The sequence below is a fragment of the Pseudoalteromonas denitrificans DSM 6059 genome, assembly GCF_900112265.1.
GTDB classification, from domain to species: domain Bacteria; phylum Pseudomonadota; class Gammaproteobacteria; order Enterobacterales; family Alteromonadaceae; genus Pseudoalteromonas; species Pseudoalteromonas denitrificans.
Genome location: NZ_FOLO01000020.1, coordinates 1 through 85,093, shown reverse-complemented (window position 1 = coordinate 85,093; position 85,093 = coordinate 1). Strand labels below are relative to the sequence as shown.

The following is an 85,093-nucleotide window of genomic DNA, read 5'->3' as shown; positions in this document are numbered from 1 at the left end:
AATTGAGGGAAATACTCCCCCCAATATCGTCTGACCAGACCAATATAAAAGTTCTTGAAATCACGATGATTTGACTGATGAAAAGCAATCATAATAGTCATACATTCACTTGTAGACATTTTCGAACTGCGCCTACGCTTTTTAGTGCTGTCAGAGATTAATAGCGCTTCCCATTCGGGTAAAAACTGATGACAAAAATCATCGACATCGCAAAAAATTTCAATTAGTTTATTCATCTGCCCACCGTTATGCTTTCAAATCGTTCTTAGTCGAAAGATCTGATCGCTAGGTGGGCAATAAGTTCACTTCTTATCCAGAATTCAGGTTATTTAAAATCGTTTTAACTTTACGTGGTTATGGCTACTTAGGTATAAAATTATGGGAAAGATAATTAATCTAATCGCTTTTATTACAGGTTGAAACTTAACACACTACAGGCAATTTTAAAGCCATTGGTAATAGATATTTCAGTAACAGATTTTGATAATCAGCTAAGGAAAATGTCTCCTTCTGTGGTTATTCATACTAGCAGTTCATTTCAGTGAAAAATGTATGTGTTTAAGTGAGTACTTGTTATTTAGACTTAGCCATCAACAAGAGCATTTCAGTGAAAATAAAATATAGGAAGATGTGATTTGACGAGTTATTTACTGCTAAAACTAATACATATTTTAGCGGCTGTTGTTGTTACTGGGACTGGCGCAGGTATTGAATTTTTTATGTTTATGGTAAATCGTTCAAATAATACTCAAGCAATTTATATTATAAGCAGGCATGTCATTTTAGTTGACTGGGTATTTACGCTACCTGCTGTAATTATACAAATAATAACAGGGGTTTTATTGATGAATATTCAAGGCTATTCATTCTCATCTCCTTGGTTTTATTGGGTTGTAAGCTTATTTTTATTTATTGGTTTGTGTTGGTTGCCTGTTCTAAATATTCAATATAAGTTACGGGCACTGGCAAAAAGAGACCAGGAAGTCAGTACTGTGTCTCAGGAATTTAAAGCTTTGATGAATACTTGGATAATACTTGGAATTCTTGCTTTTATAGCTATTCTAATGATTTTTTGGTTAATGGTCTTTAAACCTTTTTCTTTGGTATGAAAGTGGCATTACTTACAGATATAAATTTATATAAAGCAGCTAAATATTCGCTCTCTTTTTTGTGGATATTTACAGGAGCAACTTCAATATTTTTTAACCCTGAAGTGGGATATGAAATATTGTCGAAATCAAAAATGACAGGACTGTTTGCTGATATCGCTGTTTATGGTGGTGGTGTTTTAGATATTGCATTAGGGCTTTGGCTATTAACGAGAATAAAAATTAAACTTTGTTGTTTATTTCAAATAAGTCTAATTGTGTTTTATACCTTATTATTAACTTTAATTGATGGGAGCTTCTGGTTGCATCCTTTTGGACCCATAACAAAAAATATACCGATTTTGATTTTAATATTTATTGTTATGGTTAATGAAAATAAAATCGCATAAAATATTCACTTAAAGCATTGAGATGAAGTAAAGGAATACCCTAAATGGAAAAGAAAATACGTAATTTAGCTTTATATGGCTGTACATACATATTAGGGGCATTAACAAGTGCCTGGTATTTTAATTTAACTCCCCAACAAGATAATTTAACGATTGATACTAAGCCTGTTGTTTTAAGTAAATTACCAACTATAGAACAGCCCGCTGAAGTAGATACGCTTCAATTAGTTGAGTCAAATAAGAGACTAAAACTAGAAATTGCACAATTATCTGAGCAGTTAACACATATCACAGCTAGAGATAAAACTGCTTTAGATGAGCAAAGTGAAGAAGTTGAACAGAAAAAGCCGACTGGCTTTATGAGTATGATGACACCAGACTTTTTAAAATCAACTTTAACGATGCAACTTAGCCCAGTGACGGCAGAATTAACAAATAGGTTAGCTTTATCTGATGCGCAATCTACAGCTTTGGCTCAGTTATTAAAACAAAAAGCAGAAGCTGATATTGATGCCAATGCGCCTATGCTGGAAGAAATGGTCAATGGAGATACTAAGGCACTACTTGAAAAATCATTTGATGGTGAACTTGATGAAAATGAAGTAGACCTAGCAATTAAAGATTTATTGACATTGAATCAAGAAAACTATCAAGAAGAACTTTCGGATTTATTAACTTCGGATCAACTTGAAACATATCAATCTTTTGAGCAAGAAAAACAACAACAAGAGTTTGAAATGGTAATGGCTATGGAATCAAATATGGTAATAAGTCAAATACCTTCTTTGAATGAATATCAAAAAAAAGAAATAAATCGATTTTTTCAACAACGTCAGGTTGACTTTTTAGATGTGAAAATTGGTACTTATGGTAGTCCTTTTGCACAAAGTAATATGGACAATGATCCACAGTTACGAACTCATTTACAAGAGCAACTAGAGCAACTTCTCAGCGCTGAGCAATTGCAGGAATATCAAAAAACACGTTCTCAATGGTTTGATGGCATGGCTAATATGATGGGAGGCTAATTGCCTTTTTCATTTAAACATAAATTTATGATTGTTTTATAATCGTTTTATTTATAAAGACAGGAATTTACAGATTGTTACTTTATAATTTCTAAAAATGTGCAAAATTCTTTACAAAATGAGTTTTTTTATAGCTTAATTAAAGTATGATTCAGCTATACAAATTTATTTATGCTTTGAGGTTTTATGCGTCTGGAAATCCAATGTGCAGATCGAATGGGGATAGCACAGGAAGTTCTTAATATTTTAGTCAACTATGAAGTGGATTTAAAAGGTATCGAGGTAGATGCCATTAATAGCAAAATGTTTATTTCTATGCCACCGATTGAGTTTGATAAATTTCAAAAATTGATGCCTGAAATTCGTTTAATAGATGGTGTTGAAGATGTTAAAACAACTGCCTTCATGCCATCTGAGCGGGAGCATAATGAACTTAAAACCTTACTAAGTGTATTACCTGACGGTATTATTTCAATTGATACTAAGGGCATTGTCAGATTATGCAATGATGCTGCAGCCAGAGATTTAAATGTCGATAAATATGATGTAGTTGGAATGAGCATCAATATTTTACTTAAAGGCTTTAATTTTAACCGCTGGCTAGAAAATGATGAAGTACTAGGGCAAACCGTGAGAGTTGAAGTCTCAGGTGAAGATTTTATTGCGGATATCTTACCTATTTCCGTACCTGAAAGCACACAAGAAGATATTCTTGCTGGTGCGGTTATTAATATTAAATCTCAAAGTCGTTTAGGCCAACAAGTAAGTGTATTTAGACGATATGGCCAAGAAAGCTTTTCTACAATACAAACGCAAAGTACTGCAATGCGACGGGTTGTTAGAGAAGCAAGAAGGATTTCTCATTTAGAAGCACCTATCTTAATTTTAGGTGAAACTGGCACAGGCAAAGAATTACTAGCAAGGGCATGCCATTTTTCATCAAACCGTTCAATGAAACCCTTTTTAGCATTATCTTGTGCATCTTTACCTGATGATGTGGCTGAATCTGAATTATTTGGGTTTATAGGAAATAGTGCTGAGTCTGTTACTAAACGTGGTATTTTAGAACAAGCTGATGGAGGCACTGTTTTCTTAGATGAAGTTGGCGAAATGTCTACACAGCTGCAAACTAAATTATTACGTTTTTTACAGGATGGTACTTTCCGTCGTGTTGGAGATGAAAACGAAGTTAAAGTAAGCGTGAGAATTATTGCTACAACACAAAAAGACTTGCCAGGCATGGTTCAAGAGAATACTTTTAGAGAAGATTTATATTATAGAATAAATGTTTTAACTTTAGACATTGCACCTTTAAGAGATCGTAAAGCTGATATTGGCCCATTAACTGAGCATTTTATTCAAAAATATGCACATCAAATGGGTGTGAAAGTGCCTAAATTGACAGAAGCATGCTTAGCATTTTTAGAACAATATCCTTGGCCTGGAAATGTAAGGCAATTAGAAAATGCAATATATCGTGCAGTCTCTTTATTAGATGATGAAAATTTAGGTATAGAACATTTACAGTTACCGAGCTTTACAAATGATTTAGGTTATTTAGAGTCTGACTTTGAAGGAAGCTTAGAGCAAGCTGTAAAACGCTTTGAATCAACTTTATTACGTAAGTTATATCCAGCTTATCCAAGCTCACGACAACTTGCTAAAAGGCTTGGTTTAAGTCATACAGCAGTGGCAAATAAATTAAGGGAATATGGTATTAATCGTAAAACAATTAAAGTTTAAAATTATTTTATAGTGATAAAGTAAGCTGAAACTGCTTCTCCATTATTAATGGGTAAGCAGTTCACCATTGAGAATTAACAGTTTAGGAGTCTCTGGGTAATTTTAGATTTATGTTTTATAAATAAAGCTTGTGTTTTTCCTGCTTCAATCACTTTGCCTTGATCAAGTACCAAAGTTTGATCGCTCATATGTTTAACCAAACTTAAATGATGGGTAATAAGTACATAACTTAACCCCGTTTCTTGCTGTAATTTCAATAACAAATTAACGGTTTGAGCACGTACTGAAGGGTCTAAAGAAGATAATGCTTCATCTAATACTAAAACTTTTGGTTCTAAAATAAGAGCTCTTGCAAGAGCAATTCGCTGTAGTTGACCGCCTGAAAACATATGAGGGTAATAATCTTGATGTTCGGCTAGTAAGCCAACCTTAAGCAAATTATTTTTAATCGACTCTTGACGTTGCGCTGCATCATAGTGGGTATTCATTAATAATATTTCATTTAATGTTTTACCTATTGTAATCCCTGGATTTAAGGATTTTGAAGCATCTTGAAAGATCAAGCGTATATCACGACAACTGGTTTTACGTTTTCCATCATCTTCAATGACTTTTCCTTCCAATAAAATTTGACCTTTTTGGCTTACTTCTGCACCAGCAAGGATTTTTGCTAGCGTACTTTTTCCTGAGCCTGTTTCGCCAATAATCGCTATGGTTTCACCTTTAGATAAACAAAAGGAAATATCCTCAAGCACTTTAAATTTTTTTCTTAAAAAAAATCTGTCTCTAATTTTAAATGTTTTTGATAATGCCTGAACCTTTAAAATGGGCTGCATTTTGAATTCCCTTTATTTGTTTCGATATTTATTAAAGGAAAGTGGCATGCATAACTGCGTTCATGTTGCGTATTCAGCTTAGGTGTTTTAACACAATCTCTTTGTGCTTGTGGGCAACGAGGCCCTAAGCGACATCCTATGGGTAAATGTTGTAAAGTAGGAATTGTGCCCTTGAGCGCATAAATTTCATGTTTATGTTTAAGGCCTTTATTATAGTCGGGTAAACTTTTGAGTAATGCACTGGTATAAGGGTGATACGGTGATTTATATATTTTTTTTGTGGGTCCGGCTTCAACCATTTGCCCACAATAAAGTACATGTAAGCCGTGAGTCCAGCTAGAGAGCTCTTCAAGTTCGTGACTTATCATTAAAATAGACATATTTTTTAATAAATTAAGACTTTTTAATAACCTGAATACTTGTGCTTGTGTCGTACTTTCAAGGGCAGTGGTTGGCTCATCTGCAATAAGTAGCTTTGGTGAGCGTGCAATTGCCATTGCTATCATGACTTTTTGACAGATCCCATCAGATAATTCGTGAGGATAACTATGCAATATCTTTGTATGATCTCTGATCCCGACTTTATGTAATAAAGCGATTGAACGTTCTTTTTTCTGTTTCTTTTTTTGCCAGAAATAACCTTTTAGGTTTTTTTTAGGAATACTTTCTGCTATTTGGTCTGCTATTTTTGCAGTAGGATCAAGGCAACTGCTGGGATCTTGATAAATCATTGCGATTTCTTGCCCTATTATTTTTCTGCGCTTTTCAGGAGAAAGGCGCATTAAATCGATGCCTTGCCAATGCATTCTATCTGCTGTGATATGCCATCTAGAATTTAAAACTCCAACGATTGCTTTCGCTATTAAGCTTTTTCCTGAGCCTGACTCCCCCACCAAAGCATGTACTTCACCTTCTTTTAAACTTAAACTGACTTTATCTACAGCCCGAATAATACCGTCCGGTGTTTCTAATTCGATAGTAAGGTTACGGATATCTAATAATTGCATTTACTTAGCCCTACAACATAAGTTGACATCTAATCTAAAGTCTAATTCATTTTTATATCGTGTAAGAAATAACATTAGATAGCCTTTCTTTTTTTCAACGCCGTTCGTAAGCCATCACCTACTAAGTTTGTCGCCAACACAGCAAAAAATAACAAAATTCCAGGTAGTGCAACTGTCCATGGAGCCAAATAAATAAAACCTAAATTTTCAGCCAGTATTGCACCCCATTCAGCCGTAGGTGGCTGAGCGCCGAGTTTTAAAAAACCCAGTGCTGATATGTCTAAAATAGCGGTTGAGAGTGACATGGTGAATATTACGACAATATGTTCATAAATATTAGGAAATATTCCACGACTTAAAACATGCCAACTATTGGCTCCGTCTAACCACTGCGCCACGATATAATCTTTAGATAACTCTTGCACAACTAAGTTTCTTACAGAATGAATATATTGGGGGAGTAGGGCTAAAATAATCGCCCATACGGTATTTAACAAGCCTGGCCCTAAAAGTGCGATGATAATAATGGCTAATAACAAAGAAGGAATAGATAAAGTTACGTCAAGAATATGATTTAAAATACTTGAACGAACACCTTTGCTCATACCTGCAAAAACGCCTAAAATCACACCTAACAAAGTTGTGATTAAAGCGGTTAATATTGCGAGACCAAATGTATAGGTTGTACCATTTATCAAACGAGATAAAACATCTCTGCCAAGATCATCTGTGCCGAGTATAAACCTGACATCTCCTGCGTCATCCCAAGAAGGTGGTAATAATAGTGCATCGCTATGCTGTTGATTTACGCCATATGGCGCTAATACGGGGGCTAAGGTTGCTAAAATGGTTAATGCTATAAATAACCACAAACCAACCAGTGCAACATGATTACTTTTAAAATGTCGCCATAGCTGGCGTAATGGTGACTTATTTAACTCTTCACCATTTAAGCTTGCGATAAAGTTAAATTTTGCCATGAGTTTGGTTCCGAGTAATTGGATCAAATAATGAATGCATTACATCGGCAGTAACAGTTGCCAAAATGATAAATGTAGAGACTGCTAATAAGCCACCTTGAATAGCCGGGAAGTCTCTTTGATAAATGCTATCAATTAACCATCGGCCAATACCTGGCCATGAAAATATAACTTCAGTGATCATTGCTAAGGTGATCAAAGTACTAAATTGTAAACCAATCTGTTTTATGACAGGTAATAATGCATTTCTTAATGCATGGTGAAATATTAACTGACTTCGGCTTAAACCTTTTGCTCTGGCTGTTTTAATATAGTTTTGCTCTAATACTTCAAGCATGGAATCACGAGTAAACCTTATTAATACCATAGTGGGGTAGGTTGATAATACAATTGTAGGGAGTAATAAGTGTTTTAAAGCATCTGTAAAAGCGTTTATTTTGTAGCTGACATCACTTAAAAAAATATCAACTAAAATAAAACCTGTTTTATCAGGTATTTCATATAATAGGCTGATTCTTCCCGACATAGGTAATAAACCAAGCTGTAAACACAAGCCCATAATCAATAGTAATGCTAACCAAAATACGGGGGTAGAATAGCCCAATAGGGTGAATAAATTAATAAGTTTATCCGGCCAGTTTTTATGATAAGCAGCTGCGGTGATCCCCGCTGGAATTCCAAAAACAATTGAGGCTAGCAGTGCATATAAAGCCAGCTCTAAGGTTGCGGGAAAAAGCGCAACAATATGCTTAAATATCGGTTCCCCAGAGGCAAATGATATGCCCCAATCTCCCTCACTTACTCTTGATAAAAAAGATAAAAATTGAGTTGGCATACTGTGATCAAGTTTATATTTTTGTACTAAGTCATCGGCTTCATGAAGTGATACATTTTGAACACCACTTAAGTTTGTTAAAGGGTCGCCAGGAAATAAATAACTTAATGAAAAAGTAAATACGCAAAGCAGTAATAGCATAAATGAAAGTAAAATAATGCGCCGGAATATATATTCTAAAACCATTATTCTTTCCTCGCTTTTGCCAGTGATACACCACCAAAAGGTTTTATTTCAATATCTTTGACATTACTTGATGTTGCTTGAAAACGCATCCCCTGTGCTATAGGGAGCAAGGGAAGCTCTTGTATTACCATTTGTTGGGCCTGAAAATAATACTCTTTTCTCTCATCAATATTAACTGTATCAAGTGCATTCGATAATAATAAATCAAATTCTGGGTCGCACCAATTTGCTGAATTTTTACCACTTAATGCTGCTGCACAGCTTAATAGCGGGCTAAAAAAGTTATCGGGGTCCGGTGTATCCGCAGACCATCCGAGTAATACAGAATCATGCGTATGATCTTCCAGTTTTTTAATAAATGTATTCCATTCATATTCAACAATATGCACAGTTACATCTATTTTTTTTAAATCATTTTGAATAAGCTCTGCCATTTTTCGAGCATTCGGATTATAAATTCGTGCAACAGGCATTGCCCATAAGTCCATACTAAAACCATCAACAATACCAGCTTGGCGAAGTAATCGTTTAGCGAGTTCAGGGTTATAATCTGGCATATTAACTTGGGCTTGATATGCCCAAGACGTACTCGGTAAGATGGAATGTAAGCGTTTACCGTTATTTAAAAAAACAGACTGCATTATTTTATTTACATCTATGGCATGGGCAAGGGCTCGTCGAACAAGACCATTATTAAAAGGTGCTTTTTGTGTATTAAAAGCCCAATAACCCATATTTAAGTTTGTTTCTTTTTGGACTTGAATATCTTTTCTATCGGCTAAAATAGACAGTTGTGACGAATTAGGATGAGGGGTAACATCACATTCATGCGTTAGCATTTTGGCGATACGGGTTGTACTATTTGGCGTGATATCATATACCAACTGTGCTAGTGCAACAGGGTGTTGCCAATATTTTTCATGTTGATAATATCGTATTAAAATATCACGTTTATAATCTTTAAATTTATAAGGACCGGTTCCTATAGGAAAATGATCCAAATTTTCTAATTTTTCATCTACCTCTAAACTCTTGGCATATTCGGCGGATAATATAACAGAAAAATCAGTTGCCATATTCGATAAAAAGCTACTTTGTGTATCAAATAGTTCAAATGAAACACTGTATTGGGACTCTTTAATGATAGATTTGATTAATCTGTCTAGCCCTATACTTTTGAAATAAGGATACTGTCCACCACTTACAAAATGATAAGGGTTGTAAACATCAAATAATCGGCTAAAGGTAAATACAACATCATCAGCATCAAAATTTCTGCTTGGTGTAAAATAATCTGTATGATGAAATTGCACATCTTGTCTTAATTCAAAGGTGATTTTTTTTCTATTTTTACTAATTTTCCATGATTTTGCTAACTCAGGCAAAAACTCGCCTGTATTAGCATCAATACTAATCAAGCGGTTGTATAGCTGATTTGAAATCAAGTCAATTGTAGAACCAGAAGTTGTAATTTGAGGATTAAAACTAACAGGGTTGGCTTCTGCACAATATATTAAACCATGGCTGTTTTGATTTTTGAGTGACTGTTCAGTGCAGCCTGTCAGCATCAGGAGTGCTATGCCAAAGATGAATTTAACCATTCATCATGCCTCTTTGTTTTTATATTTATTGTGCATTTTCTAACAAATTATATTTTTTAAGGTATCCCCTAAGTTGATGATACGTTAAACCTAACATTTCTGCAGTTTTCTTTTGGTTAAATTGACTGTTTTTAAGTGCATTGTTAATTAAGTCTATTTCAAATTCATTAGACAGCGTTTTTAAATCACACGGAAATTGAGTTGAAAATGCCTGAGGTTGGGTATTAGGTACAGATGTATTTGTTAATTGTGTATCAATTGATTCAGTCGTATTGATACGATCTTGTGTTTTTATACGATTGACTGGGCGATAAGGACTTTTGAATGGATCTAGAATGATATTATGCACAGGAATATGTGCATTTGCACTTCGATAAACACTTCTCTCAACCGTATTCTTCAACTCTCGAATATTACCTGGCCATGGATAATCTAATAGTGTTTCTTGTGCAGCACGTGTAAAACCACTGAACAACTCCCATTCAAGATCTCGCGCCATATTAATTGCAAAATTTTCAGCTAAGAGCAAAATATCATCTTTACGTTCACGAAGTGGAGGTAAAGTAATGACATCAAATGCCAGCCTATCTAATAAATCACTTCTAAACTCACCTTTTTCTGCAAGATAAGGTAAATCTTCATTTGTAGCACAAATCAATCTGGTATCTACTTTTACGGTATTTTTTCCGCCAACACGCTCAAACTCACCATATTCGATTACTCTCAATATTTTTTCTTGTACTAAACCTGAAGTATTTGCGAGTTCATCTAAAAATAAACTACCGCTATCTGCACGCTCGAATCGGCCTTCGTGACGTTTACTCGCACCCGTAAATGCACCAGATTCATGGCCAAATAACTCACTTTCTAATAAATTTTCACTCAAAGCTGCACAATTAAGTTTAACGTAACTCTGATCCCAGCGTTTAGACAAATAATGCAAACGAGCCGCGATAAGTTCTTTGCCTGTGCCGCGTTCACCAATAATCATGACAGGTTTATGTAAAGGGGCAACTTGCGAAACATGTTCTAAAACTTCTAAAAAACTATTTGATTGCCCAAGTAAATTATCTTGCTGGCGAAAGCGGCTCATTTATAATCCTAAATGTTAGTCATTTACACTATTTAGTAGTGTATTTTAAATTATAGATTAACAACAGTTTTTTCTTGTTATTATTATTAGTCTTTTAAAAACAATTGATTAAATGTATTTGTAAAGTTGGCAAGTATCTTGATGTATGAAATATAGAAAATGTTAAGTTAGATTAATACGATAATCAAATCGAGGTACATAGTATGGGAATTTTTTCACGTTTTACAGACATCGTTAATTCTAATATTAACGCAATTTTGGACAAGGCCGAAGATCCAGAAAAAATGGTTCGCCTTATCATTCAAGAAATGGAAGATACATTAGTTGAAGTGCGTTCTACATCAGCAAAAACAATTGCAGAAAAAAAGGAGCTAGCACGACGTGTTGAACAGTTAAATGTTCAATCAAATGAATGGCAAGCAAAAGCAGAACTCGCACTTTCTAAAGATAGGGATGATTTAGCTAGAGCTGCGTTAGTTGAAAAGAAAAAATCGTCTGAAATAGCGGCTTCTGCTGAAAAAGAATTAAATCATGTAGAAGAGCATATCACTAAGCTACAAATTGAGGTTACTACATTACAAGAAAAACTAGCTGATGCAAAGGCAAGACAAAAAGCGATTGTATTACGTCAGCGTTCAGCGGAATCTCGCTTAGAAGTTAAACGTACATTAGATAGTTCTAAGGTTGATGATGCACTCACACGTTTTGAGCGTTTTGAAACTAAAATAGATGGCTTAGAATCTCAAGTTGAAGCTTATGATTTAGGTAAAAAATCATTAGCTGATGAAATTGCACAACTACAACAAGAAGATAAAATAGATGATGAACTTGCTGAACTTAAAAAGCAAATGTCAGACACATCAGAGAAAAAATAGTATCAGCAAACAACATAGTGCCTTAACATATTAGCTATAGTAACAAATATAATTTTGGCACTAATAATAAGGGACCTAGGAGAGTGATATGAACGAAATAGTAATGGTACCGTTTATTCTATTTATGATATTTGTAGCCCCATTATGGCTAATATTGCATTATAAGAGCAAAAAACAGGTGAGCCAGGGTTTGAGTGAACACGAACACCGCCAGTTAATAGAGTTATCTAATAAAGCTGAAAAAATGGCTGAAAGAGTACAAACTCTTGAGTCTATTTTAGATGCGGAGGCGCCACAATGGAGGAGTAAGGTATGAGTAATTTAAAGCGCGAGCTTTATCGTGATCCCTCTAGAGGCAAAATTGCTGGCGTATGTGCGGGTCTGAGTGACTATTTTAACATGGAACTGTGGTTAGTTCGTATTATCGTTATTTCGGCAGTATTACTGACAGGTGGTCCCCTTTTTGTTGTTGCATATATTGCTTGTTGGTTTATTTTAGATAAAAAAGATCCATCACCAGATAAAGTATATAAAAAAGAGACAAAAGAAGAACGAGCAGTGGAAGTTAAATTTAAAGTTTGGCAAGCGGGTGAGCCACCACGACGCGCATTACAAGACTTAAAAGAGCAGTTATCAAGAGTTGATAGTCGAATTCAAAATATGGAAAAATATGTTACTTCTGCTGAATTTACGGTAAGTCATGAAATTAATAAACTTTAAGGAATTGAATACCAAGCTATAACTTAAATATATAGCTTGGTTTTTATATATGTTAGATAAATTACTCAACTCAATTAATTCAACACTTGACTCTAATCGAGCAAAAAAATACAAACATCAGGCGCATCAGTTACTTCACCGAAGTTTTGATCAACATATAACCTTAGCTGTGACAGGTTTTAGCCGAAGTGGCAAAACAGCATTTATCACGGCACTTGTGGAGCAACTTACTAAGCAGGCAAATAAACAAAATTTGCCTTTTTTTGACGTGGTGCAAAGTGAACGATTAATTGCAACAAAAACAATCCCCCAAGATATATTAGCTTTACCTACCTTTGCATACAAACAAGCAATAGCGTCACTAACAGATAAAACACCTAAATGGCCAGATTCAACACAAAGGATCAATACTTTGAGGTTGGCATTAAAATATCAGCCTAAATCTGGATTACGCAGTCATATCACTGACGTTTCGACACTTATTATTGATTTGGTAGATTATCCTGGTGAATGGTTGATGGATTTACCAATGTTATCGCTTAGTTTTGAGCAATGGAGTTCAGAGCAACTTGCATTATTAAATCAAAAACCAAGATCATTTTGTTCTAGGGAGTTATTAACCGCGATAGCGTCTTTAGATTTAGATGCGCCTGTAGATGAATCTAAATTGGCCGAGATTGCAGAGCAATATAAAATTCTATTGCAACAATTTAAACAAGAAATGAAATTGACAATTTTACAACCTGGTCGAGTATTGATCCCCGGTGATTTAGCTGGAGCACCTTTATTAATGTTTTTTCCTGTTAACTTTAGTAACAAAAATAAAGTCATTGAAGGTTCTAATTTAGCGCATTTACAAAAACGTTATCAGGCATATATAAAAGAGGTTGTGACGCCTTTTTACCAAAACTACTTTTGTAAATTTGATCGTCAAATAATATTAGTCGATCTTTTAAATGCTTTAAGCCAAGGCGCGAATGTATTAGCCGAACAAAAAAATGCGATAGAACAATTATTGCAGCATTTTAATTATGGCCAGTCGAGTTTTATAAAACGTTTGTTTTCGCCTAAAATTGATAAACTTTTATTCGCTGCAAATAAATCTGATCATTTAAGTTCAGAGCATCATAAAGATCTTGCCATTTTGTTAAATAACTTAGTACAGCAATCTCAAAATGAACTTAAGTTTGATGGGGTTAAAATTGAAACAATGGCAATGTCTTCTGTTTGTGCTACAAAAGCAGTAGAGGTTAAAGATAAAAAAAATAAAATAATTAAATGCATTTATGGCAAAGAGATAAATTCAGGTAATTGGATGACATATCTGCCTGCACAGCCGCCTATGCGTCAACTCAATGAATACGAATGGCCAAACGAAGGGTTTTCTTTTCCTGAATTTTATCCACTGTTAAGTAATGATAATAAATTAAGGCATATACGTTTAGACCATGTTTTTGAATTTTTATTAGGAGATAAACTTAGGTGAGTGATTCAAAATCAGAATATCAACAAGGCCGAGTAATAGAATCATTAAGCGATGAAGATGCTGCAAAGGAGCTTGAAACACAAGAAATATTACAGGTGGGAGAGCAGATAAATACATCTGAAATATCTCTTGACGAAACATTACTTGTAAATGATCCAATAGAGCAAGAAACAGAATCTTATATTGAGTTAGACAGTCTTTATGTAAAAAAAACGAGTTCAGTCATAAAAAAAATTTTTGTTTTGAGCTTTGCAACTGTGATCACGGTTGAGCTGGGTTTAACGGTTTATAATAGTTTTAATAGCTCAATTATATTAGGCATTTTATATAGCAGCCTTATTGCCAGTGCATTTGCCATTACATCGGGTATTTTTATAAAAGAATATAGGCAACTTAGAAAATTAAAATCTAATCAACTTCAACGAACAGAAGCGCACCGTTTACTACATTCTCAACAACTAGGTGAAGCAATCAGTTGGCTTGAAAAATTAAATAAATATCAAAAGATGAATGGTTTTAGTGAATTTAAAAAAACACTTCAAGTACATCATACTGATAAAGAAGTTATGACACTTTATTGCAATACTTTATTAGTGAAACAAGACGAACAAGCACAAAAATTAATTAATAAATATGCATTAGAGTCGGGCTTAATGGTGGCATTGAGTCCAATTGCTTTAGTTGATATGGCAGCCGTATTATGGCGAGGTTCAAAGCTAATTGAAAATATTGCAAAAGTGTATGGTATTCCACTTGGGTATGTCAGTAGGTTAAAGTTATACCGATTATTATTGAAACAAATGTTATTTGCAGGTACGACTGAGCTAGTTTCTGATTTAGCTACGACAGTGGTAAGTGCAGAGTTAGCTGGGAAAATTTCAGCTCGTGCTGGTCAAGGAATAAGTGTAGGTATTTTAACTGCGCGAATAGGATATAAAGCAATGGAGTTAAGTCGTCCTATTCCCGAACTAAAAAATAAACAAAAATTTTTATCTCGCTCCATGAAACTATTATTAAGTAATATTGTTAAAAAAACACAATCGTAATTACGGGTTCATATTCGACACCCCATTCATTTAGCATATGTTCGTAATTTTTTATTTACAATTGAGCTGCTGTTAAGGCGTTTAAATCCTGCTTTGTCATTATATGTTTGCATTGGTGTAATTAAATGTGTACGAATTCGACGCTTTGTTGGTTGTCGAATTTGCTGCAAAGGGTTAATTATTTCTTAGCTTTTAAATAATATGTTCTTAACAAGTTGGAGGGCTTTTAATTTGAGCACCCTACCAAAAAGAATTATTAAAAAGGCTAAACATGTCTAAAGTAAGTCAATATGTTTCCAAACAATCAGATGAAAATGGATTTATTAATTGGAGCGATGAAGAAAATTTAATTTGGTCTGAATTAATCACACGTCAACTTAAATGCATTGAAGGCAAAGCCTGTGATGAATTTATGTCAGGGCTTGCGTTATTAAATTTACCAATAGATAAAATCCCGCAGTTAGAAGATGTTAGTAAAGTATTACGTGCAACAACTGGTTGGCAATGTGAGGAAGTTCCTGCATTGATAAGTTTCGATAAGTTTTTTGCTTTATTGGCTGATAAAAAGTTTCCAGTAGCAACCTTTATTCGAAGCAGAGAAGAGTTTGATTACTTAAAAGAACCTGATATTTTTCATGAAATATTTGGCCATTGTGGCATGTTAACAAATAAATCGTTCGCAGATTTCACCCATAAATATGGTCAGATAGGTTTGCAAGCCGATAAAAAAGACCGTGTATATTTAGCGCGTTTATATTGGTTTACCATTGAATTCGGTTTGATGATGGTAAATGATAAAATTCGAATTTATGGTGGTGGTGTATTATCTAGCCCAGGTGAAACACAATATGTTTATTCTGGTGAGCCAAAAATAGTACCACTTGATGTCATAAACGTACTGAGAACACCCTATCGTATTGATATTATGCAACCAATTTACCATACAATTAATTCGATTGATGACTTATTTGATATCTCAAATATGGATTTAATGTCATTAGTTGAAAAAGCAAAAGCATTAGGCCTTCATAAGCCGTTATTTGAACCAAAAGTAAAACTAGCAAGTTAAAGGATATAAAATGTCTGATTTAAGTGCACAAAAATGTGAAGCGTGTCGTGCTGACGCACCTCAAGTTTCAGATGAAGAACTAGCAACATTAATAAAAATGATCCCTGATTGGGTTCCAGTTGTAAAAGATGGTGTAATGCAATTAGAACGTGAATTTAAATTTAAAAACTTTAAACTTGCATTAGCATTTACTAATAAGGTTGCTGAATTAGCCGAAGCAGAGTTTCATCACCCTGGTATTTTGACTGAATGGGGTAAAGTGACAGTAACTTACTGGACTCATGCTATTAATGGGCTACACAAAAATGATTTTATTTGTGCAGCTAAAACAGATGACTTGTTAGAAAGCTAAGGCCCTCCTTACTCACTTATGTTGTTGAATGCACATCTTTAGTGAGTTCAAAAAAATAATTTAAAGCTCAGCTAATGAGCTTTAATTTTCCCCATTATTTTACACTTTGTCATAATTTTCTTACAGCTATCGTTATCATTAATGTAAACAAATGTGTTCTTCTATAGTAATTTTACGAGCGGCTTATTATGATTAATTGTTAAAAACTTAATCATCAAATATGTCTTAATTTGGAAATTACAATGAAAACTATAATAACAAGTGCCCTGTGCACATCTGTATTATTAATTGCTGGTTGCAGTGAAACAACCGATAAAACGCAAGTAACAAAACCTGCAGCTACAAGTATTCAAAAAACAGCCTTAGCGTCTGGTATTGAAAAAGCGAATATGGATACAAGTGTTCGTGCTCAAGATAACTTCTATCAACATATTAATGGTGGCTGGTTAAAGAATACAAAAATTCCGGGTGATAAAACTGCAATAGGATCTTTTTACGATTTAAGAGATAAAGCAGATGAAGATGTAAAAGCGATTATTGAAGAGCTGGCTGCAACACAAAATCTTAAATTTGGTACTGATGAGCAAAAAGTGGCTGATTTATTCAGGTCTTATATGGATAGTGAATCGAGGAATGCAGCTGGAATTAAACCGATCCAACCTATTTTAAATGATATATCAAATCTTAAAGATAAAAATGCTTTAGCTACCTTTTTTGGTGAAACACAAACTATTGGCATTAATAACCCATTAGCTTTTTATATTAGCGTAGATGCAAAAGATTCTAGCCGTTATGCAACACATATTTGGCAAAATGGTTTAGCTTTACCAGATAAAGATTATTATTTTAATGAAACCGAGCGTTTTGTTAAATTACGTGCTGGATATGTCGCTCATATTGAAAAAATGTTTGATTTAGCAGGCCTTAAAGAAGGTAAAGCAGCGGCAAAAGCGATTATGGCACTAGAAACTAAGTTGGCCGGCTTTCATTGGACCCGAGTTCAAACCCGTGATAGCGAAAAACGTTATAATAAATTTGAAACAGCCAATTTAAATACAATTACTGATGCATTCAATTGGGACCTTTACTTAAAAGCTCAGGGTGTATCGGCGCAAAAAGATATCATTATAAATCAACCTGATTTCATCAAAGGCTTTGGCGAGATATTTGCACAGACAAGCCTTAAAGATTGGCAAACGTATTTAACTTTTCATGCATTAAGTGCTTCAGCGGGATATTTAACTGCCGATTTAGATAATGAAAACTTTGACTTTTTCTCTAAGCAGCTAAATGGCCGTAAAGAGCAGCGCCCACTTTGGAAACGTGGTGTAGGTGTTGTTAATGGTAATTTAGGTGAAGTCATTGGTAAAGTATATGTTGGTCGCCATTTTACCGCAGAAGCTAAGAATCGAATGAGTGCACTAGTTGAAAATTTACGTTCATCTTATGGTCAAAGCATTACTGATTTAGATTGGATGTCTGAAAATACTAAAAAATCAGCTCATGTAAAATTAGCTGCGTTTACCCCAAAAATTGGTTACCCGGATAAGTGGGAAGATTATTCTGCACTTGAAATTAAAGCAGATGATTTAGTTGGCAATATTATGCGCTCAGCAAAGGTGAGTCATAAAAAGGAACTAGAAAAACTTGGTGGTCCAATTCGTAAGTGGGAATGGGGCATGACACCTCAAACAGTTAATGCTTATTATAACCCTACAGTAAATGAAATTGTTTTTCCTGCTGCTATTTTACAACCACCATTCTTTAATATGGCTGCTGATGATGCCGTAAACTATGGAGGTATTGGTGCGGTTATAGGACATGAAATGGGTCATGGTTTTGATGATCAAGGTAGTAAATATGACGCATCAGGTAATCTTCGTAATTGGTGGTCTGAGCAAGATTTAGCAGAGTTTTCTAAACGTACAAAGTCTTTAGTTGATCAATATAGCCAGTATCATGTATTTGAAGACTTAACCGTTAATGGAGAATTAACTCTAGGAGAAAATATTGGTGATTTATCAGGTGTAACAATTGCGTATAAAGCGTATAAAGCATCATTAAATGGTCAAGACGCGCCTGTAATTGATGGTTTAACTGGGGATCAAAGGTTCTTTATGGGTTACGCCCAAATTTGGCGTTCAAAAATAGTTGAAGCATCTATGCGTAACCGTGTAGCAACTGACCCGCATTCACCTGGTGAGTTCCGTGCTTTAGGTTCACTATCAAATATGAATGAATTTTACAAAGCGTTTGATATTAAAAAAGGTGATGCTATGTATATCGCACCTGAAAAACGTGTGAAAATTTGGTAAGCCTAAGCAGCTAGTAAATAAAAATGAATAGAAGAGAGCATTAAGCTCTCTTTTTTATTCCAGCTTAGCTAAATAGTATCAGTGATGCTTATCCAGCACGTAAAGATAATAAAGCTTTGATATCTATAGGTGCGTTTTTATCTTCATTATAAAGTTTAAAACCAGCTTCTTTTGATTGTATTGCTACAATCGACATACGATCGGCCAGCTCATTACCTTCAACACCAACATGACCATTAACATGCAGTATCTGAACTTTATTTTTAATGACTTGGTAAAGTGCAAACATTTTTTTTATCAGTTCTAAATTTTTGATTTCACCAGATGGTTTTTTCCAGCCTTTCTTTTGCCAATTAACAGCCCACTGGGTAATACATTGAATTGAATATTTAGAATCACAAAAAATAGCGACACTTTGGTCTTTATTTGTTTCATGATCAGCAATACGCATAGCGTAATGAAGCGCATTGAGCTCGGCTGTATTATTAGTGCCATATGAATCATATAAGCCATACCAAAGTTCATCTATTTTTTCAGCGCGATATACCGCAATACCTGAACCTGCCTTTCCAGGGTTAGGTTCACACCCACCATCGGTATAAATTTTGGTATTAATATCCATTAAACTTATTTCTTTGGCTGTATAAGTTTTTACCCCATTTGCAGATGTGCGTTTTTTCACACTTGAAGGAGCAGTGCCGCTAGGGCTTTTACTTGCCGAGTTTCCGGAAAATGCAGCTTGTGCTTCATCTAATGTGGGGAATGACTTGTATTTTGCTCCAGAAAATTTCTCTATCTGTTTTTTACAAGTTATCCAATCGGTGAAAATACCCGTTTGTCGGCCTTGCCATACAACATAAAATTTTTTTGCCACGAAAGTAGTGCCTTAATGTTTTGCTTTAACTCGGTTATATTCTGTCTTAAAAATGAAAGTTCACAAAGTGGAATTTATTGTTTTTTTTGCTTTCTCTATACTTTTAGTTATTTGAGCTACTTGTTGTTCTTTTATTTGAGTGCAATTTATCATTTGTTTAATTGTGCCTGCTTTACAATTTTTAGCTCGTTCTTTTTGAGTTTGAACAGCCTGTATTATCTAAAATGAATTTGCAGCACATGCAGTTAATAATATGCTCATAACGGCAATGTAGGTTGATTTTTGGTGTAAGTTCAGTTGCATTTCCATCAATACACTTTTCAATGCGGCAAGCTTAAAACATTCGTTTTACTAAAACTACGTTATATAAGCGAGAGTGCTACTCATTTGGGTTTGAAGTACCTGCAATAATTTTATTTTTTGATTAAGTTTTATCAATTGTATAAAAAGTGACTTGGACTGAGATAATAAAATTTAAAAAGTGACTATTATGGGGCTCTTGTAATATTTCTGTCATAAACCTTTGCTTAAATGCGCGAGTCATAAAAATTTAACCTAACCGTCATAAATGATGTGTTAATCAGGATAGTAATATGAGTAATAAAACTGAATCAACAGTAGAGATATCAATAAGAAAAAAAATCTTTAATTGGGCTGCTGTCGCATTTTTTGTTTATTTGGTACTTGTTGCAGTAAGTACAGTAAGTAGTGGCTTTAAGTTATTTTCAGGTGGTACAGCGGGTGCTAAAGAGATTTTTGAATTTGCAACAAACCCATTTGTTGCACTATTACTAGGCGCATTAGCAACAGCATTAGTGCAATCTTCTTCAACAGTTACTTCAGTTATAGTTGGCTTAGTTGCTGGGGGCTTACCTATCGGTATTGCAATACCTATGGTGATGGGTGCTAATATTGGTACTACAATCACTAATACAATTGTGAGCATAGGTCATGTGCGCGATAAAGCTGAGTTTAAGCGTGCCTTTAGTGCCGCAACAGTTCATGATTTTTTTAATTTAATTGCAGTAGCAATATTTTTACCGCTAGAGATAGTATTTGGTTTTTTACAAACTATTGCGCAATATTGTGCGCATTTATTTGTTGGTGATACAGATTTATCAATAAAGAGCCTTAATTTTATTAAACCTTTAACAAAACCAGCAGTAGGTTTTTTAAAGGATATTTTAAGTTTTATACCAGGTTCAAATATGGGACTTGCCATGGTTGTTATTGGTATTTTGATTATTTTGGTATCGGTTACTTCATTAGGTAAGGTATTACGTAAGGTGATGGTGGGTCGTGCAAAAGATATTTTACATAATGCGATTGGACGGGGTCCTATCGCTGGTATAACATCAGGCACAGTTGTTACTGTAATGGTACAATCATCTTCAACAACAACAAGTTTGATGATCCCATTAGCTGGTAGTGGTGTTTTTACAACAAAACAAATTTATCCATTTACTTTAGGTGCAAATATTGGCACTACAATTACAGCACTATTAGCAGCGACTGCAATATCAGGTGCTGCAAGTGAGGTGGCGCTCACTATCGCTTTGGTGCACTTTTTATTTAATGTATTTGCAGTTGTTGTTATTTTTGGTTTACCATTTTTACGTGATTTACCTATAATTGCAGCTGATAAATTAGCAAGAATAGGCAGCGAAAATAAGTTTATAGCCTTGTTATATGTTATAGGTGGCTTTTTTATTCTGCCAGGGATTATGATGTTAGCTGCTCGTTAATATCGCGTGACTTGATTGATGAAAAACCACTGTTATTTATTAGCCGTGGTTTTTTAGTTTTAAAGTAAATAACTATTTATGGTTATTTTTGTTCATACATTAAATAGTAGCTTTGATCCATGCCGAGTGCTTGATATGTTTTTTGTGCTTGGGTGTTTTCTTGTTCTACGTATAATCTAAAACTAGCAGCACCACCTTGTTTTATAGCGATATCTTTTACAGCCTGGTAGAGTTTACCATAAATACCTTGGCGTCTATTTTCAGGCCTAATATAAACGCTCTGTATCCAAAAATAATCTTTTGCTTGCCAATCACTCCACTCAAAGGTAACCATAAGAGAGCCAACCACTTCTTCATTAATTTGAGCAACTAAATAAAAACCTTTCTCAGGATTATTTAATAACGTTTTTACACCTAATGTAAGTGTTTCTTCGTTTAGGGTTAGGCTTTCAGTTTCTTGAGCCATAGCTTGGTTAAATTTAACTAAAGAATTTAAGTCGTTATTTTGACCTTTTCTGATTATCATATTTGTTCCATATTTTTGGTATAAAAAAAGGGAGCATATGCTCCCTTTTTCAGTAAATTAAAATTATTTGTTTAATGCAAGTGTGGCTTTTGCATTTTCACTTAAATCCGTTAGGCCGAGCTTGTCATAACTTTTTACCATCATTTCAAGGGCTTCATTGGTATAGCTACTTTGTGAAAAGTGTTCAATAACATATTTTCCTCTGTTTGCTGCGGCTAAAAAAGCCTCACGCTCAAAGTAGTAATCTGCAACTTTAAGTTCATAGCGCGCCATTTTATTTAATAGCCAACCTAAACGTTTTTTCGCCTCAGGAGTGTAATTACTTAAAGGGAAACGTTTTACCAAAGTACTCAAGTCTTTAAAAGCTTCTCTGGTTTTTTTAGGGTCTCTGTCTGCTCTATCAACACCAAAATATTCTTGGAATGCATTTTCGTCTGCTTTTATATTCACTAAACCGCGCATGTAGTACATATAATCCAAATCTTTATGATTTGGATTAAGGCGTAAAAAGCGGTCTATGTTTGCTAAAGATTGTTCAACATCATTTGACTGGTAGTAAGCAAAAACTAAATCCATTTGCACTTGTTTTGACATTGGACCAAATGGATAGCGTGAATCAATTGCACTTAAAAGTTCAATTGCACGTACATATAAACCCGAGTCTAAAGTTTTTTTAGCATCTAAGTAGAGTGCCTGTGCTGATTTGTTAGGTACGCGTTCAATTTCTTTTTCTTCTGGTTTAGATGAACAAGCACTCAGTGTCGAAAGTATCAAAGCAATACTAAAAGCACGTTTTCCCATTGTATTTATCATTTATTTTTTACCTTATTCTTAATAACGCAGGCATAGGCTAGGCCAATTCGTTAAAAACGAGTAAACTATACCAATTAAGCGATTCTACCCCAGTCAGCGACAGCTTGCACTGGTAAATTTAGGTAAAACTAACAAATGGCAGAGCAAATATCTTTATCCGCTGAAGTTCCTTTTGAACTTGGTGGCAAACGTCTAGACCAAATTTTAGCGCAATTGTTCCCTGATTATTCACGATCTCGTATAAAAACGTGGATATTAGATGATATGGTGCAAATAAATGGTGAAACTTTAAACATTCCAAGAGAAAAACTCATGGGAGGTGAACAAGTTAAAATTGAAGCGCAAATTGAAGAGCAAAGAGAATATGAAGCGCAAAATATCCCTTTAAATATTGTTTATGAAGATGATGATATTTTAGTAGTGAACAAACCTGTAGGTTTAGTTGTTCACCCAGGTGCAGGTAATCCGGATGGTACTTTATTAAATGCATTATTGTATCGTTACCCTGAGATAAAAAATGTGCCTCGTGCAGGCATAGTACATCGCTTAGATAAAGATACATCTGGACTGATGGTTGTTGCTAAAACAATACCTGCTCAGACTTATTTAGTCGCTAATTTACAAGCAAGAGTAAATTTCACTCGAGAATATGAAGCGATTTGTATTGGTACTATGACAGGTGGTGGCATGGTTGATGAGCCTATTTCGCGTCATCCTACTAAACGTACCCATATGGCTGTAGTATTAGACGGAAAACCTGCAGTAACACATTTTAGAGTCGCTGAAAAATATCGTGCGCATACGCGCTTGAGGTTACGTCTTGAGACAGGGCGTACACATCAAATTCGGGTTCATATGGCACATTTAGGTCATTCTTTAATTGGTGATTTGGTTTATAGTGGTCGTCCGCGCCCACCTAAAAAAGCGACAACAGAGTTATCAGATGTATTAAAAACTTTTAAACGCCAGGCTTTACATGCCGTAATGTTGACACTAGAGCATCCTATAACAGGTGAAATCATGTCTTGGGATGCACCTATTCCTGATGATATGGTAAAACTTACCCTTGCTTTACGTGAAGATACAAAACTAAATCCACAAAAAGATTTTTAATATATAGGAACTGAACTTATGTCTTTTTTTTCATTAGATTGGTCAGTTCCTGAAAATATTAGCTTTTTGACCACAACAAGAAATGGCGGCGTTTCTAAGTCGCCATTTGATCAATTTAATCTCGCCTTTCATGTTAACGATGACTCAAAACATGTTATTGCTAATCGCGCCTTGTTACATAATCAACTTCCAGCTAAAGCCATTTGGCTAGCGCAAATTCATAGTAATAAAGTCATTGAAATAACAGCTGATTCAGATTTAAACCTGATTGAAGCAGCTGATGCACTATATACCAAAGAGAAAAATATACCTCTTGCAATTATGACGGCTGATTGCTTACCTATTTTTCTAACGGATATAGATGGCACTCAGGTAGGCGCAATTCATGCTGGTTGGCGAGGACTTTCAGCTGGAATTATTGAAAGTACACTTGCGTGTTTTTCAGGTGAAATGTCAAATATTACAGCGTGTTTTGGACCTGCAATTGGCCCTGATCATTTTGAGGTCGGGGAGGATGTTGTAGCAGCATTTTCTCAAATGAATATTCCTTATCTGCAGGCGTTTAAAGCAACCAAGAGGGGGAAATATCTCGCAAATATATTTTTATTAGCCCAACTGATACTTAATAAATTTGGTATAACTTGTATTGCAAACCAGCAATTATGCACATTTAGCCAATCAGATTTATTTTACTCATATAGAAGAGAAAATTTAACGGGTCGCATGGCAAGTATCATTTGGATTACACAATAAAATAATTATTTAAATCTGTTGATTAGTATAGATAAATGGCATTCGAAGATTTAGTGATTAAAATCATTAAATTGCTTTTTCTCCTTGAACATTTCCACCTTAATACCCATAAATATAGATAGTTATCGCAATATAGATATTAGAGGCAAGCAATGCGTTTAGACCGACTTACCAGTAAATTTCAAGCCGCATTATCCGATGCCCAGTCATTAGCGTTAGGGCGAGATCATCAATTTTTAGAACCTGTGCACTTAATGTATGCCTTATTGCAACAAACTGGTTCAAGTATTCGAGCATTGCTTGTTCAAACAGGTGTAAATCCCAATGAAATGAATACAAAACTTTCAAAGGCAATAGAAAAGCTATTTAAAGTTGAAGGTGTGGGTGGCGATGTTCAGTTATCTGCAAATATGATTAATTTACTGAATTTAAGTGATAAATACGCTCAAAAACGTAAAGATAAATTTATATCAAGTGAAATATTTGTATTAGCAGCATGTGAAGATAAAGGCCCTTTAGGTGAGGTTTTTAAATCATTACAGATTAATGCCAGTAAAGTAGAGACAGGAATACAAGCGATTCGAGGCGGTCAAAAAGTAGATGATGCAAATGCTGAAGACAACCGTCAAGCACTTGAAAAATTCACTGTTGATTTAACCGAAAGAGCTGAGCAGGGCAAGTTAGACCCAGTGATTGGTCGTGATGACGAAATTCGTAGAACCTTACAAGTATTGCAAAGAAGAACAAAAAATAACCCTGTATTAATTGGTGAGCCCGGTGTTGGTAAAACAGCAATCGCAGAGGGCTTAGCACAACGAATTATAAATGGTGAGGTACCTGAAGGTTTAAAAGACAAACGTGTACTTTCTCTTGATTTAGGCGCATTGGTTGCTGGCGCTAAATACAGAGGTGAATTTGAAGAAAGATTAAAATCAGTTTTAAATGAATTATCAAAAGAAGAAGGTCGAATAATTTTATTTATTGATGAAATTCATACTATGGTAGGGGCTGGTAAAAGTGACGGTGCCATGGATGCGGGTAATATGTTAAAACCAGCGCTTGCACGTGGAGAGTTACATTGTGTGGGTGCAACAACACTCGATGAGTATCGAAAATATATTGAAAAAGATGCCGCCCTTGAACGCCGTTTCCAAAAGGTATTAGTACAAGAGCCTACAGTAGAAGATACAATTGCAATCCTACGTGGTTTAAAAGAGCGCTATGAACTACATCACTCAGTTGATATTAGCGATCCTGCTATCGTTGCGGCTGCAACGCTTTCACATCGTTATATATCTGATAGACAATTACCAGATAAAGCAATTGATTTAATTGATGAAGCAGGCTCTTCCATTAGGTTGCAAATTGATTCTAAACCTGAAGAGTTAGACAAATTAGAGCGTAAAATTATTCAACTCAAACTTGAAGATAATGCCCTTGATAAAGAACAAGATGAGGCGAGTATTAAACGTCAGCAAGATATTAAACATCAAATCTTAGCCTTAGATAAACAATACAATGAATTAGATGAAGTATGGATTGCAGAAAAAGCGTCATTACAGGGTACACAAGTAATAAAAGCTGAATTAGAACAAGCGAGATTAGACTTAGATGTTGCAAGACGAGCCAGTGATTTGCAACGCATGTCAGAATTACAATATGGCAGAATTCCAGAACTTGAAAATAAACTCGACTTAGCATCTCAAGCTGAAATGCAAGATATGAGTTTATTAAAAAATAAAGTGGGTGAAAGTGAAATTGCTGAAATTTTATCGCGCTGGACAGGCATACCCATTAATAAAATGCTACAAGGGGAACGTGAAAAGTTACTTAGCATGGAAGATCAGCTTCATAACCGTGTGATTGGACAAGATGAAGCTGTAAATGCGGTTTCAAATGCTATTAGACGTTCAAGAGCTGGTTTAGCAGATCCAAATCGCCCTATTGGATCTTTTTTATTTTTGGGGCCGTCAGGTGTAGGTAAAACGGAGTTAACTAAAACCTTAGCAAATTTTATGTTTGATACTGAGACTGCCATGGTTCGCATTGATATGTCTGAATTCATGGAAAAACATGCTGTTGCACGTTTAGTGGGTGCGCCGCCTGGTTATGTTGGCTATGAAGAGGGGGGATATTTAACGGAAGCAGTCAGAAGGAAACCTTATTCAGTGATCTTATTTGATGAGGTGGAAAAAGCCCATCCTGATGTTTTTAATATTTTATTACAAGTACTTGATGATGGTCGCTTAACTGATGGTCAAGGCCGTACTGTTGATTTTAAGAATACGGTGATTATTATGACTTCTAATTTAGGATCTGAACTTATTCAAGAGCAAACAGATACAGGTGATTATCAGCAACTGAAGTTGATGTTAATGGATGTTTTAGCAAGTCAGTTTAGACCTGAGTTTATTAACAGAATCGATGAAACCGTTGTATTTCATCCTCTAATTAATGAACATATAAAACAAATAGCGTACATCCAATTACAGAATTTACGTGAACGTTTATCTGATTTAGGTTATCAGCTAATTTTAACTGATGAAGCCATGTCAAAATTAGCTGAGTCGGGTTTTGATCCTATTTTTGGTGCAAGACCATTAAAGCGTGCAATTCAATCTTCAATTGAAAACCCATTAGCGCAAATATTATTGGCCGGGAAAACGGTATCGGGAATTACTTTTAAAATTGATGTTATTAATAATGAGTTTGTAATAACTGAGACTTAATTTAAAAGAGAGTTGTTTTATTTGAGCTTTTTTGTTTGTTACAAAAAAGCGCAACACGTTTTTCGGCCAATTTTGTATACTCAGCTTTATCTTTTGCTGTTAGAATTTGCTCTTTTCCTGATTTATCAACAAATTTAACTTGGCTGTAATCAGCGAGTACTTTTAAATTATCTTGTGCTTTTTCACAATTTAGTTTTGCTTGTTCTGCAAGTTGCTCTGATAAACTTTCTGGTGCTACAGCTTCTTCTGTTTCTTTAATTTTTCTAGGGGGTGGTTTTTTCATCTCAAAAGTCGTGTATTGTGCATCTTTAGGCATTATATATGAAAAATGCTCTATCCCTTTTGCGTCTGTCCATTTATAAATAGTGATTGTTTGACTAAAAACATTCGTTGAATAACCACAAGTGAGTAAAAAGCACACAATAATAGCTTTATACATTTTACCATTCTCAAATTAAAATCCTTATACTCTATATTATTAGAATTAATTGCCCTTTTGGCAACAGTAAGCGTATTTAAATTATCTATTGTCACTTTTTGATACAATTTAAAAAGCATGATTTTATATGAAATGGTCGCTTCTATTAGCCTGCTTGATAAACTAAGAAATATAAAAATCTTGTATTCCGTCATGGGTGAGTAATATATTAAGGTAATAGTCTTGTGTATTTATTTCTAGCCCCCATAAAAACAAGATGCAGCACAAAACCATTCAGGTTTGAGGATTTATTTTTGACAAAAGAACTATTAAAATCAACATTGGCAGAGCTTTCTCTTGCAGAAAATAGCACAAGTATTATTGGTATTAAGCGTGGTATCGAGCGTGAAACTTTAAGGATCAATAATCAAGGCCGGTTATCCTCATTACCTCATCCTAAGAAGATAGGTAGTGCATTAACGCATAAATATATTACAACAGATTTTGCTGAATCTTTGCTTGAATTTATTACACCTGCAACAGACAGTGCTGAACGTACTTTAAATCAATTAAGAGATATTCAGAAATATACGCAGGCTAGACTTGATAATGAAGTCTTATGGCCAATGAGCATGCCGTGTTTTATTAAAAATCAAAATGAAATCGCTTTAGCTCAATATGGCAGCTCTAATGTAGGTCAAATGAAGACCTTATATAGAGAAGGGCTTAAAAATCGATATGGAAGTATGATGCAGGCAATCGCAGGTGTGCATTTTAATATTTCATTTCCCAAATCATTCTGGAATAGACTTCAAGTCATTAAAGGTGATAAAACAGACTCACAAAGCTTTATTTCAAATGGTTATTTAGGTCTGATACGTAACTTTAAACGAGATCTTTGGTTGATCAGCTACTTATTTGGCGCATCGCCTGCACTGTGTAGCTCTTTTTTAGAAGGCAAAGAAAGCCGATTACCCTTTGAAAAGTTGGGTAAAGGGAGTTTATACCTGCCATTTGGTACAGCATTACGTTTAGGTGATTTAGGTTATACAAATAGCGCACAATCTGCATTAAAAGTTACTTACAATAGTCTTGAAGAATATATTATCGGTTTAAAACGGGCTATTTCAACTGACTCTGATTTATATCGTACAATAGAAACTCATAGTGATGGCTCTTTAAAACAGTTAAATAGCAATATATTACAAATTGAAAATGAATTTTACTCACCCATTAGGCCAAAACGAAATGCTTTAGCAGGTGAGACACCTATTGACGCACTGACTAGGGATGGTATTGAATATGTTGAAGTACGTGCATTAGATGTTAATCCATTTAGTGATACTGGAATAAGTTTACAACAAGTTTATTTCTTAGATGTGTTTTTATTGTATTGTTTGTTAAATGATTCTCCTGAAATGGATAATGAAGAACAAAAAATTAGCCAGAAAAATTTAGAGCAAGTGGTTAATTTTGGACGAGATCCAAGTTTGGAACTAATTAAGAAAGGTGCTTCAATACCATTAAGAAAATGGGGAGAAGAAACATTTGAACAATTAGCTTTAATTGCAAACTGGCTAGATACAGCTCATGGTACTACACATTATAAAACCGCAATTTCAGAATTAAATTTATGTATTGAAGACTCAGATAAAACTTTGTCTGGTCAATATATGTCAGCACTTAAAAATTCAGGTTTAGATAATGGTTGTTTTGCGTTAGAGTTAGCTAAACAATATCAAGTGAAAACGCAAGAACATCAATATCTCGAATTATCTGAATCTGATTTAAATAATGAGAGTGCTCACTCTTTTGTAAAGCAAAAAGAAATTGAGAATAGTGATGAAGTTACATTTGATGAGTTTTTAACGGCATATTTTAAATAAAAAAAACGCAGCGACAAAAATGGCTGCGTTAAATAACTTTCAGGGATGAAACAATGTTCATAAGGTCAGACATAGGGCTTTTAAATAAGTTCAAAATAAATTAAATAAAATGAAAAATAAATTAATTTTACCTACTTTATTACTCTCAACTTCTGTTATTTTGACTGGATGTGCTTCTGCGCCCCCAGACAATCCAAATAATATTTGTGATATCTTTACCGAAAAGCGAGATTGGTATTTTGCTTCAAAAGATTCTCAAGAAAAATGGGGAGCACCTAAACACGTTCTTATGAGCATGATGTATCAAGAGAGCTCTTTTAAGCATGATGCACAACCTCCAATGGAATATTTCTTAGGTTTTATCCCTACGGGAAGAGCAAGTTCAGCTTATGGCTTTTCTCAAGCTAAAACGATGACATGGGACGATTATATTAAAAAAACGGGCAATACCGGTGCGGATCGTGATGACTTTGATGATGCGATAGACTTTATGGGTTGGTTTGTATATCAAACACATCGTATTAATGGCGTATCTAAATGGAATGCTTATGCGCAATACCTTAATTATCATGAAGGCTGGGGTGGCTACCGTAGGGGTAGTTATAAAAAGAAAAAATGGCTCATGGCTGTATCTAATAAAGTAAAACACCGTGCAAGTAAATATGGCGCACAACTTAAGCGATGTGAAGATGAGTTAGACAGAGGCTGGTTTAGTCGATTTTTCTTTGGTTAACTTATTTAGGACTGGTCATATTAAAATAAGGCTGAATATACTACTCAGCCTTTTTTAATCGTAAATTAACCTTTAAGCTCTGGTAAAATCCTGGCGCGTTTTACCGTATTTTCTTTTACTTCAATTATTTCAATTGGGTAACCAGATAAACGAATGCTAACATTTGCTTCAGGGATCTCTTCTAAATACTCTACAATTAAGCCACTTAATGTTTTTGGGCCATCAATTGGAAAACTCCAATCCATTTCTTTATTTAAATCTCTGATATTAGCGCTGCCATCTACGATATAAGTGCCATCTTTTTGTGGGTGTATTTCTTCACTTGGAGTTCGTGTCATGGTAGTCGTGAAATCACCAACGACTTCTTCCAAAATATCATCTAAGGTAACTAAGCCTTGAATATCACCGTACTCATCAACAACTAATCCTATGCGTTCTTTACTTTGTTGAAATTTGAATAACTGAGTATTTAATGATGTACCTTCAGGAACATAATAAATCTCTCTTACCGCACGTAGGAGTGAAGCTTTGGTGAACTGTTCTTTAGTTAATAACCTTAATGCGTCTCTTGAGTGTATGAAACCAACTACGTCATCTATCTGATCTCTATATAATAAAACTCGGGTATGTTGTGCATGTGACAGTAGTTTTAAAATAATCTTGAAATCATCATTTATATCTATTCCCGCAATTTCATTTCTTGGGATCATGATATCTTCAACTTTTACCTGTTCTAAATCTAAAATAGAAACCAGCATATTTTGATGCCGTTCAGGTAATAAAGCGCCGGACTCATTTACAACGGTTTTTAACTCTTCTTTACTCAGACTATGTTGCTCAATTTTATCGGCACTAATGCCAAATAATTTAAGTAATCCATTTGTGATCCAATTGACAGCAATAACAACAGGAAATAATATTTTTAATAAAATATTCAAAATAACTGAGCTTGGAAATGCAACTTTTTCAGGGTGTAAAGCTGCGAGTGTTTTAGGTGTGACTTCAGAAAAAATTAGGATCACAAAAGTCAAAACAAAAGTTGCAATAGCAATACCAACATCACCAAATAATCGCATGCCTATGATTGTGGCGACTGCAGATGCGGCTATGTTAACAAGGTTGTTCCCTATTAAAATTAATCCAATGAGGCGATCAGGGCGTTCTAAAAGCTTACTAACGCGTTTAGCCCCTTTATGGCTTTGCTTTTCTAAGTGGCGTAATCTATAACGATTAAGTGACATTAATCCAGTTTCAGAACCAGAAAAATAACCTGAAATTAGTACTAAAATTGCCAGTGTAATGAACAAAGTACTGGTCGATATGGCGTCCAACTAATGGGATCCTTAAATTTAAAATAGAAACGTTATTAAGTCTTAGCTTAGTAATATAGTCAAGCTAAAATTGATTCAAAAGTACTTCTTTTACAAAACGGCTGCCAAAGTAGGCCATAGTTAATAAAAAAGCAGCAAACATCGTCATTAAAATACTGCTTTTTCCACGCCAACCTCGGTATTTATGGCCCCAAGTTATTGTGCAGAAAATAGCCCATGCGATAAGGGATAAGATAGTTTTATGGATAAACTCATTACTGAACATATTTTCTAAAAAAATAAAACCAGCTATGAGTGCCAATGTTAATAGCCCTGTGCCAACAGTTACAAGCTGGTAAAGCTGCTTCTCAACAACCATAAGAGGCGGTAAGTGGCTATAAGCAATTGATAAGTCTTTTTGTTTTAACCGTTTGTTTATAAAGTAAAATTGAACTGCATATAAAGTTGCAATAATTAAAACACAATAGGCTAAAAATGAAAGTGAAATATGCGATAGCAAAGCAATATTTACATTTATTGATTTTAAAATAATCTGATGTGGTAGAAATAAACTTACAATTAGAAGTAAAGCAGCAAAACCGTAAACAACGGGAAGTAAAAGTGTTGCAGGAAAACGTAAAGAGACGGTTGTTATTGAAACAACAATTATCCAGCAAATTAATAATGAAATATTCACAAGACTTAAATCTTGACCGCTTTCAGTGAAAACTAAATTAACGAGTAGTGCCATATGTAATAAAATTGCAGCTGTGCTAAGCAAAAGAGTGAGTTTTTTATTTGGACCATTTTTATGAAATAAACGTGCTACAACATGGCCACTTGCCAGGGTATAAAAGAAAAAGGCAATAAAAGTTAAACTATTAACAAGCATACTTATACCAATGGGCAAAGCCCGATAATTAAGAATATTATGAGGTTATTGTATTTTAACCCGAAGGAATTTCATAGAGCTCATGACGAATATAAACAAATAAGACTGAATACATTTATTGAATATATTGAGATATATTTACTCAAAGCTCTGTTTTATGCTGGGTTAACTAAGGTATAATCGAAATTATTTACAATTTTGTACGGACGATTTTTAATGTTTGAAAACTTACAGGAACGATTGGGTAAAACCTTAAACAATATTAGGGGCCGAGGTCGACTCACCGAAGACAATATAAAAGAGACTTTGCGTGAAGTACGTATGGCCTTATTAGAAGCTGATGTTGCTTTACCAGTTGTTCGTGATTTTGTTAAAACAGTTAAAGAGCGTGCTGTTGGAATTGAAGTTACAAAAAGCCTTACACCTGGGCAAGTATTTGTAAAAATAGTTCAAGAAGAACTAGAAAAAGCCATGGGTGAAGCAAATGAAGAGCTAAACTTGAATGCACAACCTCCCGCGGTTGTAATGATGGCTGGTTTACAAGGTGCGGGTAAAACAACCAGTGCGGCTAAATTAGCAAAATTTTTAATTGAACGTAAGAAAAAGTCTGTATTACTCGTCAGTGCCGATGTTTATCGTCCAGCAGCAATAAAACAACTTGAAACTTTGTCTGGTGAAGTATCTGCTGAATTTTTCCCAAGTGATATCTCTCAAAACCCTGTTAATATTGCTAATAATGCAATCGAACATGCAAAACGTAAATTTATAGATGTCGTTATTCTTGATACCGCTGGGCGTTTACATGTTGATACTGACATGATGGACGAAATTAAAGCACTACATAGTGCTGTAAATCCGGTTGAAACTTTGTTTGTTGTTGATGCTATGACAGGTCAAGATGCAGCCAATACAGCAAAAGCGTTTGGTGATGCTTTGCCACTAACGGGTGTTGTATTAACTAAAACTGATGGTGACGCCAGAGGTGGTGCCGCTTTATCAATTCGTCATATCACGGGTAAACCAATTAAATTTATTGGTTCAGGTGAGAAAGTTGACGCCTTGGAACCTTTCCATCCAGATCGTATTGCTTCGCGTATTTTAGGTATGGGTGATGTACTTTCATTGATTGAACAAGTCGAAATGAAAGTTGATAAAGAGCAAGCTGCTAAAGTTGCTAGCAAAGTATTAAAAGGCAATGGTTTTACTTTAGAGGATTTTGCGGATCAACTGAAGCAAATGAAAAACATGGGCGGAATGATGTCTATGTTGGAAAAAATGCCAGGAATGGCAAACCTTCCAGATGCAGCAAAAGATCAGATGGGTGATAAAACCTTTACGCAAATGGAGGCAATTATTAGCTCCATGACGATGAAAGAACGTATAAGACCTGAGATTATAAAAGGCTCTCGTAAAAAACGTATTGCTGCAGGTTCGGGTACGTCAGTGCAAGAAATAAATAAACTCTTAAAACAATTCACTCAAATGCAAAAAATGATGAAAAAAATGAAAGGTAAGGGTGGAATGATGAAGATGATGCGAGGCATGAAAAACATGTTACCACCTGGCATGATGGGCGGTATGGGAGGTCCTAAACTTTAACTTCTCGTCTTTATATCATTTTATAAATAGGCCGATCTGTAAAATTTACTAATCGGCTTTTTTTGTAACTTAAAACTTAAGTTTAACTTGCATTTTTATATCAAATAAGTACAATTCGCGAGCTTCATCTGAACTTGTCTTTTTCTACTAGGAAGATAAGTGAGAATAGGAAGTATGTTAGAAAGTAATCAAAAACATTAAATTATAGGTAGAAAACGATATGGTAACTATTCGTTTACAACGTGGCGGTGCTAAGAAGCGTCCATTTTATCAAGTAGTAGTAGCGGACAGCCGTTGCTCACGTGACGGTCGTTTCATTGAGAAAGTAGGTTTCTTTAACCCGCTAGCTCGTGGCCAAGAAGAAAAAGTTCGTTTAGATTTATCTCGTGTTGATCACTGGGTAAGTCAAGGCGCATCACTTTCAGATCGCGTTAATAAATTAGTTAAAGACGCTCGTAAAGCGGCTTAATAGGTGTAAGTGAGACCATGAGTCAAGATTCTATTGTTGTAGGTAAGCTTGGTGCCCCTCACGGCATAAAAGGCTGGCTTAAGGTGCATTCATTTACTGATGATCCTGAAGGGATCTTTGATTTCAGCCCCTGGCTGATTAATCAACAAGGTAATTTGGAGACCTTTGAGGTTGCAGACTGGCGTCGCAGCGGAAAAGGCTTTATAGCCAAATTTGCACATATTAACGACAGAGATGAAGCGATGGCTTATACCCATGGTGAAATCACTGTTGAGCAGTCGCAGATACCAGAACTTCCACAAGGTGAGTTCTATTGGCGAGACCTCATTGGCATGTCAGTTGTAACTAATAAAGGTTATAGCTTAGGCAAGGTCGATGATTTGATGGAAACAGGTTCTAATGATGTTTTAGTTGTTAAAGCTAACAACAATGATGGATTTGGAAAATCTGAGCGTTTATTACCATTTTTGACTGATTCAGTTATTCAAAATGTAAATTTAGATGCAAAAGAAATTACGGTTGACTGGGATCCAAGCTTTTAATGAGTACTGAATCTGAACTTTGGGTTGGGGTGATAAGTCTTTTCCCTGAAATGTTTAATTCAATCACTGAGCAAGGCGTTACTGGTCGAGCGGTTAAAAATGGCATTATTAGCTTTAATAGTTGGAATCCTCGGGATTATGCTTTAGATAAGCATAGAACCGTAGATGACCGTCCCTATGGTGGCGGACCAGGTATGTTAATGATGGTAGAACCGCTCAAAAAAGCTATTACCGATGCAAAAGATGCAGCAGGAAATGGTGCAAAAGTAATTTACCTGTCACCTCAAGGGCGAAAACTAGATCAACAAGGTGCTGCTGAACTGGCAAAACACAAAAAGTTGATTTTAGTTGCTGGTCGTTATGAAGGTATAGATGAACGAATTATAGAATCTCATATTGATGAAGAATGGTCAGTAGGTGATTTTATATTGAGTGGTGGTGAGTTACCAGCCATGACATTAATTGATGCAGTAGCAAGATTAGTGCCTGGTGTATTGGGTCATAACCAATCGGCAGAACAAGATTCATTTTCGGATGGTCTATTGGATTGCCCACACTATACTCGACCTGAAATTTTGGATGGTAAGCAAGTTCCAGCTATATTACTTAGTGGGGATCACCAAAAAATTGCTAAATGGCGCTTACAGCAGTCATTAGGTAGAACTTGGTTAAGACGTCCAGACTTGTTGAATAAACTAGCTCTGACTGAGGAGCAAACTCAATTATTAGCTGAATTTCAGCAACATAATACTGAGTTTGTGGCAGATGACAGTTAATACTAGAAAATGAGAAAATAATGTCAAAAGTTAATCAAAACATAATTCAAGCGCTTGAAGCTGAACAGCTTAAGCAAGACGTACCTGCATTTGGTCCTGGTGACACAGTTGTAGTTAAAGTACGTGTTAAAGAAGGTGAGAAAGAGCGTCTACAGGCTTTTGAAGGTGTAGTTATCGCTGTGCGTAACCGTGGTCTTCATTCTGCATTTACAGTTCGTAAAATCTCGAATGGTGAAGGCGTAGAACGTGTTTTCCAAACTCACTCTCATCAAGTAAATAGCATTGAAGTTAAACGTCGTGGTGCAGTTCGTCGTGCGAAACTTTACTACTTACGTGAGCGTTCTGGTAAGTCTGCACGTATTAAAGAAAAATTGACTAAAAGGTCATAATTTTCGTACTGTAGTACAGATTATAAAATAAAACAGCTTGATATTTAAAGATATCAAGCTGTTTTTTTATGAATTGAAAAAAATAAATTTAAACTTTACCAAGATGTTGGTTGTAAAAATGCGTAAATTGCTTCGCGGGTAAAGGTCTACTAAAAAAATAACCTTGAATTTCATCGCAGTCCATTTTCATTAAAAAATCTTGATGTTGTTGGTTTTCGACCCCCTCAGCAATGAGTGATAAACCTAAGTTTTTACCTAAACTCACAATGGTTTGTACTATATCTCTATCTTCTTTTGATTGGTGAGAATCTAATATAAAAGATTGATCAATTTTCAATTTATCCACAGGGAATTTTTTTAAATAAGAAAGTGAAGAGTAGCCTGTGCCAAAATCGTCAATTGACAGTTGAACACCTAGCTGTTTTAGCTGCTCTAACATTGAAATAGTATCTGTTTCTTGGTGCATTAATACACCTTCTGTGATTTCAAGCTCAAGGTTTTTTGCCGGAAGCTGGCTTTGCTTTAAAGTATCCTTAACTAAGTTAACAAAGTTAGGTTGGCTGAATTGCCTTGGAGAAATATTGACCGCAATGACTAAGTTTATATCTTGATCTAGCCAATTCTTTGCTTGTAAACAGGCTGTTTTTAAAATCCAATTACCTAAAGGAATGATTAGTCCTGATTGCTCGGCTAATGGAATAAATTCAGCTGGAGAAATGGATTTGTTTTCTAATGTCCATCGACATAAAGTTTCAGCACCGATGATTTTTTTACTATTTAGATGTAATTGGGGTTGATAATGTAAATTGAGTTTATTGTTTTGAATACTCAATTTTAGTGCATCAATGAGTTGTATTTGTCGGCTTAATTTATCACCTAATTCATATGAGTAATAAACTAAGCTTGAATGTTCTATATTTATGGCTTGTTCTAATGCAGCCTGACCATTTTTAAGTAATTCTTGAGGACTTTTACCATGTTCTGGATAATCTATAACGCCAAAATCCAACTCAATAGTAAGTTCTCCACAGAGTGTCATGAAGGGTTCTTTAACCGAACGCTCAATTTTTTCATGCAAAAACTGTATTTTTCCTAGATCATTATCGTTATCAATAATACAAGCAAAAGAGCGTTCATTAAGTTGAAATAAGTGAGTTTTGCACATTAAGTTAAATTCAGATAAACAAGACTCTAAGTTTTTTGCTACGGTAACTTGAAGTTCTTTAGCTGCATCTAGTCCGTGGGATGTCATAAATGCATTGAATTTTCGAATTTCGATCATCATCATACTAAAAGGATGAGATGGGCTATCAATAAAATGGCTATCTAAAAACTTAATTAATTGGTTTAAATTATACAGGCCCGTTATTGAGTCATGAAATGCTTGATAAAAAAGTTCATCTTCTGCTTTTTTTTGTTCTGTGATATCAACAATATGCACATCTACTTGATTTACGTCATAAAGTTGATGAAATTCGCAAGATAAAACTTTTGAACTTAGGTGGTGTTCGATTTTTAAAATTTGTTTCTTTTGTTTTTTTAAAAGCTTAATAATAGCGTGAATGTCTTTTGGTAAAAGTGCCGTTAGCTCTCCTTTTTCGCGTGATATGCTGAGTAATAAATCTTCTGCTGCAGGGTTGGCATAAATTATTTTTTCAGCGTCATCAAGTGAAATAATTGGGTTTGGATTTCGCATTGGAAAAAGAGCCAATCGTGTGATCTCTGCGCTTTGATTTAAATAGCCTCTCATATATCGACCGACAACAAGTGTGATCACTAATAGCATTAAGCTAAAGGCGGCTACAGTCCAAGATGTTTTATTTAATTCACTTTTAGTCTCTTGATAGCCAAAATCAACTCTTTGATTTAAATCTTTCAGAATATGATTTAAATGGGGGATCGCTGCTTCTCTGGTTAAAGTGATTTTTGCCAGTTGTTCCCTCGCTAATTGCCATTGTGTTTGCTCTGAGGAAAGGTTATTTGTTAATTCTAATGCCGTTTTTTTAATTTTTTGTACTTGCTTTATTAACGCTTTTTTTAAATTAGGATCGTTTAATTTATTTGTTAACTGTATTAACTCTAAATCCAACTCTCTAATTTTTGCATTATGAAGCCTGATATATACATTATTTTCATCTTTGGCGTAATACTCATACAGTAAACGTTCTTGTTCCGATAAAATCGCAACGACATTTTTTATTTGCGATAAAGTGGGTATTTCATTTTCAACTAAAAGCAGAGCTGATTTTTCAACCTTTGACAGTGATAGATAAACTAAAACCGATAAACAAAGACCAAATAGCATAGTGGCCAAATAAAATAAAATTGATTTAAATTTTGATGTATTAATAAACACAAAAACCCTTCGAACAATAATTATTATTTTAAATATTGAGTATTCGATAAAATTCTTGTAACTACAAGAAATATTGAAACAAGAATAACTTTAGTATGCGCTAAAGTATGATAACATTGATTGTATATATTAGTGTACTGTTGTAAATTAAAGTTTACGAGGTTTTGGTTTGGATCAAGATTTAGCATTTCTTCGCTCAGAAATAGATGAGTGTGATACAGAGTTAGTCGCCATTTTAGCGAAACGAAATAGGATAACTGAGCAAGTTGGAAAAATAAAACGTAGTCTTGGTGCGCCTGTATATATTCCAGAACGGGAAAGCCAATTATTAGCTGCAAGAAGAACTCAGGCTGAACTGCAAGGCGTTTCAGGTGATTTGATTGAAGATATTTTACGCAGAATGATGCGAGAATCTTATCAAAATCAACAGTCAGAACTCGCATGTGTTGCACCTCAATTATCACCAGCTGTTATTGTTGGTGGTGAAGGAGTGATGGGGCAGTTATTTGCGAGACAACTTAAGCGCTCTGGAATTGAAGTTAGAATTTTGGACAAAAAACAGCACTGTTTTGCAAGTGAGATATTAGAAGGCGCTAAATTGGTTTTAGTTTCAGTGCCAATCAATAAAGTAGAAGAAATTATCAAAGGCTTACCTAAGCTAGATGATGACTGTTTGTTAGTTGATATAACAAGTATTAAGCAACAGCCTGTAGCAGCGATGTTGGATGCACACTCTGGTCCTGTTCTTGGTTTGCATCCTATGTTTGGTCCGGATATTGAGCATTGGGTAAAACAAACGATAGTAGTGTGTCATGGCAGAAAAAATGATAAAGCTGATTTATTATTAGCACAGTTAAAAATATGGGGGGCTCAATTAGTTGAAATGGCACCTAAAAAACATGATGAAGCAATGCAAATAGTGCAAGTAATGCGGCATTTAACAACTTTTGTTTATGGACAATTCTTAGCCAAACAAACACATAGCCTACAAGAAATAAAAGATTGTTCATCACCTATTTATCAATTAGAACTTATGATGGTAGGACGTCTTTTTGCACAATCACCAGAATTATATTCAGATATTATGCTAGCGCAGTTTGATAATGTGGAGTCTTTGCTTGAAGATTATAAAGATATTTATCAGCAGACTCTGGTTAAACTTAAAAATAGGGATAAGGCAGGGCTCATAGCTGGGTTCAGTGATGCAAAGTCATATTTTTCAAATTCAGCAGAATCATTTTTAAAACAAAGTCGGGCTTTATTAAATAAAGCGAATGATTCAAAAGTATTGGAATAATTTTATAAAGGGTTTGAATGATTGATATTTTGAGTTATCAAGGGAGGAAATATCCTCCTTGATAACTTTTAACTTTTAACTTTTAACTTTTAACTTCAACAGCTTTCATAGATTCACTTGGATAGCAGCCTAGTATACGTACGAACTCAGTCACTTCTTTTAAATCTTCCAATGCTTGTTGCGTATTGCTTTGTGATAAATTAGCATCTAAATCAACATAGAAAACTTCTTCCCAAGGGTTACCTGGGACAGGACGAGACTCAAGCTTAACTAAATTAATTTTGTGCTGTTTAAAAATGATAAGTGCGTCTGCAAGTGAGCCTGCATTTTGGCTAGTTGCCATGATTAAAGTTGTTTTTGTTGGGATTTGCTTAGATGTTTGCATCGGTTTTCTAGCAACAACAATAAAACGGCTATGATTTTCAACTTGATTCGCAACAGCTGACTGTACTACTTCTAAACCTGCTTTTATACCCGCCTGTTGTGAAGCGATAGCAGCACTGTTAGGTACTTCAATAGCTTTGGCTATGGCACTTGAGGTTGAGTCACAATACTCTAATTGAATGTTATCTAAGCCTTGAATAAATTGGCTACATTGAGTAAAAGGCTGTGGGTGACCAAAAACTTTTGTAATATCTTTTAATTCAGTATCACCTTTTGCAATTAAACAGTGCTCGATAGATTGTGTTAATTCTCCGACAATCGCAACCTGCGCATGCTGTAGTAAGTCATATACTTCATTAATACTACCTGAACAGGTATTTTCGATCGGTAATAAACCAAAATCTGCTTGTCCTGTTTCTACTTTGTTGGTAATTTCAAAAAAACTGGTACAACCTAATTCTATTAATTGATCGCTTCGGCGGCTGAAATATTTATGGCAGGCAAGTTGGCTGTAAGACCCTTGGCCTCCTAAGTATGCAACCCTATTTGTATCACCTTTGATCTCCGGATTTATATTTTGTTGTAACATGGCTTGTTGATGTAAAACTGAGTCTTCAATAATTGTTTGGAAAACATTATTCACATAATATGCATCTAGCCCGAGAGATTTTCCATATGATATTAATTTTTCGAGTAAGGCAAGTTCTCTTTTCTCGTCTCTTATTGGTTTATTATTTGAAATTTTATATTCAACAACTGAATGACTTATACGACGACGTTTTGTCAGTAGTATCAGTAACTCAGAGTCAATCTCATTAATATCTTTTCGTAATGCCTGCAATGCATCATTAGCCATAGTTATTTCCTCATTCCTAGTTTTGTTAATACTTTTAAAATTAAATTTTATGCAAAAAAAAACCTCCCAATTAGGGAGGCTTGTATTTGTCGCAGACTTTCTTCATGTCATGACTAATCCGCCTCCCGTTAGGGGTGGAGTATAAAAAACATAAAGAAAAATCGTGCATAAATTTGTTTCATAGGGTTAATTTAAAAACTAGAGCGTAATAAGTCAATAAATGTTTTAATTATTTTTATTTTTACTGTTTTTAACAGCTGATAATTTCATAAATTAAAGGCAAAATTTGATTTGAACATATAAAAATTTATAAGGAAGCGCTTTAGCTTTTATATAAATTAATCTGCTCATTGATTTAAAATTTAATTATCTTACTTGTTCTAAGTAAAGGTTTAAATTAGGTCGTGTGTTTGTAAAGTTAAAATAATCGTTTTATAGACTATATATTCCTTCTTTTTCACTGGAGTGGATCTTACAAATTTATATTTAGTTGTTCACATGAAAAGATAAATAAAATATTTTATATAAAATTATGTGCTTAAATATAAAAAAGGTGTTGTTTAGGCTAACTTTATTTTATATTTAACAGATTGATGGCAAAGAGTCATTTTAATAAATTATAATGAATCAAAGGTTTAATTTTGAAGTATAGACGCTTGCCATCTCATTTTAGCCGACACTCACTTAGTATGAAGCTATCTATATTAATATCTGTGATTTGTTTAGTTGCTGGAATGAGTGCAGCGATATTAATGCTTAAGTCAGAGCGAAAGCAACTCATATATGAAGAACATGAAGCATTAAAGCACAGTGGTGAAAATTTTATAAAGCAATTTGAGCAGATTATTTATAATAAAACTCAAATTGCAAATAAAGCGAACTTGGTCGTAAAACAACAGTTATTTGAAAATGACTTGAGTCAGAACAATTCACAATTACTAAATATTAATTTAGCTAAAAATGAGGTGGTCAGGAGTACGTCACTAGATGGTTTATCTGCGGCCTATATACCAGTAGATAACTTTAATGATTTTTATAGAAATTTGTTTTATTCAAGTGAAGTACTCTGGAAAATTATCTCACCAACACTAACAAAAGATTTTTTTAATTTTTATTTTATTAGTAAAGATAACTTTATTCGTGTTTCTCCACCTAATTGGGCACTACAACTTGAAGTAAATCATAAATTTGAAAATGATATTTTTTATTCGGTAGCACTTGAAAAGAATAACCCCTCAAGAAACCCTGTCTGGACCCCAGTTTATTATGATGATATTTGGCATAAATGGGTCGTGAGTTTGATTGTTCCTTTGTATTATAAAAATGAATTTTTAGGCATAACAGGCAGTGATTTAATTTTCCAAGATTTGATAAAACATTTTTCTGTTTCAGATAAAGAGCAGCAGTTTTTTATTTTCAATAAAAAAGGTCAGGTATTATCACACCCATTGATCAATAACTTAGTTGCAAAAAAAGAAGGGGAAATGAATCAGCTTTTACAGACGACTGATTTAGTGCCTGATCATTTGCAAAGTTTAGTTCAGTTGGCAATTAAAAAAGACATGCCTAATATGCCCAGTACATTTCTTGAAGGTGATGAAATTCATCTGGTTAATATTCATAAACTGTCACCATTAGATTGGTATATTGGAGTGTATAAAAAACGCTCGTCAATACTTTCTGATCTTGATGAGTTAGAAATAAAATTTATTGGTTTATTCGTTATCTATACTGCACTAGTGGTGATCCTATTACATCAAACATTGAATCAATTATTACTTAAAAGAATTCGAGAGCTTGTTTTAGCAGTTAATGATTTTGGTAAAACAAAAGGAAAATCTCAAAAACTGTTTGCTGAAGAAAGTGAGGATGAAATTGGGGTACTCAATGGCGCATTTAAAATTATGGCTGATGAAATAAGTAAGCATTTAAAAGATGTAGATCAGCGTATGATTGAAAAGGATAAAGCGGAACAAAAGGCGAATAGATTTACAAAAGCTGTTGAGAGTTCTGGAAGCGCAGTTGTAATTGCAGATGCACAATTAAAAATTCAGTATGCTAATCCAAAAATGTCAGATATGACAGGGTATACAAAAAAAGAATTATTAGGCTCATCAATTTTAAATATTGTATCTGATGAAATGCAAATATTAGTAGATGATATTGAACTTGATTTGAAAAGTCGCCACTCATGGCGTGGTGATACTATGCTTAGAAATACTCGAAATGAAGCTATTTGGGTATCGTTAAGCATCTCTCCTATCAGAGATCTCGATAGTTCAATTACCAGTTATGTTGCATCAGCTCAAGATATTACTTTTGTAAAAGATAGCCAACGTAAAATGGAGCAGTTAGCCTATTTTGATACTTTAACAGGATTATCAAATCGTGCTTACTTTAGAATGCAATTAAGAAAATCTATGGCTTTGGCCTCAAGAGGCCATTATTCTTTTGCATTATTTTATTTTGATTTAGATGAATTTAAACGAATAAACGATACCTTGGGTCATGATGCTGGAGATCAGCTTTTACTTGAAGTGGCTAATCGACTTAAACATAGGTTAAGAACAGAGGATACAATTGCAAGACTTGGTGGTGATGAGTTTGCGGTTTTATTAAGTGGTATAGATACACGAGAAAAAGCGACTGATGTTGCTATTACGATTCAAGAGACTTTGAGTAACCCCATTAAACTTATTAATAATGAAGTGATTATAAGTGCAAGTATAGGTATTACTCTTGCGCCTGATGATAGTTCAGAAGAAGAACAATTATTGAAACATGCCGATTTAGCCATGTACGAGGCTAAGGCAAAAGGGAGAAATACATATCACTTTTATGATCCGAACCTTAATGCTGCTGCAAAAGAAAGAATGATTATTGAGAATGAATTAAGGGTTGCATTAAAAGATAAGCAATTTGAATTACATTATCAACCACAAATTGACTGCAGAAACAGCGAGATTGTAGGTTATGAGGCATTAATTCGTTGGTTACATCCAAAAAAGGGCATGATTTCGCCTGTTAAATTTATACCTGTGGCTGAAAGTACAGGTATTATTGTTGAGCTAGGAGAGTGGGTCTTATGGGAAGCTTGTCGCTTTGCGAAAAGGCTTGAGGATCAAGGCGTGGTAAATAATGTTGCTATTAACTTATCTGCGCGGCAGTTTAAGGATACTAACCTAGTTCTACTTTTGTCAAAAATACTCGATAAAACTAAAGTATCTCCAAAAAATATCCATCTAGAATTAACAGAAAGCATGCTAATGGGAGACATAGAAGCAGCAATAGGGCAGCTGCATGAGTTAAAAGCATTAGGTCTTGCACTATCGATTGATGACTTTGGTACAGGGTTTTCATCTTTGAGTTATTTAAAGCGTTTTCCTGTTGATATTTTAAAAATTGATCGATCTTTTGTTAAGGATATTCCGCAAGACACGAGTGATATGGCAATTACTGCGGCAATTATTGCAATGGCCAAAAAGTTAAAATTGGATTTAGTCGCTGAGGGAGTTGAAACAAAAGAGCAAATAAAGTTCTTAGAAGATAATAATTGTTATATTGTACAAGGCTATTATTTTAGCCCGCCTTTATCTGAAGCTAATTTAGAGGGGTTTCGTAAAACATTAGGAAGTCAGTGATAAGGCCAGAGTGAATAGCTCTGACCCTCATTTTTGATTATGTAACTAGTGATTATCAAGTAATTGATAAATTAATTTTTTAACTGTTTGTGGTTCAAAAGGTTTATCACACATTGCATTTACGCCTGACTGTGCGATATTGGCTAAATGCGTATCGTTAGCTTCAGATGAAACCATTAAAATAGGCACGTGAGATTGTTGGGATTCAGAACGAATATATTCAGCAAGTTCTTGACCATTCACCTCAGGCATATTGTAATCTGTCACTATTAGGTCAAACATTTGTTCATCAAGTATCGAGATTGCTTTTTGTCCATCTTCGGCTTCAGAAAAGTGCTGTATACCTAAATTAGTTAAAACACGTCTAATATGGTTTCGTGCTAGCCTAGAATCATCAACTATCAGTACTCTGATATCATGAACATCGTAAAAATTAAGTTCAAGTTCTTCTGGACTTAATATGTCTAATGTTGCATTAATCGCTTTACCTAAGTTTTCTCTGGTAAAAGGCTTAGGTAAAATTGCAATAATCCCGGACTGCTTAAACTTTTCTAATTCACTTTTTCGAGTTTCACTTGATATAAGCATAAAAGGTACATCATCAATAGAGTCACTTTCTTTAATACTATTCAGTAAATTTACAGCACTACCGTCGCTAAAGTGTAAGCTACTAATCACAAGATCTGGTGCACTTTGTTCTATTTTATCTAATGCTTGATGTTTGTTTTGAGCAAGATCGATATGTGTGATCCCCTCTAACTTTAATTCTTTGACAATAATATTACGTTGTGTACTTGAAGGTTCAACAAGTAAAATATGTAAGTCTGCTGGCGATAAAGCAATCATACTAACCTCCTGCTAATTTAACTTTAAAGTTTGAATTTTCTAAGATGCTTTTTAGTTTTTCTCTATCATCACCTTGAATTTCGATAACATTATCTTTCACTGCACCTCCCTGACCCATTTTGCTTTTAATTGTTTTTGCAAGCTTTTTAATATCATACTTTTCAGGGTCTATACCAATAACTAACATAACACCTTTGCCTTTACGACCCTTAGTTTGGCGCTCTATTCGAATAAAGCCATCTTTAAATAGTTTGACTTCAACAGTTTTAGCTTCTTTTTCTTGTTCAATTCGACCAAAATCTGTGGAATAAACTAAATTAGAGTCTTGCATAAATTTACCTTTGTTGAGTAGGGCCTTTGGCGTAGCTAATGAGAGTTTATGATATTTCCAGTGACAAGAAAGCGTATCTGGAAAATAAATATGATTATTTATAAATAATGATGAAAAATTGATTCTTATATTAACCTATCAAAATAGTATTGACTACTATTGCATGTTAAAAAGCTAAAAGATGATATTAATTTCAAACTTATGTTGAAAAAGCGCAGATTAACAGCTTTATTTATAGTGAGATAAAAGATATCTCATTAATAGACATATGCATTTTCTAAATTAAGGAAAATATAATGAGTTTGAATAAAAGCTTTTCATCTGACGGTGCGTTATTCACGATACAAATAAAAGGAAAGTTTGACTTTAATCTGGTGCAAGCATTTCGATCTGCGTATTCAGAGATTGGAGAAAAAACACCTAGAGTGATAGTTGATTTAAGAGAAACTGATTATATGGACAGCTCTGCTTTAGGTATGTTATTGAATATGAAGAAATCTCTTGGAGATTCAGTTTCAAGTATTCAAATAGCAAATTGTAGACCCCAAATAAAAAAGATATTGCAAATATCCCGATTTGATAAAAAATTTGATATTGATTGACTCACCGACTTTACATTGCAAGAGGATGATTAATAGATAAAATTATTGTTGTTAGCTTATTTTTTGGAGTTTTATTTGCGTATTTTAGTTGTTGATGATCAAGAGTTAAATTGTACTTTATTAAAGTTTATGTTGGAGCAAGAGTCACATCAGGTTTTTTGTGTTTCTAACGGTAAACAAGCTGTTGAACAATTAATAACGATAGATCCCGATATTGTTTTATTAGATGTTTTAATGCCTATCATGGATGGCTTTGAAGCTGCACCGCTTATTAAAAAACAAGTACATGATGTATATTTACCAATAATATTTATTACAGCCCTAGATGATAAAGCAAGTTTGATTAGGTGTTTAGAGGTTGGGGGAGATGATTTTATTAGTAAACCATTTGATAAAATTATCTTGTCAGCAAAAATAAAAGCCCATAGCCGTACTAGAGAGTTGAGTCAAAATAGTTTTGAACAAAATAAATTATTAGAACGTTACCAAAATGAAGTACAAAGAGAGCATGAAATTGTTGAGCATATCTTTAATAATGCTTTAGTTGAACACTTAAATGTGCCCGATATTATAGATTATCATTTGTCCCCAGCATCTATGTTTAATGGTGATATTTTTTTAGTTTCTCCTAGCCCTATTGGTGGCTTATATATTTTACTTGGTGATTTTACTGGTCATGGGTTAGCAGCTGCAATAGGCGCACTTCCTGTATCAAAAATATTTTATAGTATGGCTCATAAAGGGCTTACCGTGGGTGAGATAGCTTCCGAGCTAAATACTATGCTGGCTGATTTACTCCCAGGCCATATGTTTTGCGCAGCATCTATTCTTGAACTGAATAAAACTGGACGTAGTGTGAGTGCCTGGCTTGGGGGCTTACCTGATGGTTACCTCTTAGATATGCAAGGTAAAGTGAAAAAGTCACTTGAGTCGCAGCATATGGCTTTGGGCATATTAGAAACTTATGAGTTTGAAGATACCATAGTTCATTTTGAAGTTGAAAATACAGACCGTATTCTGGTTTTTACCGATGGCATTATTGAAGCTTCAGATATTAATGATAATTTTTTTGGTGAAGAACGTGTATTAGAATTAATGTCTTGTCCTGAGAAGTCAAAAATTAATGATGTCGTAAATGCTGTTAAAGAGTTTAGTGGAGATATTGCACAACAAGATGATTTAAGTCTGGCTTTAATTAATTGCAAAGAAACAGCCTTGCCTGATGAAGAACCTAGAAGCTTTTCTCAAATTCCGATGTCATTCACTGTTAAGCTAAACCACAAACAATTAAAACATAATGATCCTATTGTACAGTTTGTTGACATAATTTGCAGTATCGAGGGCGCATCTGAGCATCGATCTAATTTATTTCTATTATTGTCAGAAGCTTACAATAATGCTTTGGACCATGGCATTTTAAAGCTTGATTCTAGCATTAAAGATACAGAAGAAGGGTTTTATGAATATTATGATAATAGAGCGCAAGCGCTTGCAACACTAGAGTCGGGAGAATTACATTTTGAGGCGAGCTATTTACCTGAAACTCAAAATGTGATTTTTTCTATTGAAGATTCTGGTTCAGGGTTTTGCACTGCTCATAATCATCATGCAGATAACAAAGGGCATTCCTATGGTCGAGGTTTAGGGCTTATGGAAGAAATAGCATCAAGTATTACTTACAATGATATCGGTAATAAAATCAATATTTATTATTGTTTAAATGAAAGAGCGACAGCTTAACTTTAATTTATTTTCATGATACCCTCCTTAAATAGATATTTAGATGTATGGACGTCCATTATGTTGGGTTATTTAAACACAATACAAGTTGAATGCGATCAGCACTTAGTAAACGAACACATTAAATCATTAACTCAATATATTGCGAGTGAAGCAAAAACGAAAGAAATAGTTTGGGAGTATCAGATCCCAGAACTCGGAGAAGGCGGAAGTTGTAGCTTATTTGGTGAGCTTCAAAAGGAACCCTTTGATTTAAAGTCTATTTTATTAAAAAATCAAAAAACAATCGAGCATGAATTATTTGAGTGTATGAATGCGCTAACAAAAATTGTTACTTATGTGTCTCAGAAAACAAATCTTGATTGGTTTGGTATTTATCAAAAACGATTTGTATTATCAGAGACTGAATTAGTAAAGCTTGCCTATCATGGCGCACCTAGTCGGCCTTTATTCCCGCTAACAAGTGAATTTGCAAAACTCAGTAATAATGTTCAAGTTGCACTTACTAAAAAAGGGAGAATTATAAATGACATTCCTAAGTATCAAAGTTCGGGTGGTGAATATTATATTTGTGACCCAAAAGTTAAATCTGAAGTCTGTTTACCGATATTGACAGCATCAGGAGAAATGTTAGGAATTATTGACGCAGAGGCCTTTAAAGTTGATTTTTTTGATGAAAATACGCTTGCTTTGTTAATTGCAGCCTGTTTATTAATACCAAATTATTTACCTGCATAATTATTCCCAAAGCAACCAAAACGCATAGTTTATGTTAAGCTAGATACGAAATGATAAAATTTAACTTTTGTTATTAACATGCGTAATAAAAATTTTTAAAGTGTAACTTTTAACCCCATAAAATGAAAAGAGATGAGCAAATGTTCTCAAATTTAAAACCATTACCAACAGATCCAATTTTAGGCTTAATGGCTGCGTATCAACAGGATACTAACCCAAATAAAATCGACTTAGGTGTTGGTGTATATAAAAATGAGCAAGGCGATACACCTATTCTTGAATCAGTCAAAAAAGCTGAAGCATTTCGTTTAGAGAATGAGACCTCAAAATCATACATAGGTTTAGCGGGTGATCTTGGTTATTGTCGTAAAATGGAATCTTTGTTATTAGGCGAACATAGTGCTTTACTTGCAGATCGTGTACGTACAGCACAAACTCCAGGCGGAACAGGTGCTTTACGTGTTGCAGCTGAATTTATTGCTCGTTGTAATCCACAGGCAACTGTTTGGGTAACAACGCCAACATGGGCAAATCACATTAGTTTATTTGAAGCTGCTGGTTTACAAGTTAAAGAATACCCTTATTACGACTATGAAAATAAAGGTCTATTATTTGATGAAATGATCACAGCATTAAAGCAAGTGCCTAAAGGTGATATTGTTTTATTACATGCTTGTTGCCATAACCCAAGTGGTATGGATTTAAACCAAGAACAATGGAAGGTCGTTGCTGAACTTGCTAAAGATGTTGGTTTTACACCATTAGTGGATATTGCATACCAAGGTTTTGGTGCAAGTTTAAATGAAGATGCTGCAGGTTTACGTGTATTAGCTGATACAGTTGAAGAAATGATTATTTGTTCTTCATGCTCTAAAAACTTTGGTTTATATCGTGAGCGTATTGGTGCATGTTCAATCATTGCAAAAGACACTGCAGTTGCAAATGTTTCAAACTCTGTTTTATTAAGTGTTGTTCGTGGGATTTATTCAATGCCTCCAGCCCATGGTGCGACAATAGTGGATACTATTTTAGGTTCAGAAGAACTGACAGGTTTATGGCATCAAGAATTAGCACAAATGCGTGATCGTATTAATGGTCTTCGCTCTTTAATTGTTGATAACTTACATGCACAAGATGTTGCTCAAGATTTTTCGTTTATTAAACATCAGCATGGTATGTTCTCTTTCTTAAGTATTACAAAAGAACAAATTGAAAGATTACAAAAAGAATATGCAATTTACATTGTAGGTTCTAGTCGTGTTAATGTTGCCGGTGTTAGTAAAGCAAATATTGAATACTTTGCTAAAGCGGTTGCTGATGTAATTAAATAAGCAACTAAATTTTTTGATATAAAAGGTGACTGAGGTCACCTTTTTTGTTTTTAAAGACTATGGTTATAACTCACGCAATAATATTTGAAAGGATTCAATAATGCGAATGTTCTTAATCTTAGGTTTTTGTCTCTTTAATTATTTTTTTAGCTCACTCACTTTTTCTGCTGATAAAATACTTCATCCAGTACAACTTGCAATGAAGTATCACCAAAACATTAATATTAAAGATTATTTAGTCAGTGAAAAATATGATGGCATTCGTGCTATTTGGAATGGCAAAACATTAAAGACACGTTCTGGGAAACACATTTATGCTCCTAAATGGTTTATTGAGAAATTACCAAACATTTGGTTAGATGGAGAGCTGTGGTCACGAAGAGGGGAGTTTGAATTTATTTCCTCAACGGTAAGAAGAAATGAACCAAATGAAAATTGGCAGTATATAAAGTATATGGTGTTTGATGTACCCGATAAAAAACTGTCTTTTAGTTTAAGGTATGAAAAATATCATAAGTTGATCAATAACTTAAATTTAAACCATATTAAAGCTGTACAACAATTTAAAGTTGAGAGTAATGAAAATTTAACTGCATTATTAAAAGACTATGTTGATAAAGGAGCTGAAGGTTTGATGCTGCATCATCAAAATGCCACTTTTCAATCTGGTCGCAGTCGAAATTTAATTAAATTAAAACCTTTTATGGATGCTGAAGCGACTGTCATCGCGCTTTTACCAGGCAAGGGGAAATTTAAGGGGATGTTGGGCTCACTTTTAGTCAAAACGACATCAGGTATAGAGTTCAAAATTGGCAGTGGTTTTACTGATTTTGAAAGAAAAAACCCGCCAAAAATAGGAGATATAATTACTTTTAGTTACCATGGGTTAACTAAAAACCAAATCCCTAAGTTTGCTAGTTTTATGAGAATTAGACATTAGTTTTTAATATGAGTTGATACAAGTATATCCCTATGCTATTTTGCGCAGCCTTTTATTATTTAGGTTTAGTTAATATGTTTGCAGGGTTTGATTATGGTAGTTCAAATTGTGCTATAGGTGTTTGGCAACAAAATCAGGTTAATCTGGTTCCTTTAGAGGGAAAAAGTCATTATATTCCGTCTACTTTATATGCCTTACATCCGAGTTTAATTGTATCGCAAGTACATCAAAATATTAGTTCAGATGTGCTCAAACAAGATTATCAAAAATCACGCCAAGCATTATTAAATTCTTTACCGTTAGTGAAATCAAACTTAGATCTTAGAGATGATGAATGTAAAATTCATTTAGGTCGCGAAGCAATTGAAGAATATATAGCATGTCCTGAAGAAGGGCATTTTGTTAAATCACCTAAATCATTTTTTGGTGCGGTAGGTTTGAAGCAGCAGCAATTAGACTTTTTTGAAGATATTGCATGTGCAATGATCATGACATTAAAGCAACGTGCTGAAACGTATTTAGATGCTGAACTGAACCATACTGTAATTGGCCGACCGGTTAACTTTCAAGCAATTGGTGGTGAAAAAAGCAATCAGCAAGCACTGACTATTTTAAGTAATGCAGCTGTACGTGCAGGTTTTAAAAATGTTGATTTTTTATATGAACCTTTAGCTGCAGGTATTGATTTTGAATCAAGGTTGGAAACTGATAAAACGGTCCTAGTTGTGGATATTGGTGGTGGTACAACAGATTGCTCATTAGTTAAAATGGGCCCTTCATATCGAAATAACAATGACAGACAAAAAGACTTTTTGGCTCATACAGGTAAACGTATTGGGGGGAATGATCTTGATATAAACTTGGCATATCATGGTTTAATGCCTTTATTTGGCTCTAATACAACATTAAAGTCAGGTATTCCCATGCCAAACCAACCATTTTGGAATGCATGTAAAATTAATGACGTGATCTTGCAAAGTGAATTTTACAGCAGTAAAAATCAAAGAGCTTTGAGTGATTTTGTTTTAGAGGTCAGTGAGCCTTTAAAATTTAAAAGATTGCTGAATTTACAAAGAAATAAGCAGGGACACCAACTGGTACGCACTGCTGAGTTAGCAAAGATATCACTCTCTTCAGAGAATGAATATTTAGCAGACCTTGGTTTTGTTGAAAATGGGCTAAATCATTATATTGCGCAGGAACAATTAGCAAGTGCAATTGATTCATGTATAACCCAGGTAATTCATTTAGTAATTGATGCTATTAAACAGGGCGGTTGTCAGCCAGATGTAATTTATCTCACAGGTGGCAGTGCGCAATCACCCTTGATTAAGGCGGCATTAAAAAATGCATTAGGTGATATTCCTATGCTTAATGGGGATCATTTTGGTAGTGTAACTGCAGGCTTAACTAAATGGGCTAAACAATTATTTAGTTAATTTTTTGAACTCGACATGCCCATAACTACTTTGGGCACTTCTGATTTTGTGGGATATCTGAGAGTTTATTTATGCAAATGTAAGGGCATTATTGTTCGGTTTGTTTCAGTACAAAAATAACAAATATGCACAACCTATGTCATCATAATAATTTTTTAAACTTGAATATTCTGGCAAGGAGCTAGGGATCTCCCAAAACAACATGTGAATTTCAGCTCTATAATTTTAACTTTTACTTGCTCAACTGCACCATAGCGTTATTCAATCATTTTTCTACTTTCTACTTTCTACTTTCTACTTTCTACTTTCTACTTCATTAAAGTGGCAGTTAACTCATTTCATAATGTAAAGTTTGCTCATTATCAGTGAGTAATAATATCAGCATAGGTAATAATAAGATCATATGAAAGGCGACATACATAGGCGCATTTAGGTTAAACGTTTGTGTTATTGTCACAAATAGTCCTGCTCCACTCATTTGCATTAACCCTATAAGGGCTGAAGCTGTACCAGCCTGTTTTGAAAAAGGCTCTAATGCTTTACCTGCTGCTGAGCCTAAAGTAAGTGCTAAACCTACAGATGTCATGAATATAGGGAGCATAAAAGCCCAAGCCTGTTTAATGCTTGATAGTGCTATTAACAATCCCCCACCTAATACTAATAACATTAAGCCAATTGAAAGTGCCTTCTTAGTGCTTCGCTTTATAAAAATAGGAGCGATAAAACTGGCACATATACTAATGAGTGCATTGATAGAAAACCAATGTGTGAAGCTTTCCATTGTTAAACCTTGCTCTTTCATTAACCACGCTGGTGCAGAAGTAACAAATGCTAAAATTGCTGACATTGCTAATAAACAAATACAGGCGTTGAACATAAAACCTGAATGACCGAGCATAGGCATAAAACGCCTTAAATCTAAAATATTACCTTGGTAGTAACTATCTTGGGGTTTTGTTTCTTTAAAAGTGGATAAAAATATCACTAGACTTATTAGACCAAAGCCAGTCAAAAATAAAAAGTTCATTCTCCAACCAAATTGTATGGTCAACCAACTACCTAAAATTGGTGCCAAGGCAGGTATAAAGCACACAATACCATTTAAATAAGTGATCATTTGTGCACTTTTATTGGCATTGAAGCTATCTCTTACAATTGCAAAACAAGAAACAAAAGTTGCACTGGCGCCAATTCCTTGAAGTATTCTAGCAAATATCAACATGTCAAAATTTGTTGCTAAATAAGCAAAAAAAGAAGTTATTGTGTAGGTAATAATGCCAAATAAGGCAATGGGTTTTCTGCCATATTTGTCTGATAGAGGACCTAAAATAAGTTGGGCAATGCCTACACTCACCATAAACAAACTAATTGTTAGTTGAACATCACTATTGGATACACTCAGGCTTGTGGCTATTTCTACAAAGGCGGGTAAATATATATCAATTGCTAATGGGCAGAAAATCACAAGCAAAACTAAAATAAGAATACTTCTAAATGTACTGAACGAATTATTGGTCATAAATTTATTAATATTTAGATGAATAAAAACTAAGGGAAGGGATTATATTCGATTTGTATTAAAAATATATAAAATGGCCAATAACTTTGGCCATTTTTTACAATATTGATAAACAAATAATCATTTTTACTTATGAGGTGCTATCTTCAACACGTATTGCTGCTTTAATAATTTTAACTTCGGATTCAGTTCTACCACTACGACTTCCTAAAGCTTCAATTTTGGCCAGGCTATCATCTAAACCTTTTACGACCTCACCAAATACGGTATGACGGCCATTTAGAAATGGTGTTGCTTTAAATGTAATGAAAAATTGGCTGCCATCGGTACCAGGCCCTGCATTTGCCATGCTTAGTATACCGGCTTTACTGTGCGTTGCCTCTTTAGAGAACTCACCTTGATAACGGTACCCCGGATTCCCTTGGCCTGTTCCCAGTGGATCACCCCCTTGTGCCATAAAACCAGGGATCACACGATGAAAAATTAAATCATCATAAAAGCCTAATTGTGTTAAATAAATAGTACTTGAAACATGCATAGGCGCAACATTAGGTAGTAGTTTTATACTGATATCACCTTGGCTGGTCTGCAAATCCCAAAAATAATCTTTTCCTTTAGTGAATTCAATTATTTCGGGTTGAGTTAGTTGTGTTTTCCAACTGGTTTTTTGTGTATCTATTTTTTGTTTTTCGATAAATTTATCAGTTTGTTTTATTGCTCTGTCAGCATCAAAACAACCATTGATAGACAGAGATAAAATACTCAGAGCAATTAATTTGGATAGATTATTCATTAGGTAACTCTTTTAATTATGGTGCAATTTTATAGCAATATTATGCCGTCTTTATTTCAGCAGTAAAGCAGCTTTGTGCTGTAATTTATCAAGAAGTTGATTTAATGCTTGTTGCTCTTCCATTGATAGTGCTTTAAGTAGGTCTTTTTCTCGCGCTAAAACCCGAGGTACTAATATATGATAAATTCTTTGACCCTTATTTGTTAAAAATAACAGGGTGAATCGTTTGTCGTTTTTATCTATTGCATCATAAATTAAATCATTTGATTTCATGCGGTTTATTGCACGGCTGATTTGCATTTTTTCTAAGCTTGTTAATTGTGAAATGTGTTTTGCTGATAATCCAGTTTGTTCACCTAAAATCGCCAGAACACGCCATTCATGTCTTGATAAGTCAAACTCTCCTGTATAAACGCTGGCGATATTTTCGCTGATCATTTGTTGCAACATAGAGAATCGGTAAGGAAAAAATTGACTTAGAACCAGTGACTCAGACTTTTCAGTGTTTTGCACTTTTGAAACTCCTAGGGATTAATAAAGTTAAAATGCCTGAAAAAGAAAAAAAATCAATAGTAACAGATGTTACTATTGACACTGGTAACAAATGTTACTAAATTGAGTGCTGTTAACTATATTGCCCAAGTATAGGGTCAATGAAAGTTATTTAACGTGGTATTTAAATTTAGGAGAAGAGAATGATAGATATTAAGCAAATTCATCATGTTGCTTATCGGTGCAATGACGCTAAAGAAACAGTCGAGTTTTATAAAGAAAAACTTAACATGGAATTTTTAGTGGCAATAGCTGAAGATAAAGTTCCTTCGACTAAAGAACCAGATCCGTATATGCATTTATTTTTAGATGCTGGTGCAGGAAATATTTTAGCATTTTTTGAATTGCCAAACTCTCCAAAGATGGATCGTGATCAAAATACGCCAGAGTGGGTGCAGCATATTGCTTTTAGAGTAGAAGACGAAGCTGCTTTATTAAGTGCTAAAGAAGATTTAATACATAAGGGTGTTGATGTATTGGGGCCAACCTGCCATGGCATTATTAAATCTATTTATTTCTTTGATCCTAATGGTCACAGGTTAGAGCTTACCTGCGTTACTGGAACACTAGAGCAGATGGCTGAATTAAAACGTGTTGCACCTGCTATGATAGAAGAGTGGAGCATCACCAAGAAAGCGCCTAAGCATGCAGCTTGGTTGCATGAGAAAGAATTTTTAGAATAAAAAATTAAGCTGGGTAAATTACCCAGTTTTTTTATCAGATGATTTTTTACTTTTTATTTCAGTAACATTCATGTCTTCAGAGACCTGTTTAATTGAGGCATCAATATTTGCTCCAGTCTCTATGCTGATTGTTTTGTGACGAATATCACCTTTAACATAGGCTGTTTTTTCTAAAATAACATTGATTGCACTGATAGAGCCTGTTACTTTTCCTTTGACGGTGACTTCTTGTGCTTCTATAGCACCGTCTATCCAGCCTTTCTCTCCAACAGTTAAGCTATTTATACTAATTTCGCCTTCAATTTTTCCATCAAGTTGAATTAAACCTTGGCTTGAAACATTACCTTGTATAACAACATCTGTACCAATAATTGAAGGTGTTGCATTTTTATCGATTGGCGCAGGTTTATTATGATCTTTATTTTTAGAGAACATCTTCTAAGGCCCTTGTTATTTTTAAAGGATTAATTGTTTTATTATTAAACATGACTTCATAATGCAAATGTGTACTTGTACTGCGACCTGTACTGCCCATCAAACCAATAATGTCATTTTTATTAATGTATTGCCCTGATTTTACTTTAATTTTGTATAAGTGACCATAACGTGTCGTGAAACCATTTTGGTGGTCTATTTCAATAAAATTACCATAGCTACCATTTTTACCAGCGCGTTTTATTTTACCGCTTGCTGGTGAGAATATTTCAGTTTTTATCCAACCAGCCATATCTATACCTTTGTGCATAGCACGTCGTTTAGATAATGGGTCTTTGCGATAACCATATAGACTTGAAATATAAAAATCTTTAGCAGGCAGTGAAACGGGTATATTTTGTAATTCAGTTTCTAGTTCATTTAGCTCAATTAATTGATCGATTAAGTTTTTTTGTTTATTAGTTGCATGCATAGACAAGTCATACAGAGGACCACCTTGTGCTGATATTTTTGGTTTGTAAAGTGAACTGAGTAGTTCTCTTGAGATCCCTGTAGCATGTAGCGCACCATCTAATTCATTTTGACGTTGTTGAATTTGAATCGTTAAGCGAGTAAAGCTAGCTTTTTGTGCTGATGATAATTGAAATAGTTGCTCTTTAGTTGATTGCATTTTTTCAGAAATAGAGGCACTAGTATTTATATCTTTAAACTTTTCTTTCAGTTCATTCGATAATTTTTCATTTTGATCTTTTGCAGGCTTAATTGTTTGCGGTAAAGAGTCTAGTATGTTTTGTAAAAATGTTTGTTGTTGTTGTAACTGTGATAAGTGTTTATTTAGCTCATTTTGTTTTTCTTGATACTCGTTTGTGAGGTTCCCTAAATCACGTTTGGATTGCTGCAAATTATGATGCGTAGCAGACACTTTTTCATTTAATGAAAAGTATTTTGTACTTGAATAAACGACCCAAGTGAAAAGCATAATTATGATGCTTAAAAATACTAATTGTACTGGTCCTGTAATATTGATGTATTTTACTTCACCATGCTGACGGATCAGTAATTGGCGCTCAGGCAGGAGGTGCTTGTAAATTTTTAGTAACCAGTTAAACATTTTTATTTATTATTTTTCTTAAGCTTAATCTATTTAAGATAGCAAATTTTTCAAAAATAAAAAAGGGCACGTTTTCAATAATTAACGTGCCCTGAGAGATTTTATTTTAAATTTTATTTTGCAGGTAAAAGTGTACCTTCAACAGAACCGAAACCGATGCGAGCAAAACCAGATTTTTCACACCAACCACGCATAATCACTTTATCGCCATCTTCTAAGAATTTACGCTGCTCACCATTATTTAAAGTGATAGCTTCTTTTCCACCACGTGAAAGTTCTAGCATTGAGCCTGCTTCGATATGTTCAGGACCTGACTGTGTTCCCGAGCCAAGCATATCGCCAGGTATAAAATTACAGCCGTTTACAGTATGATGAGTCACCATTTGTGCTACAGTCCAGTAGGAATGTTTAAAGCTAGATTGCGACACTTTTGAGGCTTCAACACCCTCTTTACGCATTTTTGCTGTTTCAATTTGAACATCCATAGTGACATCAAAAGAACCTTGTTTACGGTTTTCTTCTGAATCTAAATATTCAAGTGGTTGAGGATCGTTCTCATCACGTGTCCAAGCTGTACGGTATGGAGCGAGTGCTTCAGTTGTTACAATCCAAGGTGAAACAGTTGATGCAAAGTTTTTAGCTAGGAATGGACCTAAAGGTTGATATTCCCAAGCTTGTAAGTCACGTGCAGACCAATCATTAAATACACAAAAACCAAATACATGATCTTCTGCATTTTTTATTGAAATCGCATCGCCTAGTTCATTACCTTTACCTAAATAAATACCCATTTCTAGTTCGTAATCTATACGTTTAGCTGGACCAAATGATGGTACTTCAGCATCAGGCGCTTTAGTTTGACCTTTAGGGCGATGAAATTCTTGACCAGATACATCAATTGAAGATGCACGACCATGATAACCAATTGGCACCCATTTATAGTTAGGTAATAATGGATTATCTGGTCGGAATAAACTTCCTACTGCAGTTGCGTGATAAATTGAAGTATAGAAATCAGTATAATCACCAATATGACATGGCATTGAAAATTCAATATCAGCTTGTGAAACTAAGCTCGTTTCTAAAGTTGCTTGATGCTCTGAACCTGCACGTAATGCTTTTGATAGCGCTAAACGTAAGGCTGACCAATACTCAATACCCATACCCATAAATTCATTAAGTGCAGCTGCATTTGCTGCCACAACCGCTTCTTGCGCAAGACCAGTAAAAATATTAGCGTTTGCAACTACATTTAAGTCAAGTACTTGTGAACCGATAGCAACGCCACCACGAAATTCTTCATTTGAATCTTTACGACGAAATACAGCAAAAGGTAAGTTTTGAATTGGGAAGTCTGTGCTTGCATCATTTGCACATGATACCCAAGACGTTAAATTAATATCATGTGTTTCGTTAATAAGGCTCATAAAGTTTCCTTTTCGGACTATGTCATTTTAAAAAATCTATTGTATATAGATATAGCCGATTGTAATTATTTAAAGTGTAAAAATAGAAAAAAGCAGATTAAAAATCTGCTTTAGTTCTTAGCAATTTGGAACTGTTTTAAATCTTTATTTAAAGTACACCACGTTTTCTTTGGTCTCTTTCAATTGATTCAAATAATGCTTGGAAATTACCTTCACCGAAACCACCATCGTCAACACGTTGGATCATTTCAATGAAGATTGGACCAAATAAATTTTTAGAGAAAATCTGAAGTAAATAACAATCATCACCTTGGCTATCTACTAAGATTTGGTGTTTTTTGATTTTTTCTTTATCTTCTTTAACCCATGGAACACGATCAAAAATTGTATCGTAGTATTCAGGAATGATATCTAATGTGGCAATAGTAGATTGGTCTAGTTTATCCAGTGAACTTACAAGATCGTTAGTTAAAAAGGCAATATGTTGTACACCAGGGCCATCGTATTTTTCTAAGTACTCATCAATTTGGTTATTCTTATCGCCTTTACCTTCGTTAATAGGAATACAGAAAGTTTCACAAGGAGACTTAAGTGCGTATGAAATAAGTGCTGTTTCAACACCTTTAATATCAAAATAGCGAACTTCAGTAAAACCAAATATATCTTTATAGAAGTTAGCCCATGTCTCCATAGTACCTTGATAAACATTGTTCGTTAAATGATCTATTCTTAAGAACCCTTTATCTTCAACAACATTTTGTTCTGCCAAATCTTCAAAGTCATTAACGTAGATAGACCCTTTATTACCAAAAATATCAATGAAATAAATTAAGCTATCACCTATACCGAAAATAGCAGGGTAAGGTAAATCTTTATGCGTTGAATCAGTTGCAGGTTTTGCACCACGTTTAACTGCTTCTTCAAATGCAGCGTCAGCATCAGCTACACGCCAGCCCATAGAACAAATCGCAGGACCATGGCTTTTAGCAAATTCTGCAGAAAAACCTTCACGGCTATTATTTAGTAAAAAGTGGATATCATTTTGATTGAAATAAACAATGTCTTTACCTTTAAAAGTCTTTAATTTTGAAAAACCAAAGTCAGTAAACACTTGTTCCATGTAATCAGCATCTGGTGTTGCATACTCTGTAAATTCGATGCCCATTAAACCTAATGGATTAGTTGATTCGCTCATTTTAAATGCTCCTACAAATCTATCTAAAAATTCGTATTTAATATAGTTAGTATCACTTGTTACGAATAATTAACTATTATTATGATAAGTAAAAGACCTGACACTAAATTAGTAAAGGGGTGAGTTTGTACAGTTTAATGAACAAAGTTTAATGACTGGGTTTATGTGTGAATATAGAGTTCAATAAACTGCTCTTGTGAGGAAAATAAAACTTAGATAAGATTTAAAACTGAAATGAATAGGCTTTATGAAAGGTTTAACTTGTTGATTTTTCGGTATTTAAATTTGACTTTGGTTTTAGCTTTATTTGTAAAGTTCAGTCACTAATATGTGAATAGGATGACTAGTATATTGTAAAGAATTCGATACGAGTGGATGTGTTGTTGAAAAATGATTGAAAATATCAGGAGTACTATTTAGTATTTTACAGGCATAAAAAAACCAAAGAGTAATCTTTGGTTTTTTTAATTGAAAATGAGAATTAACGTGTTGCTGTTATTTCTAATTCTTCTTCTAAGTTTTCTTCTTCAGTATGCTCAGTATTGCCTTCTGCGCCGTGCATCCAATCAACTAATTTGCCACTGATCAGGTATAAAACAATACCAGAAACTGTTGCTGTAATTGCGATACCCGCAAAGATTGCCATAGCATTATCTACAGAGTCGGCACCTTCACCGATGAAACTACCAACAAATGCAGCAACTTTATTTGCCATTGCTGTAAATAAGAACCAAATACCCATAAGCATTGAAGCTAAACGCATAGGTGCAAGTTTAGAAACCATAGATAAACCAATTGGAGATAAACATAACTCACCTAACGTATGGAAAAGGTAAGCAAAAATTAACCAAGACATTGAGGTCTTAACTGTAACATCACCACCTTGTTGCATCGTTGCACCAATCATGAATAAGAAACCAATTGCTAGGAAGAACATACCAAAAGCAAACTTAACAGGGGAAGTAGGTTCATTAGGGCCCATTTTAACCCAGATTGTTGCGATGATAGGTGCAAACATAACAATGAAAATAGCATTTACAGATTGGAACCAACTTGCCGGTACTTCAAATGCGCCTATCATTCTGTCAGTGTAATCATTTGCAAAAATATTCATTAAACCACCAGCTTGTTCAAAACCAGCCCAGAATATAATAGTGAAAGCGCTCATAATGAAAATTACTTTGATGCGGTCTCTTTCTTCTTTTGTTAGAGGTTCTTTTTTATCTGATTTACTATTTGCTTTTGAAACAACGGCTGCCGGTACAACACCTATGTTGCCAAGGTACTTGTTACCTAAAGTGTAAATCATAATAACAGATATAATCATACCTACACCTGCAGCAACAAAACCATATTGCCATGCAACTTTTTCAGCAATAGTACCTACAACGATTGGTGCAATAGCTGCACCTAAGTTAATACCCATATAGAAAATAGTAAATGCACCATCACGACGATGATCACCATCTTTATAAAGATCGCCCACCATAGTTGAAATATTTGGTTTAAATAAACCGTTACCACAGATTAATAGTGCAAGACCGGCATAAAACATTTCTATTTCAAAACCAGCAACAAATTCGTGCGGCGTACCTAAAGTAAATTGGCCTAAAGCCATTAATAGACCACCAATAATGATCGACTTTCGTTGACCTAATACGTTATCGGCTAACCAGCCACCGATGAGTGGAGTTAAATAAACCAACATGGTGAAAGTACCGTATAAGCTTAATGCATCACCACGGGTAAAACCTAAACCACCTCTTTCTACTAAGTCTACTAAATACAGTACTAAAATTGCGCGCATACCGTAATAGCTGAATCGTTCCCACATCTCTGTGCCGAACAATAGAAAGAGTCCTTTAGGATGCCCTAAAAAATCTCCAGTCTTTGGAATCGAACTCATTGTTAATTTCCTAAATCAATTTATCGTTTTGGCCTGTATGTTATAATTGCTTTCGTTTTATATATGTGAAAATCACGCTATATTGAACGGGTGGCCATGTGTATGTGTGTCAGTAATCATCCATAATTTATTTCATATCGTTATTTATCACAAATAAAAAGCGACAAAAGGCTGTAAAAATAGGTCATGCTAATTTAATTACTTCGAGTTAGTATACATATACCTAAGTCTTAGGAAAAGCTTTAGCTGTCTTTAGCTGTGAGCTTGACGACTAAAAGTACCCAAATAGGCACTAATATATATGAAGCATGATTTTACAATCCCAGATCCTGATAGCCAATTTAATTTACGTGTATTTAAGCAAGTTTTACCATATTTAACTGAATATAAGAGCCGTATTATCCTTGCTTTTTGTTGCTTAGCATTGGCTAAGGTAGCAAGTGTTTATTTACCTTTTATTTTAAAAAATACGGTTGATTTATTAGAAAAACAACAAGATTTAGCATCTCCTGAATTAATACTACCGTTAATGCTTGTTGCCGCTTATGGTTTAGTACGTTTCACAAATGTACTTTTTTCTGAACTCAGAGACGTGCTTTTTGGCAGAGTGACTGAAAGTGCGATGCGTCAGATCAGCTTAAAAGTATTTTCTCATATTCATCAGCTTGATCTTGAATTTCATTTAAATCGTAAAACAGGTGGCTTAGCTAGAGATATCGAAAGAGGTGTTTCAGGAATAAGCTTTGTAATGCGTTTTTTTGTTTTTAATATTGGGCCAACTATATTAGAGCTCAGTTTTGTTGTTGGTATACTCAGTGTTAATTATGGAGTTAAATATGCACTCGTAATCATTGTAGCGGTTTTTTTGTACATTTTATTTTCAGTAAAGGCTACAAACTGGCGAATAAAATATATAAAAGAAGCTAATTTAGCTGATAACCAGTCAAACTCCCGTGCAGTTGATAGTCTTTTAAATTTTGAAACGGTTAAATACTTTAATAATGAAGGGTATGAAAAAGCTGAGTATGATAAAGATTTAGCTCAGTGGCAAAATGCAAGGCGTAAAAACCGCTTGTCGCTGTTTGCACTTAATGGTGGGCAAGCTTTGATCATCGCACTTGCAATGACTGCAACTTTAGCTTTGGCTTCACTTGATGTTGCACAAAAAAATATGACATTAGGTGATTTTGTATTAGTGAATGCTTTTATGATGCAAATATTTATACCATTAAATTTTTTAGGTTTTGTATATAGAGAGATTAAAGGTTCATTAACAAATATAGAAAATATGTTTAAGTTACTGGCTATAAAATCAAAAACTTTTGAAGATGGTAATGCTAAAAATCTGGAGCTAATAAATGCCTGTATTGAATTCAAAAATGTCAGTTTTTCTTATCAAAATAAAAAAAATACCATTAAAGGATTAACTTTTAATATAGAAGCAGGTAAAAAAATAGCAATTGTAGGTCCAAGTGGTGCGGGTAAATCGACTATTACAAAATTATTATATCGTTTTTATGATGCCAGTAGTGGTGACATTTTGATTAGTCATAAAAGTATTAAAAGCTATTCATTAGACTCTGTACGTAAATTGATTGCGATTGTACCGCAAGATACAGTGTTATTTAATAACAGTATTTTAGAAAATGTGCGTTATGGTAGGTTAAGTGCTACAGATAAAGAAGTTAATAAAGCTATTGCAGATGCACAATTAAGTGACTTTGTTAATTCATTGCCAGATAAACTGAATACTCAGGTTGGGGAACGCGGATTAAAACTTTCAGGGGGAGAAAAACAAAGAGTTGCTATTGCACGAAGTTTATTAAAAAACACACCAATTTTAATATTTGATGAAGCAACATCCTCACTTGATAGTCATAATGAAGCTGCGATAATGGAAACACTAAAACAAGTTGCAACAGGACATACAAGTTTAGTAATTGCACATAGGTTATCTACCATAATTGATGCTGATGAAATCTTGTATATGGAAAAGGGGAAAATTAAAGAACAGGGTACGCATCAAGATTTGCTTGTTAAAAATGGTTTTTATGCTGATTTATGGCGTAAACAATCGGATGTAGTACGCTAGTAAAGTATTTATAAACAGAGCTTTAATCAAGTTTATTGTGTAAAACTATTTTGTTTGGTTAAAGTTTTTATCCGTCAACACTTAGAGAGATCCATAGTGAAACAACTATTTAATAGCTTGTCATCTGAATTAATACAAAAAAGAAAACATGTTCATGAGGTTTGTCGGCAGTTTAGCCGTAGCCCTAGCAGAGGCAACCTTAAACGATTAAAATCTTTATTTAAAGAGTGTGGGCAAGATGTATTTATTGAATCTGGGTTTCATTGTGATTATGCAGATCAATTAACTTTAGGTGACCGTGTTTATATTAATATTAATTGCACTATTTTAGATGGCGGTGAAGTGCGAATTGGAGAAGACTCCTTAATAGGACCTAATGTTCAAATTTTGACTGTAACACATGATATAAATCCTACCGAACGACTGAAAAAAAATAATTATGCGCAAGAAGTGACTATAGGAAAAAATGTTTGGATTGCCGCAGGTGTTATTATATTACCTGGCGTAAAAATTGGTGATAATAGTGTGATAGGTGCAGGGAGTCTTGTTTCAAAAAATGTTGACCCAGATAGTTTGTATCTGGGTAACCCTGCGGTTAAAGTCAAAGCACTTTAGACTGAGGCCATATTGTCCTTTAACTCGGCATTTTCTTTTTCCAATGTACGAACTTTACTCATTGCCTGCTCGGCACTTTTTGTTAAGCGTTCAAATGTTGTACTAGAGTTTTGCTTTATGAATGCGAGCTGTTCATTTAATCTTTCATTTTCAGATTTGGCTTGGTAACTGGCGGCTTGCTCTTTACTGAGGTTTTCTTCAAGGGTTCGGATTTTTGTGAAAGCCTGTTCAGACTTATTTGTTAACCTTTCTAAGGTTGAGGTTGAATTATTTCTGATAAAACTCATTTGCTCTATGAGTTTTTGGTTTTCCTTATTCATATCTTGCAGAGATTTTTTTGCTGTTTCGGAGAGTGTTTGTGCTTTTTCTACGCTCTCTTTTTGTGTTTTGATTGTTTCACTTAAACTTTGATTATGTTCATTTGCTTCAGTATTTTGAGTTTTTAAATCATGAAGCCTAGTCTCTGTTTGTTTTAATGTTGTCTGTAATAATGTCTTAGCTTCTTGTGCATCAGTAAGGCTTTGTGTATTTTGTGTGAGTTGTACTTCTGTATCATCTAACTGAGTTTTAAGTTGGGTATTTTCAGTTTCAGTTTGATTCAAAGATTCTTTTAAGCTACCTAACTCTTGGGCTTTGTTTGATACATCATCAGTTAATTCGTTAATTTGTAAAGTATATGTTTGTTTAGCTTCTTCTATATGAGCTTCTTTATTTTTGGTTAATTCTGCTATCTTCGTTTCATAGTCATCTGTTAACTGAGTTGTTTCAGCGTTATGTTTATCAGTAACTTCAGTAGACTGTGTTTTGAAATTATCTGCCTGAGTTGATAGCTTTGTTTCATAATTTTCAGTTAAATCTGTAACTTGTTTTTCATGAGCAGTTACATTGTTACTGATGATGTCATCATGACTTTTAGTTAAGTGCTCAACTTGAACTTCATGATCTTGGGTCATGAGAGCTATTTTTTCTTCAAGTTTATTTTTTGACTCAGCTATTTCATTTTTATATTTTCCGCTTTGTTCTGTGACTTCTTTTTTGTGGTTTTTGTTAAGTTCAATAATGTCAGTTTCATAGTTTTTTGCAATTAAAGATATTTCTTCTTTTTCTTGATTTAAACCTGTAATTTTATCTTCAAAACTATTCGTTAAGTCAGTTATTTCAGATTTATTTGTTTCTATGAGTTGAGTTGTTTTTATTTCATAATCTTTTGTTAATTGAATTGTTGTTGTTTCTAAATTACTTTTTAGCTCACTGACTTCATCATTAAATTGTGTTTTTTGATCTAAAATATGTGCTTCAAGGTTTGATATCTCAGCATTAAGTTCAATAATGTTTTTTTCAGCTTCTTGAAGGCTTATAGAGGTATTTTTTTCAACTTCAACTGCAATTTCTAATTTTTGTTCTGTTTCTTTGTTTAATTCTTTAGCCTGGGTTGCAACTTCTGCATTAAAAGCTGTTATAAAATTATTGCTAAAAGGAAGTTGGTTTATGTTTGTATTATTTTTGGCTTCGGACTCCGATGCAAAAGACTCATTAGCTGCTTCTGTTCGCCATTTTTTATAATGGATCAATACTTCAGATTTTGGCAAGGTAGTTTGTTCAAAAATACGTTCTAAAGATAATCCCTCTTTACTATCGTAAAGTGCATTACATATTTTTTTTATTTGAGAGTAATGAGTTGTCATGGCTGTCCTATTATTTACTTGCACTTTTATTTTATAACTGATTAGAGTAATAGGTCTATAAATTATTGTTGCGGGAAGCAAATTTAGTAAAAAAAGAAATATTAAGCTTTAATTACTCTCAGTTATATGATTCACATGGTATATCATTTTCAAGTTTTTAATAGAGGTAAATTGAATTTTATTAATAAACATAAGAGTGGGTTAAGGAATGCTTTCAAAAGAGTTAACTTTTATCAGATTTTATTAAAAGTAAGGTGTAAAAAAGCTGCTACATCGTGAAGTAACAGCTAAGCTAAACTTATTATTGTATTGCGCTTACATTACACGCATGCCTGGTTTTGAACCTTCATCTGGATTCAAAATATGAATTTCTTTTCCGCCAGGTCCCGCAGCTAATACCATGCCTTCAGACATACCAAACCGCATTTTTCGGGGTTTTAAGTTTGCGACCATAACAGTTAGTTTACCTTCAATTTCTTCTGGCTGATAAGCTGATTTTATGCCTGCAAAAACTTGGCGTGTTTCGCCGCCTAAATCTAATGTTAGCTTCAATAACTTATCTGCACCTTTTACATGTTCTGCTTTAGCGATTAAAGCAACACGTAAGTCGACTTTAGCAAAATCATCAAATTCAATTTCATCAGCTATTGGTTCTTTTGCTAATGGGCTATTTGGGTCTATCACAGCCTGTGTCGTTGCTTCTAGACTTTCCTTTGAATCATCTAGCATAGCATTTACTTTGTCCATTTCAACGCGTTGCATTAATGCTTTGAATTTAGTGATTTCATGGCTTGTAAGTTGTGTTTTAGCACTTTCCCAAGTTAGTTCTTCATTTAGGAAAGCCTCAACATTATTTGCCATTTCTGGCAATACCGGTTTTAAGTAAACCATTAATAAGCGGAATAAGTTAATACCTAATGAACAGACTTGATGTGCTTGTTCTTGAGTCTCTTCATTTTTTATTAATACCCAAGGCGCATTTGTATCAATAAACTGATTTGCTTTATCTGCTAATGCCATTATTTCACGAATTGCACGACCATATTCACGCGTTTCATAGCTGTTTGCGATTGATTCGGATGCATTTTGGAATTCTGTCAATAATGTTTGATCCATTATTGTATCGCTTAACTTACCATCGAATTTTTTAGTGATGAACCCTGCACATCGACTTGCAATGTTTACAACTTTACCAACGAGATCTGAATTTACACGTTGTGCAAAGTCTTCTAGGTTCAAATCAAAATCAGTAATGCCAGAATTAAGCTTAGCGGCAAAATAGTAGCGTAAATATTCAGGGTTTAAATGTTCTAAATATGTCCGGGCTTTGATAAATGTGCCTTTAGATTTTGACATTTTTGCGCCATTGACTGTTACAAAGCCATGAGCAAACACATTTGTTGGTTTACGGAATTTTGCACCATCAAGCATGGCTGGCCAAAACAAGCTATGGAAATAAATTATATCTTTTCCAATGAAATGGTATAACTCAGCTTTTGAATCTTCAGCCCAAAACTCATCGAAACTTAGGTTCGATTTGTCGCATAGGTTTTTAAAGCTTGCCATGTAGCCGATAGGCGCATCGAGCCAAACATAAAAGTACTTACCAGGTTCACCAGGGATCTCAAAACCAAAATAAGGTGCATCTCGGCTAATATCCCATTGTTGAAGACCATCAGTAAACCATTCTTGTAGCTTATTTGCCATTTCTTCTTGAATAGAGCCAGAATGTAACCACTCTTTTAACATGCCTTCAAATGCCGGCAAGTCAAAGAAAAAATGTTCTGAATCTTTAAGTACAGGAGTTGCACCTGACATAGCTGATTTTGGATTTTTTAGTTCTGTAGGACTGTATGTTGCACCACATGAATCACAGCTATCCCCATTTTGATCTATTGAGTCACAGCTTGGACACGTACCTGTCACAAATCGATCGGGTAAGAAAATTGACTTTTCAGGATCGAATAACTGTTCTATTGTACGCTTTTTTATGAAGCCAGCATCATTTAATCGTGTGTAAATGAGTGAGCTGAGCGCTTTATTTTCTTCAGAATGGGTGCTGTGGTAATTATCAAATTTGATATTAAAATCAGCAAAATCTCTTTGTCGCTCAAAACTAACTGCAGCAACCATTTCTTCTGGTGTAATGCCTTGCTTTTGAGCATTTAACATGATCGGTGTACCGTGAGCATCATCAGCACAAACATAGTATGCTTCATGGCCTCTCAACTTTTGAAAGCGAGACCAGATATCAGTTTGAATATATTCTAACATATGGCCAAGATGCGTCGGGCCATTTGCGTAAGGAAGCGCGCTTGTGATGAGGATTTTTCTAGGTGCCATAAATTTTTTACCGTATGTTATTTAATTTGCTTAAGACATTAAAAATGTAATTTATAAGTATTTTAAGCACAGACTGGTTTTAATACCGTGAATGTTACATAATTTAACGGCATTTTTCATTACCGAAACTCTAATTTCTCATCATGTTTAGTTTAAATAAGTTATTTAATCATTCAAAAACACAAAAACAGCATAAAAAAACATCTCAAGAATGTGATTTTGAAAGTTTGTTGCAAAAATCTCTTGAAGAATATCGTAGTGATGTATTCCCTCTTGGTTTACTTGATTGTGGTTTAATAGTTGATTTGAGCTTTGAAAAACAATTGCATGCTTTCGCTTGTATAAAATTAACATTGGAATTAAATTTCCCTGCAGTAGGTGAGAGGATAGGCATAGAAAATTATTTAATTGAAAAATTAGCATTAAAAGTAGAATTAACTTTAACGTGTAAATTGAAAGAAGCTGAAAAAATCCACAAAATTAAACACATCATTTTAGTTGCTTCAGGCAAAGGCGGTGTTGGTAAATCAACTACAGCAGTTAACTTAGCTGCTTCATTAAAATGTGAAGGTGCAAAAGTTGGGATTTTGGATGCTGATATCTATGGTCCTTCCATTCCAATTTTATTAGGTCTTGAAGGGGAGAAACCTCAGGCTAAAGATGAAAAAACCATGTTGCCTTTTGAAAAAGAAGGGATAAAATCCCAATCTATAGGCTTTTTAGTACCAGCTGAAAGTGCAATGGTTTGGCGTGGTCCTATGGCTTCAGGCGCTTTAACTCAGTTATTGAATGAAACTGATTGGGGGGAGTTAGATTATCTTATTGTGGATATGCCACCTGGTACAGGGGATATTCAATTAACCATGTCGCAAAAAGTTCCAGCAAGTGGTGCAATCATAGTTACAACGCCCCAAGACTTAGCTTTGGCTGATGCGCAAAAAGGCATTGCAATGTTTGAAAAAGTAAAAGTACCAATCTTGGGGTTAATAGAAAATATGAGCCATTTTATTTGTGGTCATTGTGATCAAACGAGTCATGTTTTTGGTCAAGGTGGTGGAAAAGTAATGGCACATCGTTATGGCATACCCTTATTAGCAGAAATTCCATTACAATTAGCGATTAGAGAATATGGTGAGCAAGGGAAAATGATTGCCGATGAACCATCATTGAATATTAGTGAATTTTACCGAAAAGCTGCCAGATTAGTCGCTAGTCAGTTATATTATCAACAAACAAGTAAGAGCGCTGTTGAAATCATTATTACAGATGATTAAATTTGACGAATTAACTAAATAACCTAAAGGTTGTTTACAAGGTAAAAGGCTAAAAGTAGTAATGAGACTATCAGATCTTCATATTAAAGAAAGTTTACAAAAAGAACATATTAAAATTATACCGGAACCAACTGATGAAATGATTTCAGGGATAACGGTTGATCTGAGATTAGGACATAAGTTCAGAGTTTTTAAAGAACATGCTATGCCTTATATTGATTTAAGTGGACCTAAAGATGAAGTAAATAAATCAATGGAGGCAATTATGAGTGATGAAATTATCATTAAAGATGATGAGGCATTTTATTTGCACCCAGGTGAACTTGCATTAGCTATGACATTTGAATCTGTCACTCTTCCATCAGATATAGTTGGCTGGTTAGATGGGCGTTCTTCTTTGGCTCGTTTAGGGCTTATGGTTCATGTAACTGCACATAGAATCGATCCTGGTTGGTCAGGAAACATTGTTTTGGAATTTTATAACTCAGGAAAGTTGCCTTTAGCACTAAGGCCAAAAATGAAAATTGGTGCATTGAGCTTTGAGACTATGTCTAGCCCAGCAGAAAAACCTTACAATGCACGAAAGGATGCCAAATACAGAGATCAAAGTGGGGCAGTTGCAAGTAGGATTAGTGATGATGAGGCTTAAATAATTTTAATGTGAGATATTAAAATTATTTACATTTTAAATGGCAGATTTTGATAAAGCTTCCATACTTGTACTAAGGATATTACTTCAGGTACGAGTATGGTTTATCAAGGACGGTTTTTTAGCTGTATAATATCTTGCGTTATATTCTTATTTAGTTTAGCAGCTTATAGTGATACTCAGCGAGTTTCGCTTTTGTCTGTTGATAGTCATATTAATATTGATCATGCTTTAGAATATTATGTTGGACAATCAAGCCAACATTCAATTAATGAAATACTATCTCTCAAATCGAATCAATTTAGCCCTTTTTCTACTTTAAACATTAAACCTGAGCTGTCAGGGTTTAAAAATCCAATTTGGTTCAAAGTTAAATTATCAAATTCCTCACATAAAGTAGAACCCCATATTATTTATTTAAATGGTTCAGTATTAGCGGGATCACAGTTTTATTTATTTGAAGAATTTTTAAATAATAAATCTAATTTACTAAAAAAAGGAAATTTATTAAATTTAGAAACAAATGAGATATTACCAAACATCGCTTTGTCTGTACCAGCTAAAAAGAATGCTGTTTTATATATAAAACTAAATACTCAAAACTTTTCGAACATATCATTTGATTTGTACACTAAAAGTAGATTTCAAAATAAACAAAGTATTAGCTACATCGTTTGGGGGGGATTCATAGGTATATTACTCATGATGTGTTTATATAACCTTGTTTTTTACAGAAGTACGCGTGATCGAACATTTATTTATTATAGTATTTATTTGTTATTAAGTTTAACCATTTTATCTGCTGAGCAGGGATTCATGAATTATGTTTTCCCGAATAGATTTATATTTTTGATACATAAAAATATCACTACATTTGAACTTTTCAATTTTATTTTTGCAACATTATTCGCTTTGAATTTTTTGCGAGTTTATAAGAGAAAACGTTTTTATTGGAAAATAGCGATTGCAGGGAATTTTACTGTTTTAGGTTTATTATTGATAAATTTAATAACTTATCAAAACTATACTGAATTAATTTTAATTCTCGCTAAATGTGTTTTTTATTCAACATTAATTTTTGTGTTGGTTGCAAATTATAACGCACAATATCGTTGGGTTAGAGTTTTCTTGATCAGTTGGTTGCCAATTTTAGTTGTTGGAATAATGACTTCAGCTCCTTTCTTTTATGAATATTGGCAAGTTAGCATACTTTATAATACAGATTTGTTTGCAGTAACTGCTGAGATATTATTAATATCTTATGCATTTTCTGAGCGATATAAAGCAAAAGAAGCAAAACAAATTTACCATTCAACACATGATGTTGTAACAGGTTTACCAAATCATTTTGTATTGAAAAAACAATTAGAAAAACTGCAAGATGAAAATGTAAAACATACATTAATTTTGGTAAAACCAACAGCATATACTGATACTCGAGCAAGTTTTGGTATAAGTCATGCAAATGAATATATTACTCAAGTTGCAAAGCAACTTAATGTGCAGTTATCAGGTTTAGACTTAGTTATTATCGAAGGTAATAAGTTGTCACTTCCTGTGCAAATAGCACGAATTAAGGATGATGCATTAGCCGTTATTTTATATAACGAAATCCCGAGTGATTTGATTGAACAATACGCATTTTTAATAAACGCAGCATTAGAAAAAGGTGTGTATATTGACGGTACTTATCTTGTTGGTAATGTTGATATAGGTATTGCAAGTTTTCCTTTTCATGCCAATGATGCAGATGAATTACAGCAAAGGGCACTTCAAGCATTAGAGGGGGCATCTGATAAAGGTGAGCGTTGGTGTATCTATCAAGTTGATGAAAATCAATTAGTGCAGCAAAAATTAAAGTTAGCTGCTGATTTAAGAAGAGCCTTGATGAATAATGAGTTATCTCTTTACTATCAGCCTCAAATAGAGTTAAAGAATAATGCAATTTATGGCTGCGAAGTGCTATTGCGCTGGCAGCATCCTGAAATAGGGTTTGTTCCTCCTGATGATTTTATCCCTATTGCTGAATCAGCTGGTCTCATTAATGATGTCACTGAATGGGTCATTGAACAAGCTCTTATACAACATAAAAATCTATTAGAGCTTTACCCTGATCATAAAACTTCAATCAATATCTCAGCGCAAGATTTAATTAAGAAAGATTTACCTGTTCAGGTTATTTCCTTATTGACGGAACTTAACATTGATCCGACAACAATTATTATTGAATTAACTGAATCTGCTAGTATTAGTGACTCTTTAGCTGCAAATCAGGTCTTGGATGATTTTAAGAAAATGGGCGTGAAAATTGCCATTGATGATTATGGCACTGGCTATTCTTCATTAGCGTATTTAAGTCAACTTAGGTTTAATGAAATTAAAATAGATAAACAATTTGTTATGGAGTTGGAACATAGTAAAAGAGACCAAACTATTTGTAAAACAACAATAGAAATGGCCAAAAGTTTAGGTGCGTTAGTTGTAGCTGAAGGTGTTGAAAATGAGAATGTTGCAAAAATTTTACGTCAATATGGATGCGAAATAGCACAAGGGTATCATTTTGGAAAACCAATGCCATTTTCAGATTATTATCAGTGGTTACAGCGTTATCAAGCAACTGGTTAGGGTTTACTTGTTGCCAATTGCTCATTTAAAACAACTTAGCTTATTTTTCGCGCCGTAATAGCTAATTCTCAAGTAACAAGTGTTTGTATATTCAAAAAATGGCATAGGCTTAATGTTGTTGAAAATTAAGCATCATTTTGTGCAGAACTTGGTACAAAGGGGTTGTATTTATTCCCTCAAGTACCTCCAAGCTGTATGCGATAGCTTCTAAAGAGGACAGGCTATCGCTACGTTTTGTTTTTCGTATTGCATACTGATTTTGTGGTAAAGAGGCAAAACTCAGAGTTTCATATTTGGCTAACCAAGGATTTTTCATTAATATTTTATAGGCTTTCTTCCAAGTTCCATCAAGTAAAATTAAATTGATTTTTGCGATGTTTTTTACTGCTAAATTTTCAATTTCCACTGCATTTTCATTAGGGTAAAGTAAGAATGTATTTTCTAAAGGGAGATTTTTTATTTTATTAAAATCTACCGGTTCTTCACCTACTATAACTTCTATACTTGGCAAGCATAACTGTGCTAATCGTATTGTATTTTTTGCTGCTTTCACTTCACTTGGGTGCTGCATTACATAAACTTTAGTTTGACAGCTAATACGCGTGACAGCTTCGCATACGCAGGTTTTTTTTGGATAATGACATTTGCTACAAATAGAGCGAGACATAATTTTAAGTCTAATATTCTTATAAATATGATGTCATTTTAAACTGATTGATAGGTACGAACAAATTAATTTAAATTTGTTTTTTTTTAATTCGGGCATAAACTTAAAATGTAATTCAAGCATTGCATTTTAAGTTTATGGGTGGTGGTTCTTATGGAAGATATGGTCATTGATGAAAATGCTTTATCAGGTATGAAGTCTTTATTGGGCGAGCAATTTGGCACTACTTTGACATTTTGTTATAGCGAATTTGATCGGTTGAATTTAGAGTTAAATCAAAGTATCAAAGTTGATAGCAATAGTGCAATAAGACATGCGCATAGTCTAAAATCTAATGCTGCACAATTTGGTGCTTTATCATTGGCGGAAATGGCTAAAAATGTTGAACACTCTTTAAGTAAAGGAAACTTGGAAGAAGCTCTGGCTCATGCGTCTTTATTGCAAACATTTATTGAACAAACTAAAAATAAAATAAATACTTGGAAACTCAGTGCTACAGATTGAATATAAGTTAGTATTACCTACAATAATTGCAGATAATACTACCTATGGTGTTGCTATTGATGGTCCCAAGAAATATTAGATACTAAGCCACATTTATCACATTTGAAATCAAATATACCAAACCAGGCTTCTGCTAACTTCCAGTCTCCATTACAGCTTGGGCATTGCCTTTGTTGTTCTGATGCCTTGTCTAACCCACCAACTCGATAAAGATAATAATACACAGGTTTTTTGGTTAAAAATTCAATGCGTTTTCTTAATGTTTGACCGCGTCGGTATAAATCACTTTTTATATCGGCTAATTCATTGATTGCTGCAAATTCACATCTCGTTGCACCGTTTATTTGGATTTGGTCACAGGCTTGCCAATCTTCTTGCCATTTAATGAGTGCTTTATAATCTCCATTTGCAATAGCTGGGATTTTATAAAGTGGAATAGGCATGAAATCATCACCACAATATAAAGGGCTGCAGGTATGCACATAGGTTGTGTATAAAATGTAACTATTAGGCTCGGAACAAGTATCGGCTCCATTTGCATGAATATCTTGGCCTATTACCTTAGTTTTTGGCTGTAATAAGCCTATGTCATTCAGCTTGTCTAAACTCTTTTTTACAAAAGGACTATGATATAACGGATGCAAAGAGTCTTGTTCGGGACACATTACCCTAGTTATAAAATAACCATCTTTTAATACTGTAGGAAATTCCTCACCTATTATTTGTCCATTGAATCGTAATGCATTAACGAGACTGATAATTGCTTTTTCTGCTGCTTCTAAAGTTGTATCTTGATAGCAGTCAAAAATTAAATCTACTACAAACATTTTACATATCGCCTAATTTGGGTTGTTTTTGAAGTAAATGTAAAAGTTTATCTAGTTTCATTTCAATTCTATCGAGTTGGGAATGAGATAAGGTGTTTTCAGATGCATTTTCCTCTTTTTTATTTTCTATACTTTTAAAATCATTAGGAGAACTTTTATAACTTGTTAATACTGAAATAATAGTCTGCATTGGTACAGAATGATTTAATTTGGCTTTAATTAAAGCAACAGAAGGTATTTTGTTTTGAACAAGTATTTTTTTTATGGCTTCAATAACAAATTGTTCCATTGAGGCACTCCTAAATTGGTCAAATTAGCTAAATTTTAGCGTGAATTATCAAGATTAACTAGCCGTTTTTAAATGTTTTAAATTTTAATAATAAAAATCAGTATGTTAAAGGTTGGCTTGAAAGTTGATATGTATAGTTTTTACATTAAATGTGATTATTGGAAATAATATAATGAAAAAGCTAGTAACAACTTTACTTTTTATATCGCCACTTGCTCTAACAGGGTGTGTTATTGCTGTTGATGGCGATGGTGAGCATTACTCAAGAGATAGCTGGGAAGTAAGGCAAGAAAATAATAGAACAATAATTACAGGTTTAAATTTAAATCAATCTATTGATTTAGTTAAAAGTAAATTGGGAACACCTGATTTCTACGAAGTATACAAAAATCAGGGTAAGCAAATGCAAATATTATTCTACCGAACTCATAAAATAAGTTCTGATAGTAAAACAACAAAAGATGAATGTCATTTTTTGAAATTTGAAGATAGTAAGCTTATTGCTATTGGTAATGGAGCTAACCTTTCAAAGCATTTATAAAAAACAATCAAAGATATCAAATTTAAACTTTAGGCAAGGTCATGATATCTTTGTTTTTTATGCTCTTAATAAAGTATCAAATTGATCTATTATTTCACTCCAATCCCCATCTTGGTCTAAAGACTCAGTTAAAAAACTCGCTTGTGCTGAACTCCAAAAAGAAGCTTGGCTAATATGCACCGAATTTGATATTTGATGACTTGCAATGAATTTATCAATTTCAGTTTTTGAATTTGCTAGACCAAGTTGTGCAAATAAATTCGTTAAATTATGTAAATTTGTATCCATTTCATTTCCTAATATTAGAATTACCTTCTATATAAATATAGAACATAATAATAATAAGAGAGAATTTATGGATACATTTATAGCACCGACCTCCACTGATGAAGCTTTGAAAGCCATTTATTTAACCGCAGAAGATTTAAATATTGCTGCTAGTTTGTTATATCAGGCTTACCATGATGACCCTTTATTAATGAAAATATTAAAATCTGATAAATCAACAGCTTCTTCTTATGAAAAAAAATTAAGAGCTTTGATCCGAGAAGAGCTCAATAGCTTTTGGCAAGGCCACCAACCGCTAATTGGCTTGTTTAAGGGGGAATCATTAAAAGCTGTGGCATGTGTTTTTAAGTCAGATACGCAAATGAAAGCGCAAAGGTATTGGCATTGGCGTTTAAAACTAATGTTGAGTGCAGGGTACCTTACAACTCAGCAACTCATAGAAAAAGAAAGTGCAATAAGAGAAGAACTTAATGAATATTCAACGTATCACTTTTTGGCATTTATTGCTGTTGCTCCAGGGATGCAAAAGCAGGGGTTAGGCCGCTATTTATTAAGAGCGTTAGATGACCTGATTGAAAATGATAATGAAACAGCCGGGTTAGCGGTATATGTTACTCGAGATGATTTACATAATTTATTCATTACGAGTGGTTTTAAATGTTTAAAAGCGTTGGCGTTTAGCAATGTTCAAGGGAGTTTATTGTTTAAAACAAAAATATAAATTTAATTATTTTTTTATTGATCAGCATAGTGGAAGTCTAACTGTGAGATATATCCTACATTTATGTGGGTATTGGCTGTTATTGAGGTAAGGTTAGAATGTTTTATATGGCTAACACCAAGATATTTAAGGGGTTTATTTGTTTGGCCATATTAATATAAAATTATAATTCATTTTTGTATCTAATTTTATTTAATTTTTCGATTAATATTAGTTTTGTAAGGAGCACAAAGGTCACAGGAAGTGATTTTATTGTCAGGGAAGGGATTTAAGACAGATACCAAGGTGGTGTCAAAGGAATAAAATGGAAATGGAAAGGGATTGCTAGGAAGGTAAAGTATTAAATGATTTAATACTCGGTTAATGGAATTAACCAATGTCAGGGAAAGGATTTAAGACAGATACCAAGATGGTGTCAAAGGAATAAAATGGAAATGGAAAGGGATTGCTAGGAAGGAAAAGTATTAAATGATTTAATACTTGGTTAATGGAATTAACCAATGTCAGGGAAAGGATTTAAGACAGATACCAAGATGGTGTCACAAGGATACAAGGAAAGGGACTTAGGGATGTAATAGATGTTAAATGACTTAACATCGAACAGGATGTTCAGGGATGTTTTGCATGATGCAATAGGATGGGGATGGATACTCAAAAATCAGGGAAAGGCAAGGATGGGTTGGACACCTCAGGATGAGGCAAGGAATAGGGTCATGATGACCATGTTAGGTTTAATGGATTAAATCTTTGTAATGGATACTAAATGGAAGGCTTAGCCAAAGGGGAAGGAAAACCTTGAACATGGAGGTAAAATAAGATTGGGGCGTAGCTAATGCTACGCCTTAGTTCTATATAAACTAAAGTAATCTAGTTTAAAGACTATGTAACTAACAGATTAAATTTTATGTGGTGGTATAGCTACATTTACAAGTTTAATATCTTCCATCTCTAATTCAGCTTGATAACGACTTTCTCCATCACTTGAAAAATCAAAAATAAAAGTACTTTTTAATCCTGGCTTTCCTGTTCGTAATAACCCTAGTCTTCTTCTTTTACATGCGACATCTAATAATTGAACTTGTAGTTTTTCGGCCTGATTTTTTGCATGTAATTGTGCTGATTCAGCTATTTTTCTGTTTAACCAAAAAAAGTAAATTGTGGCGCCGATTAAAATGAATAACCAAAGTGTAGCCATAAAAAGTCCTTAATAAGCTTGCTATATATTCTTATTTTTAAAATATGGATTAATACCCAAATGACTCCAAAACGCAGGGTTCAGTTGGAATTAGAAACACTTTAGATACAGGTTGTAATTTCCAAATATACCCTAAGTACCTCCCCCTATGGAAGCAATGCATTGATTACAGAGAATGGTTACTCACTTTTAAAAATCAATAACGCAATATAAAGTGTTTCTAAATAACCCTACGGAGATTTTTAAGAAAATTCTGCTCCTTGTCTATCTCCTTTTAAGAGAGTAACCATTAATTCAAAGAATGCGTTTTAGATCATGAACTGTTCAGCAGTCTTGAAATATGCATCTTGGAGTGGTTTATGTATACATGTTAAGAAAAAAGTTTTCCAATAGCAGTAGAGAGTGCTTTACTGCGGTTTTGTTCACGTAATAAACCTAATAAATGAGGGCGTATTATCGGAATTGCAACAAGATCAGCAAAAATACCGGAAAATAAGTCAGGATGCTTATCGGTCGTTGCAACTTTGTCCATAAACATATGAAGTCGTTTTGGGTCTGAAAGACTTAGCCAAGTTCGACCAGTTATTGTTAAAATAATATCTAGCTCGTAGGCTAAATCTGTCTGTAAAATATTATCTATTAACTCGTCAAGTAAGCCTTGAGCTTTAGTATTTGATAAGCAGCGCAAATAATTTACAAGTGATGTGATATCTGAATTTTCAATTGATAATTTTGCTAGTTTTAAAAGTTTTTCAGTTAAAGTTGGAGATATTGCTATATTTTCAAGCATTGAAGACAAGGGAGTACTGACTTCTAACGGTATATGCGCCAAGGAGTTTAGTAAACTTTCCGTATTTTCAGTTTTGTCTAATCTGAATGAAAAGTCAGCGATACCTTGCAAAGAAAGTGACTGCCAATCTGTAAACCCTAATTTGCCAGTAAAGTACAATTGTACCTGTTCATAATAAATTGAGGCAGGTTTATTTGTTTCTACTTTCATTAATGCATTAAATGCAGCGCGTTTATTTGCATTTGGTGTGAATATATAAGGGTTATTATTAAGCTGTTTACCGTCTTGCGCTCCTGTTAATTGAGTGCCTAAAGCCTCTAAAACCATACTCGAAAAATGATCTCTACTTGCTTGTACAAGTTTACTTTCTTCATCCAATGGGAATTTTAAAAACCAAATATAGGGTTCATCAGTGGCTTTTTTATCCCAAAATAAGATTGCAAATAATGCATGTTTTTGCAAAGGAGCAGGGTAAGGGATTTGAGCGTTTTCAATTTTTTCGAAAGAATCTTTATCTATTTTAGTGATCCTGCGGCCAATATCAAAAACACGCCACTGAGTACCTGCAGCATCTAATAACTGTGCTAATGTTGAGATTTTGTTGTCCATTAATTAACCTTAAGAATATATACTTGCGCAATTATAATGAGTTTACTTTATTGTGCCAATAACTTGTTATAATCACCCCATTATAGGTCTTGAAATGAAAGCAGTAGAAAATGGATGAAATATTAAATACAGACGCTAATCAAGAAATGATACAAAAACCTGAACTAACAATTCTATATCAAGATGAGTATTTTGTTGCGATAGACAAACCTTCGGGACTGCTGGTTCATAGGTCATTTTTAGATAAACATGAAACACAATTTGCAATGCAAATGCTCAGAGATCAAATAGGGCAACATGTTTATCCTGTGCATCGATTAGATAGACCGACCTCTGGAGTTTTATTATTCGCTTTAAGTTCAGAATCTGCAAGGAAAGTGAATGAAATATTTATTGCTCATCAAGTACAAAAACGATATTTGGCATTAGTCAGAGGGTTTGCTCCAGAGCAAAAGTTATTAGATAAACCGTTAAAAGAACAACTTGATAAAATAGCTGATAAACATGCTAATCAAGATAAGCCAGCGCAAAGTGCCATTACAGATTTTAAATGTTTATATCAAGCTAGTTTAGATATTCCCTTTGGGAAATATCCCAGTATTCGATATTCACTGGTGGAATGTTTCCCAAAGACTGGACGAAAGCACCAAATCCGACGACACTTAAATCATTTAACACACCCTATTATTGGTGATGTGAATCATGGTGATAATAAACATAATCATTTTTTTAGGGAGCATTTTAAACTGAGACGCTTAATGTTATTTGCCACTAACTTAAATTTTAAACACCCGTATTCTGATGAAATAATTAATATAACAGCATCAATAGATGATGAAGCTTTAACTATTTTTAAGAAACTAGGTTGGCCAGAATTAGAAAGTGCTTATACAAAGATAAAATAAAAAGGAATATTTGGAGAATATAATGGCTAAAGTGAGTATTTTTGTTGGTTCTGTTTATGGTGGTGCTGAAGAGTTAGCTTTTGCATTAGCTGAAAAAATACATGTAAATAATCATAAGGCAAAGGTGTATCTACCTGGTACTGTGAATGATGTATTGCAAGCAACACATATGTTATTTGTAACCTCTACAACAGGCTCTGGCGATATACCTGTTGAATTAGAGTCATTATATCTTGAGTTGAAGGATCAATTCCCTCTACTAACAGATATCCCCTACGGTATTATTACTATGGGAGATAGTGGTTATGGCGATACATTTTGCGGGGCCGGTAAAAAAATAGATCTCCTGTTACAAGAATTACAAGCAAAAGCATGCATTGAAAAGTTAGATATTGATGCCTGTGAAAATTTTGAACCTGAAGAACCTGCATTAATTTGGCTTATGTCTTTTATTAAATCGCTTTAAGTTTAAGTGGGATTTTAATAAAACCTAAATGATTATTTTTATCTAAGGGCAAAACTCCAGCGTTACAGTTAATTTGTATTGCAGGCAGTAATAATTTAGGTGTCTCTAAAGCTGCATCTTTCAACTGACGCATTAATACATAATCATGTTGGTTGGTATTGTGTTTTAAATGAATATTATATTTTTTTTGTTCTAACACCGTTGTCTTATAAACAAGCTCTCGATTATGTGGTTGATAGTCATGACACATCCATAATATTAAATCATCACCCATTTCAAATAACCTTTGAATAGAATGAAACAGCTGACTTGCATCCCCATTAGGGAAGTCACATCGGGCTGTACCGCTATCGGGCATAAATAATGTATCGCCAACAAATGCATTACCGTCGATTAAATAGCATACACTGTCAGGTGTATGTCCAGGGGTCGCAATGACTCGTACAGGAATATCTCCTAATGAAAAGACTTCGTTATCTACAAATAAATGGTCAAACTGACTGCCGTCAACGTGAATATTCAAATCCATTTTGGCATTAAATGTTTGTTGAACCTGTTTTACAGTCTCACTTATTGCGACTTTTGCTCCTAGTTTACTTTTAAAAAATTGTGCTGCAGTGATATGGTCTGCATGTGTATGTGTTTCTACAATCCAGTCTATATCAAGATGGTGAGAATCAATATAATCCAATATTAAATTTGCACTGTAGTAACATAAGCAGCCAGAATATATATCAAAATCAAGTACTGGATCTATAATCATGCCTTTTAATGATTTTGAATCAAATACTATATATGAAAGAGTGGAAGTGCCTTCATTATAAAAAGCTTTTATTTTTACACTCATAACTTACCTATATAATCTAAATCTTCTATTAAGTTTTTACTATGGGCAGCGTCTCGTGCCAAGTCATCACAGCGTTCATTTTGCACATGTCCACAATGCCCTTTTACCCATAGCCAATTTACAGTGTGACGTGCATTTACACTATCAAGGCGCTGCCATAAGTCTATATTTTTAACTGGTGTTTTGTTTGATGTTTGCCAGTTTCGTTTTTTCCAACCTTGTAGCCAAGATTCAATACCTTGTTTTACATATTGGCTATCTGTCGTTAATGTGACTTTGCAATTTTGTTTTAATGCTTCTAAAGCTATTATAGCTGCTAATAGCTCCATTCTATTGTTGGTTGTTAAAGTATATCCTTGGCTTAATTCTTTTATATGGCCTTTATAAATTAAAATAACACCATAGCCACCAGGTCCGGGATTACCTAAACAGGAGCCATCGGTATAAATTTCTACGCTTTTTTGCACGCATTACCTATTATTTATGTAGAATACTTGTTAGTTGTAAAATAACAGAATTAAGTAATAGGCGATATGGACCACAGACAAATAGTTCTCGATACAGAAACCACAGGCATAGATCCTAAACAAGGTCATAGGATCATTGAAATTGGTTGTGTAGAGCTCATCAATCGACGTCTGACAGGCAATAACTTCCATGTATATGTCAACCCAGACCGACCCATTGAAGATGAAGCAATTAATGTTCATGGTATTACAAATGAATTCTTACGTGATAAACCCAGGTATCATCAAGTAGCACAAGAGTTTTTTGATTATATAAAAGGTTCAGAACTTGTGATCCACAATGCTGCGTTTGATGTGGGCTTTATGGATCATGAATTTGCGAAGTTAACGACTCGATATCCTAAAACGGCTGAATATTGCCAAATTCTTGATACCCTAAAAATGGCCAGAGACTTACATCCAGGTCAAAAAAATAACCTAGACGCTTTATGTCGTAGGTACGATATAAATAACGCTAAGCGTACCATGCATGGAGCTTTACTCGATGCTGAAATTTTAGCGGATGTTTATTTGACTATGACAGGTGGTCAGGTAAATATAAATTATGGAACGGATGGTGCTAATAAAAATGCTAGGGAGGGAGAAATAATTCGTTTGCCTGCTGACAGAGCGCCTTTAACGGTTTTAATGGCAACACCTGATGAAATGAATGAACATGAATCTAGGCTTGATCTAGTGGAATCAAAAGGCGGAAGCTGTTTATGGCGTCAATAAGGTTTTAGAATGAAAAAAATAATTTGTCTAATGTTATATTTATTTACTCCTATGCTGTTAGCTGTTGAGCCTGATAAAACATTAGAGATAATACAAAGAGATGCAGGTGAAAATGAAGTTAAGTTATTAAATAATCGATTTAGAATAGATTATAAGGTTGATGAAATTACGCTTTTGTTTTTCAGGAAAAGAGGCTCACCACCTGTTATTTTAATTCGTCCAGATGGTAGTAAAATGTATGCAACTCAAGGGATCACTGGTGAAATTGAGTGGTACGATGATTTAACATACGACATTATTAAAATCAAAAAACCTATGCCAGGACCATGGCAGGCTGTTGGCAATATTTTACCTGAAAGTAAGATTCTTGTTTTAAGTGAAATAGAACTAGAAGTTGACCCATTGCCTGCACTCATGTTTAAAGGGGAAACAATAAAGTTAACAGGGCGGCTTACAAATGGAGGTAAGCCTATTACATCTGGGCATTTTAGAGACGTTGTTACATTGGATGTAGACTTTGTTAGCACCAATAATAGTGAATACAGTAATTTTGGTGCTGAACCTGTACGAGTCGCTGAATTTAAAGATGATGGTAAAGGTTTTGACGAATATCCCGGGGATGCAGTTTTTACTGGTGAGTTTAAACTGACATTTGCTAGTGGTCAGTGGCGCCCTGAGTTTTTCTTAATAACACCATTAGTCGAACGTAAATTAGTACACGAACCTATATTATTAGAAAAACCACCTTTTTCGTACATATTAACACTTGCTAAAAAATCCAAATCAGAACATCTATTAGAAATAAAAGTGGATAAAAATAAAGTCGATCCTAAAACCGTTTTGATACAAGGTAAAATCTTTTATCCTAATAATGAAGAGCAAGCATTTTCAATTCCAGCAAACGAAACTCAAATCCGAACAATTCCAATCGTTAATTATGATTGGGGTAATTATGTTATCGAATTATCCGCATTTGGTACTAATGTAAATGGAAGAGAGTTTATGACTGTTTTGGATAATTATACTTTTGAAATTGAAGCGCCTGTAGAAGATATTCCTGAACAACCGCTTACAAAAAATGAATTAGTCGATACTGATACAATTAATAGTTTAGCTGAACAAAAAGCAGAACCTAAAATAGATACAAATAAGTTGTTAATTATAATTGTATTTGGCAATGTCATTATTTTAATACTAGGAGGGCTATTTTTTAGACTAATAGTGCAGAAAAAACCTTTATTTAATTTCAAGTTTAAATTTAATTTTAAATTCAAAAATAAAAAAAGTATGGCTGAAGATGATTTTAGTTTTGATGACCCTAGTGGTAACTCTAAAAATGGTCGTAAATCAAACGATAGCGATGAAATTTTGAACCTTTCTATCTCAGATGACTAAAAAAAGCTGAAAAATGAAAATAATAGTTGACTCAATAGGGCCTCATTCGTATTATTCACGCCGCTGGCAAGGGAGACCTAACCAGCAAGCGAAATAGCGGAGTGGTAGTTCAGTTGGTTAGAATACCGGCCTGTCACGCCGGGGGTCGCGGGTTCGAGTCCCGTCC

Annotated in this window: 78 protein-coding genes and 1 pseudogene; 44 read left to right on the top strand and 35 right to left on the bottom strand. The window is 34.2% G+C overall.

The genetic code is table 11. The features are described from left to right. Positions 1 to 236, bottom strand: a pseudogene (locus BM088_RS13715) (IS982 family transposase); the annotation flags it as partial. A 399-nt stretch (positions 237 to 635) separates the two neighbouring features. On the opposite strand from BM088_RS13715, the gene BM088_RS13710 reads away from it, so the two are divergent. The 4 genes from BM088_RS13710 (at position 636) to tyrR (ending at position 4,269) form a co-directional block, all read left to right on the top strand. Continuing rightward, entirely contained in the window at positions 636 to 1,109 is a 474-nt protein-coding gene (locus tag BM088_RS13710) for a DUF2269 family protein (RefSeq protein WP_091984904.1), read from the top strand. Positions 1,110 to 1,111: 2 nt separating this feature from the next. Further along, on the top strand, positions 1,112 to 1,498 hold the full coding sequence (locus BM088_RS13705) for a DoxX-like family protein (RefSeq protein ID WP_245763827.1): 387 nt from the start codon (positions 1,112 to 1,114) through the stop codon (positions 1,496 to 1,498). A gap of 44 nt (positions 1,499 to 1,542) precedes the next feature. Then, positions 1,543 to 2,526, top strand: coding sequence for a hypothetical protein (locus BM088_RS13700; RefSeq protein ID WP_091984899.1), 984 nt, complete (start codon positions 1,543 to 1,545; stop codon positions 2,524 to 2,526). 186 nt (positions 2,527 to 2,712) lie between these two features. Continuing rightward, positions 2,713 to 4,269 (top strand): transcriptional regulator TyrR, encoded by a 1,557-nt coding sequence (tyrR, locus tag BM088_RS13695; protein ID WP_091984896.1) that lies wholly within the window; start codon positions 2,713 to 2,715, stop codon positions 4,267 to 4,269. 74 nt (positions 4,270 to 4,343) lie between these two features. Here tyrR and BM088_RS13690 read toward each other — a convergent pair whose 3' ends face one another. From BM088_RS13690 to pspF, 6 genes are all read right to left on the bottom strand, one after another. Continuing rightward, on the bottom strand, positions 4,344 to 5,105 hold the full coding sequence (locus BM088_RS13690) for an ATP-binding cassette domain-containing protein (protein WP_091984893.1): 762 nt from the start codon (positions 5,103 to 5,105) through the stop codon (positions 4,344 to 4,346). After that, the gene (locus BM088_RS13685) at positions 5,090 to 6,112 is read right to left on the bottom strand and encodes a peptide ABC transporter ATP-binding protein (protein ID WP_091984890.1); all 1,023 of its coding nucleotides are present in this window, start codon (positions 6,110 to 6,112) and stop codon (positions 5,090 to 5,092) included. The genes BM088_RS13690 and BM088_RS13685 overlap by 16 nt, the downstream gene beginning before the upstream one ends. Positions 6,113 to 6,186: 74 nt before the next feature. Then, positions 6,187 to 7,092, bottom strand: a complete 906-nt coding sequence (locus BM088_RS13680; RefSeq protein WP_091984887.1) for an ABC transporter permease subunit — start codon at positions 7,090 to 7,092, stop codon at positions 6,187 to 6,189. Continuing rightward, on the bottom strand, positions 7,079 to 8,113 hold the full coding sequence (locus BM088_RS13675) for an ABC transporter permease (RefSeq protein ID WP_091984884.1): 1,035 nt from the start codon (positions 8,111 to 8,113) through the stop codon (positions 7,079 to 7,081). The genes BM088_RS13680 and BM088_RS13675 overlap by 14 nt, the downstream gene beginning before the upstream one ends. Further along, complete coding sequence (locus BM088_RS13670) at positions 8,113 to 9,714, bottom strand: ABC transporter substrate-binding protein (RefSeq protein WP_091984882.1); 1,602 nt, start codon at positions 9,712 to 9,714, stop codon at positions 8,113 to 8,115. Before BM088_RS13670 ends, BM088_RS13675 begins: the two co-directional genes overlap by 1 nt. Positions 9,715 to 9,739: 25 nt before the next feature. Further along, positions 9,740 to 10,807 carry a phage shock protein operon transcriptional activator gene (gene pspF, locus BM088_RS13665; RefSeq protein WP_091984879.1) on the bottom strand — a complete coding sequence of 356 codons (1,068 nt, stop codon included), beginning with the start codon at positions 10,805 to 10,807 and terminating at the stop codon, positions 9,740 to 9,742. 203 nt (positions 10,808 to 11,010) lie between these two features. Between pspF and pspA the strand changes: the two genes are divergently transcribed. The 8 genes from pspA (at position 11,011) to BM088_RS13625 (ending at position 18,670) form a co-directional block, all read left to right on the top strand. Beyond that, positions 11,011 to 11,682, top strand: a complete 672-nt coding sequence (gene pspA, locus BM088_RS13660) for a phage shock protein PspA (RefSeq protein ID WP_091984877.1) — start codon at positions 11,011 to 11,013, stop codon at positions 11,680 to 11,682. An 88-nt stretch (positions 11,683 to 11,770) separates the two neighbouring features. After that, positions 11,771 to 11,998 (top strand): envelope stress response membrane protein PspB, encoded by a 228-nt coding sequence (pspB, locus tag BM088_RS13655; protein ID WP_091984874.1) that lies wholly within the window; start codon positions 11,771 to 11,773, stop codon positions 11,996 to 11,998. Then, the gene (pspC, locus tag BM088_RS13650) at positions 11,995 to 12,402 is read left to right on the top strand and encodes an envelope stress response membrane protein PspC (protein WP_091984871.1); all 408 of its coding nucleotides are present in this window, start codon (positions 11,995 to 11,997) and stop codon (positions 12,400 to 12,402) included. Before pspB ends, pspC begins: the two co-directional genes overlap by 4 nt. A 73-nt stretch (positions 12,403 to 12,475) precedes the next feature. Then, the gene (locus BM088_RS13645) at positions 12,476 to 13,888 is read left to right on the top strand and encodes a YcjX family GTP-binding protein (RefSeq protein ID WP_425439314.1); all 1,413 of its coding nucleotides are present in this window, start codon (positions 12,476 to 12,478) and stop codon (positions 13,886 to 13,888) included. Then, complete coding sequence (locus tag BM088_RS13640) at positions 13,885 to 14,934, top strand: TIGR01620 family protein (protein ID WP_091984866.1); 1,050 nt, start codon at positions 13,885 to 13,887, stop codon at positions 14,932 to 14,934. The genes BM088_RS13645 and BM088_RS13640 overlap by 4 nt, the downstream gene beginning before the upstream one ends. A gap of 271 nt (positions 14,935 to 15,205) precedes the next feature. Then, positions 15,206 to 16,003 carry a phenylalanine 4-monooxygenase gene (gene phhA, locus BM088_RS13635; protein ID WP_091984863.1) on the top strand — a complete coding sequence of 266 codons (798 nt, stop codon included), beginning with the start codon at positions 15,206 to 15,208 and terminating at the stop codon, positions 16,001 to 16,003. Positions 16,004 to 16,013: 10 nt separating this feature from the next. Further along, positions 16,014 to 16,355 (top strand): 4a-hydroxytetrahydrobiopterin dehydratase, encoded by a 342-nt coding sequence (locus BM088_RS13630; protein WP_091984860.1) that lies wholly within the window; start codon positions 16,014 to 16,016, stop codon positions 16,353 to 16,355. A 242-nt stretch (positions 16,356 to 16,597) separates the two neighbouring features. Further along, a complete protein-coding gene (locus tag BM088_RS13625; RefSeq protein ID WP_091984857.1) occupies positions 16,598 to 18,670 on the top strand; it encodes a M13 family metallopeptidase in 2,073 nt (690 codons plus the stop codon). Between the two features lie 88 nt (positions 18,671 to 18,758). On the opposite strand, the gene BM088_RS13620 is transcribed toward BM088_RS13625, so the two are convergent. After that, complete coding sequence (locus BM088_RS13620; RefSeq protein ID WP_091984854.1) at positions 18,759 to 19,544, bottom strand: ribonuclease H family protein; 786 nt, start codon at positions 19,542 to 19,544, stop codon at positions 18,759 to 18,761. Positions 19,545 to 20,137: 593 nt separating this feature from the next. Here BM088_RS13620 and BM088_RS13615 point away from each other — a divergent pair. Further along, the gene (locus tag BM088_RS13615) at positions 20,138 to 21,289 is read left to right on the top strand and encodes a Na/Pi symporter (protein WP_091984851.1); all 1,152 of its coding nucleotides are present in this window, start codon (positions 20,138 to 20,140) and stop codon (positions 21,287 to 21,289) included. Positions 21,290 to 21,371: 82 nt separating this feature from the next. Here the strand turns inward: BM088_RS13615 and BM088_RS13610 are convergent, their stop codons facing one another. Next, positions 21,372 to 21,815: a GNAT family N-acetyltransferase gene (locus tag BM088_RS13610; protein ID WP_091984848.1), complete on the bottom strand. Its 444-nt coding sequence runs from the start codon at positions 21,813 to 21,815 to the stop codon at positions 21,372 to 21,374. Positions 21,816 to 21,878: 63 nt separating this feature from the next. Next, complete coding sequence (locus BM088_RS13605) at positions 21,879 to 22,628, bottom strand: outer membrane protein assembly factor BamD (RefSeq protein WP_091984845.1); 750 nt, start codon at positions 22,626 to 22,628, stop codon at positions 21,879 to 21,881. Positions 22,629 to 22,763: 135 nt separating this feature from the next. Between BM088_RS13605 and rluD the strand changes: the two genes are divergently transcribed. The 3 genes from rluD to clpB all read left to right on the top strand — a co-directional run bounded on the left by rluD (position 22,764) and on the right by clpB (position 27,223). After that, the gene (rluD, locus tag BM088_RS13600) at positions 22,764 to 23,741 is read left to right on the top strand and encodes a 23S rRNA pseudouridine(1911/1915/1917) synthase RluD (protein WP_091984842.1); all 978 of its coding nucleotides are present in this window, start codon (positions 22,764 to 22,766) and stop codon (positions 23,739 to 23,741) included. 18 nt (positions 23,742 to 23,759) lie between these two features. After that, positions 23,760 to 24,494, top strand: a complete 735-nt coding sequence (gene pgeF, locus BM088_RS13595; RefSeq protein WP_091984839.1) for a peptidoglycan editing factor PgeF — start codon at positions 23,760 to 23,762, stop codon at positions 24,492 to 24,494. Between the two features lie 152 nt (positions 24,495 to 24,646). Beyond that, a complete protein-coding gene (clpB, locus tag BM088_RS13590) occupies positions 24,647 to 27,223 on the top strand; it encodes an ATP-dependent chaperone ClpB (RefSeq protein WP_091984836.1) in 2,577 nt (858 codons plus the stop codon). Position 27,224: 1 nt separating this feature from the next. On the opposite strand, the gene BM088_RS13585 is transcribed toward clpB, so the two are convergent. Further along, positions 27,225 to 27,662 (bottom strand): DUF4124 domain-containing protein, encoded by a 438-nt coding sequence (locus BM088_RS13585; protein WP_091984833.1) that lies wholly within the window; start codon positions 27,660 to 27,662, stop codon positions 27,225 to 27,227. 293 nt (positions 27,663 to 27,955) lie between these two features. Between BM088_RS13585 and gshA the strand changes: the two genes are divergently transcribed. Then, complete coding sequence (gene gshA / locus BM088_RS13580; protein WP_091984919.1) at positions 27,956 to 29,527, top strand: glutamate--cysteine ligase; 1,572 nt, start codon at positions 27,956 to 27,958, stop codon at positions 29,525 to 29,527. Positions 29,528 to 29,636: 109 nt separating this feature from the next. Beyond that, positions 29,637 to 30,260: a transglycosylase SLT domain-containing protein gene (locus BM088_RS13575; RefSeq protein ID WP_091984830.1), complete on the top strand. Its 624-nt coding sequence runs from the start codon at positions 29,637 to 29,639 to the stop codon at positions 30,258 to 30,260. A gap of 65 nt (positions 30,261 to 30,325) precedes the next feature. Here the strand turns inward: BM088_RS13575 and BM088_RS13570 are convergent, their stop codons facing one another. Then, the gene (locus tag BM088_RS13570; protein ID WP_091984827.1) at positions 30,326 to 31,591 is read right to left on the bottom strand and encodes an HlyC/CorC family transporter; all 1,266 of its coding nucleotides are present in this window, start codon (positions 31,589 to 31,591) and stop codon (positions 30,326 to 30,328) included. A gap of 64 nt (positions 31,592 to 31,655) precedes the next feature. Further along, on the bottom strand, positions 31,656 to 32,462 hold the full coding sequence (locus BM088_RS13565; RefSeq protein WP_091984824.1) for a cytochrome C assembly family protein: 807 nt from the start codon (positions 32,460 to 32,462) through the stop codon (positions 31,656 to 31,658). Positions 32,463 to 32,678: 216 nt separating this feature from the next. Between BM088_RS13565 and ffh the strand changes: the two genes are divergently transcribed. The 5 genes from ffh (at position 32,679) to rplS (ending at position 36,237) form a co-directional block, all read left to right on the top strand. Then, the gene (ffh, locus tag BM088_RS13560) at positions 32,679 to 34,061 is read left to right on the top strand and encodes a signal recognition particle protein (RefSeq protein WP_091984821.1); all 1,383 of its coding nucleotides are present in this window, start codon (positions 32,679 to 32,681) and stop codon (positions 34,059 to 34,061) included. A 220-nt stretch (positions 34,062 to 34,281) separates the two neighbouring features. Then, positions 34,282 to 34,530 (top strand): 30S ribosomal protein S16, encoded by a 249-nt coding sequence (gene rpsP / locus BM088_RS13555; protein ID WP_091984818.1) that lies wholly within the window; start codon positions 34,282 to 34,284, stop codon positions 34,528 to 34,530. A 17-nt stretch (positions 34,531 to 34,547) separates the two neighbouring features. Then, complete coding sequence (gene rimM, locus BM088_RS13550) at positions 34,548 to 35,072, top strand: ribosome maturation factor RimM (RefSeq protein ID WP_091984815.1); 525 nt, start codon at positions 34,548 to 34,550, stop codon at positions 35,070 to 35,072. Further along, a complete protein-coding gene (gene trmD, locus BM088_RS13545) occupies positions 35,072 to 35,848 on the top strand; it encodes a tRNA (guanosine(37)-N1)-methyltransferase TrmD (protein ID WP_091984812.1) in 777 nt (258 codons plus the stop codon). The genes rimM and trmD overlap by 1 nt, the downstream gene beginning before the upstream one ends. A 20-nt stretch (positions 35,849 to 35,868) precedes the next feature. Then, the gene (rplS, locus tag BM088_RS13540) at positions 35,869 to 36,237 is read left to right on the top strand and encodes a 50S ribosomal protein L19 (RefSeq protein ID WP_091984809.1); all 369 of its coding nucleotides are present in this window, start codon (positions 35,869 to 35,871) and stop codon (positions 36,235 to 36,237) included. 88 nt (positions 36,238 to 36,325) lie between these two features. Here rplS and BM088_RS13535 read toward each other — a convergent pair whose 3' ends face one another. Continuing rightward, complete coding sequence (locus BM088_RS13535; RefSeq protein WP_091984807.1) at positions 36,326 to 38,593, bottom strand: sensor domain-containing protein; 2,268 nt, start codon at positions 38,591 to 38,593, stop codon at positions 36,326 to 36,328. Positions 38,594 to 38,762: 169 nt separating this feature from the next. Between BM088_RS13535 and tyrA the strand changes: the two genes are divergently transcribed. Further along, positions 38,763 to 39,890 carry a bifunctional chorismate mutase/prephenate dehydrogenase gene (gene tyrA / locus BM088_RS13530; protein WP_091984804.1) on the top strand — a complete coding sequence of 376 codons (1,128 nt, stop codon included), beginning with the start codon at positions 38,763 to 38,765 and terminating at the stop codon, positions 39,888 to 39,890. An 82-nt stretch (positions 39,891 to 39,972) separates the two neighbouring features. On the opposite strand, the gene BM088_RS13525 is transcribed toward tyrA, so the two are convergent. Beyond that, entirely contained in the window at positions 39,973 to 41,130 is a 1,158-nt protein-coding gene (locus BM088_RS13525; RefSeq protein WP_091984801.1) for a chorismate mutase, read from the bottom strand. Positions 41,131 to 41,771: 641 nt separating this feature from the next. Between BM088_RS13525 and BM088_RS13520 the strand changes: the two genes are divergently transcribed. Beyond that, positions 41,772 to 44,771, top strand: a complete 3,000-nt coding sequence (locus BM088_RS13520) for a bifunctional diguanylate cyclase/phosphodiesterase (protein ID WP_177208044.1) — start codon at positions 41,772 to 41,774, stop codon at positions 44,769 to 44,771. Positions 44,772 to 44,816: 45 nt separating this feature from the next. Here the strand turns inward: BM088_RS13520 and BM088_RS13515 are convergent, their stop codons facing one another. Both BM088_RS13515 and BM088_RS13510 read right to left on the bottom strand, forming a co-directional pair. Continuing rightward, the gene (locus BM088_RS13515) at positions 44,817 to 45,617 is read right to left on the bottom strand and encodes a response regulator (RefSeq protein WP_091984795.1); all 801 of its coding nucleotides are present in this window, start codon (positions 45,615 to 45,617) and stop codon (positions 44,817 to 44,819) included. Between the two features lies 1 nt (position 45,618). Beyond that, positions 45,619 to 45,948, bottom strand: coding sequence for an SUI1 family translation initiation factor (locus BM088_RS13510; RefSeq protein ID WP_091984791.1), 330 nt, complete (start codon positions 45,946 to 45,948; stop codon positions 45,619 to 45,621). A gap of 296 nt (positions 45,949 to 46,244) precedes the next feature. Here BM088_RS13510 and BM088_RS13505 point away from each other — a divergent pair, with 296 nt between their 5' ends. The 6 genes from BM088_RS13505 (at position 46,245) to yegD (ending at position 52,738) form a co-directional block, all read left to right on the top strand. Next, a complete protein-coding gene (locus BM088_RS13505) occupies positions 46,245 to 46,550 on the top strand; it encodes an STAS domain-containing protein (RefSeq protein WP_091984789.1) in 306 nt (101 codons plus the stop codon). A 75-nt stretch (positions 46,551 to 46,625) separates the two neighbouring features. Then, the gene (locus BM088_RS13500) at positions 46,626 to 48,290 is read left to right on the top strand and encodes a fused response regulator/phosphatase (RefSeq protein ID WP_091984786.1); all 1,665 of its coding nucleotides are present in this window, start codon (positions 46,626 to 46,628) and stop codon (positions 48,288 to 48,290) included. Between the two features lie 57 nt (positions 48,291 to 48,347). Beyond that, positions 48,348 to 49,028: a GAF domain-containing protein gene (locus tag BM088_RS13495; protein WP_425439313.1), complete on the top strand. Its 681-nt coding sequence runs from the start codon at positions 48,348 to 48,350 to the stop codon at positions 49,026 to 49,028. A gap of 140 nt (positions 49,029 to 49,168) precedes the next feature. Beyond that, the gene (locus BM088_RS13490) at positions 49,169 to 50,359 is read left to right on the top strand and encodes an amino acid aminotransferase (RefSeq protein WP_091984782.1); all 1,191 of its coding nucleotides are present in this window, start codon (positions 49,169 to 49,171) and stop codon (positions 50,357 to 50,359) included. Positions 50,360 to 50,459: 100 nt separating this feature from the next. Beyond that, positions 50,460 to 51,299, top strand: a complete 840-nt coding sequence (locus tag BM088_RS13485) for a DNA ligase (RefSeq protein ID WP_245763826.1) — start codon at positions 50,460 to 50,462, stop codon at positions 51,297 to 51,299. Between the two features lie 74 nt (positions 51,300 to 51,373). Then, positions 51,374 to 52,738 carry a molecular chaperone gene (gene yegD, locus BM088_RS13480; protein ID WP_091984913.1) on the top strand — a complete coding sequence of 455 codons (1,365 nt, stop codon included), beginning with the start codon at positions 51,374 to 51,376 and terminating at the stop codon, positions 52,736 to 52,738. A gap of 328 nt (positions 52,739 to 53,066) precedes the next feature. On the opposite strand, the gene BM088_RS13475 is transcribed toward yegD, so the two are convergent. The 3 genes from BM088_RS13475 to BM088_RS13465 form a co-directional block, all read right to left on the bottom strand. Beyond that, on the bottom strand, positions 53,067 to 54,257 hold the full coding sequence (locus BM088_RS13475; RefSeq protein WP_091984779.1) for a multidrug effflux MFS transporter: 1,191 nt from the start codon (positions 54,255 to 54,257) through the stop codon (positions 53,067 to 53,069). Between the two features lie 130 nt (positions 54,258 to 54,387). Continuing rightward, a complete protein-coding gene (locus BM088_RS13470) occupies positions 54,388 to 55,050 on the bottom strand; it encodes a peptidylprolyl isomerase (protein WP_091984776.1) in 663 nt (220 codons plus the stop codon). A gap of 51 nt (positions 55,051 to 55,101) precedes the next feature. After that, positions 55,102 to 55,563 carry a MarR family winged helix-turn-helix transcriptional regulator gene (locus BM088_RS13465; RefSeq protein ID WP_245763825.1) on the bottom strand — a complete coding sequence of 154 codons (462 nt, stop codon included), beginning with the start codon at positions 55,561 to 55,563 and terminating at the stop codon, positions 55,102 to 55,104. A 182-nt stretch (positions 55,564 to 55,745) separates the two neighbouring features. Here BM088_RS13465 and BM088_RS13460 point away from each other — a divergent pair, with 182 nt between their 5' ends. Further along, positions 55,746 to 56,285: a VOC family protein gene (locus BM088_RS13460; RefSeq protein WP_091984773.1), complete on the top strand. Its 540-nt coding sequence runs from the start codon at positions 55,746 to 55,748 to the stop codon at positions 56,283 to 56,285. 18 nt (positions 56,286 to 56,303) lie between these two features. Here BM088_RS13460 and BM088_RS13455 read toward each other — a convergent pair whose 3' ends face one another. From BM088_RS13455 to BM088_RS13435, 5 genes are all read right to left on the bottom strand, one after another. Further along, positions 56,304 to 56,720: a bactofilin family protein gene (locus BM088_RS13455; protein ID WP_091984770.1), complete on the bottom strand. Its 417-nt coding sequence runs from the start codon at positions 56,718 to 56,720 to the stop codon at positions 56,304 to 56,306. Beyond that, the gene (locus BM088_RS13450) at positions 56,710 to 57,831 is read right to left on the bottom strand and encodes a M23 family metallopeptidase (RefSeq protein ID WP_091984767.1); all 1,122 of its coding nucleotides are present in this window, start codon (positions 57,829 to 57,831) and stop codon (positions 56,710 to 56,712) included. The genes BM088_RS13455 and BM088_RS13450 overlap by 11 nt, the downstream gene beginning before the upstream one ends. Positions 57,832 to 57,944: 113 nt before the next feature. Next, a complete protein-coding gene (gene fahA, locus BM088_RS13445) occupies positions 57,945 to 59,258 on the bottom strand; it encodes a fumarylacetoacetase (RefSeq protein WP_091984765.1) in 1,314 nt (437 codons plus the stop codon). Positions 59,259 to 59,406: 148 nt separating this feature from the next. Continuing rightward, positions 59,407 to 60,453, bottom strand: coding sequence for a 4-hydroxyphenylpyruvate dioxygenase (gene hppD / locus BM088_RS13440; protein ID WP_091984763.1), 1,047 nt, complete (start codon positions 60,451 to 60,453; stop codon positions 59,407 to 59,409). A 481-nt stretch (positions 60,454 to 60,934) separates the two neighbouring features. After that, positions 60,935 to 62,359 (bottom strand): peptide MFS transporter, encoded by a 1,425-nt coding sequence (locus BM088_RS13435; protein WP_091984760.1) that lies wholly within the window; start codon positions 62,357 to 62,359, stop codon positions 60,935 to 60,937. 301 nt (positions 62,360 to 62,660) lie between these two features. Here BM088_RS13435 and BM088_RS13430 point away from each other — a divergent pair, with 301 nt between their 5' ends. Then, positions 62,661 to 64,451, top strand: a complete 1,791-nt coding sequence (locus tag BM088_RS13430; RefSeq protein ID WP_091984758.1) for an ABCB family ABC transporter ATP-binding protein/permease — start codon at positions 62,661 to 62,663, stop codon at positions 64,449 to 64,451. A gap of 96 nt (positions 64,452 to 64,547) precedes the next feature. Continuing rightward, complete coding sequence (locus tag BM088_RS13425) at positions 64,548 to 65,066, top strand: sugar O-acetyltransferase (protein ID WP_091984755.1); 519 nt, start codon at positions 64,548 to 64,550, stop codon at positions 65,064 to 65,066. On the opposite strand, the gene BM088_RS13420 is transcribed toward BM088_RS13425, so the two are convergent. After that, the gene (locus tag BM088_RS13420; protein WP_091984752.1) at positions 65,063 to 66,751 is read right to left on the bottom strand and encodes a coiled-coil domain-containing protein; all 1,689 of its coding nucleotides are present in this window, start codon (positions 66,749 to 66,751) and stop codon (positions 65,063 to 65,065) included. The two genes, BM088_RS13425 and BM088_RS13420, sit on opposite strands and share 4 nt — an antisense overlap. 315 nt (positions 66,752 to 67,066) lie before the next feature. Beyond that, positions 67,067 to 69,094, bottom strand: a complete 2,028-nt coding sequence (gene metG / locus BM088_RS13415) for a methionine--tRNA ligase (protein ID WP_091984749.1) — start codon at positions 69,092 to 69,094, stop codon at positions 67,067 to 67,069. Positions 69,095 to 69,237: 143 nt separating this feature from the next. Here metG and apbC point away from each other — a divergent pair, with 143 nt between their 5' ends. From apbC to BM088_RS13400, 3 genes are all read left to right on the top strand, one after another. Beyond that, a complete protein-coding gene (gene apbC / locus BM088_RS13410; RefSeq protein ID WP_091984746.1) occupies positions 69,238 to 70,368 on the top strand; it encodes an iron-sulfur cluster carrier protein ApbC in 1,131 nt (376 codons plus the stop codon). Positions 70,369 to 70,429: 61 nt separating this feature from the next. Beyond that, entirely contained in the window at positions 70,430 to 71,017 is a 588-nt protein-coding gene (dcd, locus tag BM088_RS13405; protein WP_091984743.1) for a dCTP deaminase, read from the top strand. Between the two features lie 195 nt (positions 71,018 to 71,212). Further along, entirely contained in the window at positions 71,213 to 73,642 is a 2,430-nt protein-coding gene (locus tag BM088_RS13400) for an EAL domain-containing protein (RefSeq protein WP_177208043.1), read from the top strand. A 109-nt stretch (positions 73,643 to 73,751) separates the two neighbouring features. On the opposite strand, the gene BM088_RS13395 is transcribed toward BM088_RS13400, so the two are convergent. Next, positions 73,752 to 74,309: a tRNA-uridine aminocarboxypropyltransferase gene (locus BM088_RS13395; protein ID WP_091984737.1), complete on the bottom strand. Its 558-nt coding sequence runs from the start codon at positions 74,307 to 74,309 to the stop codon at positions 73,752 to 73,754. Between the two features lie 153 nt (positions 74,310 to 74,462). Here BM088_RS13395 and BM088_RS13390 point away from each other — a divergent pair, with 153 nt between their 5' ends. Continuing rightward, entirely contained in the window at positions 74,463 to 74,813 is a 351-nt protein-coding gene (locus tag BM088_RS13390; protein WP_091984734.1) for an Hpt domain-containing protein, read from the top strand. Positions 74,814 to 74,866: 53 nt separating this feature from the next. Here the strand turns inward: BM088_RS13390 and BM088_RS13385 are convergent, their stop codons facing one another. After that, on the bottom strand, positions 74,867 to 75,640 hold the full coding sequence (locus tag BM088_RS13385) for a Zn-ribbon-containing protein (protein ID WP_091984732.1): 774 nt from the start codon (positions 75,638 to 75,640) through the stop codon (positions 74,867 to 74,869). A gap of 1 nt (position 75,641) precedes the next feature. Then, the gene (locus BM088_RS13380; RefSeq protein ID WP_091984729.1) at positions 75,642 to 75,929 is read right to left on the bottom strand and encodes a hypothetical protein; all 288 of its coding nucleotides are present in this window, start codon (positions 75,927 to 75,929) and stop codon (positions 75,642 to 75,644) included. Between the two features lie 172 nt (positions 75,930 to 76,101). Here BM088_RS13380 and BM088_RS13375 point away from each other — a divergent pair, with 172 nt between their 5' ends. After that, positions 76,102 to 76,470, top strand: coding sequence for a DUF3192 domain-containing protein (locus tag BM088_RS13375; RefSeq protein ID WP_091984727.1), 369 nt, complete (start codon positions 76,102 to 76,104; stop codon positions 76,468 to 76,470). A 57-nt stretch (positions 76,471 to 76,527) separates the two neighbouring features. Here BM088_RS13375 and BM088_RS13370 read toward each other — a convergent pair whose 3' ends face one another. Beyond that, a complete protein-coding gene (locus BM088_RS13370; protein WP_091984724.1) occupies positions 76,528 to 76,758 on the bottom strand; it encodes a DUF2789 domain-containing protein in 231 nt (76 codons plus the stop codon). A 79-nt stretch (positions 76,759 to 76,837) separates the two neighbouring features. On the opposite strand from BM088_RS13370, the gene BM088_RS13365 reads away from it, so the two are divergent. Next, the gene (locus tag BM088_RS13365) at positions 76,838 to 77,479 is read left to right on the top strand and encodes a GNAT family N-acetyltransferase (RefSeq protein ID WP_425439312.1); all 642 of its coding nucleotides are present in this window, start codon (positions 76,838 to 76,840) and stop codon (positions 77,477 to 77,479) included. 895 nt (positions 77,480 to 78,374) lie between these two features. On the opposite strand, the gene BM088_RS13360 is transcribed toward BM088_RS13365, so the two are convergent. Together BM088_RS13360 and BM088_RS13355 are read right to left on the bottom strand one after the other, a co-directional pair. Next, positions 78,375 to 78,674, bottom strand: a complete 300-nt coding sequence (locus BM088_RS13360; protein WP_091984719.1) for a DUF3301 domain-containing protein — start codon at positions 78,672 to 78,674, stop codon at positions 78,375 to 78,377. A 370-nt stretch (positions 78,675 to 79,044) separates the two neighbouring features. Then, positions 79,045 to 80,073: a DUF3549 family protein gene (locus BM088_RS13355; RefSeq protein WP_091984716.1), complete on the bottom strand. Its 1,029-nt coding sequence runs from the start codon at positions 80,071 to 80,073 to the stop codon at positions 79,045 to 79,047. A 110-nt stretch (positions 80,074 to 80,183) separates the two neighbouring features. Here BM088_RS13355 and truC point away from each other — a divergent pair, with 110 nt between their 5' ends. Then, positions 80,184 to 80,978, top strand: a complete 795-nt coding sequence (gene truC / locus BM088_RS13350; RefSeq protein ID WP_245763824.1) for a tRNA pseudouridine(65) synthase TruC — start codon at positions 80,184 to 80,186, stop codon at positions 80,976 to 80,978. Positions 80,979 to 81,000: 22 nt separating this feature from the next. Then, positions 81,001 to 81,444: a flavodoxin domain-containing protein gene (locus BM088_RS13345; RefSeq protein WP_091984714.1), complete on the top strand. Its 444-nt coding sequence runs from the start codon at positions 81,001 to 81,003 to the stop codon at positions 81,442 to 81,444. Here the strand turns inward: BM088_RS13345 and BM088_RS13340 are convergent. Further along, positions 81,431 to 82,291: an MBL fold metallo-hydrolase gene (locus BM088_RS13340; RefSeq protein WP_091984712.1), complete on the bottom strand. Its 861-nt coding sequence runs from the start codon at positions 82,289 to 82,291 to the stop codon at positions 81,431 to 81,433. The genes BM088_RS13345 and BM088_RS13340 overlap by 14 nt on opposite strands. Further along, positions 82,288 to 82,758, bottom strand: a complete 471-nt coding sequence (rnhA, locus tag BM088_RS13335; RefSeq protein ID WP_091984709.1) for a ribonuclease HI — start codon at positions 82,756 to 82,758, stop codon at positions 82,288 to 82,290. Before rnhA ends, BM088_RS13340 begins: the two co-directional genes overlap by 4 nt. 66 nt (positions 82,759 to 82,824) lie before the next feature. Here rnhA and dnaQ point away from each other — a divergent pair, with 66 nt between their 5' ends. Further along, positions 82,825 to 83,532, top strand: a complete 708-nt coding sequence (gene dnaQ, locus BM088_RS13330; protein ID WP_091984707.1) for a DNA polymerase III subunit epsilon — start codon at positions 82,825 to 82,827, stop codon at positions 83,530 to 83,532. Positions 83,533 to 83,541: 9 nt separating this feature from the next. Continuing rightward, a complete protein-coding gene (locus tag BM088_RS13325) occupies positions 83,542 to 84,927 on the top strand; it encodes a TIGR03503 family protein (RefSeq protein WP_091984704.1) in 1,386 nt (461 codons plus the stop codon). Positions 84,928 to 85,093 lie beyond the last annotated feature (166 nt).

Coding starts and splice junctions, on each gene's coding strand:
- BM088_RS13700 (WP_091984899.1), top strand. CDS start 1,543: ATGGAAAAGAAAATACGTAATTTAGCTTTATATGGCTGTACATACATA.
- tyrR (WP_091984896.1), top strand. CDS start 2,713: ATGCGTCTGGAAATCCAATGTGCAGATCGAATGGGGATAGCACAGGAA.
- BM088_RS13690 (WP_091984893.1), bottom strand. CDS start 5,105: ATGCAGCCCATTTTAAAGGTTCAGGCATTATCAAAAACATTTAAAATT.
- BM088_RS13685 (WP_091984890.1), bottom strand. CDS start 6,112: ATGCAATTATTAGATATCCGTAACCTTACTATCGAATTAGAAACACCG.
- BM088_RS13680 (WP_091984887.1), bottom strand. CDS start 7,092: ATGGCAAAATTTAACTTTATCGCAAGCTTAAATGGTGAAGAGTTAAAT.
- BM088_RS13675 (WP_091984884.1), bottom strand. CDS start 8,113: ATGGTTTTAGAATATATATTCCGGCGCATTATTTTACTTTCATTTATG.
- BM088_RS13670 (WP_091984882.1), bottom strand. CDS start 9,714: ATGGTTAAATTCATCTTTGGCATAGCACTCCTGATGCTGACAGGCTGC.
- pspF (WP_091984879.1), bottom strand. CDS start 10,807: ATGAGCCGCTTTCGCCAGCAAGATAATTTACTTGGGCAATCAAATAGT.
- pspA (WP_091984877.1), top strand. CDS start 11,011: ATGGGAATTTTTTCACGTTTTACAGACATCGTTAATTCTAATATTAAC.
- pspB (WP_091984874.1), top strand. CDS start 11,771: ATGAACGAAATAGTAATGGTACCGTTTATTCTATTTATGATATTTGTA.
- pspC (WP_091984871.1), top strand. CDS start 11,995: ATGAGTAATTTAAAGCGCGAGCTTTATCGTGATCCCTCTAGAGGCAAA.
- phhA (WP_091984863.1), top strand. CDS start 15,206: ATGTCTAAAGTAAGTCAATATGTTTCCAAACAATCAGATGAAAATGGA.
- BM088_RS13630 (WP_091984860.1), top strand. CDS start 16,014: ATGTCTGATTTAAGTGCACAAAAATGTGAAGCGTGTCGTGCTGACGCA.
- BM088_RS13625 (WP_091984857.1), top strand. CDS start 16,598: ATGAAAACTATAATAACAAGTGCCCTGTGCACATCTGTATTATTAATT.
- BM088_RS13615 (WP_091984851.1), top strand. CDS start 20,138: ATGAGTAATAAAACTGAATCAACAGTAGAGATATCAATAAGAAAAAAA.
- BM088_RS13610 (WP_091984848.1), bottom strand. CDS start 21,815: ATGATAATCAGAAAAGGTCAAAATAACGACTTAAATTCTTTAGTTAAA.
- BM088_RS13605 (WP_091984845.1), bottom strand. CDS start 22,628: ATGATAAATACAATGGGAAAACGTGCTTTTAGTATTGCTTTGATACTT.
- rluD (WP_091984842.1), top strand. CDS start 22,764: ATGGCAGAGCAAATATCTTTATCCGCTGAAGTTCCTTTTGAACTTGGT.
- pgeF (WP_091984839.1), top strand. CDS start 23,760: ATGTCTTTTTTTTCATTAGATTGGTCAGTTCCTGAAAATATTAGCTTT.
- clpB (WP_091984836.1), top strand. CDS start 24,647: ATGCGTTTAGACCGACTTACCAGTAAATTTCAAGCCGCATTATCCGAT.
- BM088_RS13585 (WP_091984833.1), bottom strand. CDS start 27,662: ATGTATAAAGCTATTATTGTGTGCTTTTTACTCACTTGTGGTTATTCA.
- BM088_RS13575 (WP_091984830.1), top strand. CDS start 29,637: ATGAAAAATAAATTAATTTTACCTACTTTATTACTCTCAACTTCTGTT.
- BM088_RS13565 (WP_091984824.1), bottom strand. CDS start 32,462: ATGCTTGTTAATAGTTTAACTTTTATTGCCTTTTTCTTTTATACCCTG.
- ffh (WP_091984821.1), top strand. CDS start 32,679: ATGTTTGAAAACTTACAGGAACGATTGGGTAAAACCTTAAACAATATT.
- rpsP (WP_091984818.1), top strand. CDS start 34,282: ATGGTAACTATTCGTTTACAACGTGGCGGTGCTAAGAAGCGTCCATTT.
- rimM (WP_091984815.1), top strand. CDS start 34,548: ATGAGTCAAGATTCTATTGTTGTAGGTAAGCTTGGTGCCCCTCACGGC.
- trmD (WP_091984812.1), top strand. CDS start 35,072: ATGAGTACTGAATCTGAACTTTGGGTTGGGGTGATAAGTCTTTTCCCT.
- rplS (WP_091984809.1), top strand. CDS start 35,869: ATGTCAAAAGTTAATCAAAACATAATTCAAGCGCTTGAAGCTGAACAG.
- BM088_RS13525 (WP_091984801.1), bottom strand. CDS start 41,130: ATGGCTAATGATGCATTGCAGGCATTACGAAAAGATATTAATGAGATT.
- BM088_RS13515 (WP_091984795.1), bottom strand. CDS start 45,617: ATGATTGCTTTATCGCCAGCAGACTTACATATTTTACTTGTTGAACCT.
- BM088_RS13510 (WP_091984791.1), bottom strand. CDS start 45,948: ATGCAAGACTCTAATTTAGTTTATTCCACAGATTTTGGTCGAATTGAA.
- BM088_RS13505 (WP_091984789.1), top strand. CDS start 46,245: ATGAGTTTGAATAAAAGCTTTTCATCTGACGGTGCGTTATTCACGATA.
- BM088_RS13490 (WP_091984782.1), top strand. CDS start 49,169: ATGTTCTCAAATTTAAAACCATTACCAACAGATCCAATTTTAGGCTTA.
- BM088_RS13485 (WP_245763826.1), top strand. CDS start 50,460: ATGCGAATGTTCTTAATCTTAGGTTTTTGTCTCTTTAATTATTTTTTT.
- yegD (WP_091984913.1), top strand. CDS start 51,374: ATGTTTGCAGGGTTTGATTATGGTAGTTCAAATTGTGCTATAGGTGTT.
- BM088_RS13475 (WP_091984779.1), bottom strand. CDS start 54,257: ATGACCAATAATTCGTTCAGTACATTTAGAAGTATTCTTATTTTAGTT.
- BM088_RS13470 (WP_091984776.1), bottom strand. CDS start 55,050: ATGAATAATCTATCCAAATTAATTGCTCTGAGTATTTTATCTCTGTCT.
- BM088_RS13460 (WP_091984773.1), top strand. CDS start 55,746: ATGATAGATATTAAGCAAATTCATCATGTTGCTTATCGGTGCAATGAC.
- BM088_RS13455 (WP_091984770.1), bottom strand. CDS start 56,720: ATGTTCTCTAAAAATAAAGATCATAATAAACCTGCGCCAATCGATAAA.
- BM088_RS13450 (WP_091984767.1), bottom strand. CDS start 57,831: ATGTTTAACTGGTTACTAAAAATTTACAAGCACCTCCTGCCTGAGCGC.
- fahA (WP_091984765.1), bottom strand. CDS start 59,258: ATGAGCCTTATTAACGAAACACATGATATTAATTTAACGTCTTGGGTA.
- hppD (WP_091984763.1), bottom strand. CDS start 60,453: ATGAGCGAATCAACTAATCCATTAGGTTTAATGGGCATCGAATTTACA.
- BM088_RS13435 (WP_091984760.1), bottom strand. CDS start 62,359: ATGAGTTCGATTCCAAAGACTGGAGATTTTTTAGGGCATCCTAAAGGA.
- BM088_RS13430 (WP_091984758.1), top strand. CDS start 62,661: ATGAAGCATGATTTTACAATCCCAGATCCTGATAGCCAATTTAATTTA.
- BM088_RS13420 (WP_091984752.1), bottom strand. CDS start 66,751: ATGACAACTCATTACTCTCAAATAAAAAAAATATGTAATGCACTTTAC.
- metG (WP_091984749.1), bottom strand. CDS start 69,094: ATGGCACCTAGAAAAATCCTCATCACAAGCGCGCTTCCTTACGCAAAT.
- apbC (WP_091984746.1), top strand. CDS start 69,238: ATGTTTAGTTTAAATAAGTTATTTAATCATTCAAAAACACAAAAACAG.
- dcd (WP_091984743.1), top strand. CDS start 70,430: ATGAGACTATCAGATCTTCATATTAAAGAAAGTTTACAAAAAGAACAT.
- BM088_RS13395 (WP_091984737.1), bottom strand. CDS start 74,309: ATGTCTCGCTCTATTTGTAGCAAATGTCATTATCCAAAAAAAACCTGC.
- BM088_RS13390 (WP_091984734.1), top strand. CDS start 74,463: ATGGAAGATATGGTCATTGATGAAAATGCTTTATCAGGTATGAAGTCT.
- BM088_RS13385 (WP_091984732.1), bottom strand. CDS start 75,640: ATGTTTGTAGTAGATTTAATTTTTGACTGCTATCAAGATACAACTTTA.
- BM088_RS13380 (WP_091984729.1), bottom strand. CDS start 75,929: ATGGAACAATTTGTTATTGAAGCCATAAAAAAAATACTTGTTCAAAAC.
- BM088_RS13375 (WP_091984727.1), top strand. CDS start 76,102: ATGAAAAAGCTAGTAACAACTTTACTTTTTATATCGCCACTTGCTCTA.
- BM088_RS13370 (WP_091984724.1), bottom strand. CDS start 76,758: ATGGATACAAATTTACATAATTTAACGAATTTATTTGCACAACTTGGT.
- BM088_RS13360 (WP_091984719.1), bottom strand. CDS start 78,674: ATGGCTACACTTTGGTTATTCATTTTAATCGGCGCCACAATTTACTTT.
- BM088_RS13355 (WP_091984716.1), bottom strand. CDS start 80,073: ATGGACAACAAAATCTCAACATTAGCACAGTTATTAGATGCTGCAGGT.
- truC (WP_245763824.1), top strand. CDS start 80,184: ATGGATGAAATATTAAATACAGACGCTAATCAAGAAATGATACAAAAA.
- BM088_RS13345 (WP_091984714.1), top strand. CDS start 81,001: ATGGCTAAAGTGAGTATTTTTGTTGGTTCTGTTTATGGTGGTGCTGAA.
- BM088_RS13340 (WP_091984712.1), bottom strand. CDS start 82,291: ATGAGTGTAAAAATAAAAGCTTTTTATAATGAAGGCACTTCCACTCTT.
- dnaQ (WP_091984707.1), top strand. CDS start 82,825: ATGGACCACAGACAAATAGTTCTCGATACAGAAACCACAGGCATAGAT.
- BM088_RS13325 (WP_091984704.1), top strand. CDS start 83,542: ATGAAAAAAATAATTTGTCTAATGTTATATTTATTTACTCCTATGCTG.